Here is a 115343-nt window from a genome sequence, read left to right on the forward strand (position 1 = left end):
GCCGCGCCGTATTTCCGTATTTTTAATCCGGTGACACAAAGCGAGAAATTTGACCCGAAAGGCGTATTCCTGCAGCGGTATTTGCCGGAACTAAAAGGTCTTGCCAGTAAACAACTGCATTGGCCGCACCCGTTGCCGATGTCGGTGCAGTATTTCCGGCCTGTGGTTGATCATGCCAAGGCCCGGCTGCGTACATTGGCTATGTTCAAAGCTGCACGCGGTGAATCAGCAGATGTTACTGATGAACCTACTCAGCTGGCACTTGGCACTTCTGACGGACTTTAAGCAATGCAGACGGAATCACCCGCGGTTACGCAGCCTCAGCCTGACGCCTTCAAACGGCTGGCGCTATTTGTTGAATTTTATAACCAATTAAATTTCAGTAACCTCAAGACTTTAAGAGAGTTGTATGCCGACCATGTCGAGTTTATCGACCCTGTGCATCAAATCTCGGGTCTCCCGGCGCTGGAGCAATATTTTGCCCACGCCTATCAAAATCTGCAGCACTGTGAGTTTGTCATGGGGGCGCACGGTGTGGGGCCACATTGGGGGTTTGTCAGCTGGCAAATGCGTTTTCGCCATCCCGCCATCGGAGCAGGTGAGTTGATTGTCGTCGATGGCAGCACTGAACTCACTTATGACGCCGGTGGCAAAATTGTCCGGCATCGGGATTATTACGATTTAACGCAAATGGTCTATCAGCACTTACCGGTCATTGGCTGGCTGACCGGCAAAGTCCGCAGCCGGATGGCACAGGCCTGATTTCAGGCATTTTCACCGACTTTATTTCAAGGAATATCTACATGCGTATTGCAGTCATTGGCGGTGGTATCTCTGGCATGATGAGCTGGTATTTATTAAGGCAGCAACATCAGGTCACCTTATTTGAGGCCGGCAATTATCTGGGGGGCCATACCGCGACTGTCGATGTGAGTGTCAATGGCCGTGAGTACGCCGTCGATACCGGTTTTATCGTGTTTAACAACTGGACTTATCCGCTGTTTAACCGCTTTATCGCCGAGCTGCAGGTGCCGTTTCAGCATACGACCATGAGCTTTGCTGTCACTGACCGTGCCGCCGATTTTGAATACAACGGTAACAACCTGTGGAGCTTGTTTTCGCAAAAACGCAATCTGCTGCGACCGTTCTTCTGGCGCATGCTGCGCGACATCGTGCGTTTTAACAAAATTGCTAAGCAGGCGGTTGCCGATAACAGTGCGGATTTAGATTTGCCTATCGATGCCTTTTTGCAGAAACATCAGCTTGGTAACGACATGCGCGACAAATATCTGCTGCCGATGGGCGCGGCGATTTGGTCGGCCGGACTCATCGCGATGCCGGATTTCCCGCTGCGGTTTTTCCTGCAATTTTGCAATAACCACGGTCTGCTGAATATCAACGACCGGCCGCAGTGGGCCGTGATCAAAGGCGGCTCGCGTCAATACGTCAATGCCATGTTAGCCAAATGCGGCACTGATGGCATCCGCCTGAATAGCCCGGTAGCGCAGGTCCGTCGTTTTGATGAGTCTGTTGAAATCGCATTGGCCGATGGCAGCACTGAACATTTTGATCAGGTGGTATTTGCCTGCCACAGCGATCAGGCGCTGAAAATGCTGGCTGATGCAACAGCGACTGAGCGGCAAGTGCTTGGCGGCATTGCTTATCAGGATAACGATGTAGTGCTCCATACCGACATCCGGCTGTTACCCAAACGCAAAGCAGCCTGGGCGGCCTGGAATTATCTGTTAGGCGCTGATGCGGCAACGCGTGCCACGCTCAGTTACAACATGAATATGCTGCAAGGCATCAGCAGCGACACCACTTTTGTCGTCAGTCTGAATGCGTCAAACCAAATAGCAGCCGAACATGTTTTACGCCGTTTCACTTACGCCCATCCGGTCTACAACCAAAGCACGATGCAATCGCAAGCGCGGCGCAGCGAGATTAACGGTCAAAACCGCAGTTATTTCTGCGGTGCTTATTGGTATAACGGCTTTCACGAAGATGGCGTGCGCAGCGCCGTGGATGTCGCAGCCATGCTTGGGGTGAAGTTCTGATGGCAGCCCATGCCATTTATCGCGGCCGGGTCGGGCATCAGCGCCTCAAACCCAAACCGCATGGGCTGCATTATGATATCCAGTATTTCTGGCTGGATTTGTCTGCGCTTGGCGAGCTGCCGGCGCAAATCCAGCGCGAGTCTTTTGGCGCTTTTTCCCTGCGTCGCCGCGATTATTTTAACGGCTGCGCTGCAGTTGCCGGCATTGCTGATTTGGCTGAAGCGGCACTGCGACGCGCCGAGCAGCTTGGCGCTGATGTCAGCGGCATCGATCAGGTGTTTTTGTTATCGCCGCTGGCCAACTGGGGCGTCTATTTCAGCCCGCTGACACAGTATTATTTGTATCAGCAGGGCCAGCCGCGTTACCTCTTGGCAGAAGTCAGCAATACGCCCTGGAACGAACGGCATCATTATCTGGTGCCGCTTGCAACGGCTGATGTGACTGAGTACAGCCACGCGAAAAATTTTCATGTCTCGCCGTTTAATCCGTTGGATATGCAGTATCACTGGCGCATTGAAGCGCCCGCTGAGCAATTTAATCTGCTGCTGCAGAACAGCCGGCAAGGCGAAAAAGTATTTTCGGCCTGGTTCCGCCTGCAGCGCGAAGCATTAAATGCAGACAGCATCCGCCAGATGTTGATCCGCCAGCCATGGCAAAACGTACAGGTTGTCATACGCATTTATTGGCAGGCGCTGTTGCTGTTGGTCAAAGGCCTGCCATTTTATTCTCATCAAAAGCCAAAGGATCAATCGGTATGACATTAGCACTCAGTCAATCAGGTGATTATGCACAGCCAGGACTGTTGGACCGCATCTGCCGTCGTCTGGTACAGGGTTACCTCGCCGGCCTGCAACAGGGTTGTATTGAGCTGGTGGATCACAAAGACGAGCTGATCCTCGGTGATGCCCATGCCGATCTGCGGGTGCGGCTGGAAGTGCGTGATCCACGGTTCTATCAAAAACTGGTGCTGGAAGGTTCGGTTGGCGCTGGTGAAGCTTATATGGATGGTTGGTGGCACACGGACCAACTGACTGCACTGGTACGAATTTTCGCCCGCAATATGGTGCTGTTGGATTCTTTGGAAAGCGCCTGGGCGCGTTTAAGCAAGCCGGCACTGAAACTACTCGACTGGAAAAACCGCAACACCCTTGGCCAGTCGCGTAAAAACATTGCTGCGCATTATGATTTAGGTAATCCGTTATACCGCTTGTTTCTGGACGACAGCATGATGTACTCCAGTGCTGTGTATCCGTCACCAGACAGCACGCTGGAGCAGGCGCAGCAGCATAAATTGCATCTGCTCTGCGAAAAATTGCAGCTCAAGCCGGGTGACCATTTGCTGGAAATTGGCACCGGCTGGGGCAGCTTAGCGATTTATGCGGCGACTCACTATGGCTGCAAAGTCACCACCACCACCATTTCCAGTGAACAATATGACTACGCGGCCGAGCGGATTGCTGCTGCGGGCCTCACCGAACAAATCACGCTGTTATTTGAAGATTATCGTTTGCTGAGCGGTCAATACGACAAACTGGTTTCGGTTGAAATGATTGAAGCAGTGGGCAAAGAGTACCTCGACAGTTATTTTGCCAAATGCAGCAGCCTGCTGAAGCCGGATGGCTTGATGGTGTTGCAAGCCATAACCATCGCGGATCAGCGCTTTGAGCACTACAGCAAAGAAGTAGATTTTATTCAGAAGTTTATTTTCCCCGGTGGTTTTTTGCCGTCTGTGACCAAAATGGCCAGCGCAGTTTGTGATCACACGGATCTGGTGATCCGTCAGCTCAGCGACATAGGCCTGGATTATGCGCGGACTTTGGCTGACTGGTTTGAACGCTTTGAGCAGCAAAAAGATCAGGTACTGGCACTGGGTTATGATCAGCGCTTTATCCGGATGTGGCAATTCTATTTATGTTACTGCGAAGGTGGATTTTTAGAGCGCGCCACCAGCACTGTGCATCTGGTACTGGCCAAACCGGGTTTTAAACAGCCGGTCTGATAATTTACTTAAAATCTGACATTGTGTTATAACTTTCAAAAAGTTATCGGAAGTCAGGTGACATGGATCCGCAGCTAAATCAGCAAAGTGGTACCGACCAAACAGTATGCTCAGCAGGAGAGCAGTCCGAGATTAAGCAACTGCGCTATGAAGTGGCCACGCTACGAGCATTAAACCGGTTGGCGCTGGAACTGCATAGTATAGCGACAGACCACGCCGTTTATCAGCAGGTGGTGCGGCTGGTCAGTGACGAGCTGGGGTTCGCCGATTGCGGTTTGTTTGTACCCGACGCTTCCGGTGTGTTACGTCGTGTTGCTGCCTGCGGTTTGCGTGTCTCTGATCAGGCACCGGTGTTGGACCCACAAAGCGCGGCAGGTCTGGTCGCTTGCGCCGCCCGTCAGCAGCAAATTGTGTGCGTGGCTGATACCAGACAAGACTCCCGCTATGTACCGGGCAACAGCCGTTTTGCCGCAGAGTTAGCTGTGCCTGTGCTCTCCGCTGGTAAATTATTGGCGGTGCTGGATTGCGAGCATCCGACCCCTGGTTTTTTTGCTGATAAAACCGCGTTATTAACCCAGGTGGCTGAGATCCTGGCGCGCAAAATGGAGCAGCTGGCCGGGCTTGCAAATATTCAGCATTCCGTGACACAGCTGGAATATGCCAGCCGCCTACAAAAAGTGTTGTTTAACATCGCCTCGCTGCAGTACGACGGTGAGGCGTCTGGGCAGTTTTATCAGCAGCTGCATCAGAATGTGAACTCGCTGATTTATGCCGAGAATTTTTTTATTGCGCTGTATGACAGCGATACCGAAGTGCTGCATTTCCCTTATTTTGCCGACTCGCATGAGCACATCAGCCCGGACCAGTTTTACCCTAAAGAAATTCTCAATCACAGTCTGACCGGTTATGTATTTCGCACCGACAAACCTCTATTGGCGGACAAAGCCATGCTGGCACAGCTGGATCGCGAGCACGTGGTCAAAGCTTATGGTGAACAGCCGGAATACTGGCTGGGAGTGCCGTTTAAGTCGGAAGACCGTGTACAGGGCGTGGTGGTGGTGCAAAGTTACGATGCTGAGCGCTTTTACCAACAAACCGATCTGGATTTATTGTTGTTTGTCAGCCAGCACATTTGCAGTGCGCTGGAGCGGGTTTTTGTCCAGCAGCGCCTGTTGCATCAGGCTTTGCACGATGCGCTGACCAATTTGCCAAACCGTGTGTTGTTTTTGGATCGGGTTCGGCAAGGCTTTAAACGCCGCCGGCGTTATCCGAGCCATGTGGTTGCCGTGGCTTATCTCGATTTAGACCGCTTTAAAATGGTGAATGACACCCTTGGGCATCAAATCGGCGACGAGTTTCTGGTGGCTGTCGCACAACTATTGCGCCGTTGTCTGCGCCAGAACGACACGCTGGCGCGGCTTGGCGGCGACGAATTCGCCATTTTACTGGATGACGTGCATACGGAGGCGGATGTGGCGGAAGTGATGCAGCGGATCAGTCATCAGCTGAATCAGCCAATAGTCCTGAAGCAGCATAAACTACAGACATCCGCCAGTATTGGTGTAGCTTTGGCTGATGCCAACACAGTACTGGATGACACCGACGAGTTGATCCGCCGCGCCGATATCGCCATGTATCAGGCGAAGCAGGATGGCCGTGGCGTTTGCCGGTTTTTCTCCGACGAAATGGATCAACGTGCCGTGCAGCACTATCAGCTGGAGATGGAGATCCAGACTGCGCTCAGCGAACAACAGTTTGAATTGCACTACCAGCCAGTGGTGAATTTGGACAATGATGATACTGTCGGTTTTGAAGCCCTCATTCGCTGGCAGCACCCGGTGCGCGGTTTTATCCCGCCCAATGATTTTATTCCGCTGGCGGAAGATCTGGGTTTACTTGGTGATATTGACCTTTATGTGGTGCGTCAGGCGGTCAGTCAAATTAATCTGTGGTGGCAGAACTATGCCACGCCGTTTTATATCAGCGTGAATATTTCCGGTCGTAGTTTCTCGCAGGCTGATTTCGCTGATGCCGTGTTGCAACTGCTGGCGGCGGCGCAAGTGCCGGCCTGCTATCTGGCCATCGAAATTACGGAGCGGGCGCTGATTGATAAAATCGATCAGGCAAAAACTACGATAGCGCGGCTCAGAGCGGCGGGCATCCGGGTGTTTCTGGATGATTTTGGTACTGGTTATTCCAGCTTAAGTTACTTGCACGAATTTCAGCTCGATGTGCTGAAAATTGACCGTAGTTTTATTGCCGGGATCCGGCCGCGCATTCAGGAAAACGCCGTGGTCAATACCATCATTACGCTGGCTAAGACATTAAAACTCAAAGTGATAGCTGAAGGTATTGAAAATAGTCTGCAGCGCAAGATTTTGTCCGAACTGGGTTGTGAGTCGGGGCAGGGATATTGGTTTGCTGCAGCATTGCCACCGCGTCAGGCGGTGGAGTGGCTGAGATAGGCCGGGTGTATTGGCCCGGTGTTAGTCACCGGGCGTTGCAGCTACTTTTTCAGCTCGATTTTGCTCTCGCTGATGCTGATTTTGCCTTCTTTAAACAAAGCGCCAATGGCCTGTTTATAGACTTTTTTGCTGACGCCAAACAGCGCGTAAATCGCTTCCGGCGAGCTTTTGTCGGACAGCATCAATACACCGTCGTTAGCTTCAAGTTTTTGCAGGATCTGGCCGGTTAAATCCAGCGTTTTGCCATAGCCCGGTTTGTCCAGTAACAGGTCAATTTTGCCGTCGCTACGCAGTTTATTGACATAGGCTTTGCATTGATAACCGCGGCGCAACTGCTTAAACACCTGATCTTTATATAAAAGACCCCAGTGTTCATTATTCACCACTACTTTAAAACCTAGATCGGTTGGTTCAGCCACCACAATTGAGACTTCGTCACCGGCTTTGAGCTGTGGTGTGGTTTTGCCAATAAATTTATCCAGTTTGCTGGACGCAACAATGCGGTTGCTTTTATCGACAAAACAATAGACCAGGTAGCTGTAGTCCTGCTGCATCGGCACCGCCTGTTCGGCAAAAGGGACCAGCAGGTCTTTTTTCAGACCCCAGTTTAAAAAGGCACCGACTTTGGTGACTGCGACGACGCGCATCTGCGCGACTTCACCGACTTTGATCAGCGGGCGTTCGGTCGTTGCGATCAGTTGGTCTTCCGAGTCGAGATACAAAAATACGTCGATGCTGCTGCCGATATCGGCAGTTGCCGGCACATAGCGTTTTGGTAACAGGATATCGCCCCATTCTTTGCCATCGAGATAGACGCCAAAGTCCACCCGTCTTTTCATGACCAGCCGATTGGTTTTTCCGAGAAACATTATGACTCCAGTTGAAACAGGGGAGGATTGCTCTGCTGCAGCAGGCGCGGATTCAGCACAACAGACTGGTTTGAATCTGCAAACCACAGCTGGCCTTCCTGAATGGTACATTGTAGCTGCATAGTGCGCTGGCACAACTCAGCAAGTGCCTGCGACTCAGATGCATCAATAGCGACGACGGTCAGATTCGCTAATTCGCGGGCAGTTTTTTGCGCGTCTTTCCACCATTTATCAACAACAGTACCGCCATAAGCCAGCACCATGCCTTGTTGCGCCCGGTGCGCGGCGCGGCGTAACAGTTTGTCATCCGGTAAACCCAGCTCAATCCAGAGTTCGATATTGCCGCCATAATCGTGTTGCCACAGATCCGGTTCAGCGTCTTCGGAAATACCTTTGCCGAAGATCAGCCGCTCGTGTGCGCACAAAGTAAAAGCCACCAGACGCAGCATCATGCGTTCAATAGTTTCAGAAGGATGCTGCGCCAGCGTCAGACTGTGGGTCTGATAATAGTGACGGGTCATATCGGCGATGGCCAGTTCAGCTTTATAAATGGTGGCTTTGAGCGCCATGGAAGATACCAGAGAAAAAACGGGGCGCCAGTGTAACGGTTTTTGCCGTTGAATGCGACTGTCACCCTGCGGCGTTGTCTTATACTCAGGCCAGCAAGTGACTGGCTTGCTGGCGATGTTGCAGGCGTTGCCAGACTTTTTCGTGGACGATGTAACCGACAGTATTCACCGCGGGTTCGACCATAGCCACCAGACCGCCGACCAGTAAATCACCGGTCAGCAGGTAAGCCACAGTGAAGGCGATACTAAAGTGCATAGTGGTGAAGCTTAAGGTTTTTAACATGATGGTTTCCTTTAATCTGCTGCTTTAGGGCATAGAGTCAGCTTAAAGATGTTTATTCATCAGTTAAAACAAATAAAAATGTGAAGGGTGTTCGATAAAAGAGATGATAAGCGACGACGCTTAACGCGCCGTCGCCGCAATTGCCAACCGATTTAACGCATCGGTCAATAGAGGTAAATCTGGTTTTTGTTCAAGCGGCACAAAAGTACCTGCTGACCAGACGCTGTATTGGCCGTCCGCTTGAACCAGCAGCATTTTATCTTTGCGAAAGGCGTAAATTTCATTACCAATCACGTTAAGACGGGCGTTTTGGCTGGATGCTAACCAGTTTTCACCGACCCAGGCTTGCTGGTTGTAACAGCCGGCATAGCCTAATAAAGTCGGAATTAAATCCAGATGCTGACTGACCTGGTTGTAGCGTTGTTGCCGCAGTTCTGGCCAGTGGAAAAAGATTTTTGCCGGCGCCAGCGCAAAACGCTCGCCACGACCTGCCAATTCAATCACCAGCAGTTGTTGGTCAGCCGATCTTTGTTTCAGCTCGGCTGTCAGCAGGTTGGCGTCCTGCCGCAGGTGGATACGCACGGCCGCAGCTGCCGGTTTCTGTGTTGCCAGCCAGGGCAGTTGTTGTTGCCAGTGGCTGTCGGCGTCAAATTGCAGATACCCGGCCGGTATCTGTTTAAACCAGTCCGGCGCCTGTGTCGGCGGGATTTGTGCCAGCTGCGCGTGCAACAAATTAGTCAGCGCCAGCTGTGGGTCGCGTGGTGCCAGATGTTGTGGCAGCGTTTTGAAATTCTGTAGCTGCAACAGCTGTAGCTGTTCATCGCTGAGCTGTTCAACCAGCCAGACATCCAGTGGTGCAGCTTGCGGCGCTGCCGAGCAGGACAGTTGCACCGGTTGCAGTATTGTTGTTGCCTGCTGTAACCAGCTTTGTTGCTGAGTGTCTGTGCTGCGCGTGCTGATGATTTGATACCGGTTCAGTACCGTGCGCGCTGTCGCCGGGTAACTGAGTGGCAAGGTATTGTCCTGACGGGTGATGCTGCTGATTTCAGTCGCATCAGCCCAGATATGCAGCAGATGGCTACAGACAAAACTACCCAGCAACAGCAGCAAAGCCGGTGCACCGATACCAGACCTTTTCAGCCGTTCAATTTTTTTCCAGCAAAAGTTACTGCACAGCAATTCTATCGCCAGCAGCAGTAAGCCGACCGACAGCGTGATCAGGATAAAATTGCGTAAGTTGGTGACAACCTGCTGGCGTAATAGATCGACAGTTTGCTCCCACGAGGCGCTGCCGGCGTGATAGCCCAGACTGTGATAGACATAAGCATCAAAAATCAGTGCGACCAGACCACAACTGGCCAGCAATGCTGCAACACCACGCACATGGCGCTGCGAAGGAAAAATCAGGCTGACCGGAAATATGGTCACAATAAAAAACAACAAACAGATAAAAGCGGTGTGACCCAGCCAGTTCAGCACCAGATAAATCCAGCCTATGGCATCGGGCGGCAACGGGTCGGCGAGAAAAAAACTTAAAGTGACAGGTAAAGCGAGCAGCACATTAAAAAAAGTAAACCAATGGCCCCAGCGCAGCAGCCGGTTTACTTTATTGACTAGCGACAGGTCTTGCTCGAGGACCATAAATCAGTGCGACTTCGCCGAAATGGAATCGACCAGCACCTGGGCGAATGATTTGGCCACATCTTGTTGCTGCGCGGCCGGCACATGGGTCTGGATGATATGGCTGATGGTATTGCCAAGGCACATCAGGCTCAGCTCGGTATTGGCGTCCTGCTTGCGCAGCGTGTCGAGCAGCAGGTTCATGATAGTTTCAATCTGGGCGGTACTGTACTTGGACTGGATCGGCATGAATTACTCTGAAATGAAGGCTGTAAAACAGGTAGAATGGTAACAGAATTCGGTTAAACAGGAAAATTTATGTCTGTTGATGTCCACGCGCTGGCGATTAATTTCATCGAAGCCAACGAGTCTGCGCAGTTAACCGCGCATTTCCGTCAGGACCTGCTCAGTATCACGCCGCATGTCGCTTTGTTATTAGAGCAGTTGCATCTGGCCTACAACGGCAAACCGGCCAAAGGTTATGCCAGTTTCCACAGCGACAAAGTCGAGCAAATGCTGGAGCCGCTGGGGCAATGGCAGCATGGCGAAAAATCGTTTTTAAGCCTGGCTGAGCATGCCACTGCTGCGCTGGTGGTGGAACTGACTAAACATCAAATTCCGGAGACCGGTTATCTGATGTTGTGCCACTATCGTTATTTAGCCAACGAATACCTGTTTGTCGCTTTGCTGGGCAGTAAAGAACATTTCAGCCTGACCTCAGATTTGCAGCTCGCCAGCAGTAAACACCTGGATATTGCCCGGATGCAGCTGGCGGCGCGGATTGATTTGACGGAGCTGGCCAGTGCGCCGGAGCAAGGCAAATATATCTCTTTTATCCGTGGTCGTGCCGGTCGCAAAGTGGCGGATTTTTTCCTCGACTTTTTAGGTGCCGCCGAAGGAGTAGACCCCAAAGCCAGCAGCAAAGTGGTATTAGCATCGGTCGAAGAGTATTTAAGTGCATCTGATTATGACGCTGGTGAAAAAAACGACGTGCGTAAGCAGGTGTACCAGTATTGTGAAGAACGCGCCAAGCAGGGTCAGGACGTGCGGCTCGATGAATTATCCGCCACCGTCGACAGCTCGGATGACAATGCTTTTATCCGTTATTGTCAGGAACAGGATATCGCCGTGGCCGAAGAATTTCCGGTCGATGTCAAGGAACTGAAAACGTTGGTAAAATTCTCCGGAGCCGGCGCTGGTCTCAGCCTGAGTTTTGAGCAAAAATTGCTCGGTGAGCGCGTGCAATATGATGCAGAACGCGATGTGCTCATCATCAAAGGCACACCGCCGAATCTGCGTGACCAGTTACAGAAGTTTATTCGTGGTTATTCCAGTTTCGACAAAAAAGGCGAATAAGCTGGCATCAGGCAGCGCTTAATCAGCGCCGCCGTCGCTGTCACCGGATGTGTGCGTTGCTGTCGGCGTTGATGAGTGCGCAGGCGCATCGGTGACTTTGCTGGCTGGCGTGTCGGCTTGGTTTTTCTCACCAGCCGTCACAACTAGCGGACTGGTTTGGACTGCGGCAGCCGTTTGCGCTGACTGTCCCGGGCGGCTCACTGTTGTTTTGCGTTTGAGCTGTTGTTTACTGTTGCGTTTAAGCAGCCATAAATTGCCAACCAGCAAGGCCACCACCAGCACCACCATCAGCCATAGATCAGACATGTTCTTCTCCATCGATATTACAAATATAACGTTGATACAGCTCTGGCAGCATGGTGCAAATCGTCTCCCGCGCTGCTAAGTTGCTGTGTAAAATTGCGTCGTTCAGCACCGGCAGACTCAGTTGTTGCAGATATTGGCCGGCGAGTGGCTGATAACTTAAATGCCAGGGTTCGGCCGCCACACCGCCACGGAAACTGCGGTAAGGCCGGAAAAAACCAAAGCGGCCGGCATGTTGGCTTAACCACTGCGATAGCCGGCTGAATGGGCCATCTGGCGCGTATTCTGCCGGGGTCAACTGTAACACATAGTCAGCCGCTACTGCTGCCTGGTCCCACACATCCAGATCTGTGCCCCAGTGATGACGACTGGCGCCCGGCAATGCTGAATACAGCAGTACGGCGTGGATTTGCTCAGCAAGTGGCAGCTCGTGCATGACGACCAATTGACCTGCACTATCCAATACCGGCCGCTGGCCACTGAGTTTGGCCTGCACTATCGCCTGCTGGCGGGCAAAGTCACGCCAGCCAGAGGCGATGCGAAGTGCTATCCCTTCCGCCGCCGCCGCCTGTTGCATCGCGAGATAAGCCTCGGCAACCACAGGTTGTAACAACCGGCCCGGTTCGACTTCCTGCAAAGGCGGGCTGTCGATACCGGTGAGTTGGCGGGCAGTCAGCTGCGCCGCGGTTAAATCTGCGCTTAAGTCAGCAGATGCCACAGCATGGCCTCATACATGTCGGTCAGCAGGTCTAAATCGGCGACCCGCACATGTTCATTGATTTTATGGATAGTGCCATTACAGGGGCCAAGTTCTACCACCTGAGCGCCGGTGGGGGCAATAAAACGGCCGTCTGAGGTGCCGCCGGTGGTTTCCAGCGAGGTTTCAAAGCCTTGCACCTGTCGCACGGCTTTCACCGCAGCTTCGACCAACGGACCGCGGTCGGTCAGAAATGGCAGGCCGTTGAGCACCCATTCAATGTCGTATTGCAGCTTGTGCTGGTCCAATAACGCCAGTACCCGCTGTTGCAGCTGTTCAGCGCTCACTTCAGTGCTGTAACGGAAGTTAAAGGTCAGGCTGAGTTCCCCCGGCACGACGTTTGTGGCGCCGGTACCGGCATGGATATTGGAGATCTGAAAACTGGTAGCCGGGAAAAACGCATTGCCATGGTCCCAGACTTCAGTGCTGAGTGCGGCGAGTGCCGGTGCCGCTTTGTGAATAGGGTTGTCGACCAGATGCGGGTAGGCCACATGGCCCTGCACGCCTTTAATTTTCAGATAACCGGTCAGACTGCCGCGCCGGCCGTTTTTAATCACATCACCGACTTGCTGAGTACTGGACGGTTCACCGACCAGGCACCAGCTGATTTTTTCCTGCCGCGCTTCCAGCGTTTCAATGACTCTTTTGGTGCCATTGATAAATGGGCCTTCTTCATCGCTGGTAATTAAAAACGCGATATCACCGGTAAGTGTAGGATTTTTCGCTAAAAAGCGCTCAGTCGCGACAATCATCGCCGCCAGGCTACCTTTCATATCCGCAGTGCCACGGCCGTACAACAAACCGTCGCGGATCTGTGGTTCAAATGGCGGGCTGTGCCATTGTTCCAACGGGCCTGTCGGTACCACATCGGTATGACCGGCGAAACAAAACAGCGGTTTACCCTGGCCACGCCGCGCCCATAAATTCAGCGTATCCTCAAAAAACATCGATTCGATATCAAAGCCAAGCGCGGCGAGGCGCTCAGCCATTAATTGCTGGCAGCCTTCGTCCAGTGGTGTTACGGAAGGGCGGCGGATCAGTTCCTCGGTCAGCGCGAGAACGGCAGATTTTTCAGACATCACAGATTCTTCAGACATGAAAGGGCTCAGAGACAAAATTGCTGATAAAGGCTGGCGTCAAAGCCAAGCAGGAATTGCTCGCCACGTTGTAATAACGGGCGTTTGATCACCGCCGGATGCTGTTGCATCAGCTTCAAAGCTGATTCGTCATCGACAATGCTTTTTTCGCTATCTGGCAAAGCACGCCAGGTCGTGCCGCGTTGATTAATCAGTTTTTTGTAGCCAAGGACTGCAATCGCCTGGCGCAGCACATCGGTCGGCACGCCGTCCACCCGGTAATCATGAAACTTCACTTCAACCGGCATTTGTTCCAGCAAACTGCGGGCTTTTTTCATCGTGTCACAATTTTTAATGCCGTAGATCACACAAGATGTCACGCAAACTTACTCCTGTCAGAATTGGGTTTAGCTGGCTACCGCAGGGGTGAATTCCAGCCAGAATAAAGGGTCAACTCCAGCGGCTACATAACCGCTTTTACTATGAATACGTTGAATTTTCGGATGGTCAGACAAAGTCAGAATGCAATACAACGGCTGACATACCGGCGCCAAACGCGCGGCATCAAACTGCAGTAATGGCTGGCCGGCATTGATTTTACTGCGCGTGGCAACCAGCCAGTGAAAGCCCAGCGTGTGCTGCGCTGTTTGCGGCGGGAAAGCAATTTCCAGTTTCAGTCCATTTGGATGATGCAGCAGGACGCGATGACCGCCCCGGTCGGCACTGGTGACGATTCCGCTAAAAGGGGCTACCAGTTGGTGGCCCTGCAACTGAACCTGCACCGCATCCGGGATTAATCCGGACTGATACACCGGGCCTGCCAGCACGTCTGGTGCAGACACTAAGCCGCTGACCGGGCTGCGGATCTCAATGCCGCGTCCCGGATGTTGGTCACTGTGCAGCGTCAGTTTACTGAATGCCGAAGTCATCTCTGCAATTTCCTGCGTTGTCGCTTGGGCTGATAGTAACAAACTCCTCGTCTGCACTGCAGCGCTTCAGCGAAAAAAGCATCGAAAAAAAAGTCTGAGAAGAAAAGTGGTAAAAATGCAGGGTATGGCAGATTTTGTTGTACAAGCCAGTGTTTTTATTAGTTATGTTTGGAATGAAAACGCTGCGATCCGTTTGTTTTATGTCTTTAGGTTGTCCACAGATTCTGTGGATAACTTTGTGGGTTGTTCTGTGTATTTGTTTTATCTGTATGAAAATATTGAATTAATTCAAATGGCACAAATTTTGTTACCTTGTGACACTTCGATGAATCCTATTAAAGGTCTAAAAATCTAAGTTTGCTGGTCTTGGCCGCATATATGCAGTATTTTCTTTCAACTATACGCCGCCGCTGCTGGCCGCAAGGTTTTTTTCCTGCCACGCGACCCCGCGTGCGGGTACTTTATGCTAGTGTTGCCATAGATAGCTTGTTCGGAGTTCAGTCATGCGTACAGATGTCGGCCATACCCTGCAGTTGGGCGTTGTCTATAGTCAGACCTGGCCAAAGTTGCAGGAACTCAATCTGATGTTTCCGGAAAACCGGGTGATCCGCCTGACACAGCTGTTAAAAATCTGGATGCCACCTTTGGCGGTGCTGTCGGTTTGTGTGCAATTGCAGTACTTTGGCAGCAGTTATTTGTGGTCAGCGTTGGCCTGTGGGTTATTTATGCTAGCGCTGCCGTTGCAGGGCTATTTTTGGTTGGGTCTGCGCTCACAAAGCCAGTTGCCGCCGGCGGTCAGCCACTGGTATCGGGATATCAGAGCTCAGATGCAACAAGCCGGGGTGCAAGTGCCACAAGCTGCAACCGGTAAACCCTGTTATGGTGATTTGGCAAATGTCCTGCAATCGGCATTGCGCCAACTGGATAAAGCGTTTTTTCATCATTGGTTTTAACTGCTCTCAGAAAAAGCGCAGATCAGATCTGGCGATAAGTCGCGACCCAATGCGGTTTGTACACCAGCAATAAAGTGAGTGCCATGCCATTTAATAGCGCTTCCGGCATGGCCAACAGCGGCATGACCAGCAGAAACTCGCTGAATTGGCCGTCTTCCCCGGCACCCAGCACACCAAAAAATCCCAGTGCCAGTAAGGCGACAAAGGTCAGGGCGCTGCACAAACTATTGAGAAATCCGCTGACAAAAATCGCCACGAACAGATGCTGTGGTAGCTTATGGTTGATCAGCAGATAACAGCCATAACTTTGCAGCGCAACCAGCGTCAGCACTGTCCACTGCAACAAGATGGCGTTGAGGTCTGCGACAGGCTGGTGAAGTAGCAAAGCGGCCAGTTGTGGCAGCAACAAAGCTAACGGGATCACCAGTATTGTCAGCCGCAGCCCTAATAACAGCGCAACAGTGGTGATGCCGAGAAAATGTACCGGCGGCAAATCCGGTAATTGGGCTTTGAGCTGCCACAGCACACAAAGTGCCATCAAGGCACCAAGGAACAGCGCCTGCAATAAAGGTTGGCGTAACAGGTGCCAGACTTTGCGGTCCAGCACCAGGTAATACACCGCCATTAACAGTGCGCAAAACCACCACATGGGGTCATTCCAGCTTGAATTCCGACCAGACCGGCGCGTGATCCGAAGGCCGCTCCATAGCGCGGATGTCGTAGTCGACATCACTTGCGGCACATAAGGCCGCCAGCGGCGCCGTTGCCATCACCACATCGATGCGCAGACCGCGATTGTCATCAAAACCTTTTGAGCGGTAATCAAACCAGCTGTAGCGCTCGGTGCGATCCGGGTACAGCTGACGGAAGGTATCAATCAGCCCCCAGTCTTTGATGGTTTGCAGCATGTCGCGCTCTTCCGGTAAAAATGAACATTTGCCATCTTTTAACCAGCGTTTACGGTTGGGCTCACCAATGCCGATATCCAGATCGAGCGGAGAGATATTGATGTCACCAATCACGGCGATATAGTCGTCTGGCGTATGATGCTGCTGCAAATAGTTCAGCAGGTCAGCATAAAAGCGTTGTTTAGCCGGGAACTTAACCGGGTGGTCACGGCTTTCACCTTGCGGGAAATAACCGTTTAATAAGGTGAATTTTTTGCCGTTGGCCAGCGTCCACTGGCCGATTAACATACGGCGCTGGGCATCTTCGGCATCGCCGGGAAAACCATATAACATCTGGTCGGCCGGGGTTTTACTTAAAATTGCCACGCCGTAGTGGCCTTTCTGGCCAAAATGATAAGTGTGATAGCCCAGCGGCTGCACTTCGTCATGTGGAAACTCATCGTCGTGGACTTTAATTTCCTGCAAGCCGATAAAATCTGGCTGGTGCTGCGCGACCAGCGCTTGCAGTTGATGTGGTCTTGCACGCAGGCCATTGATATTAAATGAAATGATTTTCATAGCTGAAGCTGTATCCTTGAAAATGCCGCCATTGCCGAAGATGGCCATCATAGCATCGACCAGCGGCGACTGTCTAAAGCGGACTTGCAGCCGGCCGCTGGCCTTGGGTATGCTGCGGCGGCTTTTATCAGTCAACCGGAGCAGGCAGTGAACGAAGTCTGTCAGTTCAGCAGTATTCCATATCAGTTAAAACGCTCGAGCCGCCGGCGCACACTGGCGTTGCAGGTCGGACAGCAGGGTCTGACCGTGCTGGCACCTTTGTATCTGGAAAAACTGCAGATCGATGCCTTTATTCGCAAAAAATCGAGCTGGATCCAGCAACACTTACAGCAGCAACAGCAAAGGCCGCAGCAAGGTTATCCAGTCAGTGGCGAGCATCTGATGCTGCGGGAGCTGATGCTCAGATTAAAGGTGGTGGAGGATTCGGTGTCAGCAGTGACGCTGGAAGGTCAGACGCTCTGGGTGCAACTTTCAAGACGTATTAAAGCAGAAAACCGGCAAAAACATCTGCTGGGGCTGCTGGAAGACTGGTACCAACAGGAAGCGCAGCGTTATTTCAATCAGCGCCTGAGTTTTTGGGCTGAGCGGATGGGATTATCCTGGCGTCAGCTGCTGATCAAAGGCTGGCAAACCAAGTGGGGCAGTTGTCACAGTGACGGCACTATTTGCCTGAACTGGCGTTTGTTACTGGCGCCGGATTGGGTCAGTGATTATGTTATCGTGCATGAACTGGCGCATTTGCGACAGATGAATCATTCGCCGGTTTTCTGGGCTTTGGTTGCCGAATTTTATCCGCGCTGGCAAGAAGCAAAACTTTATCTGAAACAGCATCAACAGCAGATGACGCTGTCGTTAAACTGAGTTGACGCTGCTGAGATGCAGCACTTTGCAACGGCAGCGCTTTCTGTTTTAATCCGCCGGCATCAAAGCCTGCAACTTAGCCGGCATTAAACTTAGAAGAGTGCTTAAACGCACCAGTAACAGGAATCAATAACATGACCAGTCCCCTGCGATTACACCAATTACTGCGTTTGCTGGATTTAACCCGCCTGACCGAACAGGACACCCCGACGGAGATGGCACAGTGGCTACAGCAAACCGCCCGGCCAGATGCGGTGCCCGCGGCATTTTGTGTCTACCCGCAGTTTATTCAGCAAACCCTGCTACATCTGACACAACAACAGATGTCGGCGCCAGTTGCAACAGTGGTGAATTTCCCTTCTGGTGATTTGGCAGTGGATACTGTGGTGCAGGAAATTGAAGCGGCTCTGGTGGCCGGCGCCGGCGAAATAGATGCCGTGTTGCCTTATAAAGCGCTGTTAGCCGGCGATTACGTCCGGGTCAAACATTTTATGTACGACGTCCGGCAATCCTGTGGCCGCACGCCGTTAAAAATTATTATCGAGTCTGGTGAGTTATTAACAGCGCAACAAATTTGCAAGGCCACTGAGCTTGCGATTGAAGGTGGTGCTGATTTTGTCAAAACCTCAACTGGCAAAGTGCCGGTGGGTGTGACCCTTGAAGCTGCCCGTATCATGTTGACAGCCATTGCCGGAGCCGGCCGGCCTGTTGGTTTTAAAGCGTCCGGTGGTGTCAGGACTGTCGCTCAGGCGCTGGAATTGATGCAACTGTATGAAGACATTACCGGACAGTTAGCCAATCCGGCGGGGATGCGCATTGGTGCCAGTGCGTTATTAACCGAATTATTGCCACTATTGCAGCAGGCCTGATCCATCTTTGCTGGCGGAGGCTTGAGTGGCCTCTGCCGCGCGCCCATTTTCCATTATTGCCGACCCGCGAAACCAGTTTTAGGTGGATCCTGTGCGGTACAATTTCTTGTGAAAATAGTTAAGTCAGCTTTGCTGAAAAAACCACTGAAAACAACTGGATGTTGTCGTTTCAAACATGCTGGGCTGGATTTCTAACAATGTTGATGCCGCAAGGGCGTCTGAGATCAAGCGAAGATGGTGGAGGGGGAAGGATTCGAACCTTCGAAGGCAGTGCCGGCAGATTTACAGTCTGATCCCTTTGGCCACTCGGGAACCCCTCCACGTGGCGGGCATATTATCAAAAAAAGTGATGTTGTAAAGCAAATATCTCAAGTTCGCTGACTGACTGCCGATAATCTCAGCAATTCTGTGTCTGGACTCATCATAAGTAAGCAACTGACATGCTGATTAACGAGTGGCAATTAGGTAATGAACTGAACCAGTCTGTGCAGCAACACCTGCACGCTGATTTCCGTTTATGGTTAGCGTTTTTATCTCCGGCGATTGAAGAACAAGCCGGATTTTGTCTGGCAGACCAGCAAGCAACTCCTCAAACGACAGATCTGCGCCAGCAACTGCAATTGGTGCCACAACGCGACTACGGGCTACAACCGGATGATCTGCCGCTATTACAACAACATACGAAACTGATGACGCAAGGCGGTTTTGCCGCAATGCGGCTCGGAATATTGCTCCAACCGCCGCCGGCGGTGATACGGCACGATGCAAAGAAACTCACTGCAGATTTAGCAGACAACTTATCTCTACATTGTCAGCGCCATCTGGCCAAGCAATTGGCGCCAGTGCAGAGCACTGATGCCACATTACTTTACGACGTCCTCGAGCAATTACATACACCTGCAGCCGCCTGAACAGCAGCGAAAAACCGGATGGCGTGAGCCATGTTGTTGCAGTGACTTCGTTAATAGACCGGTGCTGGCTTGCCGGGGCTAACGGGTCAGAGTGGTGGCCGGGCTGGTGCCGGTTGATGGTTTAACCAGTGCGGATTGCAGGCTTTAAATTTTTTACCACTGCCGCAGGGGCACAAATCATTGCGGCCTGTTTTCATGACCGGGTGTGGTAATAACACACCATCGATATAACGCCACTGCCCGTCTAAGCGAATAAACCGTGAATGTTCTTCCAGCACATGCAATTTGTCCGCGATGAAGAACCACACCTTAAAATGCACATAACTCAGCGGCGGTTGTGCTGCCGACAAACCAATCGTTGCTGCTAGGTCAAATGCTGACGGTAACGCTGGGAACTGGCCAGGATCGACGCCCGGAGTACCACCAGACGCTACAACCTGCAGCGCCAGAAAGTGTGCATTACCCGCAAATGCCGCAATTTCAGCAATAGCGTCTGCCGATTGAACTGCCGGGTAATAAGTCTCGGCGATGTAGGGCACTAATTGCAGCACATAAGCACTGAACCGGGACCGCATTAATTGCTCTGCGCTCTGTGCAGGACCAGACCCGGTATGACAGGGCTGACAGCAATCCTGATATAGCTTTGGTTGCCCGCAGTAACAATTCATTTAATCATCCGACCCATCAGCGCAAAAATGCGATTGTACCCAATGCATTCCGGCAAAGGTACTGTTACCTCTGCCGGTGCCTGTGCTGCCTCTTGCAGGTGATGGAGCGCATAAACCAGTTTAGTGGGTCGTTGCTCCGCTGGTGCTGTGATTAATCAGTTGTGTCTGATATTTGTTGGCCAGATACTGATAATCGGCCAGTTCTGCACAATCCGCCGGTAAAAAACTGACCACTGCACTACAGGTCGAACAGGTCAGCGCATCCCGCATCAGATTGTCATAACGGTGGACTTGTTTTTGACTGATCAGCAACAGGCGCTGGCAATCAATCTGACATTGCTCCAGTACTTGTTTGCTCAGATGCAGTTGCGGCGCCAGAACCAGTACCCAGCCTTGTTGCTGCTCACCGGTTGCAGTCAGGGCAGCCAATGTCTGACAAACCGCAGCAAAGTGAGCCTCACTGACTTCACGGAAATAGCTTGTTTGCTGTGATTTCAGCTGTGGTTGCAGAGGACGGACTGCCGATGGTGTCAAAGCAAATTGGCGCATAAAAACCTCAAATACTGATGATGCATACAGTGTATGTTCATACAGTAATCAGCTTCAGAACAAAAAGCAAGCATTTACTGTGTGGATATACAGTATTTTTTGGTTTGCCGGCCAAAACTCAGAGCACATACTGGTTATACCATCCAAACCGGCGTATTCAGTTAGACTGCAGGGCTCATTGCTGTGTTTATAGGTCCCAGATGTTTCTTGATGCTTTTGTCAGCCGCCAGGGCGAACAATTCGTTTTCAGCGCCGAGCAGGCCAGTCAGTTTGCTAAAAACGTGGCCGAAGATTTTAATCCTATCCACGATGCCGACAGCAAAAGGTTCTGCGTGCCGGGCGATTTGCTGTTTGCTTATCTGCTGAGACGTTACGGACTGTCCGCTGAGCTCAGTTGCCGCTTTGAAGGTATGGTAGGGGCTGATGTGTTGCTGCACTGCGTTGAACAGGGCGACGAAGTACAAATTCAGGACCAGAATGGGAAAGTCTACTTGTCGCTGACGCAATCCGGCGAACGGCAGCAACAATGTCAGTTTATTGAACAACTGGTGCGGGACTATGTGCGTTTTTCCGGCCAGAACTTTCCGCATATACTGCAGCCGCTGATGCAGCAACATGATGTGATGATCAACCCACAGCGACCGCTGGTGATTTACCAGAGTATGGCGCTGCATTTCAGTCGCTTTAGCCAGCAATGTCCGAGCCTGCGTTTAGTCGAATCGACCTTAACGCAAGAGGGCAAACGGGCACAGGTAGTGTTGCGTTTTGAACTCTGTGAAGGCGATGAAGTTATTGGCGTCGGTGAAAAACGCCTGGTGCTGGGCAGTCTGGTACCCTATGACGCAGAGCAGATGCAGCAAATGGTGGATTTCTACAATCAGCGCAAGCAGACTTTAGGCCAAGCCGCCTGAGCACCTGACTACAGCAACTAATCGCAGTACCAAGTTGCCGCACCAAATCATCGTAAAAACGCCCGTCAGGGCGTTTTTTGATCTGATTGTTTCCAACAAATCATGTGTAGCAAACAGGCGCAGGTATTTGACAGTTGCTGTGCCTTTCGGCGGTGCTGGCGTTGAAAAATCAATATGCTATCTGTTATCTTCGCAAACAATTCCCGCCTTCTCTGCAGCAAGTGAGCCTGACATGTATTACATGATTTATTCTGAAGATATCGCCAATAGCCTGTCATTACGTCTGCAGCACCGGCCTGCACATTTGGCCCGTTTACAGGCACTAAACGACGCCGGCCGGCTGTTAATTGCTGGCCCGACACCGGCGATAGACAGCAATGAACCGGGCGATGCCGGCTTCAGCGGCTCTCTGGTCGTCGCAGAATTTGCCTCATTAGCCGAAGCACAGCAGTGGGCTGCGCAGGACCCTTTTATCCTCAATGGCGTCTACGACCGCAGTACCGTCAAACCTTTTAAAAAAGTATTGCCATAAGGATGTGATATGTCTTTGATTTTATTAACGGGGGGCGCCGGTTATATCGGTAGCCATACCGCAATAGTGCTGCAACAGGCTGGTTTTGATGTCATCGCGCTGGATAATTTGTGTAACTCGTCGGCTGAATCATTGCGCCGCGTCGCCCAAATCACCGGCAAAGCCGTACCGCTGATTGAAGCTGATATCCGCGATGAAGCCGCGTTACGCCGGGTATTTGCCGAATATCCGATCACAGCTGTGGTGCATTTTGCCGGGTTAAAAGCGGTCGGTGAATCCACCCAATTACCGCTGAAATACTATGACTATAATGTGGCCGGCACTGTGACTTTATGCCGCGTGATGGCTGATGCCGGCGTGAAGCAGCTGGTGTTCAGTTCGTCGGCGACCGTCTACGGCGCGGCGGCCGAAGTGCCGATCACTGAAAGCTCGGCACGCTCTGCCACCAATCCGTATGGCCAGAGCAAGCTGATGATTGAATATATTCTGCAGGACCTGGCCGCAGCGGATGCAGAGTGGCGTATCACTTTATTGCGTTATTTTAACCCGGTCGGGGCGCACCCAAGCGGGTTGATTGGTGAAGATCCAAATGGTATTCCGAACAATCTGATGCCGTTTATTTCTCAGGTTGCTGTTGGCAAACGTGCGCAGTTGTCAGTGTTTGGCAGTGATTATCCAACGGTGGATGGTACCGGCGTGCGGGATTACATCCATGTGATGGATTTGGCGCGTGGCCATTTGCAGGCGTTAAAGTACCTGCAACAGCACAAAGGCATCGAAGCGGTAAATTTAGGCACTGGTCAGGGCTATAGTGTGTTACAGATGGTCGAGGCTTTTGCCCGTGAAAACAACGTGGCAGTGCCTTATCAGCTGGTCGACCGCCGTCCTGGTGACGTGGCTGTCTGCTACGCCGAACCGGCTAAGGCTGCCCGCTTACTGGACTGGCGTGCCGAACATTCGCTGGCGGATATGGTGCGGGACGCCTGGCGCTGGCAACAACAAAATCCGGATGGTTATCACCAGCGCTGAGCTGGCACGGAGGTTTGATGCGGCAAATTGCGCAAGCACTGCTTGGTGCTGTGTTGTGGCTTGGTTGCGGCGGAGCTGCTGTAGCGGCGGATACCGCTGCATTTGACGAGCTGGTGCGCCAGCTCGAGCACGGCGAACAGGTGTTTTATGACGCCAAAGCCGCCAACGCTTTCCTCAGCCAGTTAAAGCAACAGTTGCCGCCGAACGATGAGCCGCGTCTGCGCCGTTATCAACGTGAAGCCTGTGCCATTGAGTTTGCTGAAGATCCCAAAGCCGGTATTGCTTACGCTGAACGTTTTATCGCTGATCCAGCCTACGCCGCTGATCACCTGACACTGAGTTATTTTTATTTATGCCGGGCTTCATTTCTGGCAGTTACCAGCGATACCGCGCGTCAGGAAGCTGATTTATCTCAGGCGCTGGCATTGGCCAACAGCAGTGAAGACGCGCTGGCACAAGCCAATGTGTTGTCTGCTCAGGCGGATTTTCATTCTACCCGCGGCGAACATGCCGAAGCCTTAATTCGTTTATTTAAAGCCTTTGAGTTATATCAGAAATCCGGCAACCGTCTGGGTGTTGGTTTGTCGCTGGAAAATATTGCGGCGGCCTTTCGCCGCATGGCGGAATACGACAAAGCGCTGGAATACCTCGAAACCAGTGAACGCGAATATATAGCGCCAAATGACAGCTACCGGCAGGCCTTTGTGTTATTGCAAAAAGCCTTTATTTTCGCCGAAATGGGCAAAACGCCGCAGGCCCGGGCCGTGCTGCAGCAAGTACAAAAAATCTATCAGGATATCGACGACCAGCGTTATGCGGTGGCGGTGGCGATTGAGCTGCTGTGGGTCAGTAACCTGGAACAAAAATTTACCCAATCGCTGGAACTGATCGCGGCGATAGAACAACAGATCCGGCGTATTCAGGCCAAAGATCCGGATTTTCTGCCCTACAACAATACTTTATATCAGCTGTATCAGGCGGAAGCGCTGGCAGAAACGGGCCAGTCGGCACAGGCTGCAGTGAAATTTGCCGCTGCTGACACTTTGCTGGCGCAGGAAAAAAATCCGCGTTACATGTTGATGTTACGCCAGGCCTGGTCGCGGGCTGAAGCCAAAGCCGGTCAATTTGAGCGTGCCTATCAATTGCAAGCCGAGGCGGTGGCGCTGCAGGAGCAGCTAAATTCGCAGGCCAAACTGCAGCGCGAGGCATTATTAAAGTTCCAGTTTGACAGCGAACTGCAGTCGCAGAAAAACTCGCAGCTACAGGCCGAGAATCGTTTAACCGGCCAGCAGCTGGCCGTGCTGGAAGCCGCACAGCGCTGGCAATATACCGCTATTGGTTTGTTTGTGGTGCTGGCGCTCATCGCGCTGTTTTATGCCATTTCGCAAATTCAGCGCAACAGACGTCTGCACAAACTGGCGATGACCGACGAACTGACCCAGGTTGGCAACCGCAGGGCCATTCTGGCGCAGTGCAACCGGGTGCTGGAGCAGGCTAGCCACAGCCAGCAGGCCTGGAGTTTGCTGATTGCAGACATTGACCACTTTAAACAATGCAACGATTTATATGGCCACGATGCCGGTGACGAAGTGCTGCGCGGCGTGGCGCAGGCCATGCAATCGGTGTTACGGGCGCCGGACCGGATTGGCCGCAGTGGCGGCGAAGAATTCTTGCTGGTGCTGCCGGATACCACAGAGCAGCAGGCGACTGCTATCGCCGAACAGCTGCGCCAGGCGGTGGCATCGCTGCGTTTTAGCGCTTATCCAGAACTTCGCATCAGTATCAGCATCGGCCTGACTCAGGCTGGCCGGCATGAGCAGGTGCGTGAAGTCATCACCCGCGCCGACAGTGCTTTGTATCAGGCGAAAAATCGCGGACGTAACCAGGTGGTCAGCTGCTGACACCAAGCAAGGATGTTGTGTTGTTAATATCGAATCCCACGCCGTTGACCCCGGGCTTTATGGTGGTCCATGCCAATTTGCCGGAGCAGTTGCGCGCTTTGTGCACCGCCTGGATGGCGGCGTATCCGCTGGATGTTTTTGAATCTGAAACCATTCTGGTACAAAGCAACGGCATCGCGCAGTGGCTGAAACTGGCGCTGGCGGCTGAACCCAAGCCCGACGGCAGTGGCGGCTTAGGCATTGCCGCCGGTTTGTCGCTGACGATGCCACACCGTTTTGTCTGGCAGCTGTACCGCTGGCTGTTACCCGATCTGCATATTCCACAACACTGTGCTTTTGACAAAGACCAGCTGCACTGGCGCCTGCTGCGCTTATTGCCAGAGTTGGTGCAACAACCGCAGTTTGCCACGCTGGCCGCCTATTTGGCGGATGATGAGCAGCAACGTAAAACCGACCAGCTGGCGCTGAAGCTGGCGGATTTATTTGACCAGTATCAGGTGTACCGCGCCGACTGGCTGTTGTTATGGCAACAGCAGCTGGATGTGCTGACTGACGCACAGGGCCAGCAGCGGCCACTACCTGAAGAATACCAATGGCAGAGTGCGTTGTGGCGCGCCATTCTGGCCGACCTGCAACCCGAAGAGCGGCAGTTCAGCCGGGCGTCCCTGCATCAAACTTTTTTGCAGCGGGCTGCGGGCTATAGCCTCATGAAGCGACCGGCGCAGCTGCCACGTCGTGTGATGTTATTTGGTATCAGCAGCATGTCGCAGCAAAGCCTCGAAGCCTTGGCCGCGATAGCACCTTATACGCAGATTTTGCTGGCAGTGCACAATCCCTGTCAGCATTACTGGGCGGACATTATCGCCGACAAAGATTTGTACCCACAGTCGCAGGGCGGACGGTCGCGTCAGCAGGTCAAATCCGGCGCGGCCGGTCATCCGTTGCTGGCGGCCTGGGGTAAACAGGGCCGCGACTATATCCGCCTGCTTGACCAGTTTGACCAGACCGAGCAGTTCCGTCAGCTGTTTCGCGGTGAGCGCATTGATCTATTCAGCGACTACGATACTTCGTTTTTACTCGGACAATTGCAGCAGGACATTCTGCAGCTGCGCGACCTGCCGGATAGCCGACCATTCTGGCCGGCGCTGGATCTAACGGCTGCCCGCTCGTTATGTTTTGCCCGCTGTCACAGTGTCGTGCGTGAACTTGAAGTGTTGCATGATGACCTGCTGGCGCAGCTGCAGGCCGATCCGACACTGAACTTCAGTGATTTTATGGTGATGGTGCCGGACATCAACGAATATGCCGCCGCGATTCATGCGGTGTTTGGCCGTTACCGGCGCGACGATGACCGCTATTTGCCGTTTACCATCGCTGATCAGGCCGCCACTGTGCAGCAGCCGCTGCTGCAGGCGCTGCATTATCTGCTGAATATCCGTCAGCAGCGCTTTTATGTCAGCGACATTATCGACTTATTGCAGGTGCCTGAGCTTGCCGCCAAATTTGCGCTGGATGCGCAATCAGTGGAGCGGCTCAGCAGCTGGTTGACGCAGGCCGGTGCGCATTGGGGCCTGCACAGTGAACAGCGGCAAAGTCTTGGGATTCGTTTTGATTATCAGCAGTTTAGCCTGATGCATGCATTAAAGCGTATGTTGCTGGGCTATGCCTGTGGCGACGCTGTGCCGCTTTTGGACTTTGGTAGCGATGCGGCGGCGCCGCTTGGTGCTGTGCAGGGGCTGGAGGCGGAATTTGCCGGTCAGCTGGCGTTGTTATTGCAACAGCTGGATGACTGGTGGCAGTTAAGTGCTGACGCCAAAACGCCTGAGCAGTGGTATCAGACTTTATTACAGCTGCTGGAAGATTTTTTTGCTGCCGACACCGAACAGGGCCTGCTGCTGCGCCCTCAGCTGACGGAAGAACTTGCCAGCTGGCTGCAAGCCTGCCAAAACGGCCGGCTCGACACGCCACTGGCACTGCAGGTGGTTGCCAGTGCCTGGCTTGGTCAATTTGAAAAAAACAGTCTGCAGCAGCGCTTTTTATCTGGCGCAGTCAATTTTGCTTCGTTGTTACCGATGCGGGCTATTCCGTTTCGCCAGGTGCATTTACTCGGCATGCAGGATGGCGCTTTCCCACGGGTGCAGCGGCGGCAGGATTTTGACCTGATGGCGCTGCAGCACAGGCCCGGCGACCGCTCGCGGCGTGATGATGACCGTTACCTGTTGCTCGAAGCTTTGTTGTCGGCCCGTGAGCGGCTGCGGATCAGTTGGCTCGGCCGCAGCATTCATGACAACAGCGAACGCGAACCCAGTGTGTTAGTCGCGCAGCTGCGCGCCCATCTGGCCCGCGGCTGGCGGCTTGAAGATGGCAGTGATTTGCTGGTGGCTCTGACCGAAGATTTTCCGTTAAAACCCTACAGCGAGCGCTACCGACGCGGTGAATTACGTAGCTGGCAACGCGAGTGGCGCAGTTTTTATCAGCCGGCGCCTGAGCTACAGGACAGCGGCCCTTTGCCACTGCAAGTGCCGGAGCAACCGCTGGACCTGACCCAGCTGCATGACTTTTTGCGCGATCCGGTGCGTTGTTTCTTTCAGCAGCGGCTGAAAGTGACGTTCCGTGCTGCGGCTGAAGCGCAAAGTGACGATGAAGCTTTTGTGCTGGATGCTTTGGCGCACTGGCAGCTGCAGCAGCAAGTGTTCAGCAATCTGGCGCAGCAGCTGCGTGAACAACAGCTTCCCGCCGATCACGACTGGACTGGCCTTATCCGCCAGCAACTGCAACAGGCCGATGCCGCCGGGTTATTACCGGTCGGCGCGGCTGGGGTGTTGATCAGCGACGCATTGGTACAGCAACTACCGGAACAATTGCAGCGCTTTAGCCGGCAACTGGCAACAACCTCGGCACTGGCGCGTGATTTCCAGCTGTTGCGTTATCGTTGTGCCCTGACCGTGCCAGCACATCACACGGATGAGCCGGCGGAAGGCGCAGTTGTTGAAAAAGCAGTTGTTGCCGCCGCTGCTATTGAATGTACGGTGCAGGACTGGCTCAAACAACTGCGCCAGGCATCAGATGGCAGCCTGTGGCAATTGCATCTGCACAGCGAAGCCTTACAACGCGACGGTGAATGGCGTCTTGGGCCTTTACTATTGCCCTGGCTGATGGCGCTGTTGTCATCTGCCGCCGGCCAGCCGGTGCGTCAGCATATAGTGGCACCGGATGGCGACTTAGTGCTGCCACCACTGAACGCGCAAGACGCCGCAGCGCTGCTGCAGCGCCTGCTTGGCTGTTATCTGCAAGGCATGCAACAGCCGTTGCCTTTTGTGCTGAAACTGGCAGGAGCCTGGCTGCAAAGCAAAATGGATGATAAACAGCTGCAAAAACTGCAGCAGATGTACGATGGCAGCGGCTTTAGCGCCGGTCTGGTGCAGCACAATCCTTATCTGCGTCGCGCTTTTGCTGATTTCTCCCTGTTCTGGCACCGCGAATTATCGCCGGCGCTGGCGGAGGATTTGTTACAACCGCTGCTGCAGGCTCTGGGAACTGCGCCGTCTAACGCAGGAGCTATCTGATGCAGCCACTGAATTTTATGCAACTGCCGCTGCAGGGCACTTCATTGATTGAAGCCAGTGCCGGCACCGGCAAAACTTATACCATTGCCGCTTTGTATCTGCGTCTGGTGCTGGGGCATGGCCTGACGGCGCCGCTGCGGCCGGACGAAATTCTGGTGGTGACTTTTACTGAAGCTGCGACGGCAGAGCTTAAAGGCCGGATCCAGCAACGGTTAAGCGATGCTGCACTGGTGTTTGCCGGTGAACTGCCGGCAGAGGACGCGGCGCTTCAAGCTTTGCTGGCGGCTTTTGCGCCGGAGCAACACGCAGAATGCGCCCGGCAGCTCGACTTAGCGGCGCAGTGGATGGATGAAGCCGCTGTCGCGACTATTCACGGCTGGGCTAAGCGCATGCTCAGCGAACACGCTTTTGCCTGTGGCAGTCAGTTTGAACACGAGCTGGTGACCGACCAGAGCAGCTTGCAGCAACAAGTGGTGATGGATTACTGGCGCTCTGAAATTTATCCGTTGCCGCTGCCGTTATTTGTGCGTTATCAGCAAAGTTTTGCCAGCCCCGAGCAGCTTTGGCAGGCCTTATTGCCGCTGTGGCAGGAAGCGCTGGCTACGCCGTCTTTACCTTTAGCCATGCTGCTGGAGCAGGAAATTACTCAGCGCCGTGAGCAACTCACCGCGTTAAAAGCGCCGTGGCGCGACTGGATCCCGCAAATTGGAGCGCTGATAGAGCAGGGCCGGGCGGCCGGTCTTACCAACAACACCAAACTCAGGGCCGATTATGTGGCGAAATGGCTGCAGGGCCTGACGGATTGGTGCGACGACCCGGCTTTGGTCTGGCCTGAAATTGGCAAAGGTCTGGAGCGATTGACGCCGGACGGTATGGCTGAGGCCTGGAAAGGCGCACCGCCGCAGCATCCGGCGTTTGCTGCAATGGCGCGCTTGCCCCAGGCGTTAACTGATTTGCCCGATGTCAGCTTCACGCTGCGTCTGCATGCGTTGGCGCAGGTGCGGGCGCAGTTTGAGTTATTAAAACAGCAACGTGCTGAGCTTGGTTTTGATGATTTACTCAGCCAGCTCGACAACGCCTTGCAAGGCGACAATGGTGAGGCACTGGCGGCTATTATCCGCCAGCAATTCCCGCTGGCGCTGATTGATGAATTTCAGGACACAGATCCACTGCAATGGCGTATTTTCAGCCGGATTTATCAACCAGAAGTGCTGCGTGATGATTGTGGTTTATTGCTGATTGGCGACCCGAAACAGGCGATTTATGGTTTTCGCGGCGCTGATATTTACACTTATCTCGCCGCCAAACGGCAAACACAAGGCCGGCATTTTTCGCTTGGCACAAACTTTCGCTCCACAGCAGCTATGGTCGAGGCGGTGAATCAGCTGTTCCTGCAGGCCGAGCAGCGCGATAGCGGTAAAGGCGCGTTTTTGTTTCGTGACCAGCCTGAGTTACTGCCGTTTTTGCCGGTCAATGCCAAAGGCCGGTCTGAGCAGCTGGTGCTGGATGCTAAGCCGTTACCCGCGCTGCAATGGCTTTCGCTCGACAGCAGCGAAAAACCGCTCAGCAAAGCGGCGTACCTGAGTCAAAGTGCCCGCTACTGCGCCTGGCAGATTGTCAGTTTGTTGCAGGCGGCCCGCGAGCAACGCTGTGGTTTTTTAGCGCCGGATGGCGTCCTGATCCCACTGCAGCCGGCTGATATCGCTGTGCTGGTGAATAATCAGCAGGAAGCCGATGTCATCCGCGCTGAACTGGCGGCGCTTGAGGTGCGCGCCGTGTATCTGTCGGACAAAGGCTCGGTGTTTGACAGCGTACTTGCCGGCGAATTGTGGTTATGGCTCAGTGCCTGCGCTGAACCCCGCCATGTCGGCAAACTCAGAGCTGCGCTCGCGACCCCGGCGATGGGCTGGACTTATGTGCAATTGCTGGCGCTGCAACAGGATGACTGGGCGCTGGAACAAATGCAGCTGCGCTTTATCGGCTATCAACAAGTCTGGCGCAGTCAGGGCGTGCTGGCGCTGGTGCACCGGCTGTTGCAGGATTTTGCATTGGTGCAGCAACTGGCACGCCGGCCGGATGCGGAGCGCCAGCTCACCGATTTATTTCACTTGGCTGAATTGCTGCAGCAAGCAGCCCGTCAGCTTGATGGTGAAGCGGCATTGCTGCGTTATCTGCAGCATCATCTGCAGGGTGAAGGTGAGTTAGGCGCCGATGCACTGAAACTGCGGCTGGAATCCGATGCAGCTTTACTGAAAATTGTCACTATTCATAAATCCAAAGGCCTCGAATATCCGCTGGTTTTTTTGCCATTTTTGCTTGCTGCCCGTGAGCTGGACACAAAAAAACTGCCTTACAGCTGGCACCAGCCCGATGGCAGGCGTGAGCTCGCCACCCGCTTTGACGAGCAGAGTTTTGCCCGGGCGGAGCAGGAACGGCTTGGTGAAGATCTGCGCAAACTCTATGTGGCGCTGACGCGGGCACGCCATGGCTGCGTAGTCACATTGGCGCCGCTGAAAGAGCGCAGTGCGCTCGGTTACCTGCTGTGCGCTGACGGCGTGCTGGCGCCACAAACACAGTGGCTGCCAGAGCCACTGACTGCTGCGCCGGCTTTTGGGCTTGCTGCTTTACAGACTGAAGCGCCGCCGCGATATATCGCTTCTTCAGCGCAAAACGCAGCTGCGGATGGCTTTGAGTTGCAGGGCATAGCGCCAAGGCCTGCCTGGGTCATCAGCAGTTACAGCGCGCTGGCAGCGCCCGGTGCGAATCAGCAGGCACATAACCAGCAAGTCAACTATTCCCAAGCCGGCTACTCTCAAACCAGCAGCCCGGACGACAGCGCCAGTGGCGGCAAAATTGCTGAACTGATGGCGGGCGTTGCAGCTGCGTCTGATCTCAGCCTGGGCGCAGATCAAACCGGCTTTGCCCAACAATTTGTCCGCGGCGCCGGCCCCGGCACTTTTTTACACGCGCAGCTGGAATGGGCGGCGGCGCAGGGCTTTGCCACTGTTGTCGCCGAGCCGGTTTTGTTGCTGGATCAACTCGTAGCTGCGGCAGCGCAGGAGGGATTGATCCGACGCCAGCATGATGGTCGCTGGCAGCGGCTCATGCTGCAAAGTGACAAAGAGCAGCCGGTGTTATTTGCCGATGCGGCTTTGGCTGTGGCGGAGCTCGCAAGCTGGTTAATGACGCTGTTGCAACAACCTTTGCCGGTCGCTGAAAACGCTTCGCTGGCGACAGTGCCGGCTTGTATTGCCGAACTGGAGTTTCTGCTGCCAGCGACGCGGGTCGATATCCGCTTGCTGGACGCGTTAGTGCAGCAGCAGTTCTGGCCCGGAGTGGCGAGGCCTGAATTGCAGCCGCGGCTGCTGAACGGCATGTTAAAAGGTTTTATTGACCTGACGCTGTTTGACGGTGAGCGTTATTATGTCGCTGATTTTAAGAGTAACTATCGCGAAGATGGCCGCTATTATGCCAAAGAGCTGCAACAGATGATGCTCGAAGCGCGTTACGATTTACAAGCCGCTTTATACGGCCTGGCACTGCACCGTTTATTGTCGGCCCGGCTTGTCGGCTATCAACCCGCGCAGCACATTGGTCCGGCATTGTATTGGTTTTTACGCGGCAGCGCTGTGTCGCAAACACAGGGCCAAGGGGTGCTGGCAGTGCCCTTTGCTGCTGAATTTATCCTCGCTTTGGATGCGTTGTTTCTTGGCGATACCAAGCCGGCCCGCCTGTTACTAAAAGGCGCAGATCTTGATACCGGCGCAAGCGCCGCAGAGGGAATTGGCTGATGTTACTGCGTTTTTCTGCTGAATTTGAATTGCAGCTGAGCCTATGGCAACAGGCGCAGTTATTAAGGCCGCTGGATGTTGCGCTGCTGCGGGCTTTACCGCAGGCCGCGACTTTACCTGAGCCGCTGTTACTGTATCTGATGCTGGCAAGCAGCCAGCTGGCGCAGGGCCACTTGTGTCTGGACTTACAACACGCAGCGACTAAGCCATTGCAACTATTGCCGTTGGCGCTGCGTGATCGCCGTCAGCGTCAATTGCTGCTGGATTTTTGTGCTGAGTATCCGCCAACTCAGGTTGCAGCGGCGCTGGCGCAGTATCCGGCGCTGGTTGCTGTGAATTCTTCGGCCGCCACCGACGCTTCTGCAGGCAAGCAGCCCTTTGTGCTCAAAGGTCAGCGCCTTTATTTGCGTCGTTATGCCGACGATGAAGCCGTCATCGCCGATTTTATCGCCAGCCGGCGCGAGGCGGATAAGACTTTGCGCCAGCAACTGGACCCCGGCCGTGTGCGCCAGATGTTAGCGATGCTGTTCCCGGCTGCAAATGATGACATCGACTGGCAGCAACAAGCCTGTGCGCTGGCGGCCAGCAGCTATTTTGCTGTGATCACCGGCGGTCCCGGCACCGGTAAAACCACTACAGTGCTGAAGTTATTGCTGTTGTTGTTACAACAAGCCAGCCAGGGCTTACATATTGTGCTGGCGGCACCTACCGGCAAAGCTGCTGCTCGCTTAACGGAGTCACTGGCACAGTCCAGGCCAAAGCTTGCGGCCACGTTGCCGCAACTGGCGAACCTTTTGCCGCAGTTACCGCAACGTGCGCAGACCGTCCACCGGCTGTTGGCGCCAAAACCGGACGGCAGCGGCTTTCGTTATCACGCCGGTCAGCCGCTGCCGGCCGATGTGGTGATTGTCGATGAAGCCTCAATGCTTGACGTCAGTTTATTTGCCGCTTTGGTGCGCGCTTTGCCGCCGCAATGCCGGTTGATCCTGCTGGGCGACAAAGACCAGCTGGCATCGGTTGAAGCCGGTGCTGTGCTGGCGGAGATTTGCCGTCATGCGCAAGCTGGCGGTTACAGTGCAGATAGCGCAGAGTGGCTGATGGCACTGACCGGTCAGGCCTTGCCGGCGGCTTTTATCTCGGCGCAGCCCGATCCATTGGATCAGCAGGTGATGATGCTGCGGCACAGCCATCGTTTTGGTGCCGATAGTGGCATTGGACGGCTGGCCCGGGCCGTCAATGATAGCGACCCTCAGACACTGCCGTGGTTGCAGCAGCTGGCCGGCAACGCAGAGCTACAACATGATGTCGCGGTCCAGCTGCTGAGCACACAGCAATCAAGTACCGCGGTCTGTGCCAGCATCAGGCCATGGCTGAACCCATATTTAGATTTATTGCAAATCCCGGTCAGTGCTGCAGAGGCCGACCAGCAGGCGCTGCGGTTGCATCAACAACTGACCCAAGTGCAACTGCTGTGCGCCGTGCGGCAGGGGCCGGCCGGCGTGGAGACGATGAATCAGGCGCTGGAACAATATCTGGCGCAGCAGCATCTGATCCACCGTCAGGGGGGCTGGTATCATGGCCGGCCGGTGATAGTGCTGCAAAATGACTACAGCACAGGCCTGATGAATGGCGATATTGGCATTTGTCTCGCGGTACAAGGCGCTGCTGATACGGGACTGGTCGGGCAGAATGGCCAGACTGAACTGCGCGTGGCGTTTTTGCAGCCTGATGAGCAACAGGGTTATAAAGTCCGTTGGTTTTTACCGGGCCGCTTACCGCCGCTGGAGAGTGCTTTTGCCCTGACGGTGCATAAATCACAAGGCTCGGAATTTCAGCACGCGATTTTGCTGTTACCACCGACAGACAGCCCGGTGCTGACACGTGAACTGATTTATACCGCTATCACCCGGGCGAAAAGCCGGTTCAGTTTATATCTGAGCGACTGGCAGGTGCTCGGCGGCGCGATAAACCGGTGTATTGTGCGTCACGGTGGCTTGCGGCTGGAATAGCGCTACAGGAATAAGCCTTAGTCCTGGCCTGCGGTGCTGCCATCGGCCGCCAGTAAATCACTGTGCTGCATCTGGGCACAAAACCACTGAATAAACTGATTAATCTGTTGCTGCTGCTGGCCGCCGGGCCGGTAGTGCAGCTGATATTGGCCCCAGGGCAGCTGGTAACGCCACTGCAGCAGTGCTTTTAACGTCCCGGCGCGCACCGCGTCGCCAGCGATCCAGCTGTTGCTAAGTGCAATACCTTCACCACTGCTGACCGCTTTGGTCGCCAGTAACGCCAGACTCACCTGCCGTTGTTGCAGCATTGCGGGTGCACTGAGCTGCATCTGCTGACGCCACAGTTGCCAGTCCTGGCCTTGTTCTGAGCTGTACAGCACGGCCTGAAACACCGAAGCCGGGTCCTGTAAATCAAGCTGCTGATACTGCGCCGGACTACAGACCGGGAACCACCATTCCGGCCGTAGCGCGACAGTGGCAAAGCCAGACGGGCAGGGCCAGGTGCCGAGAATCAAATCAAACTGGCCGGCGTCCAGACTGGCGGCATTGGATTCCATGTGTAAAAGCGTTTCGATATGTGGAAAAGCGCTGCGAAAGGCATTTAGCCGCGGTGCCAGAAATTCCACCGCGATTGAGGTCTGCGCCGCAATCGCCAGACGCCGGCCCGGTTGCTGCACTAAATGCTGACAGACTGAACGCATGCGGAAAAAACTCTCCTGCAACACTGAAAATAACGTGGCGCCTTGTTCAGTCAGTGCCAACGGCTGCTGTTTGCGGTTTATCAACACGCAGCCGAGTTGTTGTTCCAGCAGGCGGACCTGATGCGAGATAGCGCTCTGGCTGACAAACAGCTCCTGCGCTGCAGCGCTGAAGCTATGCAAACGGGCGGTGGCTTCAAAGGCCTGCAGTGCTTTCAGGGGTGGTAATATTTGCATAAGCATGAGTCAAATTCATAGTGTGGTGAAATCATATCATTTAAATTCATGCTGTGCGCTTGGCATACTGCGAATAACGAAGCAGTCACGTTGAATCTACCACAGGAGTTTTTACTCATGTCGCAACTATCGATACCAAAGGCCGCCCGCCAGATTGGCGGCGCCGACCCAGCGCAGGTTTTAGCCAGTCTGACCGATATGCGCGAAGGCGTAAGCCCAATAGCGTTACCGGAATATCAGGCCAGAATGCAGCGTGCCTGTGCGCTGATGCGCGAGCAGAATATCGCGGCCTTGTATTTAAATGCCGGCAGCAGCCTGCTGTATTTTACCGGCACCGCCTGGTATGCCAGTGAGCGGCTGGTCGGCGCCATTCTGACCGCAGACGGCGTACTGAAATACATAGCGCCGGTGTTTGAAATTGGCACTTTGTCGGAGTACCAGCAAATCAAAGCCGAAGTTATCGGCTGGGAAGAAGACGAAAACCCTTATCAATTATTGCTCGCGACTTTAGGCAATTTGGGCGTTGCTGCGGATGCGCGGGTGGGGCTTGATGAAAGCTGTGCTTTTTTTATTGTGGATGCGCTGCAGCAACTCGCACCAACAACGCAGTTTATCAATGCGGCTGCTGTAACAGCGGCCTGCCGGCGGCAGAAATCCGCGGCTGAGATCGCCATTATGCAACGGGCCATGGACATGACGCTGACGGTACATCAGGCGGTGGCGCAAATCTTAAAACCCGGCATCAGCACGCTGGAAGTTGAGGCTTTTATCGACGAAGCGCATCGCCGCGTTGGTGCCAGCGGTTCGTATTTTTGTATTGTGCTGTTTGGGGAAGCCACAGCGTACCCACATGGTGTCAAAGACCCGCAATATCTGCAGCGCGGCGATATGGTGCTGATCGATACCGGCTGCCGGCTGCATCATTATGTTTCCGACATTACCCGCAGTTATGTGTTTGGTGAGCCGACCGAGCGTCAGCAGGCCATCTGGAACCTGGAAAAACAGGCGCAGGCGGCCGCTTTTGCCGCCGCTCAGCCCGGAGTGCCTTGTGGTGCGGTCGATGATGCAGCGCGCGCTGTGTTAACTGCAGCAGGCCTTGGGCCAGATTACCGGCTGCCGGGTCTGCCACATCGCACTGGCCATGGTATTGGCTTGGATATCCACGAATGGCCTTATCTGGTGCGCGGCAATGTACTGCCGCTGGCCGAGGGCATGTGTTTCTCCAATGAGCCGATGATTTGTATCCCGGGCGAATTTGGGGTGCGGCTAGAGGATCATTTTTACATGACGCAAACCGGGCCGCGCTGGTTCACTGAGCCGGCGTTTTCCATCACAGATCCGTTTGGCTGGCAGCAGGCTTAACCGCTGCTGTGCAGAAAGGCCGGAAAGTAGTTGGACGGACAGGGAAAAGTCCGGATAATAACCACCAATTTCAGTATTGATTGGAGTCAACATGGATTGGTGGTTGTTAATTCAGGCCTTTATTCTGGGCATTGTCGAAGGTCTGACCGAATTTTTGCCGGTCTCCAGTACCGGCCATTTAATTGTCGTCGGCGATTTAATCGGTTTTCATAATGATGGCAGGGTGTTTGAAATCGCCATTCAGCTCGGCGCTATTCTGGCGATTGTGTTTGAATACCGGCAGCGTTTTATCGGCGTCGCCACCGGCATTGTCAGTGAACCTAAAGCACAGCGTTTTGTGTTAAATCTGCTGGTGGCGTTTTTACCGGCCGCTATCATCGGTTTGATGTTTATCAAAACCATTAAATATTATCTGTTTAACCCGGTGTCGGTTGCCATCATGCTGATTGTCGGTGGCCTGATTATCCTGTGGGCTGAGCGCCGTACCCATCAGGTGCGGGTGCATGATGTTGACGATATGAGTCTGCTGGATGCGTTTAAAGTCGGTTGTGCCCAGGTAGTGTCGATGATCCCGGGCACTTCGCGTTCTGGCGCCACTATTATCGGCGGGCTGTTTATTGGTCTGGACCGCAAAGTCGCCGCAGAATTTTCGTTTTTCCTTGCGGTGCCAACGATGTTTGCCGCCACCTTCTACGATATCTACAAACACCGCGAACTGCTGCAGCTGGACGACGCGCCGATGTTTGCCGTCGGTTTTGTCACTGCCTTTATCAGTGCGCTGCTGGCGGTACGAACTTTAGTGCGTTTTGTCGCGAATCACAGCTATGAGATTTTCGCCTGGTACCGCATTGCCTTTGGTGGGCTGATTTTATTGTCTTGGCAACAGGGCTGGGTCAGCTGGGAATTGCCTGCTTAATCCCGACCAGATAAAAAAGCCGCCCCAATCCGTCGCGATGAGGGGCGGCTTTTTTTATCCTGAAGACAGGCTTTCTCTTTTCAGCTTCAGCATTTCAAAGAAATGCGCCCGGGTCTTTTTCGAGAAGAAGATAAAGAAAAACGAGGCGTAAGCATAAGATATCAGCGTGGCCCAGGCCGCGCCTTCAATACCCATTCGCGGAATAAGCAGGAAGTTCAGCCCCACGTTCAGTAAAGCGCCAACACCATGACTGAGCAGGCTCAGTGGTTCGTTGCCGGTGATAATCAGATGCTGACTGATCAGCGCGCGCACAAAGACAAAACAGCCGGCCCAGACATGAATTTGCAGCACTGTGGTCGAGCCGGTAAATTTCTCGCCATAAGCAAACAACATGATCCAATAAGCGCTGATTGTCATCAGAATCGAAATCACCAGTGCCAGGCCAAAAAACTGCAAGCCACGCCGGCGCAGGATCAACAGGTATTGTGGCCAGCTTTGTTCAAAAGCTTTCAGTAAATCCGGGTAATAACGGGCGGCTAAAGTGACCGGGATCACATACCAAAGTTCTGAGATGCGCGCCACTGCGGTATACTGGCCGGTTGCCGCCACGCCAAGCATACTCTCGATCATCACAGTGTCGATTTTCAGATAAATCACTGAAACAATGCCGGAGACCCAAAGCCAGGATGACCGTTTCAGCAAGGCTTTGCCGGCAGGCCAGTCAAAAAATTGCCAGTGCCAGCGGGCATCATCTGGCGCATAACGGCGATACCAATAATATTGTACGGCGCCGGTGAGCAGAAACTCGATGCCGACAATCAGCAATAAAAAACTAATGCCGTAGCCCTGCAGCAATCCCCAAATCCGCACCATTAAAGTCAACGCCGACACGGCGATCTTGGTCAGCGCCACGGCGCGGAAATGACCGAGGTAGTTTTGTTGATATTCAAACAAAATCAGTGCAAAAAAGCTCTGCAACATAAACAGCATGGCGATTTGCCAAGGACCTGCAGCGAAATAATGCGGATAAAACAGCATAAAACCGGCGATCATCAGCAAGCCAAACACGCCGCCCGCGATGATACGCAGCCAGACGGCGGTCTGCAGAAACTGCATGGCTTTGGCCGGATCACTTTGGCTGCTGGCCATTTTCTGCACCAGATTGTTCATGCCAAGGTTGGTCAGCGGGGCAAGAAAAGCGGTCCAGACCATGACCAGGCCATAGGTCCCAAGCGCTTCGGCGCCTAACATGCGGGCGACCATAAAAGTCACCAACGCGCCGGCGCCTAAACGGAAAAAGCGCTCAATCAATAAAATGACAGAACGCGCCGCCAGTAATTTACGGATTTTGTTTAGCACGTTGTCTGGCTTTATAACGTTTAATGGCACGGGTGATCCGCCAGATGTATTGCAATGACAGCGAATACAACGCAAAAATCAGCAGGAATAACAACAACATCACGAGGTCGGGCACCATCAGGTATTCACCAACGACGCCGATAGTGGCCAGCATCGCGGCCAGGGTGGTAATGACCACCAGTGCCTGACGTGAGTTGAGACCCAGCCGTAAAAAGATATGATGTAAATGTTCGCGGTCAGCCATAAAAGGCGACTGACCTTTGCGGATGCGGCGGATCATTATCGCCACCATATCCATCAGCGGCACCGCAATCACCCACAACGCCGTGACCGGCCTGAAGCTGGCGCTGTCACTTTGACTGCCGATGATCAGCAGCCAAATCACCGACAGGCCAATCAGCATACTACCGGCATCACCCATAAAGATTTTGCCTTTGCCTTTACCGACTAAGTCGAGGTTAAACATCAGGTAGGGGATGAGGGCAAATACCAACACCATCGGCAACACTGCATGTTCGAGTTGGCCGCCAATGCCCATCATCAACGTCAACGAGACAAAACTGACACCGCTCAGCATGCCGGCCAGACCATCGATACCATCAATCATGTTAAAAGCGTTGATGGCGGCAATGACCGCAATTACGGTAAAGGGGATACCGATATAACCGAGGCTGACGGCGCCAAGACCAAACAAATCGCCCAAATCGGCGACATACAGCTGAAGGCCATACATCATCACCAGCGCGATGATCACCTGCGCAATCAGCCGCAGTTTCACGCTTAAATCGAGGAAATCGTCAAAAACACCCAGAATGACGATAGTGCCGCCACACAGCAGATAATACCAATGGGTGTCGCCGGGCAGACCAAAATAACTTAAGGTCAGCGCCACGCCGGTAAAGACCGAAATACCGCCAATCAGCGGAATAGCCCCGACATGTTGTTTACGGCCATGAGGTTTGTCGACCAGACCAATCCGGTTGGCGACCGGGATCAGGATAAAAATGGCCAGCAGAGTTAACACAAATGTGGTGATAAATAACACCATATGTTCGCGCATAAGCAGATCCCGCTATTACATTGTTGTTCTTGTTTTGTTATCGGGCGATTATAGGTGAACAACCCGATGCTGACTATCGGCCTCATGTGAAATCAGCAGCTTAACTGCGCTTTATTTCAGCACTTGGGGTATATGCGTGACAGCACGCTGGCATTTTGGTTGTGACCACCGCCAGTTTGCCAGTATGATCAGCCGACTTTCTGAACTGCAGGTACCATTGATGCTGCAACGCTTGTTAATCCTGACCAATATGGGGCCCAAACCCGCAGCGCCGTTTCAGGGGGTGTTTGTCCGCAATCAGGTCGCGGCACTTGCGGCATTAAACCCGGCTTATTTCCAAATGGAGTGGCAGAATGACAGAATGCCCTGGCGTTTACTGCGTTATCCGGTGTTCTGGGGGCAGTTTGTCTGGCGTTTTGTCTTTAGCCGGCAAAAATTTGACATCATTCATGTGCATTTTTTCTATCCAACCATCTGGCTGGCATTAACCTATCGTTGGTTGCGCAATCCGCAGGTGAAGATTGTGGTCACCTGCCATGGCACTGATATTTACGCCTATCAGCCGGAATCCCGTTGGTATAAAGCTGCAGCCGCGCAAGTTGACCAGTGGATTTTTGTCAGTGAACAACTCCGTCAGCGTTTTTTCCGGCAGGACCTGCGGTCTGAAGTGCTGCCGGCCGGCATCCATCCGGTGTTTGGTGCTGTGCCGGCCTTGGCTTCGACAAACAAAGATATCGATGTGCTGTACGTCGGCACGCTGGATTTGAATAAAGGCATGGACCGGCTGATTGCCTTATTACCGGCATTGGACGGTAAAAGGGTCGTGGTGATTGGTCATGGCCCCTGGCATCAACAACTGCAGGCTGCAGCCAGCCAATATCCCCAGCTGCAGTTAGTCGCGGCAAAGGGTGCAGAGCAATTAAAAGACTATTATCAGCGCAGCCGGGTTTTCGTCAGTCTATCGCGTAACGAGTCTTTTGGTCTGGTGATGACTGAAGCGATGGCCTGTGGCACTCCGGTGGTGGCGACAACAACCGATGGTTCGGCGATGCAGGTGCGGGATGGCACAAACGGCTATCTGGTCAGTGCCGACACAGAGCCGGCGCTGGTGCGTCAGCTGGCCGAAAAAATTCAGTTGCTGTTAAGTTTGCCGGCAGCAGATTACCAGCAACTGCAGCAATCTTGTCAGACCAGTGCTGAGCCTTATCTGCTGGACAAGATCGCAGACCGATTAACTGCAATATATCAGCGGCTGAGCACAGCCCCTGCCGCAAGCCCGGAGTGACAAAGATGCAACAACCTGAAGTAGTCAATGTCGGTGGTCTGGATGTGATGGCATTTGCCAGCATGCAACAGCTGGTGGAATTTATCGTACATGATGATGGCACTGTGTTTGCCGGTTCTGCCATTGCTATCAATCCGGAAAAGGTCATGAAAGCGCGCGAAGATGCCGCGCTGAAAACCATGCTGAATCAGGCTGAGATACGCTATGCCGATGGCATGGGTGTGGTCAAAGTGATGCGAAAAAAATTAGGTCGTCGGGTTGAGCGTGTGCCTGGCTGTGAAACCTGGGAAGCCATTATGTACCGGGCGGCCAGTAAAAAAGTGCCGGTATTTCTGGTCGGTGCCAAACCAGAAGTGCTGCAACAAACCCGCGACAAACTGCTGGCGGCTGGTGTCAATGTGGTTGGTGCGCAGGATGGATACTTCAAAGATGAAGCGGCGCTGTTGAACCAAATCCAGCAAAGTGGCGCCCGTATTATTACCATCGCTATGGGGTCGCCGAAGCAGGAACTGTTGATCGAACGGGCGAAAAAAGTCATTCCTGACGCTTATTTTATGGGCGTGGGCGGCACTTATGATGTGTTTACCGGCAATGTAAAACGGGCGCCTGAGCTTTGGTGCCGGCTCAATCTGGAATGGGCGTATCGCCTGTTGAGCCAGCCAAGCCGGATCAAACGGCAATGGAGTCTGGTGGAATATCTGTGGCTTTATCTGACCGGCAAGTTATAGAATCAAATTGATGAAAGCCTCCTGCCAACCCATTGACTGAGAGCGATATTTTGACAGCTGCAATGCCTGAATCTGCTGGACACCCAGCGCCGCTGATAAGCGTATATATGCCAACCTACAACCGCAGTGAGATGATGCAGCGCGCCGTCAACTCAGTGCTGGCGCAGGATTATCCAAATTTTGAACTGCTGATTGTCGATGATTGCTCGCCGGACAATACCTGGCAGGTGTTGAATGACTTGTATGGCGAACATCCGAAGATCCGTTTGTTCCGGCAGGAAAAAGGTCAGGGTGCTTGTGCCGCCCGCAATATGGCGATCAAAGCGGCGGCCGGTGAGTTTGTCACCGGCATTGATGATGATGACGAATTTCTGCCAAACCGTTTATCCAGCATGATGGCCGCATATGATGACCAATATTCCTGTGTGGTTACCGGCTATTTCTGGGATTATGGCTCAGTGCGTAAAGCCTTATACACCGAACAGAAAATTATCCGTTTGCCCGAAGTGCTGGATGCACATTGTCTATCGAATCAGGCACTGGTGCGGACCAGCCGGATGCTGGCGCAAGGTGGCTTTGATGAAACGCTGGCGGCCTTTCAGGACTATGATATGTGGCTGCGGATGGTCGCAGCTTATGGGCCGGCGTTGCGGCTGGCGGAGCCGACTTATGTGGTTCATGTTGGCCATGAACTCGGTCGTATCACCACATCGCCGAAACGCCTGAACGCGCAGACCCAGTTTGTCGACAAACACCGGCACCTCATGAACGAACGCAATCTGCATAATCAGGCGTTTTACCGGCGCACTATGCAGCAGGAGCCGTTATCGCTTGGCGAATTGCTCAGTTCCTGCCGTTATGGCCTGATGGAAACCAAAGTGCGTTATTACCTGAAACACCGCATGCTGTGGCTGATTAAAGTCAGAAAGCAGCTGTTGTCGAAGGGGATCAAAGGCTTATTCGGACCCAAATGATGTTAGCAACCGAAGTTGAATTCAGTGGCCAGCTGTATCTGGTGATGCGCCGGCTGAAATGGTGGCTGTTAGTCGTGGCTGCTGCCTGTGCATTGGGCGGTGCTTTTTATGCCAAGCAACACCGGTTGGCGGGGAGCAGTCAGGGCCATTTTTCGTTATCCGAAACCCGCGTCAGCCTGCTGGCGAATGATTACCGTACTATCGCGGCCAATACGCAGCTGTTTATCGGCGCGCTGGAAGTGGATGAACTGGCGCGTTTTAGTCTGTTGATGGACAGCAGCGCCGTCTGGTCGCAGTTGTGGCAGGATGCAGCTTGGTGCAAAAGCCAGCCGAAGCTCTGCGCACACAGTGCCGATGAAGCGGTGGCGCTGACCAAAATCTGGCAGCCTGCCTTTTCACAGGAACATAAACGTCGCGGCAATTTGTTGTTTTTCCGCTTAAAGGCGCCAGATGCGACTCAGGCAGAAGCTGTGTTGACACAGTTGATCCGTCAGGCCGAAGCGCTGGACCAGCAAACCCGGCTGCAGAATTTACAACAGCAGCAACAGCAACTGCAGCAAGCGATGGATCAGGCGACCACAGTGGGCGAGCGTTCATTACTGGCGCAGCAACTGGATCAGAATCTGGCGGCGCAGAATTTATGGCGTCAGGGCTATTATCCGGCATTAAAACCGGTCGCCGCCATACAAACACAAGCCGCTAAATCACCTTCGTTGCTGCTAAGTGCAGTCGCGGCCGCTTTATTAGGGACTTTATTGGCCCTGACCCTAGCTCTGTTATTCCTGCGCCGATGAATCACACCGCTGGCCTTGGCGCCCCGCAAAGCCTGTTACTACCTCAGGTCCGCACGCTGGATTTGCTGATCCTGTTGCTGGTAAAAACTTATCTGCTGGTCGATGCGCTGCAAGGTTTTTTGCAGCAGCAGTGGGCGCTCAATCTGTCGTTATCTGCCGGCTATAAATCTGCGCTGATGCTGTTAATGTTGTTGAGCTGTGGCCTGACGATGGGGCGGCGGATCGCGTTATTACCGGCCTTGTTGCTGTTCTTGCTGGCAGGACCGGTGCTGAGTTTTTTCAGCCTGGGGCACAGTGCCGGATTGTCTTATGATATCGGCATGGCACTGAAGCTGGTGGCACCGTTACTCGCAGCCTGGTATTGCTACGGCTTGTGCCAGCGCGATGCGGCGTTGGCGCGGCACAATCTGCATCAGTTGATGTGGCTTGGTTTTGCCATCATTGTCATCAATTTAGTGCTTGGGCGGCTCGGGTTTGGCCTGTCCGCTTATTTGCCGAGCGACTACTTTCCCGATCAGCTGCTTGGATCTAAAGGCTTTTTTAAAGCCACTAACGAGTTATCTGCGTTATTACTGGTATTTAGTGCCTATCTGTTCGCCTGGTACTGGCCACGGCAAAAAGTCATCTTTGCGCTGGTGCTGGGGTTCAGTTTGTTTTGCAGCAGCACTTTGCTGACTAAAACCGGCAATGCCGGTGTGTTGTTATTAGCCGTTTTGATTCCGTTATTACAGGCGAGAGCGCAATGGCTGCCATATCGTCGTTTTATTCAGCTGGCGATGGGCTTAGGCGCAATGCTGTTGTTGCTGCTGGCCTGGCAATTGCCGGCGATCCTGCCTTATCTGCCGCTGTCGGAAAAACAACAATTCGTGCTGGCGCAGCAAGGCGCCATCGGCATTGTACTGTCCAACCGGGACTTGTTTGTCGCTGAGAACTGGTTTTATGTCGTGCGTTATTTTCCTGATTGGCAGCAGTTGCTCGGTGTGGGCAACGCAGGGCTGGCTTTGTACAGCAGCAAGCCGCTCGCTGAAATTGACCCGGCCGATTTGTTTATCTGGTTTGGTGTGGCCGGGCTGAGCTGGTATGCGCTGTGGTTTGCCGGCGTGATCCGCTTGGCGCTTGACGCCTGGCGCCTGGCGCCGCAATCGGTCGCGGCCGGTGTGCTCATGCTGAATATTTTACTGCTGGTGGTGGCCTCGATGGCCGGCCATGTGCTGACCTCTGGCATGCTCTGGATCCCTTGGGGCATGCTGAACGGTGCTTTTTTATTGTGGCAAACGACTGCGGCTCCTGATCCGTCGGAGGCCAACCATGCTGCGCAGTGATTTTGTCCGTAAGCTGATGAGTAACAGCGTGGCGCAGGGCTTAAATTTCGGCTCACGCTGGCTGCTGAATCTGGCGCTGGCCCGGCATTTACTGGAACAGGAATTTGGTGTGTTCAGCTTTATTTATATGCTGGCCAACCTGTTTTTTCCGGCGATTGCCTTTGGTGCCAATTTTTATCTCATTCATCATGCGGCGCAGCAGCGCCACATCAGTCAGTTGTTGCAAAGCTTGCGCATTAGTCTGTTGGTGTTTGCAGTATTGACGCTGGCAAGTGGCTTGTTGCTGTGGTGGACTGACGCGACGCTGTCCTGGACTTTATATCTGCTCAGTTTGTTGATTGGCCTTAGCTGGGCGCTGAATCAGGCCTGTTTCAGCTACTTAAAAGGTGCGCAGCAGTTTGCACTGGAAGTGCGCAGTCAGCTCATCAGTGTGGCGCTGACACTGTTGCTGGTTATTGCAATCTTTGCCGGGTTTTTCAGTGATACCGCACCGGTGTTGTTGCTGATTTTGCTGATCAGTCTGTTTCCACTCATCACTGCGTTACGGGCTCTGCTGCCCGAGTACCGGCACTGGCAGGGTGATGTACAGCAAGACACACCAGGTTTATGGCAACAGCTGAAACAGCGCTTTAGTTATGCCTGGCACGATGTGTTTGCCATTTACCTGACCAATATTCCTTTTGTATTTCTGGCGCTGTTCAGTAGCTTGCTGGCGCTTGGTCAATTTCGTAAAGCCTTTGTATTGTTTATGCCGGTGACTTTATTGCCGGTGGTGTTTTCGCAGGTGCTGCTGGCAAAACTCAGTCACCAGCGCTTGCTGGATGATAAAATCCGTTTGTTTAAGCGGGTATTTTTATACAGTTTTCCGCTATTGAGCCTGCCGTATTTTGTGTTGTTGCTGGCGTGCCCCTGGCTGTATCCCTGGCTGTTAGCCGAGCCACTGAGTGCACAGGCGCAATTGATTTGCACTCTGGTGGTATTGACCTTGTGGCTGACCTTGCTGAAAACCTATTTCGAAGTCTGGATCACGGCGCTGGGTTTAAATAAATGGCGGGCGCTCAGTGTGACTGTGGTGGCGCTATTGGGGTCTGCGGCTTATTTACTGGCGAACAAACAGCTCAGTGCTGAAGTTGTCGCCTGGATTTTCTTCTCCACCAATGCTTTGGCCGTGCTTTCGCTGATGGGGTTGAGTTTGCCGGCAGTGCGTTATTGTCGCCAGCGATGACGCAGAAAACATCAGCGAACTAAATAGAAAAAGGCGGGTTAAACCCGCCTTTTACATGCTTGTCAGTGAAACAGTTGTTATTGACCGACCACGTTGATGACGGTTTTACCGCTGAAATCACAATTGGCAAAAGCTTTGTGTTTGACCAGGATCACGATGATATCGGCCGCCAGACCCTGTTCAATCGACACCAACTGGGCTTTGCTGTTCAGCTTGCTGGTACTTTCCACATTCGGCTCTACCGCCAGGACTTTGCCTTCGTAAGCACCGGCCAGTTTGTTGACGATGTGCAGCGCCGGGCTTTCCCGCAGGTCGTCAATATCCGGCTTAAACGCCAGACCAAAACAAGCCACTGATGGTTTGTTCAGTGCGTGGTTAGCGACCGTGGTCATGACTTTTTGCAGTACCCATTCCGGCTTGAAGTCGTTCACTTCACGCGCGGTGCGGATAATGCGCGCCTGCTCTGGTGCTGAATGCACGATAAACCAGGGGTCGACAGCGATACAGTGACCACCGACGCCGGCGCCAGGGGTCAGGATGTTGACGCGCGGGTGGCGGTTGGCCATCCGGATCAGTTCCCACACATTGATGTTTAACTTGTCACAGATCAGCGACAGTTCGTTGGCAAAAGCGATATTCACATCACGGAATGAGTTTTCCGTCAGTTTTGACATTTCAGCCGTACGCGCATCAGTTTCCAGTAATTCACCGGCGACAAAAGTGCGGTACAGTTGTTTGGCCATCTCAGAACAAGCCGGCGTCAGGCCACCGACGATACGGTCATTGGAGATCAGTTCCTGGACTACTTTGCCTGGTAAAACCCGTTCTGGGCAATAAGCGACGTGGATGTCCGGGCTGTTTGAATCTGTTGGTAAGGTCAGATCAGGGCGGACTTCTTTAATCCATTTGCACATTAATTCAGTGGTGCCTACCGGGCTGGTAGATTCCAGCACGACCAGATTGCCTTTTTGCAGCACTGGCGCAATGGATTTGGCCGCTGCTTCGACGTAAGACAAATCTGGTGATAAATCGTCAAAAAATGGCGTTGGGACTGCGATCATAAATGCATCTGCGGCGGCAGGTTTAGTCTGTGCTGACAGATAACCACCGGTGACTGCTGCGTTGACCAATAAATCCAGATCCGGTTCGATAATATGGATTTTGCCCTGATTGATAGTGTCGACGGCGTGTTGATTGACATCAACACCGATAACCCGCAGTTTGCGCGAGGCCAGCATGGCCGCTGTTGGCAAACCGATATAACCCAAACCGATGACTGAAACAGTCTTTAACATAGCGTCACTCCGATTGTTTGCTATTTTTCGCTTATGGTATCACAGCTTAACGCTGGCGCACGCTGCAGCGCCAGCCTTTGCCTGCATTTTTTCTGCGTAAATCCTGCTTGTTTCTGCAACGGGGCAACTTCATACTAACGCCGGTAAATGAGCAGACGGAGTGGCTGGTGAAAGACCTGATCGAACCTTTTTTATACCCGCATAATGTATTTTTCTGGGGCCTGCTGATTGCGGCTGTGCGTTACCGGAAATGGGGGTTGTGGTTGTTGCTGGGCTGGTTTTATCTGTTCGGCAATGGCTGGGTGGCGAATCAGGTGCGGCATTGGTACAACGCTGAAGTGGCGTCAACGGCTTTTCCAGCCGATTTTAGCGGCAACTTTGTGTTGCCTGGTTGTGGTGGCGATGAAAATAACATTCCGGATTGCGCCAAAGCCCGGCTGACGCAACTGGCGGCACTGGTGAATCAGACCACCCATGACTCACCGCTGATTCATATCACGACTTTGTACTGCCAGCCGTATTTGGATTATCTGCGCCCGTTGCTTAACCGCGAAACCCGCTTAGATTGTTTCCACGGCGGAGCAACCACTTATCATGAGTTTTATACGCTGAACAGCCGGCTGGACCATCAAGTGCCGTTGTGGTTTGTCACCAGTGACTATCATGCTTATCGCGTGCATCAGTTGGCGTTGCAATATGGTTTTAACGCCAAAGTCTATGCCGCACCCAGCTCAACGTTCCGCCCGGTGAATTGTGGCGCCGTCTGTTTTCTGACTGTCAATCTGTCGAATTTTGATCTGTTCGCCAAACTCAGCGCCGAGATGTCCAGCTTTTATGTCTACCGGCTGACGAAGGGCTTTACTGACTGGTCGAAATGAAGCGGTGGAAAGTAAACCCGGTACAAAGGCAGAAAAAAATCCACCGCATTGCGGTGGATTTTTTTGCGAAAAACAGCGCTGAGGCTTATTTATTGCCGCGGGCAATAATTTCCTGCGCCATTTGGTCGGCTACCAGATTGGTTGGCTGGCCACTTTGTTCGGCACGACTGAAAATGGTCAGCAGCGTGTCGTAAATCGCCAGCACTTGTTTAGTGGACTGCGCTTCGTCGTAGCCCTCAGGCCGGATCTCCATTGACACGTTGATAATACCGCCAGCGTTGATGACATAGTCCGGCGCATACAAAATGCCTTTTTGCCGCAGTAACTCACCATGCCGGGCTTCTTTGAGCTGATTGTTGGCACAACCGGCGACAATGGCGCATTTCAGGCGTGGCAACGTGTTGTCGTTGATAGTCGCACCGAGGGCGCACGGGGCATAAACGTCACATTCAACGTCATAAATGGCATCCAGACCCACAGCGGTCGCGCCAAACTGGCTGACGGCACGGTCCACTGCGGCCTGATTGATGTCGGTGACAATCAGCTTCACGCCTTCTTTGTGCAGGTGTTCACACAGATAAAAACCGACACTACCGAGGCCTTGCACTGCAACGGTACGGCCTTTGAGGTCGTCGCTGCCAAATTTATGTTTAATGGCAGCTTTGATGCCGCGGTAAGTGCCCAGTGCGGTGAATGGCCCCGGGTTACCACTTTTGCCTTCCAGACCGGCGACATAAGGCGTTTCCCGGTTGACGATGGAAATATCCGCTGTGGTGATATTGACATCTTCAGCGCTGATATAGCGGCCGCTCAGCGAGTGCACATATTGACCGAATTTACGGAACAGCGCTTCAGATTTGATGGTTTTGGCATTGCCGATAATGACCGCTTTGCCGCCGCCAAGCGCTAAGCCCGCCATGGCATTTTTATAGGTCATGCCGCGGGATAACCGCAACACATCGACCAGGGCTTCGTCATCTGACACATAATCCCACATCCGGCAACCGCCACAGGCGGGTCCTAATGCAGTGCTGTGGACGGCGATAATTGCTTTGAGGCCCGTTGTAGGATCACTGCAAAATACGACTTGTTCATGGTTGTCAAACTCAGGGTGGTTAAATACTGCCACTTTCTTATGCTCCGATTTATGCCAGCTTTGTGCTGGGGTAGGGCCGGTTTTTTCGCGGCGGAATTTATCATTTCGGCAAGGCTTGTGCTATCAAATCCAAATTAATTCATCTGGTCATGCCAGTGGATTGTCGACAATTTTTGTTGAAGGTTGCGTAATCAGCATTGCTGACATAAAGTGCGGTTTCAGATTTTTTGCAGGTAAGTAGTATGGACAAGCAACAACAAGCTGCCGCGCCAATGACCGAGCAGCAAACCAGTGAATGGGTCCGCGCCCAGTTTCAGAAAGCCAATTTATTCTTAGCGGAACAGGGCGTGGTGATGGATACTGTCGCTGTGCAGGATTCGCGTTATTTGCCACCTTTTGTCGCCATCTGGAAAATCAACGGTATCGATCGGAAAAGCTATTGGGCTATTACCGGTGATCTGCCGACAGATGTGATGGCTTTTAGCGGCGCCGCCAACGCCCGTGATGCCCTGCGTGCCTTTTCGTTCCGCTGGCAAATGCAGGCGCAACAGCTGATGGAAGCTGGCGTTAAAGATCAGACCGGTGCGGATTACGTCAAATTGCTCATCAACAGAGCTGAACAGCTGTATCAACTGTTTGAAGCCGACGACTTCTGGAATCAACAGACGGCTTAAACGCGCAACGAAGCCCCGGTATCACACCGGGGTTTGTTTTTGCGATGGCTGAAACGGCTGACGGCACGGAGGTGCTGTGGATCTTTTATTCGGTTTTTTACTTGGCTGCACCTTATTAGGTGGTGGCACTTTGTATTGGTACCTACTGAGCCGCAGTTTGGCCTCCCGACATTGTTATCCGCTCTGGCTGTCAGTACCGGTGCATCAGCTGCTGACCTTAGCTGTGGTCTTTGGCCTTGGTGTGACTCCGGCGCAAGGCTGGTTTAGTTTCACTTTGTTTTGTTTGCTCGTGGCTTTGGTGCTGGGCCTGCTGTTGCTGCCAATACTGATGTTTCTGCGGTACGTCGAACGCTGCCGGCCGCTGCAGGATAAAATCTAAGTGCGCTTTAACCGGCAAAATTTGCCGTTGGACCGGCATTGCCGACAATCCGCTTGTCAGGTGCGCTGCGCTCTTTTAGTGTGAACCTCTGAAAGGTCCGCCATTGCAACCAAGAGGTTTATTCGTGTTGACTACCAAATCCAACAAATTCAACAAGGCCGGTGTCTGGTTATTGTGCACAGGCTTGACTGCTGTATGCACAGCTGCAGGCGCCGCAGTACCAACCCAGGCTGCGCCTTTGGTGAATCCGTCGTACTTTGAATCGGCTGATATTTTTGCGCTGGAATGGGCCAGCGATCCGCAGTTATCGCCCGATGGCCGTACTATCGTTTATGTACGCAACAGCAATGACATTATGACCGACCGTGCGCGCACCGCACTGTGGCAAATCGACGTGGCAAGCGGCCAGCATACGCCGCTGTATGCCGACAAATTTAATTACAGTCAGCCGCGTTGGGCGCCCGATGGCAGCCGGCTGGCGTTTATCTCTGACCAAAGCGGCAAAGCGCAAATCCACCTGCATTGGGTTAAAACCGGGCAAAACACTCAGCTCAGTGCGCTGGAGAAAAGCCCGTCCAATCTGACCTGGTCACCGGATGGCAAACAGCTTGCTTTCACGATGAATCTGCCGGCAGCGCCTTCAAAACTGACCACGTTGGTTAAAATGCCGAAAAAGCCCAAAGACGCCAACTGGTCTGAGCCGGTGATTGTCATTGACCGGGCGCAGTATCAAGCCGACGGGCAGGGTTTCCTGAAATCTGAATACCGGCATTTGTTTTTACTCAGCAGCGATGGCGGCACAGCCCGGCAGCTCACCAGCGGCGATCGCAGCTATGGCGAAGATTTGACCTTCAGCCCGGATGGCAAAGCGCTGGTGTTCTCCGCGAACTTAGCGCCTGACTGGGAATATCAGCCGCGTGACAGCGATTTGTATCAGCTGGACCTGCAATCCGGCGCGCTGAAACAGCTGACCTCAGTGCCGGGCCAGGAAACCAGTCCGGTGTTTTCGCCGGATGGCAAAAAACTGGCTTATTTGTGGGGCAGCAATGCCAAATTACCTTTCGCTAACGGCAAACTCAAAGTGCTGGATGTCGGTTCGGGTAAAAGCCGCGATATCGGTGCCGCACTGGATCTGGACCTGAACGCGCCAGACTGGTGGTCCAATGACGAACTGACGGTGCAATATGATGAAAAAGGCCTGCGCAAAGTTGCGCTGCTGGATTTGGACGGTGAGCTGAAAGTACTGACGGACCAGCTGTCCGGTACCGGTCTGCCACAGCCATATTTAAGCGGTGAATATCAGCAAAGTGCCGAAAAACTGGTGTTTACCAAAGGTGATGCGTCGCGTCCGGCCGATGTGGCTTTGTGGCAGGATGGCAAAGTGCGGCAGCTGACGGCGCTTAACGAAGACCTGCTCGGCCACAAAAAGCTCGGGGAGGTGCATGAAATCAATTACAAATCCTCGTTTGATGGCGAGCCGATTCAGGGCTGGTATATCACGCCACCAGACTTTGACCCGAATAAAAAATACCCGATGATGTTGGAAATTCATGGTGGGCCGCATCTGGCTTATGGCCCGCATTTCAGCGCTGAAATGCAGCGGTTTGCCCGTGAAGGTTATGTAGTGTTTTACGACAATCATCGCGGCAGTACCGGTTATGGTGAGCGCTTTGCGCTGCTGTTGCACAACAAATACAGCTCACCGGAAGATTATGCTGACCATGATGCCGGCGTGAACGCGATGATTGCCAAAGGTTTTGTTGATGCCGACAACGTCTATATCGCCGGGGGCTCGGCCGGCGGCATCGCCACCGCTTATGCCATTGGTCTGACTGACAGATACCGAGCGGCAGCAGTGATCAAACCTATTATCAACTGGGTCAGTAAAGTGTTGACCGGGGATAGTTATTTGTACCAGACCTATCATCAGTTCCCTGGTGTGCCCTGGGACAACCTGCAGCATTACTGGCAACGTTCGCCGATTGCCAATGCCGGTAAAATCAAAACACCGACGCTGATCATGACCGGTGAAGCCGACCGCCGTACGCCAATCAGTGAGTCTGAGCAGCTGTATCAGGCGCTGCAATTGCAGCATGTGCCGACTGCGTTGGTGCGCGTACCAGGCGCGCCGCATGGCATCGCCGGCCGGCCGAGCCGGATGATCGCCAAAATCGAACATACGCTGGCCTGGTTCGAATTGCATAAAAAGCAATAAGATCTGCTGGTACTGAAAAGGCGCTGCGGCGCCTTTTTTTGTCAGCAACAGCAAGCTACATCAGCAAAAATATTGCGCCAGCTCATGGCCTTAGCGACAGAATAGTGCTGAAATCAATTCAGAATGCTTTGGATAAACACAGGCCGATATGCAAACCGAACTGACCTTGTTACAGAACTTCGCATATGCGCTGGCCATTGGTGCTTTGGTCGGCATTGAGCGCGAAAAACATAAAGTGAATAACCTGAGTAGTTTTGGTGGCGTACGCACCTTTATGTTATTAGCGTTGCTCGGCGCTGTTGGCGCCTGGTTGAGTGAGCAGTTACAGCAGCCATGGCTGGAACTGGCGGTGCTGACGGTAGTGGCGGCGTTAGTCGTGGTTGCCTACCATCTCAAACACCGTGAAGAGTTGCAGGCGCCGGGGCTGACCACCGAACTTAGCGCAGTATTGGTGTTTTTATTGGGCGGTGCTGTGATGCATGGCCATGCCGGCATCGCTGTCGCGATTGCGATCATGACCTCAGCCATTCTGGCGTTTAAACAACCACTGCACGGCCTGGTTGCCAAAATTGGCAACGATGATTTATTTGCCGGCCTGAAATTATTGATCGCGAGTTTTGTCGTGCTGCCGCTGCTGCCTGATCATGCACTGGATCCCTGGCAAGCCTTTAACCCCTATAAAATCTGGTTGTTGGTGATCCTGATCTCGGTGTTGTCACTAGTCGGTTATGTGGCGACCCGGCTACTGGGGCCGGCGCGTGGTACCGCTGTGGCCGGCTTAGCCGGTGGCCTGGTGTCGTCTACCGCAGTCAGTCTGAGCTTTGCCCGCCTGAGTAGGCAATTACAGGGCGATGACAATCAGGACGATGCGCTGGCCTGTGGCATTCTGCTGGCGTGGTCGGTGATGTCGTTACGGGTGCTGTTGATGGTCGGTATTGTTTGCCTGCCGTTACTGGCGCCGTTGTGGCCGGCCGTCAGCGCAATGGCGCTGGTCACGCTGGCAACGGCAGCGTATTTTTACCGGCGGGCGCCGCAGCTGCAGGCCAATTCGGCGACCAGCATCAGCAATCCTTTTAGTTTATGGGCCGCCAGTCAGTTTGGTCTGATGTTCGCGCTGGTGTTGCTGGTCGTCAAACTGACCGAACATTTTGCGCCGGCCGAAGGGCTGTATCTGGTTGCTGCCATTGCCGGCACCACAGATGTGGATGCGATCACGCTGTCGATGGCGCAATACGCACAGCAGGCTGGCCGGGAACCATTAGCGGCGACGGCGCTGGTGATTGCCGTGATCAGTAATACATTAGTGAAAACGGCGCTGGTCACTGTGGCTGGCAGCGCCGGCCTGCGCCGGCGTCTATTTGGCGCCTGCGCTCTGGTGATTTTAAGCGCTACATTGTTGCTGTGGGCGCTGTAGCCTTAATTTGTTAAGATGCGCGCCCACGAGCACTGCGGCAAAGCCTGCAGTTGTTGTCAGGAGTAGTGATGTCTAAAGCGGCGCGGCCTTCCGAAATTACTTTACCGCCAGTCAATCAGGGCTGGGACAACCTGTACCAGTTTCTCTGTGACCAGTTTCCACGCATAACGCCAGCGATCTGGGCCGAGCGCCTTGAGCAGGGGAAAGTACATTGGCATAGCGGTGAAATCGTCAGCATGCAAACGCCTTTTCTGCCAAGCCGGCGTTTATGTTATTACCGCGAGGTGGCTGCAGAGCCGGTGGTCGCCGCCGCCCATCAGATCATTTATCAGGATGAGCATATCTTGCTTGCCTGCAAACCGCATGGCTTACCGGTCATTCCGGGTGGTGAATTTGTTAATGAATGCCTGCTCGAGCGCTTGCGGCGTGACACCGGGCTTGAAGATATCGCGCCGGTCCACCGGCTGGACCGCGACACCGCAGGGCTGGTGCTGTTTTCGCTCAATCCCCACAGCCGTCCGGCTTATTATCAGCTGTTTGCACAAGGGCGAATTGAAAAGACCTATCAGGCGGTCGCCCGTTTACCGCAGCACCTGCTGCAGGCAGCTTTACCGCAGGAATTCACCGTGCAAAACCGGCTGGAAAAAAGTCAGCCCAGGTTTTTGATGCAACAGGTCGAGGGGGAAGCGAATGCACATTCGACACTGCGTCTGGTGGCGCGGCAACAGCAGCTGGGTTTATTTGCCCTGACGCCCCATACCGGCAAAACCCATCAGCTCCGGTTGCACATGCAGGCGATAGGTTGCCCGATTTTGTTTGACCCTTATTACCCCGTGCTGCTGGCCAAAAACCGGTCGCTGGCCGGGCCTTTGCAGTTGCTGGCGCAGCAGTTACGATTTGTTGATCCGGTCAGTGGTCAGCCGCAGCATTTTTGCTCATCACGGCAACTTTGCAGCTGGCAGGAACCTGCGTGTTAAAGGACGCCGTGGCTATTTAGCTTTGCATCATTAAAAAACTTAATATTTATCCATTATTTATCCATTATTTAACGCGGTTTACCTGAAAGCAGGCTTTACCTCTGCCTGGTAACTGCTTACATTGGTTCAGTAACTGCTGATATTGGTGAACCATGCTTTTAAACCAACAATTTTATACCGGGTCCGGGGCGCTGCTGCTGTTGTTGCTGTGGTCCGCAGTTGCACCTTTTGACCGGACCACCTGGTTATTGGAAATCTTCCCGGTGTTGCTGGCCTGGCCGCTGCTGTGGTGGACCCGCAAATCCTATCCGTTGACCCCCTTGTTGTATGCTCTGATTTTGTTACATGCTTTGGTGTTAATTCTTGGCGGCGCTTATAGCTATGCCCGGGTGCCGCTTGGATTCTGGCTGATGGACTGGTTCGCGCTTGAGCGCAATCCGTATGACAAAATCGGCCATTTGATGCAGGGCTTTGCTCCGGTACTGGTAGCGCGGGAAATCCTGCTGCGTGGGGCTTATATCTGGGGTCAGCGCATGCTGAACTTTTTGCTGTTGTGTATTGTGCTGGCGATCAGTGCAACCTATGAGCTGATCGAATGGGCAGCAGCTGTGCTACTCGGGCAGGGCGCAGATGAGTTTCTCGGGACTCAGGGTTATGCCTGGGATACGCAGGCGGATATGGGATTTGCGCTGTTAGGGGCTATTCTGGCCCTGTTGTTATTGAGTCGCTGGCATGACCGGCAACTGGCTCAGCTTGCAGTAACATAAAATTACCTATATGTTAACCGAATGTTTTTTGTTTGTGTGAAAGGATTCCTGATGAAGTTGCCACTGTTTTGCATTGTTTTGTTGGCCTGGCAGCTGACCCCGCTGCATGCTGAAACACTGGCACCGCTGGTCGATTTTTTGCCAGAGTGTAAGCAGACTGATGTGGTGCCGGTGAAAACAGTGCTGAAAGTCCGCAACCACAATTTATGGCGTTTTGTCGTGTTACGGGATGTGCCTGAAGTTGCCCGTTATCTGCAGCAAATTCGGGAAAACGCCACAGCGCGGCGTTTTGATGCCGTGCTGGTGCAAAAAATAAAGCAAAGTGAGCATAAACTGCCTGGCAACTATACGGAAGTGTCAGTTCAATTGGAGTTGTTCCGGTTTTGCGAAGGCAATGATGCGTTGTCTGAAAAAAGTGCGGACACCAGCGGAGCCCGACAGGTCAAAGTCGATTTAGGCAGCACGCAAATCAGGACTGCTTTGACCGAAGTGATAAAACGGCAGGATGCAGCCGAGTACCGGGTCATAGTGCCGCCGAATCATCATCTGTCATTACAGGAAGGTGTTTTTGGTGTGAAACTGAAGATGAGCGCCGAACAGGTTTATGCGCTTTGGGGCTCGCCATCTGCTGATTTCACCTTACAGGATGGTGCCCGCTTGTTAGGTTATGGCCGCAGGTTGTGGGTCTATCTGGACCCGCTGGTCAAAGCGGTGTTCACCGACAGCGAAGTCCTGAGTGGCGTCGGTCGGAACTTGCTGGAATTCCATCCTGAGTTTGATGACAAACCCTGGTTGGTTGAAGGTAAAGTCGCTTATAAAACTGACATGGTACAAGCAGCTTTGAAATTAGGCTCCTGGCACAAAGTAACACCATTGGTTTGGCGTAAACAGCAGCCGGGCCAGCAGCTCAAGCTACAGTTTGAAGAATTTAATCCGCAGTCTGTGCATCAGACAACAACCATCTTAACCGGCTTTCACTACAGCAGTGCCGCCGCTTTGCCAGCCCGCATAGTTCTGCAGCAACAGGCCTGGCAAGATGTGTTGGCGTTTGCTGAGACTGTCAGTGTGCGCAATCTGCAGCAACAACCTGCTGCCAACCTGTTTCCGGCCCATTTGCGGCTGCACCAGTTGGTACAGCGGCGCAATCAGGGTTGGTGGCTGCCAACCGGCCAATTGCATGTGATGCTGGTCAAAGACGAGATCCGTCGGATCAAGCTGACCCCACCGGTGATGCGTAAGTCCGATCAGCCAAATCAGATTCCGGCCCTGCTAAAGGCCCTGCAAATTCCGGTGACGAAGGCAGGTCTGCGTCTGGCATTTCCTGATATGCAGGATGTTGGCGACCGCTTTCAGCTTTATCGCGACGATTATGACATTTTGATTGAATTCAGCTCCGACGAGGAGCAGGCTGAGATTGAGCAACTGGAGATTATTTACCACTTCACCTGAGCCTGCTAAGCGCATTGCAGCAAGACCGCCGGCAGGGCATACTGCCAGACTTTAGCTGGTCCTGAATTTTGCTGACACAAGGTAGTGCCGTTGTTGCCTCGTCCTGATCGCCGTTCCCTGCTGCTAGTGATTGTGCTGAGTCTGTTTTGCTCAGTGCTTGATGCTGTGGTGTTTCAACACAAGTATAAATTGTTTACCGGTGGTGGATTTTTACAGCCTCATACATTCCTGCTTTTTTCTGACCGGGCGTGGTATCTGCTGGCCGGCTGGCTGGCTGACCTGACCGCAGTAGTCTGTGCCTTTATGTTGTATAACCTGCTGTGCCGTATGCAAACCAGCAGCCGCAGTCATTTGTGGTTTGCGTTGATTGTGGTGCTGTTCCAGCTTGGTCATGGTTGGGTTGGCGGTGAGTTGTACCAGTATTTTGGTGACAATCTGGACTGGCAGGTGCTGGCGAATTTGGGTGGTGGCAGTGTGCTGGCGGCGGTCAGTATGGTGCTGACCGAGCTGAGCCTGCACTTGTTACCGGTGCTGGTTGGGCTGCTGGTCGGCTTGATGCTGCTGTATTGTGTGCATCTTGCGTTCCGGCGTTATCGCGCTCCGGTCGCCGATGGCGCTCAATGGTGGCGTTACAGTGCCCTGTTGATCCTGGTGTTGTTCCCGCTGCAATGGCAACTGCTGGCAACAGAGCAGCCATATCGGTTTGGTCTGGAGAAAAAGCTGTCGCAGCAGTTGTTATCCGGGCTGTTAAATCGGCTGACTGACCTTGATCTTGATGGTTATGGCGCATTGGGGGCTCTGGCGGACACCGCGCCATTTGATGCAGCCCTGTATCCGGGCGCGATGGATATTCCGGGCAATGGGATTGATGAAGATGGCATCGCTGGTGATCTGCCGTCGTTGCCGGCTGCCGGGCCCGATGCACTCAGGATGTTACCGATCCGCGCCGGGCAGCATATTTTCCTGGTGGTATTGGAAAGTGTGCGCGCTGATGCCTTGTTTGCAAAGCAAGACGGCAAGGCGGTGATGCCACATCTGGCGGCATTGGCCGGGCAGGGTAGTTACAGTGAAAATGCTTACAGCCACACCGGCTTTACCACCAGTTCACTCAAAGCGCTGTTTAACCGCAGCCTGAGTTACCACCCGCCACAACAGAATCTGCTGGATGCGCTGCAGGCGCGCGGATATCAGCTTAATGTATTGTCAGCGCAGGCGGAACGCTTTGGCGACGTGTTAAGCAGCGCCCGCTTAAAACGACCGGGCCATTATTATTTTGATGCTGACTCCGCGCTGGCCGACCGGTTGGACCCGTCGCTGAACGCCGGCTCTTTGCGACTGAGCGAGCAGCGTTTGCTGCGCCAATTGCAACAACGTTTTGCTCAGGTCGACTGGTCATTGCCGCAGTTTTTTTATCTGAACATTCAGGCAGCGCATTATCCCTATCATCACAAAGAAATGCTGCCGCTGCTGACCCAGCAGTCAATTAGCCGCCAACAAATGCAGCCGGCAAATAAAGCTTTGTTGCAGCTCAGTTATTACAATGCTGTTGCCAACGCGGATTGGCTGGTGGGACAGCTGCAACAGCTTTTAGGCAGTTATCAGCTCACCAAACACAGTACTCAGCTGTTTACCTCTGACCATGGCGAATCTTTGTTTGATGATGGTTTTCTCGGCCATGGCCATCAGCTTAATGACACGCAAACCAAGGTGCTGATGGTCAGCAATCGCGATATCGATTATCCACCGGTGCTTGGGCATGCCGATGTGGCGCCGCTGTTGCTGGCAACTGCGTTGGGTCTGCCATTACCACCGTCCCCCACTGCGGTGTTACAAGTCGTTGGCCTGGTGCGCGCACCACAGCAAATAGCCCGTATCGACAGCCGCGGGCGAATGTTGTATGACTTCCGGCAACGGCATTTCCGGGCCGGCGATGCTGCCGCATGGGCCGACCTTGCTGAATTATCTGTCATTGATCAAGCCCGGGCGCTGCAGCTGGTGCAGAGCTGGGGCATGCTGCGGTATCAGCAGTCAGAGCTGTACCAGCAGCAGTTACAGCGTCGCTGAGCGGTTTAGCGGTTCAGCGGGGCAAAATTGGCCTCGGCCTGCGCCAGGCGGATCTGCAGCCGGCCAATTTCCTGATTGTAACCTTCCATCTGATAACGCAGCCGGTCCGCCTGATTGAGCAGTGCTGCACGGGTAGAAGCATTTTGTTCTACGGCAATGCGTTGATTAATGGCATAAATGTCTTCGCGCAGATTCAGATTGCGGTTTTGTAAATCGGCGATCGCCGCAGCAATATCATCCACCACTTTTTTCGCTTTATACCAGCGTTGACCTTGCTGAAAACCTTGCCTGAACGCTGGCTCAAGCTTGCCGGTACAGGCGGTGTTGTAATCTTTACCGGCGCGGCCCCAGGCTTCGCCGTGCGGGAAATCACAGAAAAACACCAGCCCCTGGCTATGGCCCTGCTGATAAGTCTTAAAATCCGGCAGTACGCCGTGTTCGGCGCAGTCTTTTTGATAATCGCGGAATTTACTGCTGAGCTCGCCGGCTTTGCCGTCATTGACACCCAGGCTATACCAGTCGCCCTGTAAACATTCATCTTTACTGATACTGGAACAGGCTGCCAATTGGGCGAGTACCGTCATCATCAAAATCCGGCGAAGCATAGAGATCCTTTTTGAATTATTTCTGCAGTGCTGACCACCGCCATGCTGCTGCATGCTAATCGCCGGTTATTGCTTTGTAAAGGCGGCGGCGCCAGCACTGTTCAGACAGCTTGCTGCGATGCAGCCAAGTCCACTATAGTGAACTAAACCAATGGCAAAGCGGGGAAAGCTGATGCGGCTGTTGACCGGATTATTCTTGTGCTGCAGCACCTGGTGCTTTGCGGCACTGGCAGAGCAACCGCAGCCAATCCGTATTTTGGGGCTGCAATCGCCGGGGGAAGCCAGTGTCGGTTATTATCAGGACCTGCTGCAGCTGGTGCTGAACCGGACCAAAGCCGACTATGGCGCCGCCCGGATTGAATTGCTGCAACCGCCGGTGTTGGGTGACTATCGTTATCTGCTGATGAAGCAGAATTTTATCGATGTACATCATTTTGGCACTTCGCCGGAACTGGAGCGGGACTTGCTGCCAATACGGGTGCCGCTGTTAGGTGGCGGCCTGGGTTGGCGTGGTTTTATTATCCGCAAGACTGACCGGCAAGCGTTCCGCCAAATCCGTCTGCTCAGTGAATTAAAACGCCTGACCGCTTGTCAGGGTGAACTCTGGCCGGATAGCGACATCATGCGGGCGGCAGGGCTTAAAGTCATGACCGCTGAGCGCCATGACCAGATGCTGGAGTTGTTAAGACGCGAACGTTGCGATTATTTTCCGCGTAGTATTTTTGAAGGCCCGGTTGAGCAAAAGGCCTTTGCCGCGGCCTATCCGGATCTGGAATACAACACCAGCGTTTTATTGCATTACCCATTTGCTATGTATTATTTTGTGAACAAAAACAATAAGGTATTGGCTGAGCGGCTGTTCCGGGGGCTGGATAAGTTAGCGCGCAGCGGCGAGTTACTGGCATTTTTGCAGGCGCACCCAATAGCACAACAGGTGTTTCCGCTGAGTCAGTTCAGTAAATCCGTGGTGTTTCATTTGGACAACCCGTTGTTACCGGCCGACACGCCGCTGCAGCAGCAGGAATACTGGCTGAAAATTCCGGTGGGCGACACTGTTGCAACCGGACGGCAGCCGGATTAGGCAGGCTCTGATATACTGCGCGCCAGAATTTCTAGTCGGACTGATTGATGAGCCAACCCGAATTATCCGCATCCCTGGCCGGTTTTATCCGGCAATTTCTCGACGCCTTTAACCAAAACCAGTTACTCCGCCTGGTGTTGTCACGTTATGAAGGCAACCAGAGCGAATTGAACCGCATCCAAATCCGGCCAATTTTACTGAAAACCGGCACCCAGCTTAGTGTGTTATTTGAAAACAAAACCTTTGATCAAACTAAAAATTTCAGTGCTGAAGAACTGACGCCGTTGTTAACACAATGGCTGACGGCTGATTTCAAAGCTGCGTTGCTGGAATGTAACGGCAGCGAAACTCAGCTGACGGTATCAAAAAAAGGCAAAGTACTGCTCAATACCCGCAAAACCGCCACGGCTGCTGTGGCGCCGGTGCAAAGCCATAACCGCGAAAAACAGCGTTTTATCGATAGTCAGGCGCCATTTTTACGCGAGCTTGGTATTGCCGGCAGCGATGGTCAGATTGCGCCGACCATGCAGAAAAAATGGAAGCAAATCAATAAATTCATTGAGATTTTTGCCAGGGCGCTGAAAGAGGCTGGCCTGCTGGAGCGCAGCAATTTGACCATCGCTGATTTTGGTTCCGGCAAAGCTTATCTGACTTTTGCCGTTGCGCATTATCTGCAGCAACTGGCGTTGCCGGCGACAGTGATTGGCGTTGAATTACGCCAGAGTCTGGTCGACTTGTGCAATACCACGGCGGCGCGGTTAAATCAGCCGGGCATCCGCTTTGAGCAAGGTGATGTGCAGCATTACCAAAGCACCGGCCTGGATGTGATGATTGCTTTACATGCCTGTGATACTGCGACTGACCATGCCATCCACATGGGGATCCGCGCCGGTGCCAGTGTGATTATGTGCTCTCCGTGTTGCCATAAAGAACTCAGACCACAAGTGCAAAGTCCGGCGGTGTTATCGCCATTGCTGCAACATGGCATTCATCTGGGGCAGGAAGCGGAGATGCTGACTGATGGCATTCGCGCTTTGCTGCTGGACGCGTACGGCTACGATACGCAAGTATTTGAATTTATTGCGCTGGAACATACCAGCAAAAACAAAATGATCCTGGCGGTGAAACGTTCAGGCCCTATGGTGGCGGCGCGCCAACAAGCGTTACTGGCGCAGGTCAGCGCGCTGAAGCAGTTTTATGGCATCAGGCAGCATTGTCTGGAAGCGTTACTGACCGAAATTCCGGTAGTGTCAGCTGCTGAGTCGGCATCCGCATAGAGGCAAAAGGAAAAAACATGACTGAGTTGTTTTCTGTTGATTTTAAAGTGCGTGATTACGAGTGTGATATGCAGGGTATCGTCAATAACGCCGTGTATTTTCATTATCTGGAGCATGCGCGGCACGAATATCTGCTGGCCTGCGGTCTTGATTTTGCCAAATTGACGCGGGAAAAAATCCATCTGGTGGTGGTACGCTCGGAGATGGACTACAAGGCCTCCTTACAAAGTGGTGACCAGTTTTTTGTCACTGTGCAGTATCAACCGGTATCAAAATTGCGTTTTGGCTTTCGTCAGCAGGTCCGGCGCCGGTCAGACGATAAGCTGATGCTGGATGCATTAATCACCGGGACTGCGCTGAATGCGCAAGGTAAACCTTTTGTGCCGGAATTTATCAGTGCCTTGGCCGCTGCGGCTGTTTAACCGGGGCAGACCGATGCGTGTGCTGATCGCGCTACTTTTAAGCTGTAGCTGTGTGCTGCCCCTGCATGCGGCGTCGCTGCGCATCTGTGTGCAGAATATCGATTATTATCCGCATTATGATTTCAGTACTCAGCCGGGCCGCGGTTATGCCGCTGACTTGTTTGCATTATTCAGTGCAAAAACCGGCTTGCAAATCACGCTGTTACCTTTGCCGGTCAAACGATTGCAGGACAATCCGGACTGCCAGCTGGTGTATCCGGATAACCCGCAGTGGCACAGTGCCAAAGGTGAAGCGCAGCCACTGTTTTTCAGTCAGCCGTTGACCGGCATTATCGGTGCGACCTTGGTACGCCGTGGCGACGCTCAGCTGGAGTTGGCCGCAGTGCGCGCTATCGCAGTACCACGTGGTTTTACGCCGGATCATTTGTTGGCCGTACAAAAAGACTATCACTTTGAACTGGTAGAAACCGGTGATGCCACCGCAGCCATTCAAATGCTGCTGAAACAGCGGGTTGATGCCGCCGATGTTGAGTGGCATGTCGCCAGACATTTATTACAAAAACTCGGTCAGCCGCAAGGCGCAGTGATCGGCAGACAGCTGCCGCTCGCCAGTGTTGGGTTTCACCTGTCGAGCCGCGAGCATGGTGAATTGCTGCGCCGTTTTGACCAATTTTTATTGCAGTATCCAAAAGAAATCAACCGCCTCAGAGTGCGTTATCAGCTACAGACTGTGGCTGACCTGCAATTCGATGCTACGGACGCTGCCGAAGCCCGGCACTAACGCGGCGGTCCTCACGCCGGGCACTGCCGGCGCGACAAACAGGCCGGTTTGCCAACAGGCGGCGGTATCTTGTCAGCGATAAAGTGATCCGAGCAGTGCTCAAATCCATAACCACAGCAGGCCGGCCGCAAAAAGTTCAATCCATTAACTGATTATTTTACGCACAGCTCTTGACGGCGGAATTTAGATCATCTAAAACGATTAAGTTAAGAGGGATGCATTTTTTTCATCTGTCAGAACAACATCCGGTGCTGCCGAGTATGTTGTTTTTTTGATAGAGAATCTTAAACGATTAAGTTTAGTGAATTACGCCGTTTGAACCGCGCTGCAGACAGGCAAAAAATGTTTCTGGATCTACGACAAAGATCTGACGACGAACTAGCCTTAACCAGTCCGCCGGAACCAGACGGAACCCAGAACCAGGCAAGACAACACACAAATAAGCAACACCAATCGACAAGGGATAACCAAATGAGAACACAATTATTTAAACCCGCGTTACTGTCACTCGCAGTCTCGTCCGCCATCTGGTCGGTGCCTGCAACAGCGGCAGAGCAACAAGCCGCCGGCGCTGCAGCGAAATCCGGTGAAGAAGTCGAAGTGATCGCCGTACGCGGCATCCGCGGCTCGTTAATTCGTTCTCAGGCGGAAAAAATGGATAACTCATCCATTGTCGAAGCCATCTCCGCCGAGGACATCGGTAAGTTACCGGACTCTTCCATCGCAGAGTCCTTATCCCGTTTGCCAGGCCTTGCCGGTGAGCGCGTTGGTGGCCGTACCTCGGGCATTTCGGTGCGTGGTTTTAAAGAAGATTTCACCGGTACCTCATTAAATGGCCGGGAACTGATTGGTATTGGTGACAACCGCGGCGTTGAATACGACCTGTACCCATCAGAAATCATGACCGGCGCGACCATCTACAAAACCACAGATGCGACGCTGATGGTGCAGGGTATTGGCGGTACTGTCGATTTACGCACTGTACGTCCGCTGCAGGCGAAAGAAACCCTGACCGTCAACGGTAACTATGAATCCAACAGCCGCGATTCTGACAACCCGGAATTTGATAACAAAGGCAAACGTTATGCGCTGTCTTTTGTTGAGAAATTCGCCGATGACACTTTAGGCTTAGCGGTTGCGCTGGCTTCGACTGAATCACCGAATAACCAGCGTAAATACGGTGTCTGGGGTTACAGCGCCAACTCAGCTGGTCAGGTGTTGCCAACCGGTTTGGATATCGCGTCCATCAGCACCAAACTGGAGCGCGACACTATTTCTACCGTGCTGCAATATCAGCCAAACGACAAACTGAACATCGTGTTTGACGTGCTGGATATCGATTATTCCGATTCCGGTGTGTTACGTGGTTTTATCGAGCCGTTCTCGTCAGCGAATGTCAGCGGCAGCGGCACCAGCACCACCGGCACCCAGGTCGGCGCCAACCCGGTGCTGCGCACCGACCCACTGAAAAAAGACGGTGATTTGCAGACCTTTGGTCTGAACGTCGAATATCAGCTGAACGATAACTGGCAGGTTGAATTAGACGTTGCCAGCAGCGAATCGAGTAAACGCGATTTACGCGGTGAATCCTATGCCGGTTTGGCCCGTTCTGGCGCGCTGAACTCATCGCAGTTAGGTTCACGTGAATTTACTATGAGCCCGGACGGTGTGTTTTTCACTAAACTGACTGGCCTTGGTGCGTTTTCCGATCCAAAAGCCTTACAACTGACCGGCCCGCAGGTGTGGGGTGGTGGCATGGCCAACCTCGCCAGCCAGTTTGTGACGAATGTGAAACAGGCCAATGGCGACCCGTACAGCTACTTTAACGCGCAGGACGGTTTCCTGAACTATGCCGATTTCAGCGAAGAGCTGAAAACTTACCGCTTAGAAGCGGTAGGCAATATCGAATACAGCATCTTTAACAAACTGACGGTTGGTGTGAATTACTCTGACCGCTTTAAAGATAAAGATAACAAAGGCTTCTTTGCCACAGCGACGTCTTATCCGTTTTCAACCGCTATTCCAAGCCAGTATTTGTATGGCGGTCTGGCGGATTTAACCTGGGCAGGCCTTGGTCAGGTGGTGGCCTATGATGGTTTCGCGCCATACAACGACGGGACTTACAAACTGAATGACGCGGGTTTGTTAGAGCCGGACCGTCTGGGTGATACTTATGATGTCAACGAAGAAGTCACCACCTTGTATTTCAAAACTGATTTTGAAACCCAGTTGGCGGATTTCCCGGTGACCGGTAATTTCGGCATGCAATATGTCAAAACCGACCAGTCTTCAAGCGGCTTTATTGGCATTGTCGGCGCGAATTTTGCCGTTTGTGATGACAATAACGACAAACAAGTGGATGCCGACTGTATTACTGAGCAAGGCGACAGCTACAGCCACGTGCTGCCAAGCCTGAACCTGAGCATGGAAGTGTCGGACAATAATTTTGTGCGTTTTGCTGCCAACAAAACCATCAGCCGCGCCCGTATCGACCAGATGAAAGCGTCCGGCTTTGTCAAGTTTGACCAAAACATCGACCTGATTGCTATTCCAAATACCACTGCCGCGGTGGAAACCTATGGTTCACCCTGGTCGAAATTTGCCGGTAACCCGCTGTTAAAACCGCTGGAAGCCAATAACTTCGACTTAGCTTTTGAAAGCTACTTCGAAGAAGAAGGTTACCTGTCGGTCACGGCCTTCTACAAAGACTTAGTCAACTGGACCCGTGACGGTAACAAGCTGATTAATTTCACCAATGATGAAACCAACAGTGGCGCCAACTATTTTATCCCTGGCTTCCATGACCGCATCATTGACCAGGCTGGTACTTATGGTCCGGCAGATATCTTCTACGCCGCCGGCGCTAAGGTGACACCACCGAACTACGGTTATTTCTCGTACTTTGAAGATGGTCTGACTGGTCGTGTGCATGGCGTTGAAGTGACTGCCAACGTGCCGTTCAGCAAGTTCTCCGATGTACTGGAAGGCTTTGGTGTCGCGACATCCGGCACTTTGATTGACGCCAAACTCAATGACGGCAGCCGTATTCCTGGCCAGTCCGACAAAGTGTTCTCGTTAACGGCTTATTACGAGAGAAACGGCTTTGAGGTGCGGGTTGCCGGCACGGACCGTTCTGACTTCCTGACTTATGAGCGTGGCGGTTCGAACAAAATCTCTACTGCCAGCCGTAACGGCGTGACGCTGGTCGACGCGCAAATCAGTTACGACTTCTCTGAGAGCAGCTTCACTTCATTACATGGATTGCGGGTGTCCTTGCAAGGCACCAACCTGACCGACGTGGATGAAGAAACCGTCAACGACGACGGCATCGTCACCACACGCCGGCAGTTTGGCCCGACTTACATGCTGAACGTGAACTACGCGTTTTATTAAGAAGTAAACCGACCCGGTGTAAAGGCCTCAATAAGTTCTTGGTATTGAGGCCTTTTTTTAGGGTATTGGTGTAGGCTTTAGCTTAGAACCCAGACCAATACCTTTTTTTGCAAGGGAGTTGTTATGCATCAGTCATCTGAGTCCGTTGTTGCCGGTAAACCAATTCGTAAAGTCGTGATCGCCGGCGGTGGCACTGCCGGCTGGATGACGGCGGCACTGCTGAAAAAAGTGCTGGCAGACAGCGTTGAGATTGAACTGGTGGAGTCGGACGATATTGGCATTGTCGGCGTCGGCGAAGCGACTATTCCGCCTATTCAGATTTTTAATCAGTATCTGGGCCTGGATGAAAAAGCCTTTTTGCGTGACACCCATGCCACGATGAAGCTGGCAATTAAATTTGAAAACTGGCGTAAACCCGGCGAGAGCTATTACCACACCTTTGGTGCGCCCGGTGCGAGCCTTGGCTTTTGTAACTTCCAGCATTATTGGTTACGCGCGAAGCAAGCCGGGTTGCAGCAATCCTTGTGGGACTACGATTTAAATTATCTGTGCTGCGAAGCCGGCAAATTTAACATCATCAAAACGCCGAATCCGGTCTATGAAATGCCATACGCCTATCATTTTGATTCGGCGTTATATGGCCAGTTTTTACGCAAAATTGCTGAAAACGCCGGCGTCAAACGCACTGAAGGCATGATTGAAACAGTGCAGCAACATGGCATTTCCGGCCATATTGAAGCGCTGCAGTTAAAAGATGGCCGCAAAATTCACGGCGATTTATTTGTCGACTGCACCGGTTTAGGCGCATTGCTTATTCGTAAAACTTTGGGTGTGGCTTATGAATCCTGGTCTAAATACCTGCCAGCCAACAGCGCTTTGGCGGTGCCGAGTGAGCGTTTTGCCAAAACGCTGCCATACACCCGCAGTATCGCCCACAAAGCCGGTTGGCAATGGCGTATTCCGCTGACGCATCGCAACGGCAACGGCATCGTCTACAGCTCGGATTATTTAAGCGACGATGAAGCCTGCAGCACCTTAATGGCCAATCTTGACAGCAAAGCACTGGCCGAACCACGCAAAATCAGTTTTGAAACCGGCCGCACCAGCACGCAGTGGGCAAAAAACGTGGTGGCGATAGGCCTCTCCAGTGGTTTCCTCGAACCGCTGGAATCAACCAGTATTCACCTGATTCAGTCTGGTATTGTGCGCCTGCTCAAACTGTTCCCGAATCAAGGCATCACAGATGCTGTCGTCGATTATTACAACGCTGATTCGAAACAGGAATTTGAAACTATTCGCGATTTTATCATCCTGCATTACCACGCCAATGAACGCGATGATTCTAAATTTTGGCGCGATATGCGCAACATGGATGTGCCAGAGCGGCTTCGCGACAAAATGGCGCTGTTTCGTCAGTCGGCGCAGGTATTTAATGACCACAACGATATTTTTCGCGATGCCAGCTGGATCCAGGTGATGCTCGGACAGGGCATTGTGCCACAGGATTATCATCCGGCCGCCAAAGTGCCCACCAGCAACGAGCTGTTGGCGACGCTGGCCAAAGTGCAGGACGCCAAACAACAGCCGCTGGCGCAGATGTTGTCGCATGATGAATTTTTAAGCCGCTATAGCAAGGCCTGAGTGATGAATGCCGCTCAAGTATCAACAGCGCAGCCGTTTCATTTTGTCATTCTCGGTGGCGGCACCGCCGGCTGGATGGCGGCGTTATTGTTTGCCGACAAATGGTTAAAGCCTGCCGCAGCGAATCAGCGTGCGGTAACAATCACACTGCAGGAAGCGCCGGACATCGGCATTATTGGCGTCGGTGAAGGCTCGACGCCGTCGCTGAAGCGTTTTTTCCACAAGCTGGGCATTGCCGACAGCGAATGGATGCCGGCCTGTCAGGCCACATACAAGACCAATATCCGTTTTGTGAACTGGAGCCCGACTGCTCAAGCGATGGGGCTTGGGGCTGATTACAGCCATCCGTTTATCTCGCAGCCGGACCTGCACAGCGAAACGGCGTTTTACAGCAATTGTTTTAAGCGCCGGCTGGGGCTTGCGGTCGAAACTGCGCCGGAGAAATTCCTGTTAAACGCTTATCTCGCGGCAGACAAACTGGCGCCGCTACCCAGTGCGAATTTTCCGTTTCGTATCGAATATGGCTATCACTTTGATTCGGCTTTGTTGGGCCAGTTTTTAAAGCAAAAAGCGCTGGCGCTTGGCGTCAGGTACCAGGCGATGACAGTGACGCAAGTTAATCAGTTACCAGATGGCCGCATTGGCAGCCTGACCGGTGAAACCGCGGACGGCGGGGCCAAAGTTACTCAGGCCATCAGCGCTGATTTTTTTGTCGATTGCACCGGCTTTCGTTCCAGTTTATTGCAGCAGACGTTGCAGGTGCCGTTTGAGTCTTTTGCCAGCAACCTGTTTAACGATGCCGCTGTGGTGCTGCCCAGTGACGCTTTTGCCATCCCGCCGCTGGAAACCCGCGCTACCGCGTTATCAAATGGCTGGGCCTGGCAAATTCCGCTACAGCATCGCACTGGCAATGGATATGTCTACAGTTCGGCCTTTATTTCCAAAGACGGCGCTGAGCTGGAGTTACGGCAGCACCTGGGGCTGCTGGATACTGAGGTGAGTGCCCGCCATCTTCAGATGAAAGTTGGCCAGGTGAGCCGGTGCTGGGAGAAAAATTGTCTGGCACTGGGCTTGTCGCAGGGGTTTATTGAGCCGCTGGAAGCTACTGCGCTACATCTGGTGCAAAGCTCGATTGAACAGTTTATTGATGCTTTTGCCGATTTTTCTCATGACGGGCAAGCCGAATTTAACCGTCAGGTGCATCAGCGCTTTGAGGCTGTGCGCGATTACATCGTCGCGCATTACAAACTCAGTAGCCGCAGCGACAGCCATTATTGGCGGGCGAATCAACAAAATATGCAGCTGTCTGAGTCACTGCGGCAAATTCTGGATGTCTGGTTTCGCCAGGGGGATTTGGCGAACGAGCTCTCTCGCCAGCAAATCGACAGTCACTTTGGCGCCACGTCCTGGCATTGCTTGCTGGCGGGTTATGGCGTGTTTCCGCCGCTGCGCCAACCGCAGCCGGCTGGTGTCAGTGACGCTTTTGCGGAGCTGCAGCTGGCCGCGTTTTTTAAAGGTTGCAGCCTGAATTTTCAGCCGCAGCATTTGCTGTGGCGCGGTTAAATGTGTATGGAGCAGGTATGACGTTTTATCAGCAAATGAAGCATGGCTTGTGGCTGAGCCTGGTGCTGTTTGTCAGCGCAGTGTTGGCCGAAGAGCAGCTGACAACGCCGCAGAAGTGGCAGTTGTTGTCGCCGGACCAGCAGATTAGCGTGGAGCTGGTGCTATCTGGTGAAGCGCTGACGTATCAGGTTAGTTATCGCGGCAAAGCGGTGTTAAAACCGTCAGTGCTGGGGCTGACATTTAAAGGTCAGCCGCCGCTAAAAACCGGCCTGCTGGCGGACAAAGTCAGCAGTCGCAGTCAGGATTTGAACTGGCAGCCGGTCTGGGGCCAACGCAGCAATATCCGCGATCATTTTAATGAGCTGACGCTGCAGCTGCATGAGAGTAAAGCGCCGGGCCGCCGGTTCACGCTGGTGTTTCGCAGCTACGACGACGGGGTTGCGTTTCGTTACCAGTTGCCAGCCCAAGCGGCACTGGCAGGCGATTTAGTGATCACTGATGAGCTGACTGAATTTGCTTTTGCCCGAAACTTTTCAGCCTGGTGGGTTGAGGCGTACCGCAACTTAAGTTTTGAATATCAGTATATGAATTCGGCGTTATCGAGCGTGTCGGTGGCGCATACGCCGCTGACGCTGACCGATGATGGCATTGCGGTCGCGGTGCATGAAGCGGCGCTGGTCGATTACAGCTCGATGACGCTGCGCAACATCACTGATAACCACATTACGCTCAAAGCCGATCTGATGCCCTGGAATGGAACCAATCCAGCATTGGCAAGCGACACTCTGCCTGACCGTGTCTATACCAAAGCACCATTTCAAAGCCCGTGGCGTACGATTCAAATCGCACCGACCGAAGCGGCGCTGCTCAATTCCAGCCTGATTTTAAACCTCAATGAGCCGATGGCCGCAGGCACTGACACCAGCTACATCAAACCCGGCAAATATATGGGCATCTGGTGGGAGATGCATATCGGCGAAAAAGACTGGTCGCCGGGCCCGCTGCAAGGCGCAACCACAGAACGCGCGCTGCAATATATTGATTTTGCCAGTCAACATGACATTGACGGCCTGTTAGTTGAAGGTTGGAACCAAGGCTGGGAAGGGCAATGGTGGCAACGGCCGCCGACGTTCAGCTTCACTAAACCAGTGAAGGGTTTTGATATCGACAAAGTCGCCGCTTATGCCAAAGCCAAAGGCGTTGGGCTGATTGGTCATCATGAAACTGCCGCCGGCATCAGCTATTACGAACAACAAATGGCGGATGCGTTTAAATACTATCAACGCCTGGGGATCCACAGCGTCAAGATGGGCTATGTCGGCAAACGGCTGGACGGACGCGAGTGGCATGATGGCCAGTTTATGGTGCAGCACTTTAAAAAAGTGGTCGACACTGCAGCGGGTCACCAGGTGATGGTCAATGCACATGAAACGGTGAAAGACACCGGTTTAAGCCGTACTTATCCAAATTTGATGACGCGCGAATCGGTGCGTGGCATGGAATATAACGGCGGCAGCCCTGATACCGGCAATGCGCCGAATCACACGGTGATTATTCCGTTTACCCGCGGTTTGTCCGGGCCTATCGATTTCACGCCGGGTATTTTTAACTTCAACTACCAAAAACACCGGCCGAATAACCGCGTGCCGAGCACTTTAGTCAATCAGCTGGCGCTTTATGTCACGCTGTATAGCCCACTGCAGATGGTGGCGGATTTGCCGGAAAATTATGCGCCAGGCGGTAAGCTGCATCCGGCTTTTGCATTTATCGATGCGGTACCGACCGACTGGCAACAAAGCATGGCGCTCGACGGTAAAATCGGTCAGTACCTGGTGATGGCAAGGCAGGACAAGCACTCCAAACGCTGGTTTGTCGGCGCCACCAGCAACGAGCAGGCACGCACGCTCACCTTGCCGCTGTCGTTTTTAGATGCAGATAAGACCTATGATGCAGTGCTGTATCTCGATGCGCCGGACGCACACTGGCAAAACAACCCGATGGCGTATCAAATTCAGCGCCGAACCGTTCACAGCAAAGCGGTGCTGGCGCTGGCATTGGCGCCGGGCGGTGGCGCGGCTATTGAGTTTGTGCCGCGTTAAAGCGGCACTGGAACTGCTTCTGGCAATATCACAGCGCGCTGCTGAGTACTACTTTGCAGCGCCAGTTCAATCAGCTGTAAGCCCAAAATCGCATCGGCAAGCGGTACCGGTGCCGGGCCGAGATCCTGCAGATAAAGCGCCAGCTGCTGATAAAAATCACCGTAGTGGCTTGCGGCAAACGGCAGTATGGTTTTGCCTGCTTGGGTCCAGATCTCGGCGTGGCGGTTATGCGGGCGCTGTTGCCAGTCTGCGCTGGTAAATACAGCAGTGGCTTGTTGTGGTGTCTGCTGCAGCGCATCTCGCAGCAGTTGTTCCTGCGGATCCAGTCCGTAACTTATCACACTGCCGCCAGTGCCGTGGAGTTCAAAACGCGGTGCCGGATGCGCGCAAAACGGGGATGAACTGAGCACGACTTGCCGGGCGGGTAAAGTCGCTGTTGCCAGATAATCTAGCCGCAGCTGAAAATAATCGATACCGGTCGCATCGCCCTGCGGGGCGCCGGCCCGCAAGCTCTGACAGCTCGCGGTGATGCTGTCCGGCGCGCCAAACAACACAATCACCTGGTCCAGCAGATGAGGCGCTAAATCGTATAACACGCCATTGCCCGGTTCTGCCGACTCTTTCCAGCGTGCCTGCACTTGTGGCCGAAAGCGGTCAAAGCGGGAGTACATCAGCTGCACAGCGCCAAGCTGGCCCGATTGCAGCAGCTGTTGCAGCGCGACAAAATCATCATCAAACCGGCGGTTATGAAACACCGCCAGTTTACGCTGACGCTGCTGTGCCAGCTTTTGCAGCTCGATGGCCTCAAACATAGTCACCGCCAATGGCTTTTCCACCAATACATCTTTGCCGGCGAGCAAAGCGGTTTTGGCTAAGCTGAAATGTGCGCGGTTTGGTGCCGTGATCACAATCAGGCTGGCGTCAGTGTGCTGGATCAGGCTGTCGGCATCGGCATATATCTGTACGCCGGGCCAACACTCTGCGACTTCTGGCTGTGAGGTACTGATACCGACCAGCTTAAAGTCGGTATTGCTGGCGATAAAAGGCAGGTGGAACACCCGGGCGGACAGGCCAAAGCCAATCACAGCAGTTTTGATCATCAGGCACTCCGGCAGATTTGTTGCAAAGGCTGTCGATCATACTGTGCTGATAAGGACTTGTCCCTTTAATTCCAGTCAGGTTTTACCAACAACAACGCCGGCGCGTTTTCACATTGCTATCCGGGCCGGCGCTTCCGCTGAACAGCCGTTAGTTGGTCAGCCACAACACCTGATAAGCACTGAGCGCGACAGCGCCCGCCTGCAGCTGGTTGCCGGTCAGGGCGTCAGTGAAGCTGCCGCGGCTGTCGCTGCGCCAGTACTGCGGATGTTCGCTGAAATTCACCACCACCAGCAGCCGCTCGCCAGCCAATTCGCGCTGGTAACAGAACAGGTGGGGATTATCACTGTACAGGATGTTGGTAGTGCCATTGCCAAGCACCGCCAATCCCGCGCGGGTTTTGACTAAGTGTTGCAGTTGCTGGTAAATCCTGCCGGACAAGGTTCCGGGTTCTGTAGCTTTGGCCAGCTGTTCGGTGCTGACTGCCACGCGGTTGACCCAGCGGCTGTCGTCTTTTTTTGCCGGGTCCTGTAGGTAGCTGTAATCGTTGCGAAGACCCAGCTCATCCCCCATGTACAGTAGCGGCAGGCCACCAATACTGAGGATGATGCTGTTCAGCAGATAAATCCGCGCCAGCGCATGCTCAAGATGTTCGTGGTTTTGCTCAGCCTCTGCTTTGTCGACGCCGGCGAGGGACGCCAGCATACCGGCAACACGACAATCGCCGGTCACCGGGTTCTGCTGAAACGGCACACCGCTGGCAAAACTGCCGGGGAACTGGCCAGTATAAAAATGGTTGAGGAACTGGCGGTGATGATCCGGATTGGTACCGAGCTGCCAGGCGATACTGTCATCAAAAGTCCAGCCAATATCGTCGTGACAGCGGATGTAATTGACCCAGCTGCAGTGTGGATCTATGGCAAAACGCCGCTGTAGTGACTCGGTCAAAAGGCGCGTTTTGCGTGTGGCTAACGAGTTCCACAGCAACGCCATCAGCAGCGGGTTATAAGACAGCTGGCATTCATTTGGCGCGATATATTTCACCACTTCGTCCGGATGCACTATGGCTTCGGATTTAAACTGCAGCGCCGGCGCAGCAATCCGTGCCACCGCATTAAAAGCTTTGATCAATAAGTGCGCTTTGGGCAGGTTTTCGCAGTTGGTACCGGCCTCTTTCCAGACAAAGGCCAGCGCATCGAGTCGCAACACGGCGGCACCTTGATTGGCGAGAAATAACATCTCTTCGGCCATCGCGCTGAAAACCGCCGGATTGGCGTAATTTAAGTCCCACTGGAAACTGTTAAACGTGGTCCAGACCCACAGGCCAGAGTTTTTGTCCTGAGTAAAACTACCGCGGCGGATCTCGGGGAAAATCTCCCGCAGGGTTGGCGCATAGCGGTCGCGCTCAGCTTCGGTCAGAAAGAAATAATAATCGCGATAAGCCGGATCGCCGGCTTTGGCTTTTTCCGCCCAGCGGTGCTCGTCGGAGGTATGGTTAAAGACAAAATCCAGCACAGGCCGGATACCTTCTTGATGCAGCTGCTGCATCAGGCTGGACAATTCGGCCATAGTGCCGAGGGAGGGCATAGTGCTGCGATAATCCGACACCGCATAGCCGCCGTCGCTGTTAGGCTCTGGCGCTTTAAACAGCGGCATCAGGTGCAGATAATTAATGCCGGTTTGTTTTAAATAGGGAATACGTTGTTTTAAGCCGTCGAAATTACCGGCAAATAAATCGACATAACAGGCTGAGCCAAGTGCCTGATGACTTTTATGCCAGGTTTGCGGCGCTGAATCCTCGGCCTGCAGATAATCCGGCCGCTGTGCCGCACTTTTTGCCAGCAGCTTCAGTAGCTGTTCCAATTGGTAGTAGCAGTCAAACAAATCGCCATAAAGTTGCAGATAAAGCCCGAGCAATTCCGGCAGCACCTGGGCTAAACGCGGTTGCAGTGCCGGCCAGCTGGTTTTGGCGGCAGCTTTTAACGCGGCACTGTGGCGTTTGAGGATAGTCTCCGCTTCGCGCTGTAAAAGTGCCGGCTCCGCCAGCAACTGGGCAATAGTGTTTGGCATATCGTCTGGTCCTGGCCTGTCGGGGATCGTTTTTCTGTTATCTGACGATGCAGGCGTTAGGCCCGGCCATCGTTGTCATTAAGTTTTACACCAGTTTAAAACTGGCGTACAGCACAATCTTAATCGATTTAGAGAAAAGTGCAAGACACAAGAATGCAGCTTGCGGATTTCCGTTGTGTTTGGGTGCTCCATAGCTCCACATCGATGTATCGCTGCAGCCAATTCTTAAAGCGAAATGGTGCACTGGCGGTCTGTGAATATCTTCTGAGGCCAGGATGCTGTGAAAATCTGCAACCTTCAGGCAAGATGATCACCAGTATCGCATTGGCGCTTTGATTGACAGACCGGGTTGGCGTGATGATCAAAAGTCTTATTTCTTGCAGCATTCGTCTTTGTCTGGCTGCCATGTTTATGGTATTTGCGGGTCTGCTACTTCAGGGGCAGGCGGCGGCGCTGCAAAGTACACAAATCCGGACAGTTGCTTTACCTGCCGATGACCAGATCATACACGCGGCTCAGGCCAGTTTTACCGAGTATTTTCAACTGCTGGCATTGCCGAATGATGCGGTGAATGCAGCAGATATCCAGAGCAATGCGGACTGGTTGAGCGCGGCGTTTCAGCGACGAGGTTTCCAGACACAGCAATTGGCCAATCAGGGTAAACCGCTGGTGTTTGCCCAGTACCGCAGTGCACAAAAAGACGCCGCGACCTTATTGTTATATCTACATTTCGATGGTCAGCCGGTGTTGCCGCAGCAGTGGGCACAACCCAGCCCCTGGCAAGCGGTGGTGAAAAAACGCGCTTCGGATGGCCAATGGCAGACGGTGGATCCGACATTGCTGCAGCAGAACCCTCTGGATGCCGAATTACGGGTATTTGCGCGGGCTGCCGCTGATGACAAAGGTCCCATCATGATGTTGCTGGCGGCTTTTGATGCGTTAAAAGCAGCAGGCCAATCGCCGGCTTTTCATGTCAAAGTGCTACTCGACAGTGAAGAAGAAAAGGGCTCTCCGACTATTCATGCGATAGCCAAAGCCAACGCTGCTTTGCTGCAGGCGGATGGTTTAATTATCCTCGACGGTCCGCAGCATCCGAGCCATCAACCCACGCTGGTATTCGGTAACCGCGGCGCCACCAGTCTGACACTGACGGTGTATGGGCCCAAAGCGCCCCTGCACAGCGGCCATTATGGCAACTATGTGCCAAATCCGGCGCAGCGGCTGGCGACTTTGCTGGCCAGTATGAAAGACGACAACGGCCGGGTGACTGTGGCCGGCTATTACGAGACGGTGAAGCTCAGTGCGGCCGAACGTCTGGCACTGGCGGAAGTACCGGATGACGACGCAGCGCTGCGTCGGCGTACCGGCATCGCCCGGCCAGACGCGGTAGGCCGCAGTTATCAAGAAGCGTTGCAATATCCGTCTTTAAATATCCGCGGCATGCAGGCAGGTGCAATAGGCGATAAAGCTGCCAATATCATTCCACATCTGGCGGTTGCTGAATTAGACCTGCGCACCACGCCTGAGGCAGATGCAGCTTACCTGACGGCTTTACTGGAGCGCCATATCAAAGCGCAAGGCTGGTATTTTAGCCAGGGCGAGCCAACAGATGCCGAGCGCGCTAAATACCCTAAGATTGCCTCATTAACAGCGGGCGCGGGTGGCGACGCGGCGCGCACGCCAATGGATTCACCGCTCGGCCGTTGGGTTTATGCTGTCCTGCAGCAGGATGGCAACAAAGTGGTCCGGATCCGCATGATGGGCGGCAGTCTGCCGACCGAACAGCTGGTCAGCGCGCTGAAGATGCCTTTTGTCATCCTGCCGCTGGTCAATGCGGACAATAACCAGCATAGCTTTGACGAAAACCTGCGGATCGGCCATTACGTCGAGGGTATACAAACTTTGTTGCAGCTGCTGCGAACCCGCTATCCGGCGGGTTGAATTCAGCTGCCACAGGCCTGCGGCTATTGCCACTGCAGCGCTGCGAATAAACAGTCAGGCGGCAAAATCTGCCGCTGGTCTCAGCAACGATTGCCTGCACAGGCTGTATCTGCCAGATTGGCATCATTGACATGCAACTAAGCTGAGCGGCAAAAATTGCCGGTTGGGGTCGTGCTGGTTTGCATCGTATGCACATCACAAGGGAACCTATGAAACTTTTACCTGTATATCTGGCGTTGGCGCTGACTCCGGCTGTTGGTGTTGTTGCAGCACAGACTGACGTGACGAAAGTCACACCAATGACGGTTGATAACGTCGACAAGTACGATGTGGTGCGGCCACAGGCTGATTTTATCAAAAGAGTTGATATGATCCCGATGCGGGATGGGGTCAAACTCTATACCGTGACAGTGATGAAAAAGGGCACGAAAAACGCGCCGATTTTATTAAGCCGCACGCCTTATGATGCCAAAGGCAGCGTGAATCGGGTTGCCAGCCAGTCTATTACTGAAATCATGCCGGTGATGGACGCCGAATTTGTCGAAGACAACTACATCCGCGTCTATCAGGATATCCGGGGTTTGCACAATTCAGAAGGCGACTATGTCACCAACCGGCCATTAGCAGGCCCGCTCAATTCAACCGGCATTGATGAATCGACCGATGCCTACGACACCATTGACTGGCTGGTGAAAAACCTGCCGGAAAACAACGGCAAAGTTGGTATTGTCGGCTCATCCTATCTGGGATTTACCGCGCTGATGGCCGAGATTAATCCACATCCGGCGTTGAAAGCTGCAGTACCGCAAAGTCCGATGGTTGACGGCTGGATGGGCGATGACTGGTTTCATTATGGTGCCTTTCGTAACAACAGCTTAAGTTATGCGGTGTCGCAAAGCACAGCTAAAGCGGAAGGGCATGCCGCTATGGGCATGGCCGATGATTACAGCCGTTATCTGGAGGCCGGCTCCACTGCTGATTTCGCCAAACTCTGGGGTTTTGAACAGTATCCATTTGTACAAAAACTGATGCAAAACCCGGCTTATACCGAATTCTGGTCGTTGCAGGCGGTGGACCAGCTGATGGCCAGCCGCAAACTGACAGTGCCAACCATGTTAGTCGTTGGGCAGTGGGATCAGGAAGATTCTTATGGCGCTCCGGCGATGTATAAAGCGCTAGAGCCGCAGGATAAGGACAACACCATGTTGTCGCTGGTGATTGGCCCCTGGCGTCATTCCGGGGTGAATCATTATGGTTATAAACTGGGCGCACTGAATTTCCGTGGTGATACCGCATACGAATTTCGCGTGAACTATATGAAACCGTTTTTTGACCATCATCTCAAAGGCGCACCGGATCCAAAAACGCCGCCAGTACTGACGTATGCTACCGGCGCCAATCAATGGCAGGTCAGCCAGCAATGGCCGGCTGGTACTGACAAAAAACTGTACCTGAGCGCAAATAACGGGCTGTCATTTACGCCGCCGGCTAAAGGCACTGCGGCCAAAGACGACTATCTGTCGGACCCGGCTAAACCTGTACCTTTTGTACCAAGACCCATTAATATGGACGATGCCCGCCAGTGGAAACCCTGGTTAGTGCAAGATCAGCGTTTTGCGTCAAGCCGGCCGGATGTATTGGTGTACCAGACTGACGTGCTGGACAAACCGCTGCAAATTATGGGGCAACCGCTGGTCGATTTGTTTGCCGCAACTACAGGCACCGATGGCGATTTTGTCGTGAAGCTGATTGATGTGTACCCCAATACCAGCACCGGTGGGTTAGTGCAGGGGGCTTTGGAGGAAAGTCTGGCCGGTTTTGAAATGCCGGTGGGGATTGAAATTTTCCGCGGCCGTTACGCCAAAAGCTTTGCCAAACCCGAGCCGCTAAAATCAGGGGAAGTCACTAACTTTAAGTTCGGCCTGCCACATGTTAACCATGTATTTTTGCCGGGACACAAAATTATGGTGCAGATCCAATCGAGTCTGTTCCCGCTGTATGACCGCAATCCGCAAACCTATGTGGATAATATTTTTTATGCCAAAAAAGCGGATTACCAGAAAGCGACGGTGAGTGTGTATCACAGTGCGTCCGCACCTTCGGCAATTAGTCTGCCAGTGGTCAGTCAGTAAGCACTGCGACTATACATAAGCCTGCCGCAGGTGCAGGTTTATGTGCGCTTGATGCCAATGGTCTCGAACGAACGTGGATGGCAACCAGAAAAAATGCCCGCAGTAGCTTGTTCCTGCGGGCATTTTTATCGGGCTAATATGACGACTAACAGATGTTTTTACGACACTAACCGTCGGCGAGCCATTGCCATAACCAACAACATTGCACTGAAAATAAATGCAAAATTTCCACCCGATTTAGATTCTACCGGTTTGGGTTCAATAGGTTTTGGTTTACCTTTCACCTGAATGCTGACGGCCTGACTCTCTGAGGTCGCAAACTTATCTTTAACCTGATAGCTGAAATTGATTTGCTGATCAGTATCGCCGGACGGGGTATACACAAAGAGACCGGTTTTAGCATCAACAGTCACAGTGCCCGCGGCTGGTTGGCTGGTAAGACTGTAGGTCAGTTCATCATTATCATCATCCACGCCTTTTAACGCGCCATTCACCGGCGTTTCAAAAGATGTGACATAACTTACCGGGGTTGCTTTTGGCGTCGTGTTAGTCAACGAGATCACCACATTTTTGGTTTCAGAGGTCGCAAGCGTATCTTTCGCGTGGAAACTGAAACTCACCGGGCTGAGTGTCGCGGCCGATGGTGTGTATACCATGTTTCCTGACGTACCATCCATCTGCACTGTGCCTTGTTCCGGCTGGCTTAACACAAAGAACTTCAGTGCTTCGCCATCATCATCTTTCGCAGGTAACTTAAAGTTCACCGCCTTGTTCCAGTGCGTACTGATATTCAGATTGCTCGCGACAGGTGCCTGATTCGTTACATCAACAGTCAGACTGGCAGGCTCTGAAAATGCAGTTCCCTTAACCGCATAAAAGTTGATACTTTCTTTACCTACATTCCCCGACGGGACATAACTAAAAGTACCGGCCTTGCGGTCCTCGATATTAAACTTGCCGAACTGTGGCGTGCCTTTTAACACAAAATAATCAGCATCGCCGTCCACTTTTAAAGTACCGGTGATTTTTTTCTGTACATGCGTCGTTAATGCGACCGGAGCCGGGGTCGGTAAGACCTGCTGCACACCTGACTGTAATACAGACACTTTATTGCCCGGGACTATATAAAAATCTTTTTGCTGATGTCTGACGACCACTGGTGCGGCACTGATGTCACCACCGACATAGTGCCGGAAAATTTCTGCTTTAGTGTCCAGATTGTATTCGACAATTTCACCAGAGCAGCCGTAAACCAAACGCCCAGGTCCGGCAGTACTGAGACCTTTGACTGAATAATCACATAATTTGCCAATGCTTGTGGAGGTGCCTGAGTCATGGATGCGGAACAGGTTGTTGTTCGATATCGCGAATAATGCCAGCTCCCCTTGAATAGTGGCGGCGGTCAACCCGGACAGATTGGTGTGCGATCCGATTTTCTTGATTGCATTGGTTGCAAAACTGTATTGAAACAGTGCGCCATCTTGCAGGCCAAACACTTCATCTTGCCGGCCAGTAAAACTAAACGCAGTTAATGAATGCATCCCATTCCAGCTAAAATCGACCACTGGGGAGGTTTTCAGCTTTTTGCCATCAATAGGGCTATGCACGGTCAGAACAGTGCCGACAGAGCCTGTGTGCTGTGCACCGGTACTGAAAATAATTTCATCAAGTCCATCGTTGTTAACATCTGCGAAGGTCATACCGGTGATTTTGTCACCATCGCCCAAGGTTTGCTTCGCTTTGAGGCTGCCATCTTTGCCGTTATACAGCCACATAGTCGCGGTATAGATTTCAGATGCACCTACGGCAATATCCGTTTTTCCGTCTTTGTCAAAATCGCCGGTGCGGAACTGTATGGTCCGGCTCCAGTTATTCGGCGCAGCGCTGATTTGCCACAGCTGTTTTTTGCTTGTTAAGTCAAAAGCCAGCATTTGGGCGCCATCGTAGCCGCTACTGCTTGAAGCCGTTGCATACAATGCGTCTAGATCGCCGTCATTATCAACATCTGCCAGCTGGACAGCCTGTGCAGGGAAGTCAAGCGACTGACTGGTCCATTTAGCCGTCCGCGTCTTCACATCATGGATATAGTAATAATCACCACCGCTGGAGGAATAGCCACCGCCCCAACCGATATCGAGTGATTTGTCATTGTCTAAGTCGGCGACGATAATCCCGGTCACGCCATGATTCGGATTGCTGATAGTCCAGAATGTTTCAGTGGTTTGCATATTAAACGCATGCAGCGCCCCCCACTGACCATCACCATATACCACGTCGGTCTTACCGTCCTGATCAGCATCGGCCAGGATTAACGTGGAAATATCGTGGCTGGTGGATTTAGTCCAGATCAAACTATCGTTGTTCAGATCCAAAGCAGCGATACGGTTCCAGCCATAAGACATGATCAGGTCATCCAGCCCGTCTGTGTTGACATCAAATTTTTGCGCCTGGTAGCCCAAAGCAGTACTGAGTTTTTTTTCTAACTTCGCAGTGTTGCTCTCAAGCCGGTAGATACTGCCATCCTGCAATACCAGTTCTGACTTGCCTTTTGCGGTGAAACTACCTGCGGCGACAAATTTGCTGTTTAATCCGGAAAGGCTGGCCAGCACTTTCATTGCTGCAGGGTCATATACTTTTACCGCGCCGCTATTGGTGTGCACCAGCAGTTCTGGCGTGTCTACACCATTAAATTGGGCCAATATCAGGCTGTCGGCACCTGCGACAGTCTCGATAGCTTCAATTTGCCGGGTAACAAGATTCAATTTGAACACACTGTTGCCACTAACAAAAAAGAGGTAGTCGTTATCCGTACCGGCATCATGGAATTGCACCAGGCTATGCATCCCATTGGGAAAATTTAGTTGTTTGATTGGCGAGAATTGTTTGTCCCGAAACTCCACCACACTGATACTGCTCGGCCCAGCCAGCACCAGTTCTGTGGTGCCGTCGCCATTGTAATCACCGCTAAAGGCACCATTAATACCAATGCCATCGCCCAAATCAAAAAGCTCAAGTACTGAGGTCAGATTGCTTTCTGCTGCAGCTTGGAATTCTGCCTCAATAAACGGTTTTTCAGCATCCGAAATAGGCAATAATGCCGCCGCTAAGCCTGTTGGCGTATCCCTGCCGGTAAAATAATCCTCAGGATAATTAATCTTCTCAGCGTGACTGAGGATTGGATCTTTAAATTGATTTTGCAATTCAGTTTGAGGTGCAGCCTGAGATTTCATGCAAAGCAGACTCAATGCCAGCAGCGAGAGAGGGAATGATTTCATCCTGAGGGATATCCTTTTTAGGCAATAAAAAATCCGGCCAATGCCGGACCCTTTGAAATGGTACCCATAAAAATTATTTGGGTAAATTATTTTGTTTTTTATTTGAGTTTATGTGAATTTTAAACTGTTCGGGGATGGGTTATTTCCTTTGGCTGTGATGGATGTAAATATTCATAGCGTATTGAGCGCGGGTTTATTTACATGGCCTTGCAGGTGTGTTGGCTTCCATGTGTTTGTATTGGTCCTGCAGCAGTTGCACAGAACCAAAGCAAAAGCTGGTTTTCTGACAAGTCCGGGAGCGGCTGTTTTTACGGGTTCGCATTGAACCAACGGAGTTACCGGGCCTGTGCTGCAGGACTAACCAAGCCATGCTGTAGTTTTCTGAGCGTAGCGACGAGCGAGTAACAGACCCAGCACAGCAGAGTCACAAAGCCGAGAAAACCGTATTCGTACAAAATTTGCAAAGATGCATTGTGCGGATGGGTATTCGATAAAGGCTTCCCGTCCGCCCAGGCAAAACTCATCGGGCCGTGTCCCAGCCAGAATTGGTCGGGGATACGGTTTAAGGTATAGAGCCACAACTCAGTGCGGCCTGAACTGCCGGTCCTTAAACGTAAGTTGGTGTCGCCGATCATCCAATAGGGGAGGACGATAATAAACACCGCCCAACACACCAATCCCAGCATCATCGCCCGGAAAAAAGCCCGCAATAAAACCGTTCGGACAGCTGGGGTGCTGAACCAATTAATCAGACCAAATGCAAGCAATAGCGATAAACAGGCACCTCTGGCTTCTGTTTGCAGCAATACCATCCTATGGCCAGCCATTAACAGCATCGAAACCAACTGAAATTGGCGCAGAGGACTGAGTAAAAAGGGCAACAGCAGCAAAGGCAGCAGCATGACCTGCAACTGGTTTAAGACCCGCGGATTATCAAATCCGGAAATCAGGCTAAAGATGCCGGGTTTGGTCGCGTTAAGCAGATGCTGTGTCAGTTTGAGCGAGAACTGTAATAAAAGTATCAGTGAAAACAGTACAGTAAACCAATAGAGTGCACGAAAAACGGATGGTTTTGACAGTGTACTGCAGCAAATACTGCAGATAAAAAATGCCAGTACCAGTAATCCAATATTGGCGAGTTCAACAAAGCCCCAATATGGCTGAGCACTGGCCAGCGCAGATATAAAACCAACGCTAAAGAATATCAGCAACGCAACAACCGACTCTGCAGATAACGTGGTGCTGCGCAATTGGCGTGCTGAGCTTAGGATAAATGCCGAGCAGGCAATCACGGAGATCACAAGTAATCGTTTGAAGTCAAACAGACTTCCTACTTCCGTGATACGCGCAATAGTGGATGCAAACAGAGTTCCAGCTAAAAAAACGGCGGCGTATAGTACTAAAGACAGACCAGCAAAAGACTTCGAAAACAAGCTCCGGCTCCAGTAAATAAACAGGATTTACCACGTGATGGAAATGCGTTGATGAAAGTTGCGCGCGGCTGCGCAAAACAGTGAATTTGCCGTTTTAAAGCGCGCGGATTATACGCATCGTTCGGTGCTATGTTAAAAAAATGTTTTGTTGCAGTGAGCTTGTCATTCTTGACTACATATTGTGCGGGTTCTGCACTGCGTTAATTGTGTTGCGACTGAACTTGTTAAAATTCAGGAGATATAACAAACCATTGCAATAGCGCTGTGATGACTTTGCGGCCTCGCTGGTGGGTTTGCCCCTGAAATCGCTAAAAATTGTCTGAAAATTTGTTTTAATCAAAAAATGTGATTAGATTGACTTATTTAAGTCAGTTTCCTAAATCGCTTTTCGCGACTACCTTTAATCCATCTGAAGCAGAGCAGCCCGCTGCTCTGCCATTTAACCCGCTCATTACAGCACAAAGAAGGAACCCTCAGATGGATACAAACAAAGCAACAGGCGGCAAATGTCCGGTGATGCACGGTGCCAACACCACCGCCTCCAATGCCACAATGAACTGGTGGCCCAATGCGCTGAATCTCGACATCCTGCATCAACACGACAGCAAAACCAATCCGATGGATCCGGGCTTTAATTATGCCGAAGCCTTTAAAACGCTGGATTTGGACGCCGTTAAAACCGACCTAAAAGCCTTAATGACTGACTCGCAGGACTGGTGGCCGGCCGACTGGGGCCATTATGGTGGACTGATGATCCGCATGGCGTGGCACTCTGCCGGTACCTATCGCATTGCCGATGGCCGTGGCGGTGGTGGGACCGGCAGTCAGCGGTTTGCGCCGCTGAACAGCTGGCCAGATAACGGCAACCTCGACAAAGCCCGGCGTCTGCTGTGGCCAATTAAACGCAAATACGGCAATAAAATTTCCTGGGCAGATTTGATGATCCTGGCCGGTAATATGGCGTATGAATCGATGGGCCTGAAAACCTTTGGTTTTGCCGGTGGCCGCGAGGATATCTGGCATCCGGAAAAAGACATTTACTGGGGCTCGGAAAAACAGTGGTTGCAAAAATCCGGCGGTGAAGGCAGCCGTTACAGCGGTGAACGGGATTTAGACAATCCGCTGGCGGCTGTGATGATGGGGCTGATTTATGTCAATCCGGAAGGGGTAGATGGTAACCCGGACCCGCTGAAAACCGCGCAGGACATGCGGGTGACTTTTGCCCGGATGGCGATGGATGACGAAGAAACGGTCGCGCTGACCGCCGGTGGCCATACCGTGGGTAAAGCCCACGGCAACGGCAATGCCGAGCACCTTGGGCCAGCACCGGAAGGTGAAGATATTCATGCACAGGGTTTTGGCTGGCTGAACGGCAAAGGCCGTGGCATTGGCCGCGATACTGTCACCAGCGGCATTGAAGGCGCATGGACCACCAACCCGACACAGTGGGATAACGATTATTTCCGCTTATTGTTCAGCTACGACTGGGCATTAACCAAAAGCCCGGCCGGTGCCTGGCAATGGGAGCCGGTCAATATCAAAGAAGAGGACAAACCGGTTGATGTCGAAGACCCGTCAATCCGCAAAAATCCAATCATGACCGACGCCGACATGGCGCTGAAAATGGACCCGGCTTATCGCAAAATTTCCGAGAAGTTTTATGCCGACCCGGCCTATTTTGCCGACGTATTCGCCCGCGCCTGGTTTAAGTTAACCCACCGCGACCTGGGGCCAAAAAGCCGCTATTTGGGCGCTGATGTGCCGGCAGAAGATTTGATTTGGCAAGACCCAATTCCGACTGTGGATTATTGCCTGACCGACGCAGAAATTGCTGAATTAAAAGCCAAAACGCTGGCGCTTGGTATTCCGGCACAAGACCTGATTGCCACCGCCTGGGACAGCGCCCGTACTTTCCGCGGCTCTGATTATCGTGGTGGTGCCAACGGTGCCCGCATCCGGTTAGCACCACAAAAAGACTGGGAAGCGAATGAGCCGGCGCGTTTAGCCAAGGTACTGGCTGCGCTGGAAGCCCTGCAGCAAAGCCTTGCGAAAAAAATCAGCATCGCCGATTTAATTGTGCTGGCCGGCAGTGCGGCGGTGGAGCAGGCTGCCAAAGCCGCCGGTGTTGATGTAACAGTGCCTTTTGCGCCGGGCCGTGGTGACGCTTTGGCTGCACAAACCGATGCGGAATCTTTTGCCGTGCTGGAGCCATTACATGATGCGTTCAGAAATTATCTGAAAAAAGACTACAGCGTTGCGCCGGAAGAAATGATGCTGGACCGGGCGCAGCTGATGGGCCTGACGGCTAATGAGATGACGGTGTTAGTCGGTGGTCTGCGTGTGTTGGGGACTAACTTTGGCGGCAGCACACACGGTGTGTTTACCAACAGAGTAGGTGTACTGAGTAACGATTTCTTTGTGACGCTGACCGATATGGCCTATAGCTGGAAACCGGTTGGCAAAAACAAATATGAAATCATCCGGCGTAAAGACGGTCAGGTGCAATGGACCGCGACCCGGGTTGATTTAGTGTTTGGCTCCAACTCAGTGCTACGCGCTTATGCGGAAGTGTACGCACAAGACGATGGTCAGCAAAAGTTTGTGCATGACTTTGTTAAAGCCTGGGTCAAAGTGATGAATGCAGACCGGTATGATCTGAAATAACACACTGTTTTAACAATGAAAAACGCCGGCAACTGCTGGCGTTTTTTTATGTGCGCTGCTGCTCAGTCGCGCTGGCGCATGGCCCAAACCAAACTCAATAAAATCAGCAGTGAGCCCCCGGCTAAAGTCCACCAATTCACCGCATGTTGCCAGAATACAAAATTCACTAACAAGCCGGCCGGGATCAGCACATTGTTCATCACCGCCAGCTGATTGGCACTGACCTGCCGCGCGCCGGCGTTCCACAGCCAATAGCCCAGGCCCGAAGCAACAAGGCCAAGCCACAACAAAATGCCATATTCCAGCGGTGTATCAGGGACGCGCTGCCAGTTGGCAAACAGAGCGGTTGCACTCAGGCTGACTATTGTTGCGCCGACAAAAAACCAGCAAAAATGCTGTGTCTGCATGCCGACAGACCCTAACGCCAGCCGCCGGTAAGCGACCTGACCAAAAGCGAAACACAGATTTGCGCCCTGGATCAGCAACAGCCCAAGCCAGAAGCTACTACTAAGGGTTTGATAACGCATCACTAATGCACCAGCGACTGCCAACAACGCCGGGCCCAGCCAGCGGCAGTGTAATTTTTGATAGCGCCAGTAATAGTCCAGCACTGAGATATAGACCGGCGTCAGAATAGTAAACAGCAGCACTTCGGCCACCGACAGGTATAAAAAGCTGTGATAGAGCAGCAGGTACATCAGGCCAAGCTGCACCGCGCCGATGCCGGCAAGCTGCAGCGCCAGTCGCGCGGACGTGCGGTATTTCAGTAAAAACGGGCTGAATAACAACAGCGCCAGCAACATCCGGCTGCTGACCGCTAAATAAGGGTCAACGGTGGCGGCTAAAAATTCGCCAATTAACGAAAAACTAAAAGCCCAAATTGCGGTGACCAGCCAGAGTAAATGCATCCGATATTCCCGTCGCGTGGCAAAACCGGCGCAGCATAACGGTTGTGTTGCCGCTGCGCAAATGTCGTGAAAATGCGGCAGATGTGCGGCGTGATGGAGTGGTAGGCACGGCAAACGCAGCGTCGCCGTGCGTCTGATAAAGCGTTTTAACTGAGCCGGATAGTTTTCCACGCCAGCAAGGATCCGTCGCTGTTTTGTTGCGTGCTGAAGATAAAATCAGTGGCGTTGCTGCCAAACACCGTATCGCGGCCGGCGGCCAGTGTGGTGTCCTGCACACCGCGGCTGCTGTAATTGGCGTGGCTGGTGCAAATTTCCTGCGTCAGCGCGTCGGTAAAACAAAACTGCGACACCACCTGGTCATTATTGTTATTACGCACGCGAAAATGAATGTGAATAGTGCGGCCTGAATACCAACCCGGGAAACACGTTTTAAAGTTGACCCGGCCATTGCTGTCAGTGACTTGCGTGCCGCGATACCATTTGGCCTTCACCGCATTGGCATTATTGCTGGTACAAAACGACGAGTTAAAGCCCGAACTGTCGCTGCTGCCACTGGTGTCGCCAGAATAAAGACCTGCGACATCGCAGTGCCAGACTTCCACTTCCAGGCCAGACAATGGTTTACAGCTACTGTCGACCACCCGCAGACATAACTGCATCGGTAAGCCCACCTGGCTCTCGGAAATATCATCGCGATTGGTCACCGCGAAATAACAGGGGCCTTCGGTCAGTGCTTTGGTCAAAGCCAGGCTACAGCTGGTACCCAAATCAAACAAAGTATCGGCTGGAAAATTGGCCGTCAGTGCGGCGGTGCCGCCGCTTGCCCAGCTGCCGGAAGTTCCCGTGCTACCGCCGGTACTGCCGCCGGTGCTGCCACTGGAGGTATCTGTGGTGCTGGTCGAAGTTTCAGTGCTGCCACCGCCACAGGCGACCAGGCCCGACAGCGGCGCAGCGGCGAGGGCAAAACTAAGCTGTTTGATAAAATTGCGCCGGCTTTGTGGCGCGCGGGTGAAGCGGTGTTGATCTGATTGGCTCATGGCTGAACTCCTGCGAATGATTCAGCCACTCTGAACCTGAGCAGGCGCAGAGGTTGCAAACTGTACATTACTTTACCTGTCTGATAACGGGGAAGCAGATTGCGTCCGAAATGCTGATATAAATCATCGGATTAACGAAAACTCAAGGCAGGGCATTTGTTTCTGATGTGGTACAAAACCAGGCTGCACTTACAAAAATTTACGGCAGATTGCAGATTGAGGTGCCACAAGCGCCATAGTCAGCCGACTCTGGCGCCTGTGGTTCAGTAGTTTAAGGTTTGGCCGGTGCTGCCGCTTTGGCAGTGCTGACCATGGTGCGCACATCACTCAATAACTGCTGCGCGTCATATACCACGCCGTCTTTGATGGTATAACGCACGCCTTTGGTCCGCTCCGGCTGGTTCTGCGCGTTGAGCTGATAATGGCCGTTGCCGTACAACACTTTAAAGTTGGCCAACGGGTTTTCCGCGACTATGACCATGTCGGCTTTTTTGCCCGGCACCAGACTGCCAATGTCTTTATCAAGACCCAGCGCTATAGCGCCATTGAGCGTGGCGGCCTGGATCACTTCCAGCGGGTTAAAACCGGCTTCGCGCAGTAATTCCAGTTCCTGAATGTAAGCAAAACCATAAATTTTATAGATATAACCGGCGTCAGAGCCAGCAGTCACGCGGCCACCGTGGTTTTTGTAGTCATTGAGGAACTGCATCCAGACGCGGTAGTTTTCGCGCCAGGCGATTTCCTGTTCTGTAGTCCAGTTAAACCAGAACGAGCCATGGGCATAACGGTTGGGTTTAAAGAATTCACTAAGCACCGGCAGCGTGTAATCGGCGTGCCAGGGCGCGTTGCGCTGTGCTTCGGCATTGCGGGTGGCTTCATAGATGGTCAGCGTCGGATTGATGGTGAAATTGAGGCTAATCAGCTCATCGCGTACCGCGTTCCATTTGTCAGAGCCTGGCGCCGCGGCCTGTTGCCAGAGTTTACCGGCTTCACCAAAGCGGTCCTGCTCGTTCTGGTAGTTGTAATCGGCTTTATAGTTTTGCACCACCTGGTTGGTAAACAGTGCTTCCGGCAAGCCGTACCAATGCTCCATTGACGTGAGGCCAAGCCGTGCACTGTCGAGTGCGTTCATCCGCATTACATTAAGCTGGGCGTGATGCATCATAGTGCCGAGCTGTTGTTTTTTCGCTTCATCCAGCGCGGCCGCCATAATGGCCGGTGGGGCGCCAAAGAACTTAATCCCGGCAGCACCGGCTTTTTTAATGTTTTGCACCCAGTCGCGCGCTTGTTGCGGGCTGAACACCGGTTTACTTAAACCCTGACCAAAACCAACATAAGGCACAATACGCGGCGCGACGATTTTATGCTCGTTGGATGCTTTGGCATGTTTTAACGTCCAGTCGAGTCCGTTAAAACTGCCGGGTTCACGCACTGTGGTAATACCGTGTGCCAGCCAGAGTTTAAACACATATTCGGCCGGTGTGCCGTTGGCAGAGCCGCCGATATGACCGTGCATATCGATAAAACCCGGCAGAATATACATGCCGCTGACGTCCATTTCTTTATCACCGGCTTTGGCTTTAGGCCGGCCTTCTGGCAGCACCGGCACACCCGGATTGCCGACGGCGGTGATTTCGCTGATGCGGTCATTTTCAATGACGATATCCACCGGGCCAACCGGCGGTGCGCCTTCACCACTGATAAAAGTGCCACCGCGTAAAATCAGCCGGGTATAAGGGCCTTCACCTTGATCGGCTGCCGGGGCTGATGGCGTGCGTTCAGTCGCGCCAGCCAGTGCTGTCTGCGGCAGGCTGGCGGCGACACTCAATGCCAGTAACGCGGCGCGAAGTATCAATCGGGTCTTGGGTTGAAATTGCATAGTAGTTCCCGGGATGTTGTGGATCAGGCTTTGCTAATCCTCATTGTTTTTGTTTGTTTTTTATCGTTTCGCCAGGGTGATTTTTAACCGGCTCAACGCAGTGTGGCAACAGGGGCCGCGCGTCGCAAGCAGATCCGATTAACTCACACACAGCTGCGACAACAAGCAGTCCGGGAATTGCTAACAGTGCAGAGAAAAGCACTGATTGTGTGAGCAACAGCTGGCTTTTATAGTGGGATCACCACATCGTCAGCTAAATTAGTGAGCACCGCATGCATCCGGATAAAGTAAACCGCAATCAACTGAACAAATTCACTGACCTGCCCAATATTGGCCCGGCCGGCGCCAAAGACTATCAGCTGTTGGGTTATCAACACCCGCAACAGCTGGTTGGGGTTTCCGCGTTACATTTATATCAGCGGCTGTGTGAAATCACCGGTCAGCAACATGATCCTTGTGTGCTGGATGTGTTGTTATCAGTCGAGCGTTTTCTGGCCGGTGATGCGCCAAAGGTCTGGTGGGCTTATACCGCCGAACGCCAGCAAATACTGGTTTCTCAGGGCTGAAAAGCCAACTGCGGAAAACATTTTTATCAGTTTGGATTGGCTTTTTTCAGGCTAGGGACGTCTGCACTGCTGTATAAAAAACTGCACGCGGGTCACGCTCTGGTAACGCTTTCAGTTCGATACAATTAATTACAAATGTGAAATTTTTACTTGCGACGCGAAACTGTTTCTGCCATGGTTTAGTAAGTTCTTAAGCAAACTGACTGCGATGAACTAACAAAATACTAAGATAAACGTCAGTACACAACATCCAAACGCAGGAACATTTTATTATGCAAAAACTGATCAAAATAGCGCCCATCGCTATTGCTGTGGCATCGACTCTGACTTTCTCTACAACTGCACAGGCCGAACGGGTCATTCTGCAAGTCGACAATCTGAACAAAGGCATCATCACTGCGATCACACGTCAGGCCGGCGGTGAAGTGAAGGTGGATGCTGATGGTTTTGTTGCGGTAGAAATTCCGGGTAAATCTTTTGAAGAACTCAAAGGCATTTTTAACAACCCGCACATTGAGCTGGTAGAAAAAGACGAAGTGCGCAAGCCAATGGCGTTGTTCAACGACACCGCCGGTAACCCGATGCAGACCCAGGTGACGCCTTATGCGGTGTTCCAGTCACAAGCCAATCAGGTCAGTTTTAACCCTGCGACCGCACCAAAAGTTTGTATTATTGACTCCGGCCTCGACCGCTCCAACATCGATTTCGACTGGGGCTCTATTACCGGTGATAACGACAGCGGCACCGGCAGCTGGGACGTCAACGGTGGTCCACACGGCACCCACGTCGCAGGCACAATTGGTGCTGCAAACAATGGCGTTGGTGTGATTGGGATGGCGCCAGGCGTCAAGATGCACATCATCAAAGTCTTTAACGCCGAAGGCTGGGGTTATTCTTCAGACCTGGCTTATGCCGCGCAAAAATGTACTGCAGCCGGCGCAAAAATTATCAGCATGAGCTTAGGCGGTGGCGGTTCTAATACCACCGAATCCAATGCGTTCCAGAATTTCGTCAACGCTGGTGGCCTGGTCGTGGCTGCGGCCGGTAATGACGGCAACAATGTGCGCTCTTATCCGGCTGGTTATCCGTCGGTGATGATGATTGGCGCCAATGACAATAACAATGCCATTGCCAGTTTCTCCCAGTTCCCGAGCTGTACCGCTAACGGTAAAACCGATGAAAATATCTGCGTTGAAGCCACTGCCGGTGGCGTAGATACGCTGTCGACTTACCCGGCAGGCATGGCCACCAATTCCAGCCTCAGCACCAATTTAGGCGCCTTTGCCTCTTCGGCGATGGAAAATATCGGCAACGCCAGCGCTGCGACCTTCTTTATGGGCACTGCGGAAACCACCAATGCCGGCGCAGCCGGTAAAGTCTGCCTGATTGACCGCGGCGTGATCTCATTCCACGACAAAGTGAAAAACTGTCAGCTGTCTGGTGGTGTTGGTGCTGTAGTCATCAACAACGTCGCGGGCATGTTGTATGGCACCCTGGGCGAAGGCACGGCAAATACGACGTCTATCCCAGCGGTTGGCGCTGCTTTTGAAGATCGTTCGCAGTTACTGGCGTCGACTACGGCGACTATCACTATCGGTGGCACTGATTACGGTCTGATGAGCGGAACTTCGATGGCGACACCGGCAGTGTCTGGTATTGCAGCCTTAGTTTGGTCAAATCACCCGACCTGTAGCGGTGCGCAAATCCGCAGTGCCTTAAAAGCCACAGCGAAAGATTCAGGCGCAGCTGGTAAAGACGTGTACTTCGGTTACGGCATTGTACAGGCGAAAGCCGCCAATGATTACCTGCTGCAAAATGGTTGCGGCGGTGGTGGTACAACCGCCATTACACTGACTGCAACAGCACAGATGCAAGGCAAAACCCGTTATGCCAACCTGAGCTGGGCCAATGCAACCACTTCAAACGTGGATATCTATCGCAATGGTGTGAAAATCATCACCACGGCCAACGACGGTTCACATCGTGACAGTCCAACAGCGAAAGGCACCTACAGCTATAAAGTTTGTCATGCTGCCAGCACAACAGTTTGCTCGGTTGAAAAATCTGTGACTTTCACAAAATAAAACTGCGGATCGCAGTAAGAAGGCCTGCCCATGTGGCAGGCCTTTTTCTTTTCTGTTGCCTGATTTCAACCATTAGCTTCTCCCAACAGCTGGTCCGGTATTCAGCGTATTTGTTGCATAAAAATGTTGCATAAGTAAGCGAATAGATAGCGGGTGGGGTGAATAGTTATCTGAAGTGTTTCGCTAATATATCAATGAAACCAGTAATTTATCTATTATCGTCACAGGGTGGCAGGCATGAATTCATGCAGAAAAGTGCCGGTTTTTTTTACAGTCAGGTGTAGAGTAAAGACTCAAAATACAGCAAATACGCCACTTCGCTTGTATGGCATAGTTTATGAATTACTTAATAAGTCGAACCAAATACAGGTGAAATAACATGGCTAAAACAATCAAAATTACAACCGCGTTGATGTTAACAGCTGCGATGGGTTATTCACAACTCGCGCTGGCTGCACCAATTACTCCGCCACCTTGTGATGTCTCAGATATTCAAATTACTACCATTCAAAAACAAGACGGCTCCGCAGCGCAAAACGTTGGAGCTATCAACGCCACGGCTTGTTACGGTGCGTTTTCCGGTAACGACGACGTCAGCATGCTGGGCAATAACCTCGGTTATGACAATGTCGGCTGGCTGAATAAGGAATCGGCATACTGGCCAGGAATGCCTGGTGCTTTTGTGACCGAAGACGACCTGCAGGACCTGCAAGGTCTTGGCAACATCGATCCGGGCTGGATTTTCTTCGGTAAATACACCTCAGGTAACTTTGCACCTGCGTCAAGTTCTAAAACCGGTTTTGGTACTTACAACTATGCAGCGGACTTAGTCAGTCTGACGAATTGTAAAGACCGGAATGGCAATAGCGTCGCCTGTACCGGTGGCAGTGTTGTCAGCGGTGAATGGATGTACAAACCACCAGTAAATAATCCACAGCAACTGCTGGATATGCTGGGTACTAATAAGTTCTTTGACCAGGTCACCGTCGTATTTAAGTCCGGCAATATGTTTGCGCTGTATAACTTTAATATTGCAGCGCTGAACTTACCGCCAGTGTTTGGGACTGAAGACGAAAACTACCTGTTTAAAGGTGTCTGGAATATGGAAGACACTTTATTAAACGCCAGCGGTGGTGCCGGTTTATCTCACATCTCTATCTGGGGTCGTGATCCGGTGGGTGATACTCCGCCACCAGTGGATGTGCCTGTATCTTCACCACTGACTTTGGCTGGCCTTGGTCTGTTATTACTGGGTCTGCATCGTCGCCGCCAACAGGCTTAAGTCCAAACCCGCAGAGAATAAAAAAACCAGCATCAGCTGGTTTTTTTATTTCTGTATCCAGTCTGACAGACTGAGCTGGATTATTTTGTCGCTCTGGACATATCACGGGCAGCTTTAAATTCCTTACCTTGATGCCAGTTTGGCCACAGTGCTGAATTGGCCAGTTCGTGTCCGACTAAATAAAATAACCACAAGTCCTGCTGCGAACCGCGTAAATCCCAGGCCGGACTGAACTCATCATTGACCTTATGATAATAATTCGCCGTGTAATCACGCCGCTGCGCCAGGCCCCAGTCTTTGCCATGTTGGACGCTGTCGACACCCCCGCGGGCATACAACATCGGCACGCCATGACGTGCCAGCTGGAAATGATCTGAGCGGTAATAAAAACCATCTTCCGGCGTTGGCTCCGGTGCAATATAGCGGCCTTGCGCCTTGGCGTATTTGTCGAGCATGGGTTCGAGTTCGGATGAACCATAACCAAACACCTGCACATCCCGCATCGGGCCATACACGTTCATTACGTCCATATTGATGCCGGCGACTGTTTTATGCAGTGGAAACAACGGATTGGCGGCATACCAGCGTGAACCTAACATACCGCGCTCTTCCGCGGTGACGGCGATAAACACCACAGAACGCTCCGGTGGCGGCTGCTGTTTATAATGTTCGGCCAGCGCGATTAGACCAGCAATGCCACCGGCATTATCCTGCGCACCATTAAAGATTTTGTCCTCTTTGCGGCTGAAATCGAGGCCAAAGTGGTCCCAGTGCGCCATATACAGTACGGCTTCATCCGGCTTTTTTGTGCCCGGAATATAACCAATGACATTACTGGAATTGATTTCCCGCAGCTGGTTTTTGATGCTGATAGACGCGGTGCCGCCAAGCGGGAAGGCCTTAAAATCTTTCGCCAGTGCTTTTTTACGTAAGCTCTTTATGCTCTGGCCAGAGGCGGCAAACAGCTGTTCGGCGCTGTCGCGCGTCAACCAGCCTTCAACGGCGGCTTTATGCATATTTTTGGTTTTATCGGCCAGTTCAAAGCGGATAGGGCTGGTGCCGGACACCACATTCCAGCCATAAGCGGCGGCGTCGGTTTCGTGCACAATCAGCGCCATGGCGGCGCCCTGACGTGCCGCTTCTTCAAACTTGTAAGTCCAGCGGCCGTAGTAGGTCATGGCTTTGCCGGTGAAAAGCTTGGTATCGCCGGTGGCAAAGCCCGGGTCGTTGACAAACATCACCACGGTTTTGCCTTTCACATCGATATCTTTATAGTCATTCCAGCCATATTCCGGTGCGACTATGCCGTAGCCAACAAAAACCAATTCGCTGTTTTTGACTTCGACCTGTGGCTGCATCCGCGTCGACCAGGCCATCATGTCGGTTTTATAAGCCAGGCTTTTTGGCATTTTGTCACCGCTGAGGCTCAGCGCTGACACCGCCACCGGGTCGATTTGTACCACAGGCACCGCCTGGCGGTAGCTGTCTTTGGCAAATGGTGTTAAACCAAGCCGCTGAAACTGTTGTTCGATGTAGGCTACAGTGCGCTCTTCGCCGACAGTGGCCGGCGCGCGGCCTTGCAGTTCATCAGAAGCCACTTCAGCAAAGTAGCGGCCAAAGGCCGGGTTAAATTCGGTTTGTGGCAGCGGTGCTTTGCTGTCAGCCAGAGCGCTCTGACTGAGCAGCAAACCAACACTGAAGCGCAGCAATGAAATGGATTTAAACATAACAACACTCACAGCAGGGGAAGCTGTGGTTCACAGCGACCATGAATATCAGAAAGTTCGCATTCTGCCATGACAGGTCACGGCTTGCTGTGCTTTTTCGCCGAACAACAGAGTTATCTGACGACTCTCAGTTTGTTTATGTTTCTGAAGCTGCTGTTGCATACTTCCCGCAGCTAAAAATAGTTTGAGTACTCAAAACCAACAGCGTTGGATTGACGGCCTAGGATTTGAACATGATTGAAATGCAGGGCAAATGCCTGATTCTGCTCAGGGAACCAACTTAAAGCTGCTGACATCTGTTGAAAGCGACTCGGTTCACTGGCTTTCCCGGAATGTGCCATATATTGCAGTTGTAATTTAGTGTCGGCGGCAAGGGTAAACAGCATACCGGATTTAACGTAAATAAAACCGAGACTGTCTGCCAGATTGGTCGCCATACCAGCACCGGCCAGGCCAAACACAGTGACATCTTTGTGCAATCGATAGCTTTTGCCGAAGCCACCAGACAACTCACCGGTTGACCATCTGGAAAGATCTTGTCGCCAGCCTGGCCTGAATCCTAAATAAAACTCACCGGACCATACTGGAAATGCCGCTGAATCTGGCGCCAGCGAGATGGCGGAATACAAAGTAAATTCGCGTAGTTGCAGCGCTGTGCCTTTGTCGTTGATGGCCACACTGATTTTGGCAATTTGTAATTCAGATTCTGTCAGATATTGGCGATTATCGCCTTGTAACAGATGTCCGGCTGGCAAGAAATCGACAACCAGCGCACTCCCATTTGCATCCTGCAACAGGCTGGCGCTGAATGCGGCATCCTGCGGAGTCCTGGCCGGATGTTTGTAATGACTCAGGTCTAGTGTTTGATCTGTGTCGAGTCGCATACGAGAGCGGATATTTTCTGCTTGCTGCGGGGACATTTTCAACTGGCTGACCGATTGTTCCAGTCGCATATCGAGGTATCGCGCTGCCAGTGGGTGTGTCAGGGCATTCTCTGCCGCGCTGAACTCATTGAGACTGGAGATCTCGTCAAGCTGCGCTTTTATTTGCGAAGGGAGTGTGTCTGCCATCGCATAAAATAACCAGGGGCTGGCCGCATCAATGATGGTGGACTGGACCATTTGTTGGTTAGTGGCAGCTTTAACGACATCGATTGGGCTGACGATGGGCCTGCGATCTTGCAGGATCTCAGGTTTAAGCAAGGCGAGCATTTCCAGAGTCAAGGTGGCGCAGTTAAATGACTGGAAATAGTAGGTGAGTTCAACCTGATGAAGCTCCCAAATATGCAGCTGAAGCAATCGCTTATTCTGCGCATCAGCAGACAAATTAAATTGCCAGAGATTCCGCTGTTCAATGTCTCGATATTGTTTCAGATCTGCGGCAAAGGGTCTGACACTAAAAAAGCCTGGCATGCCCGTCATCGTGCTTTCAACGATCAGTTTTGCCGGATTCAGTGTGGTGATTTCGGTAAAGTAGGCCAATGAGTGTGCAACCGCATTGCCTTTTGAATTAGTGCCGCTGACCTTTATAAAAATATGACCGAGCATACTTGTAGCTGACGAGGTTACTTCTGACGCATAAACGAGTTCAATCTTTTCGAAAGGCACGTGTTTGATGAAGTTCTCGAGTTGCGGACAGCGTTCAAACCTATCCTCAGCCAAAGGTAAATTTAGTTTTTCCGCCAGGAAAGTGATGCGGGCCGGAAATCGACAGAAGGCGAGTTGGGGATCTTGGCGAAACAGTTCCAGCGTTTTTGCCATCTCAGCTTCGGGTGAAAAATTGCCGGCAGAGAGCAGAAAATCCGGATCAGTGATTTGCGCCTGGCCTTGATAGCTGTGCAGCAACAGTTGCCATTGCGTTGTGTTTGCTGGTGTTAAAGATGGGTTCGCAGTGACACAAAAAGACGTGGCTAAAACAAACAGAGCTGGTATCAACCAGCTCTTGATGCTGTAAACAAATGGCACTGAAATTACTGAGCGGCGCAAGTGACTTCGACAGAGTCTGCATAATTCCACATCTTACCTGTGGAGCCGTCAGTGGTTGAGCCTAATACACCACCAATGATGATGTTACCCCAGAATACCGGTGCAATCGTTTTCTTGATTGGCGTTGCAGTGTGGCAGCCTGGCGTTGTGCTGGTCACGACTTTATCTTTACCGTCACGTAACACAACTACCATACCTGGTGTTGTGGTTTTTTTATCATCAACTGTCACTTCGATAGGTTGATTGTTAGATGCAGTGACTTTGATACTTTGTTCTTCTGCAGTCATGACACTGGCACAGCCAGACAGAGCTAAAACCACCGTTGCAATACACAAATTTTTCATTTCTAGTCCTTAGTATTTTTTAAAGTGCTTCCTAAAAGCGCCCCAAATGTATACTTGAGGAAAATCAATATCAATATTTTGTACACTCAAAGTGAATTGAGTGGTTGTTTGTTAAGCGGCTTAAGCGCTCACGCTTTGACACAAACAAACAGCGCATTGCCGGATTGGCCATCCCATGCCACCAGTTTGTCGTAATCGTGTTGCAGCATTTGCACGTCGAAATAGGGCGTCAGCAGCTGTTGTAATTCAGTAAAAGTGACGGCGACCATCGGATGGGCGTCTTGCCAGATTTCGCTCTGGTCGTTTGCAGTTTTTTCGATACGCAGCCGCAGTTGTTGCTGCTCACCCTGGCCTGAGTAAAACCAGCCGGAGCTGAACTGAAATAAGCTGTTGCCGTGCACGGCCTGATGCGACACGAATGATTGGTTGTCGATTTGGCTTTTATCGACAGCATTAAAACAAAACACGCCGCCGCTATTTAATGCCAGATGCGCCTGCCGAATACAGGCTTTAAGGCCTTCGATGCTCTGACTGTAATGCAACGAGTATAAAAAACAGGTGATGAGGTCCACCGGCGCATTGACCGCAAATTCGCACATATTCTGGCAGGAAAAACTCGCTTCCGGGCAGCGTTGCTGCGCAAGGTTCAACATTGGCTGATTGAGGTCGAGGCCGGCACTCTGATAACCTAAATCCAATAAATAACGGATATGTGGGCCTGTGCCGCAGGCTAAATCCAGATGACGTTTGCCACCGTTGCCGAAAAACTGCTGGATGCGGTGCACTGTCGCGCTTTGCGCCTGATAATTGATGTCCGCGCACATCAAATCGTAGTAACCGGACAAATCGGTGTAGAGGGCAGTGGCAGTCATGGCAGGTCCGGTTAGTGCAGCAAAAAAGGCGCGCAAGATAGCATAAATCGCCGCCTGCTGCGACCTGTCGCATGCAGGGGGGCCATGGCCGATTTTGTCGCAAAACTGCCGGTCGCGGTTGTCATCATTCTTGACCACAACAATGTGAGGGGGCTCTTGTGAGAATCAAACTAATACTGACGCAACTGCTGTTATGGGTTTTGGCTGTTGGCGCTGCTGTGTTAACCGGTGCGCCGGATTTTTATGCGTTGCTACTGTTACCGGTCATTGCCGTTATCGCCATGGCGGCTTTATGGCGGGCTACTGCGCCAAAAGCCGACTGCTGTAATTCATAATTCCCGCAGCAGATCTCATAAATGTAAGCGCTTTACAAATGCGGGGCAGACGGGTAACTATCTGAGTAACTGACAAAAAAAGGAATCTCAGATGATGATCAAACTTTACCAAAGCGCTGCGCTGTTGATGGCGGGCCTGCTGGCCGGTTTTACCGCGTTGCCGCTTGCTGCAAGTCCAGCCGTTTCCTTACTGGACCCGACTCTGAGTCAATGGGAAACCTATCTGAGCTACCGCCATCAGGAGCATTACAATGGCAGTCAGCCAACTGATGCTGCAGGGAAACTGTTGGCGCCGCTCGGCGTTTTTCCGGGGCTGGACCCACATGGTGTGTTCACGCTAATTCAACAGGATGGGGAGACGGTGCTACGCGTCAGTGGCGAAATCTATGGTGCCCTGACCAGCAAACAAAGTTTTCGTAATTATCGACTGACGCTGCAATACCGCTTCGGCGAGAAAAAATGGCCACCGCGGTTACAAAAACTCAAAGACAGCGGCATTTTGTATCACGCCAACGGCCCGCACGGACAAGAGTATTTCCGCTCCTGGATGTTGTCGCAGGAATTTCAGATCATGCAAGGCCATACCGGCGATTATTGGCAGCAGGCTGATTCGGCGATTGATATCCGTGCCTTTCAACCCGAAGGTGAGATGAATGCGGTGGCAGATGTCACGCAGCCGTTCCTGAAAACCGGCCGGGGTAGCGGCGGCCCGGGGTTTGTCATGCGCCAGTTGAATGCCGAAAAGCCAGACAACCAATGGAATACCGTGGAGCTGATATGTTTTGAGGGCCAAAGCCTGCACATTGTGAACGGCCAGGTGGTGATGGTGCTGAAGAACTCCCGTTATCATCGGGACGGCCGTGATATCGAGATGTGGCAAGGCAAGATTCAGCTGCAAAGTGAAGCGGCCGAAGTGTTTTATCAGAATATCCGGCTGCAACCGCTGGATAAACTGCCGGCGCAATATGCCGGGTATTTCTGACAAGCAATGACGCTATTGCAAAGCCAGGCTAAATCCAGCGTACTGAACACCAGATAAAAGTTGCACAAGATTTCCCGTGCGCTGAGTATAAAGTCGGGTCTCGACGCGACGGAGTTGATATGTCTACATCTGCTATTGCGCTTATCACTGGTGCCAGCCGTGGCATCGGTGCTGCAACGGCGCGGCTGTTCGCGCAGCAAGGGTATACGCTCGGGCTGAATTACCATCAAAATTATGCCGCCGCCGCAGCGCTCGCCAGCGAGCTTCGCGCCGCCGGTTGTCGTTGCATTCTGCTGCAGGCCGATATTGCTGACGAAGCGCAAGTGCTGGCGATGTTTCAGCGGCTGGATGCGGAACTTGGCCCTTTGTCGGTGCTCGTTAATAACGCTGCCATTTTACAGCCACAAAGCCCCATCAGCGGGATCAGCGCAGCCCGCTTTGCCGCTATTTTACAAACCAATGTGATCGGCACTTTTTTGTGCTGCCAGCAGGCGGTGCTGCGGATGCGCACAGATTCAGGTGGGCAGGGCGGCGTTATAGTGAATGTCTCGTCTGGCGCTGCTAAAAGCGGTTCACCCAACGAATATATTGATTATGCTGCCTCCAAAGGCGCGGTGGATACTCTGACCCGGGGCCTGGCGCTGGAAGTGGCGGCGCAGGGCATTCGTGTCAATACGGTGCGGCCAGGCTTTATCTATACCGATATGCATACCGCCGCTGGCGAACCTGGTCGGGTCGACCGGCTGAAAAGCTGCATTCCGCTGGGGCGTGGCGGCCACGCTGCTGAAGTCGCACAGGCGATTGCCTGGCTGGCATCAGATGCAGCCAGTTTTACCACCGGCAGTTTTATTGATGTTTGTGGCGGGGTTTAACGTGCTGAATTTATTGAGGACTGCAATGATGTTACAACGCTGGATCATATTACTGGCCGGGTTTGGCATGCTGCTGCCAGTACAAGCCATAGAACAAACTAAAGCGGTTAAAGTCAGCACTGTGCTGAAAACCCAAACCAGTTGGGATGGCCAGCCGCTGCAATATCCGGCGGGTCAGGCTGAAGTCACCGGTATGCTGATTGAAATCGCGCCAGGTGGTGAAACCGGCTGGCATCTGCATCCGGTTCCTTCCTTCGGCATGGTGTTGGAAGGCGAACTTGAGGTGACGTTAAAAGACGGGCGGAAAAATAGGCTGAAAACCGGTGACGCTTTGGCTGAGGTCGTGAACACCGCACACAATGGCCGCAATGTTGGTACTGTGCCAGTCAAACTAGTGGTGTTTTACGCCGGCAGCAAAGGCCAGCCGTTGTCACAGAAAACTGGCTCAGAGCCTGCGGCCGCGATGAAGCACTGAATGTCGGTATTAATCGGGCATCAGTCGGGCATCAATCGGGCTGTGCCGGCGTGCTTAACCGGTAAGCGCTTGGCGTCATCCCTGTCACGCGGGCAAACTCTTTGTGGAAATTGGATTTAGTAGCAAAGCCGGCCTGATACATCACCTCGGTAACCGCCAATGGCGGGCTTTGCAGTAACAGCTGTTTGGCTTTTTCGATGCGTTTGTCATTTAACAGCACAGAAAAACTGGCGCCATAACATTGATTAACCGCCAGCGACAATTGTCGCGCCGGCACCTGTAGTTTTCGCGCGGCCTGCGCCAGCGTAATGCCAAATTCCAGCTGGTACAGCTGCTGTTGCTCGAGCAGCGCCAGCCAGCGTTGATACACTTCCTGCAATTTTTCAGCGGCGGCCGTTGTTTCGACGGCATGCGTTTCCGGCGCCTCGATAGCAGCAAACGAGCCCTGGGTTTTTGAAACTTGCGGTTGTATCTGCGGTTTCTGGTCACTTCGTTGATACAGCCATTCCAGCAGAGGGCTGCGCTGCAACGCAAATAACAATGTCAGCAGATGTAAGAGCAGAAACAGCGCTGCTGCCGGCAACAGCAAGGCCGATTGTGATGGGCTGCCGCCTTGTTGTATTTCCAGATAAAGCGCCGCTTCTATCAGCAGATTGCTGCCAAGCAAAGCACCTTGCAGCTGCAGATAGCGCCTGGCCACAGGGGCCGCGTCACCAAGCGGCGCCAGCAGCGTCGGAGCACGTAACAGCGTAAAACCCACGGCAGATAAATAAGCGGCATAGCTCAGCAGCAAAAACAGATCGAGATAATCCAGCCATTCGGAGCGACGCAGTAGCAGATAAAACGTCAGGGCGGCCGGGCCCAAATGCCAAAAGTCTCGGCGCCTGAGCCCCGCGTCGGGGCGCTGCAGCAGCTGAAAAAAACACCAGAATAGCGGTGCCAGCAGCATAGCACCGATGGGTCTTAACATGGCTTGCCCGGCAAATAGCTCTATGTGCTGCAGTGCCAGCACGAACCAAAGGCTTTGGCTGCCGTACAGCAAATAAGTCGCGCCAGTGAAACGCAGGGGCCAGGGCCGGCCTTGTCGGCTCAGCAAAAAATGCAGCCCCAGTAACAGGCACAATAACGCGATAGCGCTGTGCAGCATAACTAATTCATTCATCAGAAATATCAGTGTCGTCGAACCCGCAAAAGCGCAGTGTAACGCGCTCGCGCAGGTGGCAACAGGCGAATTTAACGTCCTCAAGCGTGTTTCAGGACGCCACAATGCGGGCAAATGCTCAGTCTGGCGGCAGTGAAACCAATGAGGACTTCTGATGCACGAGATAACACAACAGGCCCGCCGCTGGATGCTGACGCTACAAATTCTGCTTTGCTGGCTGCTCATTCCTGTGGCCGATGCGGCAAATCAGGCGCAAGCCGACGAACTGCTGTTTGGCGGCGCGCGCACAGTGCAATGCAAAACACCGGCTGCAATGCGCCAGCAGGGTTATATCCGGCTTGGCGGTATAGAGCAGTGGGTCAGTATCAACACCAGCAACTGCACTTTTCCGCTGATCCTGTTTTTACACGGTGGCCCGGCAAATCCAATCAGCCCTTTTGCCGACGCGATTTATGCCGGCTGGGAGCAGCAGTTTACGTTGGTACAATGGGACCAGCGCGCCAGTGGCAAAACCTGGTTGCGCAAGCAGCCGGCGACAGGCGAGCGCCTGACTTTGGCGCAAATGACGCAGGATGGTCTGGAGCTGGTGCAGTATCTGCAACTAATCCTGGGCAACAGGCCGCTGATTTTGATGGGCAGCTCCTGGGGCTCGGCGCTAGGGGTTAAAATGGTACAGCAACAACCGCAGTGGTTTGCTGCTTATGTCGGCAGCTCCCAGCTGGTCAGCGGACTACAAAACCAACAGGCGAGTTATCAGGCCGTTTTGACACTGGCCACTGCAGCACAGGCTCAGGCGGCGTTGGCCCAGTTGAGTAAAATGGGGCCACCGCCTTATGCCAGACCGAGCGGCATGTTACGCCGCCTGACCCGCCAGTATGAAGCAAAACTTGCCACCCCAGCGCCGGCGCATTGGTGGCAAGCGTCGCCAGCTTTTGAGCTGGAAAAACAGGCGCCCGCCTATGAAGCAGCAGAAGATTATTCGTTTTTACAGTTTATGGGGTTTGATGCAGAAACGGGCCAGACAACAAGCGGCATGTTCCACGACATTGAATTACAACGCGATGCCACAGCGCTGAAACTTCCGGTGTATTTCATTCAGGGCGAGGCTGACCTCGTCACAGTACCAGCAGTCACCCGCGCCTATTTCAATGCGATCCGGGCGCCACATAAAGAACTGATTATGGTGGCCAAAGCCGGGCATGGCCCGAATGCGCAAAGCATAGCCGCCGAGTGGCAGCTGGTGCAGCGCATCCGGGCGCAGCTTATTGGCCAATAAGGAATCATGTCACGGGTTGCCGCTTTTATCCGGCAAGTTCAGCCCGGCAACTTCAGCGCAGAAAAGTCTGGCCGGCGTAGCCGGGGTGTGGCGGCATAACAGCCCAGCACCAACGCACAAAGGCCGGCACTGATAGCAAAAAGCGCCGGCCCACCGAGGGCGTCGATAATCAGGCCGCCAATAAAGGGCGACAAGCTAAAGCCAATGGCATAAAGGCTGGCGGCACCAAAATAACTGCCGCGCAGCGCCGGGTGCGCCAGTTGGTCCAGATGTACATTCATATTGGCAAAAAGCACCGCTTCACCAATGCTGAGTACCGCCATCGCCCCCAGCCAGCCCCAAAACCAGTCGACCGGATTCAAGGCAAACCAGATTTGTGACAACCCCAATAACACCACACCCAAGTGAATGCGTTTGATCACAGTCCAGTGGCCAAGTAAACGCAACAGCGGAAATTGGCAAGTGACAATAATCAGCGAATTCACCATCACCAGGCTGGAAATGAGTGTCACCAGCTCAGGGAAATCAGCCCGGGTCAAATATTGGATCAGGCTTGAATCAGCATGGGCATAAATAAAGTTAATCAGAATATTGGCAAGGATAATCACGGCAAACAGCTGATCTTGCCGCAGCAACTGCAAAATAGCTGCGAAATTCAACGTATGTGTAGGCCGGCTCTGCGCCGCGCTGTTCGCGAGTTTTCCGGGTCTGTGTAGCCACAATAATCCTAAGCCTAAAGCGCCATAGGAAGCCGCAGTGATAAAAAAACCATGCGGATTACCGCTTAAACCAGCCCATAAACCCAATACCGGGCCACAGGCTGCGCCAGCGTTCACCATAAAATACAGGCCCTGCAGTGCCAGCTCACGGTCTTTGCTGTCGGGCAATAAATCGCCGAGCCAGGCTTTGCTGGGCGCGTCCCACAAAGCTCGGGGCAGGGTCGCCAGAAAAATACAGCCCAGCATCAAGGGCAAAGTGTTGGCCAGCGCCAACGCAGAATAGGCCAGTACGCCGGTGACAGCACCGGCCAGCATCAGCGGTTTGCGGCCAAAACGGTCAGACAAATGGCCAGCATAAAAACCAGCGACCACAGCAGTGAGTGCCGCCGCGGTCAGCCAAAAACCGGTTTCGGTCGCCGTTAAGGCGTAGCGCTGATATAAAATCACCGCCAGAAATGGCCAGACCATAAAATAACTGCCGCGGACAAAAAAATTGCCCCACAGCAACAACCACACCGGCGCCGGCAGCTGTTTCACCCGCTGCCAGGACAACACTTGCGCTGACATTTTGCCTCCTGCATATTGAAGATCATCAGCATGCCGAAAAAGCCGCGTGCAGACCAGTGCACAAAGCTGCTGTTTCAGAAAAGCTTTGTTTCCAAAGGTTACATGACGGACTTGAATGGCTGCGATAAAAGCAGGAGGAAACATGTATCAGGGCAGTTGTTTATGCGGCACAGTCGTCTATCAGTTGCACGGTGAGCCGCGGCGGGTCTCACATTGTCATTGCCGGATGTGTCAGAAGCAGCACGGTGCGGCTTTTGCCACTTATCTGAGCCTGCCGGCGACGGAATTGCATTACACGCAGGGTGCTGATGCCATCAGCCGCTATCAGTCTTCGGCCAATGTAACACGTGGTTTCTGCCGGCACTGCGGTTCCACCCTGGAATGGCGCGCCAGTACCGAACCCAATGGTTATGTCGCGCTGACCGTCGCGACGCTGGACACTCCCATTCATTTTGCGGATATCCCGCATATCTGCACTGAAAGCAAAAGCAGCTGGTGTCCGTGCTGAACTCTGCTCAGGCCCTCAGATCAGTTTTTTACATAGTCAGAAGTCCGAAGTGACTTCATCAGGGAGGAACTTTTGTCTTATCACATTCGTGTCGCGACGGCGGCAGACCATGATGCCATCAGTGCTTTGTTACTACCGCTGGTCGAAAAATTCATTGCGCCGGATTGTTCGGCGGAAGGCACCACGCTGTTACTCGGGGCAATGCAACCGCAGGCAATCCTCGGGTATCTGCATGGCGATTACCGGTACTGGTTAGCAGAAGACGCAGCAGGTCTGGGCGGCGTCATTGCCGTAAAGGGCCACAACCATCTGTATCATTTGTTTGTGGCTGAGCGGGCGCAGGGGCAGGGACTGGCACGACAGCTATGGTCGCACTTGCTGGCGGAGTGTCAGGACCAGGATGAGTTTACCGTGAATGCCTCCTTGTTTGCCTTGCCAATGTACCAACATTTGGGTTTTGTTGCTGAACAAGGTCCGCGTGAGCGGATGGGCATTGTAGACGTGCCGATGCGGCTCATTCTGCGGCCGCGTTTTGCCGGAGATAAGCGATAAAACAGCTAACCACTTTCGCCTGGAAACGTCTCTACCACCGCTGTACTGCCGTCGGATCGTTGCGACACCGGTATGACTTTTTGCTGCGGACTGCTAAGTTAAATCAACGCGATACCATCCAAACAAAAAACAGGAGACAGCTGATGGCAACAGTGGCGAAGTGGTTTTATCCGGTGTTAGTTCTGGCGTTGTTGTGGAATTTAATGGGGCTGTTTGTATTCTGGACCGATGCGACTATGACGCCGGAACAAGTCGCGGCGATGCCGGCAGCGATGCAGGAGGTGTACAACAGCCGGCCGTTATGGTCCGTGCTGTCCACGGCTGCGGCCGTGATTGGCGGCACACTGGGGACTGTGTTGTTGTTACTGCGTTTGCCGCTGGCCTTGCCGCTTCTGGTGTTGTCGTTACTAGGCGTTGTGCTGCAGGATGTCAGTTTTGCACTGCAGCCAGCGGCCCGCGCATTGATTGACCAAACAGTGGTTATGCTGCAAGGCCTGGTGTTACTCGTGGCACTTGGGTTGGTGTATCTGACGCGGCTTGCCGGTCAGCGCGGCTGGCTGAAAAACCGCTAAAGTGACGTCATACTGCGGTCGCCTGGCGCGACCAGCCGGCGGACTTTTTGTTATGCTGCGGTTTTTTCTGCAACCGGAGCCTTTATGCAGTCTGTTATAGATTTTGTCTTAGAACTGGACAAGCTCAAAACTGTCACCCGTAAAACCAAAACACTGCATAGCGACCGCTATGAAAATTCGGCTGAACACAGCTGGCAAATTGCTATGCTGGCCTGGTCACTGGCGCCTTATGCGCCGGCAAATACCGACATCAACCAGGTGATTAAACTACTGCTTGTGCACGACATTGGCGAAATTGATACCGGCGATACTATTGTTTACGCCAATGCCGACTGGGACGCGCTCAAGGCGGAAGAGCTGGCGGCGGTACAGCGGATTTTTGGTTTGTTGCCTGACGGAGCGGCGGCAGAACTCTTAGCGTTATGGCAGGAATTTGAAGCCGGCTCGACCATCGAAGCGCAATTTGCCCACGCCTGCGACCGCGCGATGCCTGTGCTGCTGAATCTGGCGAACAACGGTCAGAGCTGGCGCGAAAACGGCATTAGTTATCAACGAGTCGTGGCGCGGATAGAGGCACCGATCTCTCAGGGCTGTCCGGCGCTTTGGCAGTATTTAGCGCAGCGTCTGGCTGATGCGCGGCACGCCGGCTGGTTTGGCTGCTGAGAGGCTATTGAGGGGCAATCAGAGCCAGGTTGACCCTCGACGCCAGAACGCCTAAGCTGGAAGTCTAACGTCAGAAATTCTGGTGATTAATCATGGGTATAGGTTCTCAAATCGGCATGTTAGCGGCGATGGCGTTGTCAGTCTTTGTCATTGGCGGATTGTGGTATTCGAAGCTGTTATTCGGCGCGCGCTGGTGCGCTTACGCCGGCATCGATATGGATAAACCACAAGGTCATCCGGCGCGGGTGTTTGGTATCAGCCTGTTGTTTTCGGCGTTGGCCGCTATCGGTTTTGTGTTTGTATTCGGCCAGCCGGCGTCGTTGCATTTGTCGGTACACAACGGTTTGATGGTCGGTTTCTTTTTTGTCTTCACCAGCTTTGGCATCAATTATCAGTTTGCGAATCGGCCCTGGCCTATGCTGCTGATTGATGGTGGTTATCATCTTTTGCAATTTGCAACTTATGGTTTGATTGTTGGGTTATGGCCGCATTGACGGCCTTGTTTCAGAGGGATCTGTGATGAAATTTCGGATTGAACAAAAAATACTGAGCCTGACCGATAGTTTTGATATCGATGACGAAGACGGCCGGCTCGCGTTTACAGTTAAAGGCAAGTTCTTCAGTATTTCCAGCAGCCAGACTATGTATGATCTGGCTGAGCGCGAAGTACTGAAAATCAAACGCAAATATCTGACTATTCTGCCTGCCTGCCGGCTGGTGGCACCGTCTGGAGAAGAATGGCTGGTACGCAAAAAGTTCTGGCCATTCTGGCGAGCATCTTTTTCGGTACAGACTCCGCAAGGTACTTTAGAGATTGATGGCAATCTGTGGCAACGTGAATACCGCATCACGCAAAACGATCAATTACTGGCGCGGGTGTCTAAAGCCTGGTTCAGTTGGTCAGACAGCTACGGAGTCGAAATCTACCGCCCCGAATGGGCAGTGCCCTTACTTGGTGCTGTGATTGTCATTGACCGCATCCAGCATGCCGGTACCAATTCAGTGTTAAGCGACGATTGAGTGAGGCTGCGGATCCACAGCATTGCAGCACAGTTCAGTTTCATCTGAACTTATCGCTTTTTTTCTGCGCTTGGTCGCTGCACTGCGTGGTTTCACCGCAGCATCCTGTTATAACAACCTGGGCTTAGCACAAAGCACAGGACTCCCTATGAATTACCAGATCCGACCGGATGACTTACAAAGCCCGGAAATTGCCGCCTTACTGGCGGCACATATGGCGGATATGCAAGCCACCTCACCACCAGAAAGTGTCCATGCGCTGGACCTGGCTGCGCTGCGCCAGCCAGAGATCCGTTTCTGGACTTTATGGCATCAAGCTGATTCGACAGCGCCTGCGCTGCTGGCTGGCTGTATCGCACTGAAACAGCTGGATGAACAGCATGGTGAAATTAAATCGACCCGGGTGGATCCGTCCTGTCGTGGTCATGGTTATGGTCGTCTGTTAGTTGAACATCTGCTGGCAGAGGCCAGACAAAGCGGCTTCAAACGCGTCAGTCTGGAAACCGGTTCTATGGCGTTTTTTCAGCCGGCTCGAGCGCTTTATCAAAAATACGGTTTCATAGAATGTCCGCCTTTTGCTGATTACCAGGAAGACCCGAACAGTGTTTTTATGACGCTGGCGCTTTGACAGTAAGTTCTGTTTACAATTTACCTTTCGACGCTGAAAACATTTCAGCTTAATTTAGCGCAAGGTGCCGCAGGCACTTCGCAACCAAAAACAACAACCGGCCTGTCCGGACCCAATACAGAGGAACACGCCAGTGCGACATTCATTATTAGCCCTTGCCATCGCCGCAGTCCTGACCGGCTGTAATCCGGCGCCGGATAACAAAGACAACAACAGCACAGCGCCGGCTCAGACCGAAGCGGCCAAGCCAGTTGAAACCGCAGCAGTGCAGCCATCAGAGTCCGAACGGATTAATCAGTGGTTTGAGCAAAAATACGAAGAACAATTGCAGATGAGCCCGCTGCAGATGACTTTCCAGGGCCGCAAAGACAAAAACGACCAGATTGATGATGTGACCGAAGCCGGCGAAGACAAAATGCTGGCCTGGTACGCCGCTACTGTGGAAGAGCTGAAAAGCAAGTTTGATTACAGCAAACTCGATACTGAAGCCAAAACTTCATACGATTTATGGATTTACCAATACGAAGAAGTTCGTGACGCTGCACCGTTCCGCATTAATCAGTATGTGTTTAACCAGATGCAGGGCATTCATGCGTTACTGCCACAGGTGATGATCAACTTCCATAAAGTGGAAGAAGTCAAAGACATGGAAGCCTATATCAGCCGTATCGGTGGCATTGCCAAAGCAATCGCCGAGCTGCAACAACGGGCGAAAAAATATGCTGACGCTGGCGTGCGGCCACCGCGTTTTGCTTATGAGGGCGTGATTGAGCAGGTCAATAATTTGATTGCCGGTGCGCCATTTGCCGAATCTGATAAAGAATCACCGCTGTGGAGCGACGCCAAAGGCAAAATTGAAGCGCTGAAAAAAGCCGACAAGCTGGACGACGTCACTGCACAGAAACTGACCGATGATGTTAAAAACGCGCTGACCAGCCAGTTCCTACCGGCTTATCAGAATCTGGCGACTTTCCTCACCAGCGAGCTGGATAAAACGGCGGTGAACCCGACTGGCGTATCAACCCAGCCAAATGGTGTGGCTTATTACAACCTGCGATTGAAGCAGTCGACCACCACAGATTTAACCGCTGAGCAAATTCACCAGATTGGCCTCGACGAAGTTGCACGCCTGACCAAAGAGATGAACATCATCAAGGATCAGGTTGGCTTTAAAGGCTCATTACAGGATTTCTTCAAGTTCATCAAAACCGACAAGCAGTTCTTCTATGATGATACCGACGAAGGCCGTCAGGCGTATTTAAAAGATTCTGAAGCCTTTATCCGCGAGATTGAGGCCAAGTTGCCACAGTATTTCGGTATCCTGCCAAAAGCACCGTTGATCATCAAACGGGTGGAACCTTTCCGCGAACAGCCTGGCGCAGCGCAGCATTATTTCCCGGGCACGCCGGATGGCAAACGTCCGGGCATTTATTACGCGCATCTGTCAGACATGAAAGCGATGCCAAAAAATGAAATGGAAGCTATTGCGTACCATGAAGGCAGCCCGGGCCACCATATGCAGATCTCGATTGCACAGGAGCTGACCGGTGTGCCGAAATTCCGTACTCAGGCCGGATTCACCGCTTATCAGGAAGGTTGGGCGCTGTATACCGAAACACTGGCGAAAGAAATGGGTCAGTATAAAAACCCGTACAACGATTTTGGCCGCTTGATCACCGAAATGTGGCGGGCAGTGCGGTTGGTAGTTGATACTGGTATGCACGCCAAAGGCTGGACTGAGCAACAGGCGGTCGAATACTTCCTGGCCAATTCACCTGTGGCTGAAGGTGCGGTGAAATCTGAAGTGCGCCGTTATCTGGTATGGCCGGGTCAGGCCACGTCTTATAAAATCGGCATGCTGAAAATTTTAGAGCTGCGCGCCAAAGCCAAAGCCGATTTAGGCGATAAATTTGATATCCGTGGTTTCCATGACACTGTGCTCGGTGGTGGTGCGCTGCCACTGAAAGTCCTGGAACAGCGGGTACAAAACTGGGTGGATGCAGTCAAAAAACAAGGCTGATACCAAGCCGGTCGCAGTGACAAGCAACGATAAGAAAAACCCCGGCAAACGCCGGGGTTTTGTTTTTTTACTGTGCGAAACGACCAGTCAGGCCGTCGCTTGGCATCATTCAATAAAATACCAATAACCGAGATTAATCAGTTCGGTCATTAAACCGGCTTTATTGGCGTCAGCGGCAATCCATTGGCAGGCTTCTTCATCGAGCTGCACCTGTTCTGACAATAACTGCACAAATGGCAGCGCTTCAGCCGGCAGGGTTATGGTCAGGCCATTGATAAATAACTGGATATCGGCGTCGATATGCGCATGGTGGTAACAAATCCGCAGTCCGCCCAAACGGCCTAACACCGAACCTTCCGCCAGATATTCGATGATTTCGTCAGCTGCATAGTGCGGCTCAGGTTCGCTGGCATCCAGCTCATGTTTGGCATGGCTGATGTACTGGCCAAAATAGCTCGCCAGTAAAGCGCGGTTATTGACCAGTCCGAGCAATAACTGCTGCACCTGATCCAAATCAGCGTCGCTGATGCGGCCGATATCGCTGACCGGCAGGCGATGTGGATCTGTGTAACGGGCACCGCTCTGGTCCTGTTCAATCAGGAAGTCGGCAAGCCCGGTCAGCAAATCTTTTTGCGCCGGCGCGCGAAAACCCACCGAATAACTCAGGCTGGCGTCGACCGAGATTCCATCGTGCGGGCAGCCCGGCGGAATATACAGAATATCGCCAGGTTCAGTGATGACATCAATACAATCAACAAAAGGTGTGATCTGCAACAACCGCGGGTGCGGGCAAATTTGCTGCAGGCTGGCGTCCGGCATGCCGACGCGCCAGTGCCGTTTTCCCATGCCCTGAATGATAAACACATCATATTGGTCCAGATGCGGGCCGACACCACCACCGGGTGTCGAATAGCTCACCATCAAATCGTCTATTCGCCAGTTTGGGATAAAACGAAATGGCTCGATCAGCTGTGCCGCTTCAGGGTGCCAGTGATCGACTGCCTGTACTAACAAGGTCCAGCCTTGTTCACCAAAAGCACTGTAATCTTCAAAAGGCCCGGTTTCTAACTGCCACTGGCCGTCAGTGGTTTTGGCAACGACACGGGACTCGATGTCTTCTTCAGTAGCAAGACCAGCCAGTTCGTCCGGCGTCAGCGGATCGGCGAAATCAGTAAAGCCGCCTTTGAGCAGCACTGGTTTTTTTTGCCAGTACTGCGCCATAAATTCGGCAACAGTGAGCTGGCCAAGATGCAATTGATACATAAAAAATCCTTAAACAAAAGGGCGGTAGACCGCCCTTGTTGTGCTTATTGCAGGCTGTCGACCAGCGCGATGGCGGCACCGAGATAATTATCCGGCCGCATTTGCTTCAGCTCGGCTTTGGCAGCATCCGGCAGGGCCAGATTGTCGATAAAGACGGCCAAATCTGCCGGCGAAATCCGCTTGCCACGGGTCAGCTCTTTCAGTTTTTCATATGGTTTTTCAATACCATAGCGGCGCATCACTGTTTGTACCGGCTCGGCCAGTAATTCCCAGTTCTGGTCCAGCTCAGTTAACAGGTTAACTTCGTTGACTTCCAGTTTGCTGATGCCTTTGAGTGTGGCGTGATAAGCAATTAAGGTATAACCGAAACCGACGCCTAAGTTACGCAGCACGGTCGAATCCGTCAGGTCACGCTGCCAGCGTGACACCGGCAGTTTGCTCGCCAGATGCTGGAAAATGGCGTTGGCGACACCGAGGTTGCCTTCGGAGTTCTCAAAATCAATCGGATTGACTTTGTGCGGCATCGTTGATGAGCCAATTTCGCCGGCGATGGTGCGCTGTTTAAAGTGACCCAGTGCAATATAACCCCAGACGTCGCGGTCAAAGTCGATCAGAATCGTGTTAAACCGCGCTACTGCATCAAACAGCTCGGCGATGTAATCATGCGGCTCAATCTGCGTGGTGAACGGGTTCCACGTGAGGCCGAGGCTGGTAACAAATTGTTCAGAGATTTGGTGCCAGTCTAAAGTCGGGTAGGCGGATAAATGCGCATTGTAGTTACCGACAGCGCCGTTAAATTTACCGAGCATTTCAACAGCCGCTACCTGATTGCGCTGGCGCTGCAGGCGGATATAGACGTTGGCCATTTCTTTGCCAAGCGTGGTTGGCGATGCCGGCTGGCCGTGAGTGCGGGCCATCATCGGAATGGTTTTGTACTGCACGGCTAAGGCTTTGATGGATGCCAGCAACTGGTCCATCAATGGCAACAGCACCTGATCGCGTGCTGTCGTTAACATCAGACCGTGAGATAAGTTATTGATATCTTCAGAAGTACAGGCGAAATGGATAAATTCGCTGATCGCGGCTAATTCGGCGTTGCCGGCCACTTTTTCTTTCAGCAGATATTCCACCGCTTTGACGTCATGGTTAGTGGTGCGCTCAATTTCTTTGACACGTTCTGCGTCGGCGAGGCTGAAATTGTCGACAATTGAGTTCAGCAAGGCATTGGCACTGGCAGATAACGCCGGCACTTCAGTGATACCGGCGATGGTCGCCATCTGCTGCAACCAGCGTACTTCAACGGTGACGCGGAATTTAATCAGGCCGAATTCACTGAAAATGTCCCGCAATTCTGTAGTGCGGCTGCCGTAACGCCCGTCCACCGGAGAGATGGCGGTTAATGCGTTGAGTTCCATGACGACTCCCTTAAGCTAATTGTTGTAAAACCTGCTGTGTTTCGCGCAGCAATGCTTTGCGCTGAAACAGAAAATGATAACGGCGGCCACCGGCCTGACGCCACAGCACCGCAGAGCGCACGGCTGCCAGCAACAAAGCGCGGATTTTTTGCTGCACCGCGCTTTGTTTTAATTGCTCTGGCACACCAGCTATCTGAATGCGGTTGCCAAGCGGACTGATATGTTCGACATAAATGTCGGCAATGCTGGCGATGATATTGTCATCGGTGACCTGAAAGTGCTGCAGTTGCTGTTGCAGTCGTTCGATGCGTTTACCGACGGCGCCTAAACTGTCCTTTGATTTGTTCAGCAAACGTTCCAGCACCAGCACCGCCATCACATAACGGGTCAGTTCCAGATCTTTGCGCGGCTGATCGCCGAGCTGCGCTGCGAGAATATGGTAACCACCGGCCAGATTCGCCAGTTTGCCGCCATAGATATCGACGGCTTCAGCCGGATTTTGCTCGGCAATACTTTGTAATAAAGTCTGCAGTACACCGGGTTCCAGTGCTTCACCACGGGCGATTTGCTGTACTGCACGTACCGCCAGACAAATAGCGGACAGCGCCAGCACTTGCGTAGAAATAGATTGATTCATCACTGTAAAGCCTCATCAATGATGCCGCCGCCGAGGCAGATTTCGTTTAAG

99 protein-coding genes and 1 tRNA gene (2 of these 100 running past the window's edge) are annotated in these 115343 nt (G+C 52.8%); 62 read left to right on the forward strand and 38 right to left on the reverse strand.

Going from position 1 to position 115343, the window contains the following annotated elements:
* The 6 genes from phrB to ABNT34_RS19680 form a co-directional block, all read left to right on the forward strand.
* Window positions 1-285 carry the end of a deoxyribodipyrimidine photo-lyase gene (phrB, locus tag ABNT34_RS19655; protein ID WP_348734601.1) on the forward strand. It extends 1179 nt beyond the left edge of the window, so 285 of the gene's 1464 nt are visible here — the last part of the coding sequence; the start codon falls outside the window, past its left edge; its stop codon occupies window positions 283-285.
* Between the two features lie 3 nt (window positions 286-288).
* Window positions 289-762 (forward strand): nuclear transport factor 2 family protein, encoded by a 474-nt coding sequence (locus ABNT34_RS19660; RefSeq protein WP_348734602.1) that lies wholly within the window; start codon window positions 289-291, stop codon window positions 760-762.
* A 41-nt stretch (window positions 763-803) separates the two neighbouring features.
* The gene (locus ABNT34_RS19665; protein ID WP_348734603.1) at window positions 804-2057 is read left to right on the forward strand and encodes an FAD-dependent oxidoreductase; all 1254 of its coding nucleotides are present in this window, start codon (window positions 804-806) and stop codon (window positions 2055-2057) included.
* Window positions 2057-2815 carry a DUF1365 domain-containing protein gene (locus ABNT34_RS19670; RefSeq protein ID WP_348734604.1) on the forward strand — a complete coding sequence of 253 codons (759 nt, stop codon included), beginning with the start codon at window positions 2057-2059 and terminating at the stop codon, window positions 2813-2815. The genes ABNT34_RS19665 and ABNT34_RS19670 overlap by 1 nt, the downstream gene beginning before the upstream one ends.
* A complete protein-coding gene (locus ABNT34_RS19675; protein ID WP_348734605.1) occupies window positions 2812-4056 on the forward strand; it encodes a cyclopropane-fatty-acyl-phospholipid synthase family protein in 1245 nt (414 codons plus the stop codon). Before ABNT34_RS19670 ends, ABNT34_RS19675 begins: the two co-directional genes overlap by 4 nt.
* 62 nt (window positions 4057-4118) lie before the next feature.
* Window positions 4119-6521 carry an EAL domain-containing protein gene (locus ABNT34_RS19680; protein WP_348734606.1) on the forward strand — a complete coding sequence of 801 codons (2403 nt, stop codon included), beginning with the start codon at window positions 4119-4121 and terminating at the stop codon, window positions 6519-6521.
* Between the two features lie 41 nt (window positions 6522-6562).
* Here ABNT34_RS19680 and ABNT34_RS19685 read toward each other — a convergent pair whose 3' ends face one another.
* From ABNT34_RS19685 to ABNT34_RS19705, 5 genes are all read right to left on the reverse strand, one after another.
* Entirely contained in the window at window positions 6563-7390 is an 828-nt protein-coding gene (locus tag ABNT34_RS19685) for a S1-like domain-containing RNA-binding protein (protein WP_348734607.1), read from the reverse strand.
* Window positions 7390-7959 (reverse strand): YaeQ family protein, encoded by a 570-nt coding sequence (locus ABNT34_RS19690; protein WP_348734608.1) that lies wholly within the window; start codon window positions 7957-7959, stop codon window positions 7390-7392. The genes ABNT34_RS19685 and ABNT34_RS19690 overlap by 1 nt, the downstream gene beginning before the upstream one ends.
* A gap of 85 nt (window positions 7960-8044) precedes the next feature.
* Window positions 8045-8242 (reverse strand): DUF2061 domain-containing protein, encoded by a 198-nt coding sequence (locus tag ABNT34_RS19695; RefSeq protein ID WP_348734609.1) that lies wholly within the window; start codon window positions 8240-8242, stop codon window positions 8045-8047.
* 120 nt (window positions 8243-8362) lie between these two features.
* Window positions 8363-9883, reverse strand: coding sequence for a DUF3413 domain-containing protein (locus ABNT34_RS19700; protein ID WP_348734610.1), 1521 nt, complete (start codon window positions 9881-9883; stop codon window positions 8363-8365).
* Between the two features lie 3 nt (window positions 9884-9886).
* Entirely contained in the window at window positions 9887-10111 is a 225-nt protein-coding gene (locus tag ABNT34_RS19705) for a DUF1414 domain-containing protein (protein ID WP_348734611.1), read from the reverse strand.
* A gap of 69 nt (window positions 10112-10180) precedes the next feature.
* Here ABNT34_RS19705 and yejK point away from each other — a divergent pair, with 69 nt between their 5' ends.
* On the forward strand, window positions 10181-11218 hold the full coding sequence (gene yejK / locus ABNT34_RS19710) for a nucleoid-associated protein YejK (protein WP_348734612.1): 1038 nt from the start codon (window positions 10181-10183) through the stop codon (window positions 11216-11218).
* An 18-nt stretch (window positions 11219-11236) separates the two neighbouring features.
* Here the strand turns inward: yejK and ABNT34_RS19715 are convergent, their stop codons facing one another.
* From ABNT34_RS19715 to ABNT34_RS19735, 5 genes are read right to left on the reverse strand one after another with little or no spacing between them, the layout of a single operon-like run.
* A complete protein-coding gene (locus ABNT34_RS19715; RefSeq protein ID WP_348734613.1) occupies window positions 11237-11524 on the reverse strand; it encodes a hypothetical protein in 288 nt (95 codons plus the stop codon).
* Window positions 11517-12239, reverse strand: a complete 723-nt coding sequence (locus ABNT34_RS19720) for a M15 family metallopeptidase (RefSeq protein ID WP_348734614.1) — start codon at window positions 12237-12239, stop codon at window positions 11517-11519. The genes ABNT34_RS19715 and ABNT34_RS19720 overlap by 8 nt, the downstream gene beginning before the upstream one ends.
* Window positions 12221-13357 (reverse strand): succinyl-diaminopimelate desuccinylase, encoded by a 1137-nt coding sequence (gene dapE, locus ABNT34_RS19725; protein ID WP_348734615.1) that lies wholly within the window; start codon window positions 13355-13357, stop codon window positions 12221-12223. Before dapE ends, ABNT34_RS19720 begins: the two co-directional genes overlap by 19 nt.
* 26 nt (window positions 13358-13383) lie before the next feature.
* On the reverse strand, window positions 13384-13734 hold the full coding sequence (locus ABNT34_RS19730) for an ArsC family reductase (protein WP_348734616.1): 351 nt from the start codon (window positions 13732-13734) through the stop codon (window positions 13384-13386).
* A gap of 27 nt (window positions 13735-13761) precedes the next feature.
* On the reverse strand, window positions 13762-14283 hold the full coding sequence (locus ABNT34_RS19735; RefSeq protein WP_348734617.1) for a PTS glucose transporter subunit IIA: 522 nt from the start codon (window positions 14281-14283) through the stop codon (window positions 13762-13764).
* Between the two features lie 503 nt (window positions 14284-14786).
* Here ABNT34_RS19735 and yfbV point away from each other — a divergent pair.
* On the forward strand, window positions 14787-15236 hold the full coding sequence (gene yfbV, locus ABNT34_RS19740; RefSeq protein ID WP_348734618.1) for a terminus macrodomain insulation protein YfbV: 450 nt from the start codon (window positions 14787-14789) through the stop codon (window positions 15234-15236).
* Between the two features lie 22 nt (window positions 15237-15258).
* Here yfbV and ABNT34_RS19745 read toward each other — a convergent pair whose 3' ends face one another.
* The gene (locus tag ABNT34_RS19745; RefSeq protein ID WP_348734619.1) at window positions 15259-15885 is read right to left on the reverse strand and encodes an energy-coupling factor ABC transporter permease; all 627 of its coding nucleotides are present in this window, start codon (window positions 15883-15885) and stop codon (window positions 15259-15261) included.
* Window positions 15886-15889: 4 nt separating this feature from the next.
* Window positions 15890-16702 carry an exodeoxyribonuclease III gene (gene xthA / locus ABNT34_RS19750; protein WP_348734620.1) on the reverse strand — a complete coding sequence of 271 codons (813 nt, stop codon included), beginning with the start codon at window positions 16700-16702 and terminating at the stop codon, window positions 15890-15892.
* 147 nt (window positions 16703-16849) lie between these two features.
* On the opposite strand from xthA, the gene ABNT34_RS19755 reads away from it, so the two are divergent.
* Window positions 16850-17563, forward strand: coding sequence for a SprT family zinc-dependent metalloprotease (locus ABNT34_RS19755; protein WP_348734621.1), 714 nt, complete (start codon window positions 16850-16852; stop codon window positions 17561-17563).
* 134 nt (window positions 17564-17697) lie between these two features.
* Entirely contained in the window at window positions 17698-18432 is a 735-nt protein-coding gene (gene deoC, locus ABNT34_RS19760) for a deoxyribose-phosphate aldolase (RefSeq protein ID WP_348734622.1), read from the forward strand.
* Window positions 18433-18667: 235 nt separating this feature from the next.
* Here deoC and ABNT34_RS19765 read toward each other — a convergent pair.
* Window positions 18668-18752: transfer RNA gene (locus ABNT34_RS19765), tRNA-Tyr, on the reverse strand.
* 120 nt (window positions 18753-18872) lie between these two features.
* Here ABNT34_RS19765 and ABNT34_RS19770 point away from each other — a divergent pair.
* Complete coding sequence (locus ABNT34_RS19770) at window positions 18873-19343, forward strand: VC2046/SO_2500 family protein (protein WP_348734623.1); 471 nt, start codon at window positions 18873-18875, stop codon at window positions 19341-19343.
* An 86-nt stretch (window positions 19344-19429) separates the two neighbouring features.
* Here the strand turns inward: ABNT34_RS19770 and ABNT34_RS19775 are convergent, their stop codons facing one another.
* Both ABNT34_RS19775 and ABNT34_RS19780 read right to left on the reverse strand, forming a co-directional pair.
* The gene (locus tag ABNT34_RS19775) at window positions 19430-20011 is read right to left on the reverse strand and encodes a YchJ family metal-binding protein (RefSeq protein WP_348734624.1); all 582 of its coding nucleotides are present in this window, start codon (window positions 20009-20011) and stop codon (window positions 19430-19432) included.
* 120 nt (window positions 20012-20131) lie between these two features.
* Entirely contained in the window at window positions 20132-20560 is a 429-nt protein-coding gene (locus tag ABNT34_RS19780) for a SulA-like leucine-rich domain-containing protein (RefSeq protein WP_348734625.1), read from the reverse strand.
* A gap of 200 nt (window positions 20561-20760) precedes the next feature.
* Here ABNT34_RS19780 and ABNT34_RS19785 point away from each other — a divergent pair, with 200 nt between their 5' ends.
* The 7 genes from ABNT34_RS19785 to recD all read left to right on the forward strand — a co-directional run bounded on the left by ABNT34_RS19785 (window position 20761) and on the right by recD (window position 34299).
* Entirely contained in the window at window positions 20761-21471 is a 711-nt protein-coding gene (locus ABNT34_RS19785) for a DUF3581 family protein (RefSeq protein ID WP_348734626.1), read from the forward strand.
* 232 nt (window positions 21472-21703) lie between these two features.
* Window positions 21704-22003 (forward strand): YciI family protein, encoded by a 300-nt coding sequence (locus tag ABNT34_RS19790; protein WP_348734627.1) that lies wholly within the window; start codon window positions 21704-21706, stop codon window positions 22001-22003.
* A gap of 9 nt (window positions 22004-22012) precedes the next feature.
* The gene (gene galE / locus ABNT34_RS19795; protein WP_348734628.1) at window positions 22013-23032 is read left to right on the forward strand and encodes a UDP-glucose 4-epimerase GalE; all 1020 of its coding nucleotides are present in this window, start codon (window positions 22013-22015) and stop codon (window positions 23030-23032) included.
* 17 nt (window positions 23033-23049) lie between these two features.
* Window positions 23050-24933, forward strand: coding sequence for a diguanylate cyclase (locus ABNT34_RS19800; protein WP_348734629.1), 1884 nt, complete (start codon window positions 23050-23052; stop codon window positions 24931-24933).
* 20 nt (window positions 24934-24953) lie between these two features.
* Window positions 24954-28499, forward strand: a complete 3546-nt coding sequence (gene recC, locus ABNT34_RS19805) for an exodeoxyribonuclease V subunit gamma (protein ID WP_348734630.1) — start codon at window positions 24954-24956, stop codon at window positions 28497-28499.
* Window positions 28499-32290: an exodeoxyribonuclease V subunit beta gene (gene recB, locus ABNT34_RS19810; protein WP_348734631.1), complete on the forward strand. Its 3792-nt coding sequence runs from the start codon at window positions 28499-28501 to the stop codon at window positions 32288-32290. The genes recC and recB overlap by 1 nt, the downstream gene beginning before the upstream one ends.
* Window positions 32290-34299 (forward strand): exodeoxyribonuclease V subunit alpha, encoded by a 2010-nt coding sequence (recD, locus tag ABNT34_RS19815; RefSeq protein ID WP_348734632.1) that lies wholly within the window; start codon window positions 32290-32292, stop codon window positions 34297-34299. Before recB ends, recD begins: the two co-directional genes overlap by 1 nt.
* A 17-nt stretch (window positions 34300-34316) precedes the next feature.
* On the opposite strand, the gene ABNT34_RS19820 is transcribed toward recD, so the two are convergent.
* On the reverse strand, window positions 34317-35240 hold the full coding sequence (locus ABNT34_RS19820) for a LysR substrate-binding domain-containing protein (protein WP_348734633.1): 924 nt from the start codon (window positions 35238-35240) through the stop codon (window positions 34317-34319).
* Between the two features lie 111 nt (window positions 35241-35351).
* Between ABNT34_RS19820 and ABNT34_RS19825 the strand changes: the two genes are divergently transcribed.
* Both ABNT34_RS19825 and ABNT34_RS19830 read left to right on the forward strand, forming a co-directional pair.
* Entirely contained in the window at window positions 35352-36596 is a 1245-nt protein-coding gene (locus ABNT34_RS19825) for a Xaa-Pro peptidase family protein (RefSeq protein WP_348734634.1), read from the forward strand.
* 91 nt (window positions 36597-36687) lie between these two features.
* Window positions 36688-37512, forward strand: coding sequence for an undecaprenyl-diphosphate phosphatase (locus tag ABNT34_RS19830; protein ID WP_348734635.1), 825 nt, complete (start codon window positions 36688-36690; stop codon window positions 37510-37512).
* Window positions 37513-37566: 54 nt separating this feature from the next.
* On the opposite strand, the gene ABNT34_RS19835 is transcribed toward ABNT34_RS19830, so the two are convergent.
* On the reverse strand, window positions 37567-38901 hold the full coding sequence (locus tag ABNT34_RS19835; RefSeq protein ID WP_348734636.1) for a flippase: 1335 nt from the start codon (window positions 38899-38901) through the stop codon (window positions 37567-37569).
* On the reverse strand, window positions 38852-39931 hold the full coding sequence (gene wecA / locus ABNT34_RS19840) for a UDP-N-acetylglucosamine--undecaprenyl-phosphate N-acetylglucosaminephosphotransferase (RefSeq protein ID WP_348734637.1): 1080 nt from the start codon (window positions 39929-39931) through the stop codon (window positions 38852-38854). The genes ABNT34_RS19835 and wecA overlap by 50 nt, the downstream gene beginning before the upstream one ends.
* A gap of 136 nt (window positions 39932-40067) precedes the next feature.
* Between wecA and ABNT34_RS19845 the strand changes: the two genes are divergently transcribed.
* The 6 genes from ABNT34_RS19845 (at window position 40068) to ABNT34_RS19870 (ending at window position 46259) form a co-directional block, all read left to right on the forward strand.
* Window positions 40068-41216 carry a glycosyltransferase family 4 protein gene (locus ABNT34_RS19845; RefSeq protein WP_348734638.1) on the forward strand — a complete coding sequence of 383 codons (1149 nt, stop codon included), beginning with the start codon at window positions 40068-40070 and terminating at the stop codon, window positions 41214-41216.
* 5 nt (window positions 41217-41221) lie between these two features.
* The gene (locus ABNT34_RS19850; protein ID WP_348734639.1) at window positions 41222-41944 is read left to right on the forward strand and encodes a WecB/TagA/CpsF family glycosyltransferase; all 723 of its coding nucleotides are present in this window, start codon (window positions 41222-41224) and stop codon (window positions 41942-41944) included.
* Between the two features lie 107 nt (window positions 41945-42051).
* Complete coding sequence (locus ABNT34_RS19855; protein ID WP_348734640.1) at window positions 42052-42918, forward strand: glycosyltransferase; 867 nt, start codon at window positions 42052-42054, stop codon at window positions 42916-42918.
* Window positions 42915-43712, forward strand: coding sequence for a hypothetical protein (locus tag ABNT34_RS19860; protein WP_348734641.1), 798 nt, complete (start codon window positions 42915-42917; stop codon window positions 43710-43712). The genes ABNT34_RS19855 and ABNT34_RS19860 overlap by 4 nt, the downstream gene beginning before the upstream one ends.
* Window positions 43709-45034, forward strand: a complete 1326-nt coding sequence (locus ABNT34_RS19865) for an O-antigen ligase family protein (protein WP_348734642.1) — start codon at window positions 43709-43711, stop codon at window positions 45032-45034. The genes ABNT34_RS19860 and ABNT34_RS19865 overlap by 4 nt, the downstream gene beginning before the upstream one ends.
* Window positions 45021-46259, forward strand: coding sequence for a hypothetical protein (locus tag ABNT34_RS19870; RefSeq protein WP_348734643.1), 1239 nt, complete (start codon window positions 45021-45023; stop codon window positions 46257-46259). The genes ABNT34_RS19865 and ABNT34_RS19870 overlap by 14 nt, the downstream gene beginning before the upstream one ends.
* A 77-nt stretch (window positions 46260-46336) precedes the next feature.
* Here the strand turns inward: ABNT34_RS19870 and wecC are convergent, their stop codons facing one another.
* Window positions 46337-47554 carry a UDP-N-acetyl-D-mannosamine dehydrogenase gene (gene wecC / locus ABNT34_RS19875; protein WP_348734644.1) on the reverse strand — a complete coding sequence of 406 codons (1218 nt, stop codon included), beginning with the start codon at window positions 47552-47554 and terminating at the stop codon, window positions 46337-46339.
* A 167-nt stretch (window positions 47555-47721) separates the two neighbouring features.
* Here wecC and ABNT34_RS19880 point away from each other — a divergent pair, with 167 nt between their 5' ends.
* Complete coding sequence (locus ABNT34_RS19880) at window positions 47722-48432, forward strand: hypothetical protein (protein WP_348734645.1); 711 nt, start codon at window positions 47722-47724, stop codon at window positions 48430-48432.
* Between the two features lie 85 nt (window positions 48433-48517).
* On the opposite strand, the gene ABNT34_RS19885 is transcribed toward ABNT34_RS19880, so the two are convergent.
* Complete coding sequence (locus ABNT34_RS19885) at window positions 48518-49561, reverse strand: amino acid dehydrogenase (protein ID WP_348734646.1); 1044 nt, start codon at window positions 49559-49561, stop codon at window positions 48518-48520.
* Between the two features lie 209 nt (window positions 49562-49770).
* On the opposite strand from ABNT34_RS19885, the gene ABNT34_RS19890 reads away from it, so the two are divergent.
* The 8 genes from ABNT34_RS19890 (at window position 49771) to ABNT34_RS19925 (ending at window position 59467) form a co-directional block, all read left to right on the forward strand.
* On the forward strand, window positions 49771-50202 hold the full coding sequence (locus ABNT34_RS19890) for a DUF4826 family protein (protein WP_348734647.1): 432 nt from the start codon (window positions 49771-49773) through the stop codon (window positions 50200-50202).
* A 76-nt stretch (window positions 50203-50278) separates the two neighbouring features.
* Complete coding sequence (locus ABNT34_RS19895; protein WP_348734648.1) at window positions 50279-50581, forward strand: hypothetical protein; 303 nt, start codon at window positions 50279-50281, stop codon at window positions 50579-50581.
* Window positions 50582-50822: 241 nt separating this feature from the next.
* Window positions 50823-52796 carry a S9 family peptidase gene (locus tag ABNT34_RS19900; RefSeq protein ID WP_348734649.1) on the forward strand — a complete coding sequence of 658 codons (1974 nt, stop codon included), beginning with the start codon at window positions 50823-50825 and terminating at the stop codon, window positions 52794-52796.
* A gap of 148 nt (window positions 52797-52944) precedes the next feature.
* The gene (locus ABNT34_RS19905; RefSeq protein WP_348734650.1) at window positions 52945-54210 is read left to right on the forward strand and encodes an MgtC/SapB family protein; all 1266 of its coding nucleotides are present in this window, start codon (window positions 52945-52947) and stop codon (window positions 54208-54210) included.
* Window positions 54211-54278: 68 nt separating this feature from the next.
* A complete protein-coding gene (locus ABNT34_RS19910) occupies window positions 54279-55187 on the forward strand; it encodes a pseudouridine synthase (protein WP_348734651.1) in 909 nt (302 codons plus the stop codon).
* Window positions 55188-55339: 152 nt separating this feature from the next.
* Window positions 55340-55954 carry a DUF2238 domain-containing protein gene (locus tag ABNT34_RS19915; RefSeq protein WP_348734652.1) on the forward strand — a complete coding sequence of 205 codons (615 nt, stop codon included), beginning with the start codon at window positions 55340-55342 and terminating at the stop codon, window positions 55952-55954.
* A 51-nt stretch (window positions 55955-56005) separates the two neighbouring features.
* Complete coding sequence (locus tag ABNT34_RS19920) at window positions 56006-57403, forward strand: hypothetical protein (RefSeq protein WP_348734653.1); 1398 nt, start codon at window positions 56006-56008, stop codon at window positions 57401-57403.
* Window positions 57404-57493: 90 nt separating this feature from the next.
* Complete coding sequence (locus ABNT34_RS19925) at window positions 57494-59467, forward strand: sulfatase-like hydrolase/transferase (RefSeq protein ID WP_348734654.1); 1974 nt, start codon at window positions 57494-57496, stop codon at window positions 59465-59467.
* 5 nt (window positions 59468-59472) lie between these two features.
* Here the strand turns inward: ABNT34_RS19925 and ABNT34_RS19930 are convergent, their stop codons facing one another.
* The gene (locus ABNT34_RS19930) at window positions 59473-60051 is read right to left on the reverse strand and encodes a DUF2799 domain-containing protein (RefSeq protein ID WP_348734655.1); all 579 of its coding nucleotides are present in this window, start codon (window positions 60049-60051) and stop codon (window positions 59473-59475) included.
* 193 nt (window positions 60052-60244) lie between these two features.
* On the opposite strand from ABNT34_RS19930, the gene ABNT34_RS19935 reads away from it, so the two are divergent.
* The 8 genes from ABNT34_RS19935 (at window position 60245) to ABNT34_RS19970 (ending at window position 72329) form a co-directional block, all read left to right on the forward strand.
* Window positions 60245-61153, forward strand: coding sequence for a hypothetical protein (locus ABNT34_RS19935; protein ID WP_348734656.1), 909 nt, complete (start codon window positions 60245-60247; stop codon window positions 61151-61153).
* A gap of 47 nt (window positions 61154-61200) precedes the next feature.
* Window positions 61201-62430 carry an SAM-dependent methyltransferase gene (locus tag ABNT34_RS19940; protein WP_348734657.1) on the forward strand — a complete coding sequence of 410 codons (1230 nt, stop codon included), beginning with the start codon at window positions 61201-61203 and terminating at the stop codon, window positions 62428-62430.
* Window positions 62431-62447: 17 nt separating this feature from the next.
* Complete coding sequence (locus ABNT34_RS19945) at window positions 62448-62852, forward strand: acyl-CoA thioesterase (protein ID WP_348734658.1); 405 nt, start codon at window positions 62448-62450, stop codon at window positions 62850-62852.
* A 13-nt stretch (window positions 62853-62865) separates the two neighbouring features.
* Window positions 62866-63633, forward strand: a complete 768-nt coding sequence (locus ABNT34_RS19950; protein WP_348734659.1) for a transporter substrate-binding domain-containing protein — start codon at window positions 62866-62868, stop codon at window positions 63631-63633.
* A gap of 471 nt (window positions 63634-64104) precedes the next feature.
* Window positions 64105-67026, forward strand: a complete 2922-nt coding sequence (locus ABNT34_RS19955; protein WP_348734660.1) for a TonB-dependent receptor — start codon at window positions 64105-64107, stop codon at window positions 67024-67026.
* A 123-nt stretch (window positions 67027-67149) separates the two neighbouring features.
* On the forward strand, window positions 67150-68667 hold the full coding sequence (locus ABNT34_RS19960) for a tryptophan halogenase family protein (RefSeq protein WP_348734661.1): 1518 nt from the start codon (window positions 67150-67152) through the stop codon (window positions 68665-68667).
* A 3-nt stretch (window positions 68668-68670) separates the two neighbouring features.
* Window positions 68671-70230, forward strand: coding sequence for a tryptophan halogenase family protein (locus ABNT34_RS19965; RefSeq protein WP_348734662.1), 1560 nt, complete (start codon window positions 68671-68673; stop codon window positions 70228-70230).
* Between the two features lie 17 nt (window positions 70231-70247).
* Complete coding sequence (locus ABNT34_RS19970; protein ID WP_348734663.1) at window positions 70248-72329, forward strand: glycoside hydrolase family 97 protein; 2082 nt, start codon at window positions 70248-70250, stop codon at window positions 72327-72329.
* On the opposite strand, the gene ABNT34_RS19975 is transcribed toward ABNT34_RS19970, so the two are convergent.
* Window positions 72326-73429, reverse strand: coding sequence for a Gfo/Idh/MocA family oxidoreductase (locus ABNT34_RS19975; protein WP_348734664.1), 1104 nt, complete (start codon window positions 73427-73429; stop codon window positions 72326-72328). The two genes, ABNT34_RS19970 and ABNT34_RS19975, sit on opposite strands and share 4 nt — an antisense overlap.
* A 148-nt stretch (window positions 73430-73577) precedes the next feature.
* A complete protein-coding gene (locus ABNT34_RS19980; RefSeq protein WP_348734665.1) occupies window positions 73578-75497 on the reverse strand; it encodes an alpha-amylase family glycosyl hydrolase in 1920 nt (639 codons plus the stop codon).
* 357 nt (window positions 75498-75854) lie between these two features.
* Here ABNT34_RS19980 and ABNT34_RS19985 point away from each other — a divergent pair, with 357 nt between their 5' ends.
* Together ABNT34_RS19985 and ABNT34_RS19990 are read left to right on the forward strand one after the other, a co-directional pair.
* On the forward strand, window positions 75855-77438 hold the full coding sequence (locus ABNT34_RS19985; RefSeq protein ID WP_348734666.1) for a M20/M25/M40 family metallo-hydrolase: 1584 nt from the start codon (window positions 75855-75857) through the stop codon (window positions 77436-77438).
* A gap of 209 nt (window positions 77439-77647) precedes the next feature.
* Complete coding sequence (locus tag ABNT34_RS19990) at window positions 77648-79570, forward strand: CocE/NonD family hydrolase (protein WP_348734667.1); 1923 nt, start codon at window positions 77648-77650, stop codon at window positions 79568-79570.
* 158 nt (window positions 79571-79728) lie between these two features.
* Here the strand turns inward: ABNT34_RS19990 and ABNT34_RS19995 are convergent, their stop codons facing one another.
* Complete coding sequence (locus ABNT34_RS19995; protein WP_348734668.1) at window positions 79729-82845, reverse strand: FG-GAP-like repeat-containing protein; 3117 nt, start codon at window positions 82843-82845, stop codon at window positions 79729-79731.
* Window positions 82846-83180: 335 nt separating this feature from the next.
* The gene (locus ABNT34_RS20000) at window positions 83181-84278 is read right to left on the reverse strand and encodes an O-antigen ligase family protein (RefSeq protein WP_348734669.1); all 1098 of its coding nucleotides are present in this window, start codon (window positions 84276-84278) and stop codon (window positions 83181-83183) included.
* Between the two features lie 477 nt (window positions 84279-84755).
* Between ABNT34_RS20000 and katG the strand changes: the two genes are divergently transcribed.
* Window positions 84756-86942 (forward strand): catalase/peroxidase HPI, encoded by a 2187-nt coding sequence (gene katG / locus ABNT34_RS20005; RefSeq protein ID WP_348734670.1) that lies wholly within the window; start codon window positions 84756-84758, stop codon window positions 86940-86942.
* A gap of 62 nt (window positions 86943-87004) precedes the next feature.
* Here the strand turns inward: katG and ABNT34_RS20010 are convergent, their stop codons facing one another.
* From ABNT34_RS20010 to ABNT34_RS20020, 3 genes are all read right to left on the reverse strand, one after another.
* Window positions 87005-87850 (reverse strand): EamA family transporter, encoded by an 846-nt coding sequence (locus ABNT34_RS20010; RefSeq protein WP_348734671.1) that lies wholly within the window; start codon window positions 87848-87850, stop codon window positions 87005-87007.
* 146 nt (window positions 87851-87996) lie between these two features.
* Complete coding sequence (locus tag ABNT34_RS20015; protein WP_348734672.1) at window positions 87997-88887, reverse strand: hypothetical protein; 891 nt, start codon at window positions 88885-88887, stop codon at window positions 87997-87999.
* Window positions 88888-89158: 271 nt separating this feature from the next.
* Complete coding sequence (locus ABNT34_RS20020; RefSeq protein ID WP_348734673.1) at window positions 89159-90766, reverse strand: amidohydrolase family protein; 1608 nt, start codon at window positions 90764-90766, stop codon at window positions 89159-89161.
* A gap of 272 nt (window positions 90767-91038) precedes the next feature.
* Between ABNT34_RS20020 and ABNT34_RS20025 the strand changes: the two genes are divergently transcribed.
* The 3 genes from ABNT34_RS20025 to ABNT34_RS20035 all read left to right on the forward strand — a co-directional run bounded on the left by ABNT34_RS20025 (window position 91039) and on the right by ABNT34_RS20035 (window position 94698).
* A complete protein-coding gene (locus ABNT34_RS20025) occupies window positions 91039-91332 on the forward strand; it encodes a helix-hairpin-helix domain-containing protein (protein WP_348734674.1) in 294 nt (97 codons plus the stop codon).
* A 272-nt stretch (window positions 91333-91604) separates the two neighbouring features.
* The gene (locus tag ABNT34_RS20030; protein ID WP_348734675.1) at window positions 91605-93416 is read left to right on the forward strand and encodes a S8 family serine peptidase; all 1812 of its coding nucleotides are present in this window, start codon (window positions 91605-91607) and stop codon (window positions 93414-93416) included.
* A gap of 379 nt (window positions 93417-93795) precedes the next feature.
* On the forward strand, window positions 93796-94698 hold the full coding sequence (locus ABNT34_RS20035) for a hypothetical protein (RefSeq protein WP_348734676.1): 903 nt from the start codon (window positions 93796-93798) through the stop codon (window positions 94696-94698).
* Window positions 94699-94778: 80 nt separating this feature from the next.
* On the opposite strand, the gene ABNT34_RS20040 is transcribed toward ABNT34_RS20035, so the two are convergent.
* From ABNT34_RS20040 to ABNT34_RS20055, 4 genes are all read right to left on the reverse strand, one after another.
* The gene (locus ABNT34_RS20040) at window positions 94779-96425 is read right to left on the reverse strand and encodes a M28 family metallopeptidase (protein ID WP_348734677.1); all 1647 of its coding nucleotides are present in this window, start codon (window positions 96423-96425) and stop codon (window positions 94779-94781) included.
* A 173-nt stretch (window positions 96426-96598) separates the two neighbouring features.
* Window positions 96599-98389 carry a DUF4105 domain-containing protein gene (locus ABNT34_RS20045; RefSeq protein ID WP_348734678.1) on the reverse strand — a complete coding sequence of 597 codons (1791 nt, stop codon included), beginning with the start codon at window positions 98387-98389 and terminating at the stop codon, window positions 96599-96601.
* A gap of 5 nt (window positions 98390-98394) precedes the next feature.
* Window positions 98395-98754 (reverse strand): hypothetical protein, encoded by a 360-nt coding sequence (locus ABNT34_RS20050; protein ID WP_348734679.1) that lies wholly within the window; start codon window positions 98752-98754, stop codon window positions 98395-98397.
* 128 nt (window positions 98755-98882) lie between these two features.
* Window positions 98883-99626, reverse strand: coding sequence for a class I SAM-dependent methyltransferase (locus ABNT34_RS20055; RefSeq protein ID WP_348734680.1), 744 nt, complete (start codon window positions 99624-99626; stop codon window positions 98883-98885).
* A 158-nt stretch (window positions 99627-99784) separates the two neighbouring features.
* Between ABNT34_RS20055 and ABNT34_RS20060 the strand changes: the two genes are divergently transcribed.
* From ABNT34_RS20060 to ABNT34_RS20075, 4 genes are all read left to right on the forward strand, one after another.
* Entirely contained in the window at window positions 99785-99961 is a 177-nt protein-coding gene (locus ABNT34_RS20060) for a hypothetical protein (protein ID WP_348734681.1), read from the forward strand.
* 91 nt (window positions 99962-100052) lie between these two features.
* Window positions 100053-100943, forward strand: coding sequence for a DUF1080 domain-containing protein (locus tag ABNT34_RS20065; protein WP_348734682.1), 891 nt, complete (start codon window positions 100053-100055; stop codon window positions 100941-100943).
* A gap of 119 nt (window positions 100944-101062) precedes the next feature.
* The gene (locus ABNT34_RS20070; protein ID WP_348734683.1) at window positions 101063-101815 is read left to right on the forward strand and encodes an SDR family oxidoreductase; all 753 of its coding nucleotides are present in this window, start codon (window positions 101063-101065) and stop codon (window positions 101813-101815) included.
* Window positions 101816-101843: 28 nt separating this feature from the next.
* The gene (locus tag ABNT34_RS20075) at window positions 101844-102290 is read left to right on the forward strand and encodes a cupin domain-containing protein (RefSeq protein ID WP_348734684.1); all 447 of its coding nucleotides are present in this window, start codon (window positions 101844-101846) and stop codon (window positions 102288-102290) included.
* Window positions 102291-102321: 31 nt separating this feature from the next.
* On the opposite strand, the gene ABNT34_RS20080 is transcribed toward ABNT34_RS20075, so the two are convergent.
* Window positions 102322-103452, reverse strand: coding sequence for a helix-turn-helix domain-containing protein (locus ABNT34_RS20080; RefSeq protein ID WP_348734685.1), 1131 nt, complete (start codon window positions 103450-103452; stop codon window positions 102322-102324).
* A gap of 154 nt (window positions 103453-103606) precedes the next feature.
* Here ABNT34_RS20080 and ABNT34_RS20085 point away from each other — a divergent pair, with 154 nt between their 5' ends.
* A complete protein-coding gene (locus ABNT34_RS20085) occupies window positions 103607-104728 on the forward strand; it encodes an alpha/beta hydrolase (RefSeq protein ID WP_348734686.1) in 1122 nt (373 codons plus the stop codon).
* Between the two features lie 38 nt (window positions 104729-104766).
* Here ABNT34_RS20085 and ABNT34_RS20090 read toward each other — a convergent pair whose 3' ends face one another.
* The gene (locus ABNT34_RS20090) at window positions 104767-106014 is read right to left on the reverse strand and encodes an MFS transporter (protein WP_348734687.1); all 1248 of its coding nucleotides are present in this window, start codon (window positions 106012-106014) and stop codon (window positions 104767-104769) included.
* Between the two features lie 142 nt (window positions 106015-106156).
* Here ABNT34_RS20090 and ABNT34_RS20095 point away from each other — a divergent pair, with 142 nt between their 5' ends.
* The 8 genes from ABNT34_RS20095 to ABNT34_RS20130 all read left to right on the forward strand — a co-directional run bounded on the left by ABNT34_RS20095 (window position 106157) and on the right by ABNT34_RS20130 (window position 111977).
* A complete protein-coding gene (locus ABNT34_RS20095; RefSeq protein ID WP_348734688.1) occupies window positions 106157-106522 on the forward strand; it encodes a GFA family protein in 366 nt (121 codons plus the stop codon).
* A 72-nt stretch (window positions 106523-106594) separates the two neighbouring features.
* Entirely contained in the window at window positions 106595-107074 is a 480-nt protein-coding gene (locus tag ABNT34_RS20100) for a GNAT family N-acetyltransferase (protein ID WP_348734689.1), read from the forward strand.
* A 143-nt stretch (window positions 107075-107217) separates the two neighbouring features.
* Window positions 107218-107646, forward strand: coding sequence for a hypothetical protein (locus tag ABNT34_RS20105; RefSeq protein WP_348734690.1), 429 nt, complete (start codon window positions 107218-107220; stop codon window positions 107644-107646).
* A gap of 84 nt (window positions 107647-107730) precedes the next feature.
* Window positions 107731-108309 carry an HD domain-containing protein gene (locus tag ABNT34_RS20110; protein ID WP_348734691.1) on the forward strand — a complete coding sequence of 193 codons (579 nt, stop codon included), beginning with the start codon at window positions 107731-107733 and terminating at the stop codon, window positions 108307-108309.
* Window positions 108310-108401: 92 nt separating this feature from the next.
* Window positions 108402-108803, forward strand: coding sequence for a DUF1761 domain-containing protein (locus ABNT34_RS20115; RefSeq protein ID WP_348734692.1), 402 nt, complete (start codon window positions 108402-108404; stop codon window positions 108801-108803).
* Window positions 108804-108828: 25 nt separating this feature from the next.
* Complete coding sequence (locus tag ABNT34_RS20120; protein WP_348734693.1) at window positions 108829-109329, forward strand: LURP-one-related family protein; 501 nt, start codon at window positions 108829-108831, stop codon at window positions 109327-109329.
* A gap of 148 nt (window positions 109330-109477) precedes the next feature.
* A complete protein-coding gene (locus ABNT34_RS20125; protein WP_348734694.1) occupies window positions 109478-109957 on the forward strand; it encodes a GNAT family N-acetyltransferase in 480 nt (159 codons plus the stop codon).
* A 133-nt stretch (window positions 109958-110090) separates the two neighbouring features.
* On the forward strand, window positions 110091-111977 hold the full coding sequence (locus ABNT34_RS20130; protein ID WP_348734695.1) for a DUF885 domain-containing protein: 1887 nt from the start codon (window positions 110091-110093) through the stop codon (window positions 111975-111977).
* Window positions 111978-112082: 105 nt separating this feature from the next.
* Here ABNT34_RS20130 and ABNT34_RS20135 read toward each other — a convergent pair whose 3' ends face one another.
* The 4 genes in view from ABNT34_RS20135 to mnmA are tightly spaced (at most 44 nt apart) and all read right to left on the reverse strand, a layout consistent with a single transcriptional unit that may run on beyond the window.
* Window positions 112083-113240, reverse strand: a complete 1158-nt coding sequence (locus ABNT34_RS20135; RefSeq protein WP_348734696.1) for a cupin domain-containing protein — start codon at window positions 113238-113240, stop codon at window positions 112083-112085.
* A gap of 44 nt (window positions 113241-113284) precedes the next feature.
* Entirely contained in the window at window positions 113285-114655 is a 1371-nt protein-coding gene (purB, locus tag ABNT34_RS20140) for an adenylosuccinate lyase (RefSeq protein WP_348734697.1), read from the reverse strand.
* Between the two features lie 10 nt (window positions 114656-114665).
* The gene (hflD, locus tag ABNT34_RS20145; RefSeq protein ID WP_348734698.1) at window positions 114666-115292 is read right to left on the reverse strand and encodes a high frequency lysogenization protein HflD; all 627 of its coding nucleotides are present in this window, start codon (window positions 115290-115292) and stop codon (window positions 114666-114668) included.
* Window positions 115292-115343, reverse strand: the 3' end of a protein-coding gene (mnmA, locus tag ABNT34_RS20150; RefSeq protein ID WP_348734699.1) for a tRNA 2-thiouridine(34) synthase MnmA. 1049 nt of this gene lie beyond the right edge of the window; only the last 52 of its 1101 coding nucleotides appear in the window; its start codon lies beyond the right edge, outside the window — the gene reads right to left on this strand; the stop codon is at window positions 115292-115294. The genes hflD and mnmA overlap by 1 nt, the downstream gene beginning before the upstream one ends.

This window comes from Rheinheimera texasensis (genome assembly GCF_964031785.1).
Classification (GTDB): domain Bacteria; phylum Pseudomonadota; class Gammaproteobacteria; order Enterobacterales; family Alteromonadaceae; genus Pararheinheimera; species Pararheinheimera texasensis_A.

Excerpts from the sequence above, each read along its gene's own strand:
- ABNT34_RS19660 (WP_348734602.1), top strand. The coding sequence starts at position 289 with ATGCAGACGGAATCACCCGCGGTTACGCAGCCTCAGCCTGACGCCTTC.
- ABNT34_RS19665 (WP_348734603.1), top strand. The coding sequence starts at position 804 with ATGCGTATTGCAGTCATTGGCGGTGGTATCTCTGGCATGATGAGCTGG.
- ABNT34_RS19670 (WP_348734604.1), top strand. The coding sequence starts at position 2,057 with ATGGCAGCCCATGCCATTTATCGCGGCCGGGTCGGGCATCAGCGCCTC.
- ABNT34_RS19675 (WP_348734605.1), top strand. The coding sequence starts at position 2,812 with ATGACATTAGCACTCAGTCAATCAGGTGATTATGCACAGCCAGGACTG.
- ABNT34_RS19680 (WP_348734606.1), top strand. The coding sequence starts at position 4,119 with ATGGATCCGCAGCTAAATCAGCAAAGTGGTACCGACCAAACAGTATGC.
- ABNT34_RS19685 (WP_348734607.1), bottom strand. The coding sequence starts at position 7,390 with ATGTTTCTCGGAAAAACCAATCGGCTGGTCATGAAAAGACGGGTGGAC.
- ABNT34_RS19690 (WP_348734608.1), bottom strand. The coding sequence starts at position 7,959 with ATGGCGCTCAAAGCCACCATTTATAAAGCTGAACTGGCCATCGCCGAT.
- ABNT34_RS19695 (WP_348734609.1), bottom strand. The coding sequence starts at position 8,242 with ATGTTAAAAACCTTAAGCTTCACCACTATGCACTTTAGTATCGCCTTC.
- ABNT34_RS19700 (WP_348734610.1), bottom strand. The coding sequence starts at position 9,883 with ATGGTCCTCGAGCAAGACCTGTCGCTAGTCAATAAAGTAAACCGGCTG.
- ABNT34_RS19705 (WP_348734611.1), bottom strand. The coding sequence starts at position 10,111 with ATGCCGATCCAGTCCAAGTACAGTACCGCCCAGATTGAAACTATCATG.
- yejK (WP_348734612.1), top strand. The coding sequence starts at position 10,181 with ATGTCTGTTGATGTCCACGCGCTGGCGATTAATTTCATCGAAGCCAAC.
- ABNT34_RS19715 (WP_348734613.1), bottom strand. The coding sequence starts at position 11,524 with ATGTCTGATCTATGGCTGATGGTGGTGCTGGTGGTGGCCTTGCTGGTT.
- dapE (WP_348734615.1), bottom strand. The coding sequence starts at position 13,357 with ATGTCTGAAAAATCTGCCGTTCTCGCGCTGACCGAGGAACTGATCCGC.
- ABNT34_RS19735 (WP_348734617.1), bottom strand. The coding sequence starts at position 14,283 with ATGACTTCGGCATTCAGTAAACTGACGCTGCACAGTGACCAACATCCG.
- yfbV (WP_348734618.1), top strand. The coding sequence starts at position 14,787 with ATGCGTACAGATGTCGGCCATACCCTGCAGTTGGGCGTTGTCTATAGT.
- ABNT34_RS19745 (WP_348734619.1), bottom strand. The coding sequence starts at position 15,885 with ATGTGGTGGTTTTGCGCACTGTTAATGGCGGTGTATTACCTGGTGCTG.
- xthA (WP_348734620.1), bottom strand. The coding sequence starts at position 16,702 with ATGAAAATCATTTCATTTAATATCAATGGCCTGCGTGCAAGACCACAT.
- deoC (WP_348734622.1), top strand. The coding sequence starts at position 17,698 with ATGACCAGTCCCCTGCGATTACACCAATTACTGCGTTTGCTGGATTTA.
- ABNT34_RS19770 (WP_348734623.1), top strand. The coding sequence starts at position 18,873 with ATGCTGATTAACGAGTGGCAATTAGGTAATGAACTGAACCAGTCTGTG.
- ABNT34_RS19775 (WP_348734624.1), bottom strand. The coding sequence starts at position 20,011 with ATGAATTGTTACTGCGGGCAACCAAAGCTATATCAGGATTGCTGTCAG.
- ABNT34_RS19780 (WP_348734625.1), bottom strand. The coding sequence starts at position 20,560 with ATGCGCCAATTTGCTTTGACACCATCGGCAGTCCGTCCTCTGCAACCA.
- ABNT34_RS19785 (WP_348734626.1), top strand. The coding sequence starts at position 20,761 with ATGTTTCTTGATGCTTTTGTCAGCCGCCAGGGCGAACAATTCGTTTTC.
- ABNT34_RS19790 (WP_348734627.1), top strand. The coding sequence starts at position 21,704 with ATGTATTACATGATTTATTCTGAAGATATCGCCAATAGCCTGTCATTA.
- galE (WP_348734628.1), top strand. The coding sequence starts at position 22,013 with ATGTCTTTGATTTTATTAACGGGGGGCGCCGGTTATATCGGTAGCCAT.
- ABNT34_RS19800 (WP_348734629.1), top strand. The coding sequence starts at position 23,050 with ATGCGGCAAATTGCGCAAGCACTGCTTGGTGCTGTGTTGTGGCTTGGT.
- recB (WP_348734631.1), top strand. The coding sequence starts at position 28,499 with ATGCAGCCACTGAATTTTATGCAACTGCCGCTGCAGGGCACTTCATTG.
- recD (WP_348734632.1), top strand. The coding sequence starts at position 32,290 with ATGTTACTGCGTTTTTCTGCTGAATTTGAATTGCAGCTGAGCCTATGG.
- ABNT34_RS19820 (WP_348734633.1), bottom strand. The coding sequence starts at position 35,240 with ATGCTTATGCAAATATTACCACCCCTGAAAGCACTGCAGGCCTTTGAA.
- ABNT34_RS19825 (WP_348734634.1), top strand. The coding sequence starts at position 35,352 with ATGTCGCAACTATCGATACCAAAGGCCGCCCGCCAGATTGGCGGCGCC.
- ABNT34_RS19830 (WP_348734635.1), top strand. The coding sequence starts at position 36,688 with ATGGATTGGTGGTTGTTAATTCAGGCCTTTATTCTGGGCATTGTCGAA.
- wecA (WP_348734637.1), bottom strand. The coding sequence starts at position 39,931 with ATGCGCGAACATATGGTGTTATTTATCACCACATTTGTGTTAACTCTG.
- ABNT34_RS19850 (WP_348734639.1), top strand. The coding sequence starts at position 41,222 with ATGCAACAACCTGAAGTAGTCAATGTCGGTGGTCTGGATGTGATGGCA.
- ABNT34_RS19855 (WP_348734640.1), top strand. The coding sequence starts at position 42,052 with ATGCCAACCTACAACCGCAGTGAGATGATGCAGCGCGCCGTCAACTCA.
- ABNT34_RS19860 (WP_348734641.1), top strand. The coding sequence starts at position 42,915 with ATGATGTTAGCAACCGAAGTTGAATTCAGTGGCCAGCTGTATCTGGTG.
- ABNT34_RS19865 (WP_348734642.1), top strand. The coding sequence starts at position 43,709 with ATGAATCACACCGCTGGCCTTGGCGCCCCGCAAAGCCTGTTACTACCT.
- ABNT34_RS19870 (WP_348734643.1), top strand. The coding sequence starts at position 45,021 with ATGCTGCGCAGTGATTTTGTCCGTAAGCTGATGAGTAACAGCGTGGCG.
- wecC (WP_348734644.1), bottom strand. The coding sequence starts at position 47,554 with ATGTTAAAGACTGTTTCAGTCATCGGTTTGGGTTATATCGGTTTGCCA.
- ABNT34_RS19890 (WP_348734647.1), top strand. The coding sequence starts at position 49,771 with ATGGACAAGCAACAACAAGCTGCCGCGCCAATGACCGAGCAGCAAACC.
- ABNT34_RS19905 (WP_348734650.1), top strand. The coding sequence starts at position 52,945 with ATGCAAACCGAACTGACCTTGTTACAGAACTTCGCATATGCGCTGGCC.
- ABNT34_RS19910 (WP_348734651.1), top strand. The coding sequence starts at position 54,279 with ATGTCTAAAGCGGCGCGGCCTTCCGAAATTACTTTACCGCCAGTCAAT.
- ABNT34_RS19915 (WP_348734652.1), top strand. The coding sequence starts at position 55,340 with ATGCTTTTAAACCAACAATTTTATACCGGGTCCGGGGCGCTGCTGCTG.
- ABNT34_RS19920 (WP_348734653.1), top strand. The coding sequence starts at position 56,006 with ATGAAGTTGCCACTGTTTTGCATTGTTTTGTTGGCCTGGCAGCTGACC.
- ABNT34_RS19930 (WP_348734655.1), bottom strand. The coding sequence starts at position 60,051 with ATGACGGTACTCGCCCAATTGGCAGCCTGTTCCAGTATCAGTAAAGAT.
- ABNT34_RS19935 (WP_348734656.1), top strand. The coding sequence starts at position 60,245 with ATGCGGCTGTTGACCGGATTATTCTTGTGCTGCAGCACCTGGTGCTTT.
- ABNT34_RS19940 (WP_348734657.1), top strand. The coding sequence starts at position 61,201 with ATGAGCCAACCCGAATTATCCGCATCCCTGGCCGGTTTTATCCGGCAA.
- ABNT34_RS19945 (WP_348734658.1), top strand. The coding sequence starts at position 62,448 with ATGACTGAGTTGTTTTCTGTTGATTTTAAAGTGCGTGATTACGAGTGT.
- ABNT34_RS19950 (WP_348734659.1), top strand. The coding sequence starts at position 62,866 with ATGCGTGTGCTGATCGCGCTACTTTTAAGCTGTAGCTGTGTGCTGCCC.
- ABNT34_RS19955 (WP_348734660.1), top strand. The coding sequence starts at position 64,105 with ATGAGAACACAATTATTTAAACCCGCGTTACTGTCACTCGCAGTCTCG.
- ABNT34_RS19960 (WP_348734661.1), top strand. The coding sequence starts at position 67,150 with ATGCATCAGTCATCTGAGTCCGTTGTTGCCGGTAAACCAATTCGTAAA.
- ABNT34_RS19965 (WP_348734662.1), top strand. The coding sequence starts at position 68,671 with ATGAATGCCGCTCAAGTATCAACAGCGCAGCCGTTTCATTTTGTCATT.
- ABNT34_RS19970 (WP_348734663.1), top strand. The coding sequence starts at position 70,248 with ATGACGTTTTATCAGCAAATGAAGCATGGCTTGTGGCTGAGCCTGGTG.
- ABNT34_RS19975 (WP_348734664.1), bottom strand. The coding sequence starts at position 73,429 with ATGATCAAAACTGCTGTGATTGGCTTTGGCCTGTCCGCCCGGGTGTTC.
- ABNT34_RS19980 (WP_348734665.1), bottom strand. The coding sequence starts at position 75,497 with ATGCCAAACACTATTGCCCAGTTGCTGGCGGAGCCGGCACTTTTACAG.
- ABNT34_RS19985 (WP_348734666.1), top strand. The coding sequence starts at position 75,855 with ATGATCAAAAGTCTTATTTCTTGCAGCATTCGTCTTTGTCTGGCTGCC.
- ABNT34_RS19990 (WP_348734667.1), top strand. The coding sequence starts at position 77,648 with ATGAAACTTTTACCTGTATATCTGGCGTTGGCGCTGACTCCGGCTGTT.
- ABNT34_RS19995 (WP_348734668.1), bottom strand. The coding sequence starts at position 82,845 with ATGAAATCATTCCCTCTCTCGCTGCTGGCATTGAGTCTGCTTTGCATG.
- katG (WP_348734670.1), top strand. The coding sequence starts at position 84,756 with ATGGATACAAACAAAGCAACAGGCGGCAAATGTCCGGTGATGCACGGT.
- ABNT34_RS20010 (WP_348734671.1), bottom strand. The coding sequence starts at position 87,850 with ATGCATTTACTCTGGCTGGTCACCGCAATTTGGGCTTTTAGTTTTTCG.
- ABNT34_RS20015 (WP_348734672.1), bottom strand. The coding sequence starts at position 88,887 with ATGAGCCAATCAGATCAACACCGCTTCACCCGCGCGCCACAAAGCCGG.
- ABNT34_RS20020 (WP_348734673.1), bottom strand. The coding sequence starts at position 90,766 with ATGCAATTTCAACCCAAGACCCGATTGATACTTCGCGCCGCGTTACTG.
- ABNT34_RS20025 (WP_348734674.1), top strand. The coding sequence starts at position 91,039 with ATGCATCCGGATAAAGTAAACCGCAATCAACTGAACAAATTCACTGAC.
- ABNT34_RS20030 (WP_348734675.1), top strand. The coding sequence starts at position 91,605 with ATGCAAAAACTGATCAAAATAGCGCCCATCGCTATTGCTGTGGCATCG.
- ABNT34_RS20035 (WP_348734676.1), top strand. The coding sequence starts at position 93,796 with ATGGCTAAAACAATCAAAATTACAACCGCGTTGATGTTAACAGCTGCG.
- ABNT34_RS20040 (WP_348734677.1), bottom strand. The coding sequence starts at position 96,425 with ATGTTTAAATCCATTTCATTGCTGCGCTTCAGTGTTGGTTTGCTGCTC.
- ABNT34_RS20050 (WP_348734679.1), bottom strand. The coding sequence starts at position 98,754 with ATGAAAAATTTGTGTATTGCAACGGTGGTTTTAGCTCTGTCTGGCTGT.
- ABNT34_RS20055 (WP_348734680.1), bottom strand. The coding sequence starts at position 99,626 with ATGACTGCCACTGCCCTCTACACCGATTTGTCCGGTTACTACGATTTG.
- ABNT34_RS20065 (WP_348734682.1), top strand. The coding sequence starts at position 100,053 with ATGATGATCAAACTTTACCAAAGCGCTGCGCTGTTGATGGCGGGCCTG.
- ABNT34_RS20070 (WP_348734683.1), top strand. The coding sequence starts at position 101,063 with ATGTCTACATCTGCTATTGCGCTTATCACTGGTGCCAGCCGTGGCATC.
- ABNT34_RS20075 (WP_348734684.1), top strand. The coding sequence starts at position 101,844 with ATGTTACAACGCTGGATCATATTACTGGCCGGGTTTGGCATGCTGCTG.
- ABNT34_RS20080 (WP_348734685.1), bottom strand. The coding sequence starts at position 103,452 with ATGAATGAATTAGTTATGCTGCACAGCGCTATCGCGTTATTGTGCCTG.
- ABNT34_RS20085 (WP_348734686.1), top strand. The coding sequence starts at position 103,607 with ATGCACGAGATAACACAACAGGCCCGCCGCTGGATGCTGACGCTACAA.
- ABNT34_RS20090 (WP_348734687.1), bottom strand. The coding sequence starts at position 106,014 with ATGTCAGCGCAAGTGTTGTCCTGGCAGCGGGTGAAACAGCTGCCGGCG.
- ABNT34_RS20095 (WP_348734688.1), top strand. The coding sequence starts at position 106,157 with ATGTATCAGGGCAGTTGTTTATGCGGCACAGTCGTCTATCAGTTGCAC.
- ABNT34_RS20105 (WP_348734690.1), top strand. The coding sequence starts at position 107,218 with ATGGCAACAGTGGCGAAGTGGTTTTATCCGGTGTTAGTTCTGGCGTTG.
- ABNT34_RS20110 (WP_348734691.1), top strand. The coding sequence starts at position 107,731 with ATGCAGTCTGTTATAGATTTTGTCTTAGAACTGGACAAGCTCAAAACT.
- ABNT34_RS20115 (WP_348734692.1), top strand. The coding sequence starts at position 108,402 with ATGGGTATAGGTTCTCAAATCGGCATGTTAGCGGCGATGGCGTTGTCA.
- ABNT34_RS20120 (WP_348734693.1), top strand. The coding sequence starts at position 108,829 with ATGAAATTTCGGATTGAACAAAAAATACTGAGCCTGACCGATAGTTTT.
- ABNT34_RS20125 (WP_348734694.1), top strand. The coding sequence starts at position 109,478 with ATGAATTACCAGATCCGACCGGATGACTTACAAAGCCCGGAAATTGCC.
- ABNT34_RS20135 (WP_348734696.1), bottom strand. The coding sequence starts at position 113,240 with ATGTATCAATTGCATCTTGGCCAGCTCACTGTTGCCGAATTTATGGCG.
- purB (WP_348734697.1), bottom strand. The coding sequence starts at position 114,655 with ATGGAACTCAACGCATTAACCGCCATCTCTCCGGTGGACGGGCGTTAC.
- hflD (WP_348734698.1), bottom strand. The coding sequence starts at position 115,292 with ATGAATCAATCTATTTCTACGCAAGTGCTGGCGCTGTCCGCTATTTGT.